Raw genomic sequence first — 115,343 nt, 5'->3', positions numbered from 1 at the left:
GTCACGCGCCTGCCGGCCGGCCTGGCCCAGATCGTGGTCGCGGTGGTCTTCCTGGTGCCCGCCATCGGCACGCTCGCGCTCGGCGTCTTCCTGATCGGCAACGGTCTGACGATGGTCCGCAAGGAGGGCCGGCGGCCGGGGAACCTGCTGTCCCTCGCGGCGGGCGTGGCGATCTTCCTCCTCATCGCGTTCGTCTTCGTGACGGCCAACACGGGACCGCCCGCCCTGGACGCCGTGGTGGTCGGGGTGGTCCTCCTCACCGCGTACGTCTCCTTCCTCTTCCTCTGCTTCCTGGCCTACGCCTACCTCTACGGGCGGATCAAGGTGCGCGGGGACGTGGACTACGTGGTGATGCTCGGCTCCGGCCTGATCGGCGGCGACCGGGTCCCGCCCCTGCTGGCCTCGCGGCTGCGCAAGGGGCAGGCGATCCACGACGCCCAGATCGCGCGGGGCGGACGGGCGCCGCTGCTGCTGACCTCGGGCGGCAAGGGCACGGACGAGAAGGTCGCGGAGGCGCGGGCGATGGCGGACTGGCTGATGGCGGAGGGCGGCGTGCCGCGGGAGCACCTGCGGCTGGAGGACCGGTCCCGCACGACGGAGGAGAACCTCCTGTTCAGCCGGACCATCATGGAGGCGGAGGACCCCTCCTACCGCTGCGTGGTGGTCACCAACAGCTTCCACGCCTTCCGCGCCGCGATGATGGCCCGCAAGGCCGGGGTCAACGGGCAGGTGCTCGGCTCGCCGACGGCGAAGTACTTCTGGCCGAGCGCGACGATCCGGGAGTTCGTGGCGGTGTTCTGGGAGCACAAGATCGCCAACCTCAGCATCTGCGGCGCCGTCGTCGCCCTGACCGCGGTACTGGCGCTGGCGGTCTGACCCCGGGCGCAACGGGGCGGGGGGCCCGGATCCCGCCAAGGTGCGTTCTTGGGGGCCCGGCCGGAGGATGGGGGCCAGGGGGACACAGCAGGAGGTAGCGATGGACAGTGAATCGGACCAGCAGCCCCAGCGCCCCGCCCACCTGTACACGGGGTCGGAGCACCCGTTCGACCCCGAGGACCTCGTGATGGCGCGCGGCCAGGACGTGACTCCGGAGCGGGTCGAGAAGGCCCGCAAGCTGATCGAGAAGGAGGGCGCGAGGGCGCTCGAACGCTACCTCCCTTAGGCGGGCCCGGAGCGGGGCGGACCGGGCTCCCCGGTCCGCCCCGAGGTGCGCGGCGGCCGGTACGCATCCAGAATCGGTGGATGCTCGTTAGCCCGCGCGGGGGCCGATTCCGAAGGGACGACAACGATGCCGATGCGCGCGACGCATACGACCGGCACCACCCACTCCCGCGCCCACGCGCCCGCGACCGTGCCCGTACGGGGTGACGCGACCGTCGACTGGGACCACCCGGCCGACCCGCCGGCCGGGCAGCTCTCCACGCACGTGCGCGCCTACGTCGACAGCTCCGGCGCCGACGGGCACCTGTGGCACGGCGTCCCGACGCTGCTCCTGACCACCCTCGACCGGTTCTCCGGCCGGCCCGTGCGCACCCCGCTGATCTACGCGAAGGACGACGGCCGCCACATCGTGCTGGCCACCGCGGCCGACGGCACGCCCGGCGTCCCCTCCTGGTACCGCGACCTCACCGCCCACCCCGAGGTCCGCCTCCAGGTCGGCGCCCTGACCGCGCGGGCCCGCGCCCGCACGGCGACCGCGGCGGAGCGGGAGACGTACTGGGAGGCCGTGACCGCCCTGTGGCCCGCCTACGAGGACCACCAGGCGGCGGCCGCCCCCCGGGAGATCCCGCTCGTCATCATCGAGCGCGCGCACTGACCCCGCGGGTCCCGAAGCCCTTGACGATCAGCCAGCCGGCCAGTGCCAGTTCCCAGGCGAACACGGGGAGCGCGGCGGCGGCCCCCGCCGGGGAGAGCTGCTCGTAGGCCCCGAACATGACGGCGACGGCCGAGGCGCAGATGAGCGGACCGCCGACCAGCCCGAGCACGGCGATGAAGCGCGGCACGAGCCGTGCGCGGTAGGCGAGCCAGGCGAGCAGGACGGTGTTCAGGCCGAGGGCGATGTTGGGTCCGAGCAGGAACGTCCAGTCGTGCACGGCCACCAGCGCGGCGTCGGCGCCGTCCGCCGCCCCCGCGTCCCGCCGCAGGGTGACGAGCGCCAGGACGGCGACGATCCCGACGGCGATGACGGCCGCCTCCAGCAGCCGCCCGAAGGCGTACCCGAGCGCGAGCCCCTCGCCGTGGCGCCGCAGGACGGGGAACAGCGCCGCCCCGGTGCCGGTCACCGCCACGACGAGCACCACCTCGCAGACCACCCCGAGCAGCGCCTGAGTGTCCGCGCCCTGCGCGAGGCGGCCGTCCGTCGCGCCCAGCAGGGGGCGGTACAGCACCGCCCCGGCTATCGCGGAGGCCTCGGTCAGCAGGAACAGCAACCCGGCGGCCACTGCGGTTCTCCGGTCCGGACTCATCTTCTCGGCACCCCTCGCTCGATGGAGGTGTACGCCGTACACCTGAGAGGGACCATAGGTGTACGTCGTACACTCGTCAAGGCGAGGGCGTTGCCGACGAGGGAAGGGGCCCACCCGCTATGAGGGGCAAGGGCAAGGACACGCAGCGGATCCCCCTGAACAGGGACCGCGTCCTGCGCGCCGCCGTCGCACTCGCCGACGCGACCGGCATCGACGCGCTCAGCATGCGCAGGCTCGCCCAGGAGCTGGGCGTCGTCCCGATGGCCCTCTACAAGCACGTGGCCAACAAGGAGGAGCTGCTCGACGGCATGGCCGACGCCGTGGTCGGCGAGATCGACCCGCCGGCCGCGGGCCCCGACTGGCGGCACGTGGTCCGCGGGCGGATCCTCTCGGCCCGGCGGGTCCTGCTCCGCCACCCCTGGGCGGCACGGGTCATCGAGTCGCGGACCGGCCCCACCCCGGCCGTACTGGCGTACCTGGACTCGATGGCCGGATGCTTCCGGGCCGGCGGCCTCTCCGCCGACCTCACGCACCACGTCATGCACGCGATGGGCAGCCGCCTGCTCGGCTTCAGCCAGGAACTGTTCGACACCTCGGCCCCCTCGGGCCCGCCGGACCCCGGGATGGCGGCGCGCTATCCGCACATCGCGGAACTGGCCGCGACGGCCGCACACGACGACGGCTCCACGGTCGGCGGCGGCTGCGACGACCAGTTCGAGTTCGAATTCGCCCTGGACCTCCTCCTGAACGGCTTCGAAACCCTCCGCCGCCAGGGCTGGACGTCCAGACGGGAGGCGTAGCGGGTGCCGCCGGAAGGCACCCGGACCCTCTGACTGCGCCGGAAGGCACGGGTCTCGGGAGGCTTGCGGCCTCAGCCTTCGGGTCGTAGGTCCACAGTCTGTCCGACCATGGGTTTATGCGGTTTTAACCGTGTTACAACTGGAACATCGCGCCGCAAATGGCGCAATTTCCTTAGTTGTTGCCCAGCCCATACAAGCGCTGCCTGCCTTGGCAACACACCCGTTTCCTCTGGAGGAAGCAGCCGTGAGTACAGCCGAGCAGACGGCGCCGTCTGCCAAGAAGAACTCCACCGCCATGGCGGTCATGCAGCGCCTCGGCCGCAGCCTCATGCTGCCGATCGCCGTGCTGCCGGCCGCCGCGCTGCTCATGCGCTTCGGCAACGACGACATGCTGGGCAGCGCCTCGCTGCCGGGCTGGTGCAACGAGATCGCCACGTACATGGCGGCCGGCGGCAACGCCGTCTTCAACAACCTGGCGCTGCTCTTCGCCGTGGGCATCGCGGTCGGCTTCGCCAAGAAGGCCGACGGCTCCACCGGCCTCGCGGCCGTCGCGGGCTACCTCGTCTTCTCGAACGTGCTCGGCACCTTCACCGACGGCAACGTCCCGCAGGTCGAGAAGGTCGTCGACCACCAGGTCGCGCTGGTCGACGCGCCCGTCAACGCCGGCGTGCTCGGCGGTGTCGTGATGGGCATCGTCACCGCCCTGCTGTTCCAGAAGTTCTACCGGACCAAGCTGCCGGACTGGGCGGGCTTCTTCGGCGGCCGCCGCCTCGTCCCGATCCTGTCCTCCTTCGCGGGCCTGGCCATCGGCATCGTCATGGGCCTGATCTGGCCGGTGCTCGGCAAGGGCATCCACGGCCTCGGCGAGTGGCTGGTCAACTCCGGCTCCGTCGGCGCGGGCATCTTCGGCGTCGTCAACCGCTCGCTGATCCCGGTCGGCATGCACCACCTGGTGAACTCCTTCCCCTGGTACCAGGCGGGCGAGTTCGACGGCAAGCACGGTGACATCGCCCGCTTCCTCGCCGGCGACCCGAGCGCCGGGCAGTTCATGACCGGCTTCTTCCCGATCATGATGTTCGCCCTCCCGGCCGCATGCCTCGCCATCACCCACTGTGCGCGCCCCGAGCGCCGCAAGGTCGTCGGCGGCATGATGTTCTCCCTCGCGCTCACCGCCTTCGTCACGGGCATCACCGAGCCGATCGAGTTCACCTTCATGTTCGTCGCCCCGGTCCTCTACGCGATCCACGCGGTCCTGACCGGCGCCTCCATGGCGCTGACCTGGTCGCTCGGCATGAAGGACGGCTTCGGCTTCTCGGCCGGCGCGATCGACTTCTTCCTCAACCTCGGCATCGCGTCCAACCCGTGGGGTCTGGCCGGCATCGGGCTCTGCTTCGCGGCGCTGTACTACGTCGTCTTCCGCTTCGCCATCACCAAGTGGAACCTGCCCACCCCGGGCCGCGAGTCCGACGAGGAGCTCGCCGAGATCCTCAAGGCCGAGGCGAAGTGACCGTGCCCGCGCGGCGCACTCCCGGCCTGGGAACGCCGTGCGGGGAGCGGCGCGAGCTGATCGTCGCCGCGGTACGGGCCAGGGGCCGCGTACGGGTCGCGGACCTCGTACGGGAGCTGGGCGTCAGCCGGATGACCATCCACCGGGACCTCCAGCACCTGGCGGCCCGGGGCCGGATCCACCGGGTCCGCTCCGGAGCGGTCTCGACGGTCTCGGCGGACTCGGCGGACTCAGCGGACTCGGCGGACTCGGCGGACTCGGCGGAAGGTACCGGGGCCGCCTGAGCTCCGCCCCGGGAGCGGGGGCGGGGCACCACCGACCGACCGGTGGTGCCCCGCCCCTTTTCGCGCACCCCGGCCCGGCAGGGTGACGAGCGCAACACCGGTCCGGCCCCCTGCGCCCGGCCCACCCATTCCGCAGGCCGGAACGGGGCCCCGGCCCCGGTTTCCAAGGGCTCGCGGCGCCCGTACCCAAGCTTTGCGCGAAAGGGGACATATCGGGCCGCCGCGCACCCCTCCGCTCCCGGCCAAATAGCGGAGCGCGCCCGCATCCGGACCCGTAAGCTCCCGTCATGCAGGTGATCCAGTCAACGAAACTCGCCAATGTCTGCTACGAGATCCGCGGCCCCGTGCTCGAAGAGGCGATGCGGCTCGAAGCAGCAGGTCATCGCATCCTCAAGCTCAACACCGGCAACCCAGCGGCCTTCGGCTTCGAGTGCCCGCCGGAGATCCTTGAGGACATGCTCCGCAACCTGGGCAACGCCCACGGCTACGGGGACGCGAAGGGGCTGCTCTCCGCGCGCCGCGCGGTCATGCAGCACTACCAGACCAAGGGCATCGACCTGGACGTCGAGGACATCTACATCGGCAACGGGGTCTCCGAGCTGATCCAGATGTCGATGCAGGCACTGCTCGACGACGGCGACGAGGTGCTCGTCCCGGCGCCGGACTACCCGCTGTGGACCGCCTCCGTCAGCCTGGCCGGCGGCACCGCCGTGCACTACCGCTGCGACGAGCAGTCCGACTGGATGCCGGACCTCGCCGACATCGAGCGCAAGGTCACCGACCGCACCCGCGCGATCGTGATCATCAACCCGAACAACCCGACCGGCGCCGTCTACGACGACGAGATGCTGCGCGGGCTCACGGACATCGCGCGCCGCCACAACCTGGTCGTCTGCTCGGACGAGATCTACGACCGGATCCTCTACGACGGCGCCACGCACACGAACACCGCCGCCATCGCGCCGGACCTGCTGACGCTGACCTTCAACGGGCTCTCCAAGAACTACCGCGTCGCCGGCTACCGGTCCGGATGGATGGCGGTGTGCGGGCCCAAGAAGCACGCCTCGTCGTACATCGAGGGCCTGACGATCCTGGCGAACATGCGGCTCTGCGCCAACATGCCCTCCCAGCACGCCATCGCCACCGCCCTCGGCGGCCGGCAGTCGATCAACGACCTGGTGCTGCCCGGCGGGCGGATCCTGGAGCAGCGCGACACGGCGTACGACCTGCTGACGCAGATCCCCGGCATCACCTGCGTGAAGCCCAAGGGCGCGCTGTACCTGTTCCCGAAGCTGGACCCGTCCGTCTACAAGATCAAGGACGACCGGCAGATGGTCCTCGACCTGCTGCGCGAGGAAAAGATCATGGTCGTGCACGGTACGGGCTTCAACTGGCCCGAGCCCGACCACTTCCGGATCGTGACCCTGCCCAACGCGAAGGACCTCGCCGACGCGGTCACCCGGATCGGGAACTTCCTCGACGGGTACGGTCAGCCGTAGGCACGAGCCCGGAGGACAGTGCCGCGGTGATCGCGGCGACGTGGTCGTAGGCCCGCCCGGCGGCGGTCGTCCGCGGCGAGCTGGTCGACGTACCGGTCCAGCGGGAGCGTGCCGGCGAGCATCGCGACGGAGAAGGCGGTGTCTTCCAGCTCCTGGTGCCGGCCGCGGGTGCTCGCCCGTATGCGCTCGACCACCGTTCGGCCGTCGGTGCGGCCGTCCGCGGGGCCGTGCGCGAGGCCGTCCGCGGGGATCACGCCCCTTCGCCCTTCAGGAGCGTGGCGTGCAGGCGGTCGATGAGGTGTCCCTTGCGTTCGATCGTCACGTCGAAGTACCGCGCGCTCTCCTCGGAGCGGCACACGCCGCGCACCGCCTCCATCGCCGCGCGCTTCAGCTCCGCCGCCCGCGCCGCGAGGCGCAGGAGCGTCCGCGGCAGGTCCGGGTGGCCGAGCACGAACTCCTTGAGCCGCGCCCCCACGAGCTCGCCGGACGCGCGCTGATCCGCGGGCGCGGAGTCGAGCAGTTCGAGGAAGACCCGGTTGCTCAACTGGCCGTAGTCCTCGTGGGTGTCGCGGCCGCCGAACCCGGGCACGAAGTCGGTCAGGTCGTTGAACAGCTGGCTGGCCAGTCCGAGGTCGCGCATCGCTCCGTCCAGGACCCGCCGCTCCTCCTCCACGACGCCCAGGGCCGCCACCGCCGCGTCCAGCGGCATCCAGAAGAGCGTGCCCGTCTTGAGCGCGGCCATCGACTCCCAGAAGGCCACCCGCTCGGCGAGGGGCGCCGCCATCAGTTCGGCGCGCGTGAGCGCGGTGCGCGTGGAGACGTCGACGGCCTGGCCGGTGAGCCCCCGGCCGACCGACCGCAGCAGGCTCCGCACGACGGCCGGCTCGGCCGCGTGCTCCAGCGCCGCGGTGATCAGCAGGGAGCCCGTGTTGAGGGCGAGCGGGATGCCGTGGGTGACGTGGAGGGCGCGCTCGCCGTAGCGGATGCCGCTGCCGTCCTGGATGTCGTCCAGGGCGACCGCCGCCTTCAGCAGCACGCGCACCGCCACCGCCGCGCGGCGGACCGCGGCCAGGTCGGCCGAGGAGTCCTCCTCGCCGGCCGGGCCGGGGAAGCCCCGGTAGTTGCGGTAGGCCCAGAACACCATCGAGGGGCGCAGCGGGGCCCGGCCGGCGGGCGCTCCCGCGGTGGGCGCCAGCGCCGCCTGGCCCACCTTCGAGCCGACCGCGTCGGCGACGGGCGCGTACAGGGAACGCGCCAGCACCGCCTCGTACACCGATTCCGGCACGGCCGGCCCCGCCCCCGGCTCCTGCCGCGCCGGCGCGGTGGCCAGGGAGGCCAGGAAGGCCGCCAGGTCCTCCTCCAGGAGCGCCGCGTCGCTCCGTACCACTGCCTCTACAGCGGATATGCCCGGCACATCCGACATGCCTCTGACCCCAGCCATTTCCGCCCACCCCGAACTTCACGAACGTCGGCCCGCGGGAACATCACGCCCGCGGTACCGAATGAAGAAGCGTGGCCGCCGTTTCCCGGCCGCCACAAGCCCCATTCAAGCCGACACGCACGACCAAGATTCAGCTCAACTTTAGAACAGATCCAATGTAGGATGGTCCTCTGACCACGCAGAGGAGTCCCATGTACGAGCCGACACGCACCAAGGCGGTCGACCCCCGCATGGGCGCCCGCCGCAGCGACTACCCCCGCAGCAGCCGCGCCGAAGCCCTGGACATCCAGCTCGCCGGGCATCTCGCGGCGCTGCTCACCGTGACCGACGAGCTCGGCCTCGACGAGGCCGCCGCCGCCATCGCCGCCCAGGTGACCCGCCTGCGCGGGGCCCAGCCCGCCCGCGCGCCCCGGCGCCCCGGCCTGGAGCCCGGCGCCGAGGCCCTCGCCTCGCTGCACCAGCGCGCCCACGACCTCGCCGCCCGCGCCCTGCTCGTCGCCGCGTCCCGCGCCGACACCACGGTCGCGATCCTCGCCGCCGAGCGCATGGACGCGCACACCGCCGCGCTCGACCTCGTCGGCGCCCACTGACGGCCCCGGTCCGGGGCCGCGGAGGCTCCGGACCGGGTGCCATGCCCTGCGGGGCCTGAACGTGCAACCCGTCTCCCTGCCGCACGGCGGACGGCCTCGCCCGGTGCCGCCCCGGCGCAGCGGGGCCGGCCCTGCGGGGCTTGTCCCCCACCCGCCCTTCGCCCGTTCCCCGCCCTTCGCCCGTTCCCCGGCCTCCGCCCGGACCGGGTCCTCAAACGCCGGACGGGCTGGACCGGCTCGCCGGCGTGTGAGGCGCGGGGTCCGGGGCGAAGTCGACAGCGGCGACGCCGCACCAAGGCGTCGTGGCCGGAGGCCAGACCGGGCCGACCGCGTCCACGCGCTCCAGCGAAGCCGGGCGGACACCCGGGATCTTCACCAGCGCCTGGGGGCCACGGGCGGCCGGCGGCGGCGGCTGTTCGCGGAACTCCACCGTGACGACGTAGGACCCCGGCTCCGGGAAGCCGTTGACCGCCTCGACGGAGGCGACCACGCGACGGCTCGCCGGGTCGATCCGGCAGCCGGTGATCCGTACGTCGGCCCGCGCCGCCCCCGCCGGCCGCGCGGCGGGAGCGCCGCCGGCCCACACGTACAGCCCCAGCGGGGCGAAGACCAGCAGTCCCGCCACGAACACCAGGGCGACCAGCCAGCCCTGCCACTTCAACGCGCTCACGCCCATGGAACGATCCTCCCGGCAGCCCGCCCCGGCCACCAGCACCCACGGGCCCACACAGCATTTCGAAGTGGGACCGCCTCGTCACCTCGCGTTCACTCAACTCCGCGCGGAATGTGGGTTTCCGCGAGCACGCTGCACCCGTGAGACGCATCCTAGGAATCGCCCTGGCGGTCCTCCTGGTCGGCGGCGTGATAGCCGTCATCGCCATCGGAGGAAAGAAGCCGGAGGGCACGGCAACGAAGACCGTGCGCGGCGTCATCGGTTCGGAGAAGTCCGAGTTCTTCCGCGACCCCGACGTCGTCAAGGCCCTTGCAGACAAGGGCTACACCGTGAAGACCGAAACCTCGGGCTCCTGGGCGATGGACCAACTCGCCCTCAAGGACTTCGACTTCGCCTTCCCCAGCAGCAACGAGCCGGCCAAGGAGATCGAGGCGGCGGCCGGAGTGAAGGGCGCGCAGAACACCAAGCCCTTCTTCTCCCCTCTCGTCGTCATCGCCCGCGCCAACGCGGCCAGGGTCCTCACCGACCACGGCCTCGCGAAGATGACCGGCAAGAACTCCGGCACCCTCCTCCTCGGCCCCTTCCTGAAGGCGGCCGACGGGGACAAGAAGTGGCAGGAGCTCCAGGGCGGCACCACCGCCTACCCCGAGCTGGCCGGCACGGTGTTCATCAAGACCACCGACCCGACCACCTCCAACTCGGGTGCGCTCTTCCTCGCCACCACCTCGAACGTCGCCAACAGCTCGGCCATCGTCGCCGACGACGCCGCCATCGAGCGGACCGCGCCCCTGATGAAGAAGCTGATCTCCGTCCAGGGCGCCCTGGAGCAGAGCACGGACGACCCCTTCCGCTCCTTCATCAGCGGCAGCGGCGAACCGCTCATCCTCGCCTACGAGTCGCAGGTGGCCAGCCTGCTCCAGCAGAAGCAGGATCCGGGCGACATGGTGGTGCTCTACCCGGACACCACCGTCAACTCCCCGCACACCTTCGTGCCGATCAGCGAGAAGGCCGGCGAGCTCGGCTCCCTGCTCGCCGACGACCCGAAGCTGCGCGCGCTCGCGGTCCGCCACGGGTTCCGGCCGACGGAGGGGCTGGCCGAGTTCACCGCCGCCACCGCGCCGCACACGGCGTACCTCAACCCGGGACTGACCGGCATCCGCCAGGTCAGCGCACCGACCGTCAAGGTCCTGATGGCGCTCGCCGCCCGCGCCAAGGGATAGGGGGACCGATCAGCATGACACTGACTCCGCCCGAGGACGCTCCGCTCGTCCTCACCGCTCCCGAGCCCGTGGCCCCCGTCGAACGCGAGCAGGCCTCCGGCCTGGTACCGCTCCAGGACGGCGTGCGCGAGGAGATGGCCCGCCGGGCCGGGGAGTACGTCGGCTCGCTGGCCGGCATCGACAGCCGCTCCCCCGAGTTCGCGCACCGCATCGGGGAGATCGCCGGCCTCGGCACCGCCGACATCCGCGGCGCCGCCCAGCAGTCCAACCGCATGCTGGAGCGGGCCGTACGCTCCCTCGCCGCGGACGGCGGCGGCGACGCCCAGGCCCGCGTCGCGGGCTCGCTGGTCGAACTGCGCCGCAACGTGGAGGACCTGGACCCGAGCGAAAGCCCGGGCCGCCCGGCCGGCTCATTGAGGGGCGTGCGCAAGCTCATCTCCAAGCTGCCCGGCGGCAACAAGTTCCGCGACCACGTGGCCAAGTACGCCTCCTCGCAGGCCACCCTCAACCGGATCGTCGGCGCGCTGCGCGGCGGCCAGGACGAGCTGCGGCGCGACAACGCCGCCCTGCACACCGAGCGCGCCCGCCTGTGGGAGACCATGGGCAAGCTCCAGGAGTACGCGGTGCTCACCGAGGCCCTGGACTCGGCCGTCGAACAGCGGATCGCCGGCCAGAGCGACCCGCGGCAGGCCGACGCGCTGCGCGTGGACGTGCTGTTCCCCGTACGCCAGAAACACCAGGACCTGCTGACCCAGCTGGCCGTCTGCGCCCAGGGCTACCTGGCCATGGACGTGGTCCGGCGCAACAACGAAGAGCTGATCAAGGGCGTCGACCGGGCCGCGACCACCACGGTGTCCGCGCTGCGGATCGCCGTGATGCTGGCCCAGGCGCTGAACACCCAGGGCGAGGTGGTCCAGCAGATCAACAGCCTGCGCGACACCACCGAGGGCCTGATCCGCGGCAACGCGGAGATGCTGTCCACGCAGAGCGGGGAGATCCAGCGGATCGCCGCCGACCCGGCCGTCGGCGCGGAGACGCTGCGGACCGCCTTCGCGCAGATCTACACGACGCTCGACACCATCGACACCTTCAAGGCGCAGGCCACCGAGAACATGGCCGCCACCGTGGAATCCCTGACCGGCGAACTCCAGAACGCCTCCGCGTACCTGGCGCGCACCCGCACCGCCGGCGCTCTGGAAGGCGGCGACGCCCGATGAACGGCACGAGCATCCGCAGCGCCGTGATGCGCAGACGGCTCGCCGCGGCGGTGGCGCTCGCCGCCACCCTGCTCGGGGCGAGCGCGTGCACCGAGGATCCCGGCCACACGAAGCCGGAGCGGACCGCGTACCAGGAGGGCAAGCTCCGCGTACTGGCATCCAGCGAGCTGTCCGACATGGACGAGGTGCTGAAGGCGGCGAAGGCCGCCACCGGGGTCGGCGTGGAGCTGACCATGTCGGGCACCCTCGACGCGGTCGAGCAGATCGCCTCCGGCACGGCGGACGGAAAGTTCGACGCCGTCTGGCTCTCCTCCAACGACTACCTGCGCCTGCGGCCCGAGGCCGCGGGCAAGCTGTCGAGCGAGACCCCGGTGATGTCCTCGCCCGTCGCCCTCGGCGTGAAGCCCGAGGCGCTGGCCCGGCTGGGCTGGAAGCCCGAGTCGGTCACCTGGTCGGCGGTCCACGAGGCCGTGGCCGCCGGGAAGCTGACGTACGGGATGACCGACCCGGTGCGCTCCAACTCCGGTTTCTCCGCCCTGGTCTCGGTGGCCTCCGGGCTCTCGGGCGCACAGGCGGCACTGACCGACGCGGACGTGGCGAAGGCGCAGCCGAAGCTGAAGGAGTTCTTCACGGGGCAGAAGCTGACCTCTGGCTCCTCGGGCTGGCTGGCGACGGCGTACGGCCAGCGCGGGGACGTGGACGCGCTGGTGAACTACGAGTCGGTGCTGCTGTCCATGAACCGGGACGCGAAGACGGGCCTGACGGTGATCCGGCCGCTCGACGGCGTGGTCACGGCCCACTACCCGCTGACCCTGCTGACCTCGGCCCCGGCCGGGGCCCGCGAGTCGGGGCGCGCGCTGACCGAGTACCTGCGCGGCACCGGGGCGCAGAAGGCGATCACCGAGAAGACCTTCCGGCGGCCGGTCGCCGCCGGTGTGACCCCGGCGGCGGGGCTGAACCCGGACAAGCGGCGGGAGCTGCCCTTCCCGGGCACCCGCTCGGTGGCGGACGGGCTGCTGTCCAGCTACGAGAACGAGCTGCGCCGGCCCTCGCGCACGGTGTACGTGCTGGACACCTCGGGGTCGATGGCCGAGGAGGACCGGATCGGCCGGCTGAAGTCGGCGCTCACGGACCTGACGGGGACCGGGAGTTCGGGCACCGGGCAGCGGTTCCGGGACCGTGAGGAGGTCACGCTGCTGCCCTTCGGCGACAAGGTGAAGAAGGTCCTGACGCACACGGTCCAGCCGGGCGACCCCGGTCCCGCCCTGGACGCGATCCGGGGGGACGTGAAGTCGCTGCAGCCCCAGGGGGGCACGGCGGTCTACAGCAGCCTGGAAGCGGCGTACCAGCAGCTCGGCAAGGGCAGCGCGGACGCCTTCACCTCGATCGTGCTGATGACGGACGGCGAGAACACCGCGGGGGTCGGGGCCAAGCACTTCGACGCCTTCTACGCGGGACTGCCCGAGGCGCAGAAGCACACCCCGGTCTTCGCGGTGCTGTTCGGCGACTCGGACCGCAAGGAGCTCGCCCACATCACCGAACTGACCGGCGGGCGGCTCTTCGACGCCACCGACGGCAACGGTTCGCTGGACGGAGCCTTCGAGGAGATCCGTGGCTACCAGTAGGGCACTGGGCGCGCGGCTCCTCGCGTACCTCGAATCGAAGAAGAACCTGGCCGGCAGCGCCTGCGGGGTGGTCGGGGTGGGCCTGACCCTCACCGGGGTGGCCGGCACGTACTGGCCGGTGGTGGTCGCCGGGCTGTACGGGGCGGGCGCGCTCGTCGCCCCGCCGGACCTGCCGGCGCCGCCGGTACCGCCGGAGCCCGCCGAGCAACTGGGCTTCGTACGCGACGACTTCGCGCGGCTGGAGGAGTACGTCGGCGAGGTGGACCTGCCGTCGGAGCCCGCCGCGGTGCTGGCCGGGCTGCTGGGGCTGTACGCGGCGATGCTGGAGCCGGGCTGGGTGGCGGGCGTGCTGGCCGCCGACCCGGAGGCGGTGCACGCGCTGACCCGGGCCATCCGCACGGACGTGCCGGAGTGCGTGGACACCTACAACCGGACCCGCTGGTGGACCCGGCTCACGGCGGGCGGCGAATCGCCCGAGCGCCACCTGGAGCGGCAGCTGACGCTGCTGCGGGAAGAAGCGGAACGCATGACGGCGGACCTCCGTGAAACGGAGGCCCGCCGTCAGCAGACGCACACGACCTATTTGGAAGGTCGCAGGGAATCCTAGGTCGGGGAATCCCGCGTCAGCCCGTGGCCGGGGACAGCCGGCCGCAGGGGTTCGGTGGGGGCTTGATCAGCCCGGTGGCCGGCTCAGCCCAGGCGCTCGACGAGCGCTTCGTACTGGTCCCACAGCTCCTTCGGCGTGTGGTCGCCGTAGGTGTTCAGGTGGGCGGGGACCAGCGAGGCCTCGTCGCGCCAGACCTCCTTGTCGACCGTGAGCAGGAACTCCAGGTCGGAGGCCGGCAGGTCCAGGCCGTCGGTGTCCAGGGAGGCGACGGTCGGCAGGATGCCGATCGGGGTCTCGACGCCCTCGGCGGTGCCGTCGAGGCGCTCGACGATCCACTTCAGGACGCGGCTGTTCTCGCCGAAGCCGGGCCACACGAACTTGCCCGCGTCGTTCTTGCGGAACCAGTTCACGTAGTAGATCTTCGGGAGCTTGGCCTGGTCCTTGCCCTTGGCCACGTCGACCCAGTGGCCCATGTAGTCGCCCATGTTGTAGCCGCAGAACGGCAGCATGGCGAAGGGGTCGCGGCGCAGCTCGCCGACCTTGCCCTCGGCGGCGGCGGTCTTCTCCGAGGCGATGTTCGAGCCGATGAAGACGCCGTGGTTCCAGTCGAAGGACTCGGTGACCAGCGGGACGGCGGAGGCGCGGCGGCCGCCGAAGAGGATCGCGGAGATCGGGACGCCCTTGGGGTCCTCCCACTCGGAGGCGATCGTCGGGCACTGCGAGGCCGGGACGGCGAAGCGGGCGTTGGGGTGGGCCGCCGGGGTGTCGCTCTCCGGGGTCCAGGCGTTGCCCTTCCAGTCGATCAGGTGGGCGGGCGCCTCTTCGGTCATGCCCTCCCACCAGACGTCGGAGCCGTCGGGGGTGAGCGCGACGTTGGTGAAGACGGTGTTCGCGTACATGGTCTTCATCGCGTTGGCGTTGGTGTGCTCGCCGGTGCCGGGGGCCACGCCGAAGAAGCCGGCCTCGGGGTTGATCGCGTAGAGGCGGCCGTCCTCGCCGAAGCGCATCCAGGCGATGTCGTCGCCGACGGTCTCGACGGTCCAGCCGGGGATGGTCGGCTCCAGCATCGCCAGGTTGGTCTTGCCGCAGGCGGAGGGGAAGGCGGCGGCGATGTACTTCGCCTCGACCCGGCCGGAGGTGGAGGGGGGCGGGGTCAGCTTGAGGATCAGCATGTGCTCGGCGAGCCAGCCCTCGTCGCGGGCCATGACGGACGCGATGCGCAGGGCGTAGCACTTCTTGCCGAGCAGGGCGTTGCCGCCGTAGCCCGAACCGTAGGACCAGATCTCGCGGGTCTCGGGGAAGTGCGAGATGTACTTGGTGGTGTTGCACGGCCACGCCACGTCGGCCTGGCCCTCGGCGAGCGGAGCGCCGAGTGTGTGGACCGCCTTGACGAAGAACCCGTCGGTGCCGAGCTCGTCGAGGACGGCCTGGCCCATGCGGGTCATGGTGCGCATGGCGACCGCGACGTAGGCGGAGTCGGTGATCTCGACGCCGATCGCGGAGAGTTCCGAGCCGAGGGGGCCCATGCAGAAGGGGACGACGTACATCGTGCGGCCCTTCATGGAGCCGCGGAAGATCCCGCCCTCTTCGCCCTTGCCCGCGAACAGCTCCTTCATCTCGGAAGGGGCCTTCCAGTGGTTGGTCGGGCCCGCGTCCTCCTCCTTCTCGGAGCAGATGAAGGTCCGGTCCTCGACGCGCGCGACGTCGGTGGGGTCGGAGGCGGCGTAGTACGAGTTCGGGCGCTTGGCCGGGTCCAGCTTCTTGAAGGTGCCCTTGGAGACGAGCTCCTCGCAGAGGGCCTCGTACTCGACCTCGGAGCCGTCGCACCAGACGATGCGGTCCGGCTGGGTGAGGGCGGCGATGTCCTCGACCCAGGAGACCAGCTCCTGGTGCTTGGTGGGGACGTCGGAAGTGGTGCCAGCCGCGATGTCGCGCGCCACGATCGCTCCTTGTTGAGGGGTTTGATTTGTGATTGCCCCGTGGGGGCCGCGACCCGGACGCTTCGCGCTCCGCTCATCCGGTGTCGACCGCACTCATCTGATCATCCGGTGCGTGTGCGCATATGTCCAGGGGGCTTCTCACGTGAGCATCGCCACTCCGGTCAATCTTCCGTAAAGCGCACTAACGGAAACCTACGCACCCGTAGGTAGCATGGCCGGCATGACTTCTGACGCCGCTGCCGTCGCCGCTCCGGTGGTCGAACCCGCCGATCAGGAGGCCAAGCCGCTCATGCGCGGCTGGCTGCACACCGGCATGTTCCCCGCCGTCGTGATCGCCGGCCTCGTTCTGATGGCCTTCACCGACTCGACCCGGGCCCGGGTGGCGTGCGGGGTGTACATCCTCACCGCGTGCCTGCTCTTCGGAGTCAGCGCCGTCTACCACCGCGGTACGTGGGGCCCGCGCGGCGAGGCCGTCCTGCGGCGGCTCGACCACGCCAACATCTTCCTGATCATCGCGGGCACGTACACCCCGCTGACCGTGCTGCTCCTGCCGGACTCCACCGGCCGGACCCTGCTCTGGGCGGTCTGGATCGCGGCCGCGGCCGGCATCGCCTTCCGCGTCTTCTGGGTCGGCGCCCCGCGTTGGCTGTACACGCCCTGCTACATCGCCATGGGCTGGGCGGCGGTCTTCTTCCTCCCCGACTTCATGCGCGCGGGCGGCCTCGCCGTCCTGGTCCTGATCATCGTCGGCGGCCTGCTCTACAGCGTCGGCGGCGTCATCTACGGCATGAAGCGACCGGACCCCTCACCCCGCTTCTTCGGCTTCCACGAGGTCTTCCACTCGCTGACCCTGGCCGCCTTCGTCGCCCACTACGTGGGCATCTCGATCGCCGCCTACCAGCACTGAGCCGTCTCCTCCGGATCGTCCGGGCCGTGCGGGCCGTGCGGGCCGTGCGGGACACCCCGCACGGCCGCACGATCCGAAAGAGAGACCTCAGGGCTCAGCAGGCGTAGCCGTCACCGTCCGGGTCCAGGCGCAGCGGGTCACTGCCGTTGACCTTCAGGCGGTTGGGGTACTTGTGGGCGGCCAGCCAGTCGCAGCGGGCCTTCGTCGTCGCCTTCACCTCCGCCGGGAACCGCGTGGGCACGCACACGTTGGCCGTGCCGTAGTGCCGGTCGCAGCCGGCCACGCTCGGGGCCACCGGGGCCGAGTCCCGCTTCGCGGGGTTCTGCTTCGGGGCCCCCAGCTCGTTCGCGAAGGTGTGCTCGTGCGCGGCCGGGGGCTCCGCGGTGGCCGCCAGGGCCGACGGGCCGCCCAGGTGCACCCACCGCGCGATCGACGGGACGCCGTTCGCGTCGACCGCGAAGAGCATGTACCAGCCGGGCGGCGCCAGGTTCGGGTTGCTGGTGACGTTCAGGTCGATGGTGGTGCCGTTGACGACCGTCAGCGGCAGGTCCACGAACCGCTGGTTCGGGTCCGAGGAGTGGGTGACCGCCGCCGGACGGATCAGCTCCGCCTTGGCGACCGCCCGGTTGACGGTGATGCGCTGCGTGTCCCCGTACACCCACTGGTTGTCGATCACCGAGGTGATCTGCGGGCGCGCCCCCTTGAAGAGGTACGGCGGCGTGTAGATCGACACGTTGTGGTTGTACGTGCCGTTGCCCGGGTTGTCGCCGACCGACATGACGCGGCCGTCCGGCATCAGGAACGACGCCGAGTGGTACGTCCGCGGGATCGGGTCGGTGGCCAGGCCGGCCTGGTAGGTGTTGGTCACCGGGTCGAAGAACGAGGCCTCGTACACCGGGTCGGCCCGGTCGTGGAGGGCGCCGCCGGTCTCCAGCACCTTGCCGTCCGGGAGCAGCACGGCGGACACGTACATCTTGCCCTCGGCGCCGGTCTGCGGGCGCTTGCCGGCGCCCTGGTCGACCAGGCCCAGCGGCAGGTCCGGGCCGGCCGTGTAGGCGGGACTCGGCTGCTTCAGGTCGATGATGTCGGTGATCCGGTTCGCGGCCGGGTTGGTCTCGTTGTTGCCGCCGCCGATGGTCAGGACCCGCTGGTCCTGCGCCGGGGGCAGCAGCACGCTCGCCGACTCGTCGCGCTGGTCCTTGTTGCGCAGGCCCGGCACGTCGGTGATGGTGTTGGCGGCGTAGTCGTAGACGGAGGCGCCGGTGCCCGGGGTGCCGTTGCCGAAGGTGTGGCTGCCCGAGTAGAAGAGCCGGCCGTCCTGCATGAGGATCATCGACGGGTACAGGCCCCAGTACGACCAGGTCTGGTTGACCTCGTTCATCGGCAGCCACTTGTTCTGCGCCGCCGAGAACTTCTCCGCCGTCACGTTGCCGGTGGAGTCCTCCTTCAGCCCGCCGAAGGAGATCACGTCGCCGTTGCCGAGGACGGTCGCCGACGGGTACCAGTGCCCGCCGTTCATGTCGTTCGTCTTCGTGTACTTCTCGGTCGCCGGATCGAAGGTGTACGAGTCCTTCAGCCCCTGGTAGCCGATCGTGCCGTCCGCCGAGGGATAGCCCTTGTTGCCGCTCATCACCAGCACCCGGCCGTCGGACAGCTGGACGTGGCCGGAGCAGAACATGTCCACGGGCGTCGGGATCGTCTTGAACGAGCCGTTCGCCGGGTCGTAGACGGCGGAGGTGAAGGTGCCCGCGTTGAACTGGGCGATGTCGTTGCCCGAGCCCGCGATCAGCAGCACCTTGCCGTTCTTCAGCACGACGGCGTGCATCGACCGCACCGGGTTCTTGGCGGCGATCACCTCCCACTTGCCCTTAGCGCACTCCGTGGCCGTGCCCGTGCAGGTGGGCAGCGGCGTGGGCACGCCCACCTCCTCCAGCGCGTAGTCGTCGGTGGTGAGGGTGCCCACCCCGTAGACGGACAGGCCCCACACGATCTTGTCGGTGTTGGGCGGGACGGCCGGCGTACGGACCTCCGTGCGCGCCCACGCGGCACTGACGGGCGGGTTCTGCAGATCGGTCCAGTACTGCCAGCCGGCCGTCGTGTCGTGGCGGAACACGGTCACCGACACGTCCGGGGTGTTCGACTTGTACCAGGCCGAGAGGTCGTACTGGCGGCCCGGTACGACCGTCGGGGCGCAGGTGCCGTTCTCGGTGACCAGGGCCTTGCGGTCGCCGTCCACCCGGCGGGTGAGCGAGACCTTCATCGCCTTGGTGCCGGAGTGCGCGTCGGCGACGGTGGTGAAGCTGAAGTCGTTGTCGCCCCAGCCGGACTTCGACCAGCACGAGGGCATGTCGGAGCCGGCCGGGCCGGCGGTCTCGAAACCGGGGTTGGTGAGCAGGTTGGGCGGTCCGGCCGTGGCCTGCTGCGGTGCGGTCAGCAGCAGGCCCGCGGTCATCGCCCCGACGGCGAGCAGAGCGGCCCGCCACCCTGCCCCGCGCCGGATCTTCCTTCGCATGGGGAGCATCCCTTCGTGCGGCTCATCGTGCGGTTCGACTCGTACGGTTCAACTCGGGCGGTTCAACTCGTACGGGCCGGTCCCGCCTTGCGCGGGAGGTAGACGAGTGCCTCCGTCGCGGCGAACCGCAGGACGAAGGTGGTGACCAGCGCGAGCGCGGTCGCGGACAGGACCCCGAAGCCCCAGGTGCCGACGAGCAGCGCGATCAGCGGGATCCGCAGCAGCAGATCGGCGTTGGCCAGCAGCGTGAAGCGCCCGAACCGGTCCGCCCAGCGGCGGTGCCGGCGCCGGTCGCGGAAGAGCAGGGTCTCGATGAGGAGGAAGTTCCACAGCACGCCGGCCTGGTTCGCGACCACCTCGGCGAGCAGGTAGTTCATCCCGGTGTGCGTGAGCATCCACAGCGCGGCCAGGTTCGGGACGAAGCCGGAGAGCCCGATCAGCCCGAAGCCGATCATGCGGGCCAGCGGGGTCGCGGAACGCAGCGAGGCGAGGTGGGTCAGGAAGCGCAGGCCCTCGCGGGCGGTGGACTTGGACTCCCCGGAGAAGCGGTCCTGGAAGACGAAGGGCACCTCCGCCACCCGCGCCGGCCGGGAGCGCACGGCCAGCTCCAGCAGGATCTTGTAGCCCAGCGGCTTCAGCGCCTCCTCCGTGACCGCCGAGCGGCGCATCGCGAAGAACCCGCTCATCGGATCGCTGATCCCGCGCAGGGACCGCGGGAAGAGCCCCTTGGTCAGCCAGGTCGCTCCGCGAGAGACGGCGATCCGGTAGCTCCCGGCGAGCCCGGCCCGGCTGCCCCCGGCGATGTAGCGGGAGGCCACGACCAGGTCGGCGCCGGTGCGCGCGCCCTCCCCGACGAGCTCGGGGACCAGGTGGGGCGGGTGCTGGAGGTCGGCGTCCATGACGACGATCCAGTCCGTGTCGGCCCGCGCGATGCCCTCCACGACCGCCCCGCCGAGCCCTCCGGCGGGGGTCTCGCGGTGCAGGACCGCCACCGGGAAGGCGCATTCCAGGGCGGCCTTCTCGACGACGGCCGGGGTGTCGTCCGTGGAGTCGTCGACGAACAGCACCGAGCAGGGCAGGTGCGCGGGCAGCGCGATGGCCAGCCTGCGCAGCAACTCGCCTATGTTCCCGGCTTCGTTGAAGGTCGGGATGATGAGGGTGACACTGCCCGGCGCGGGCGCCTCGGCGGCGCCCTCCGGCAGGTGCGGGGCATGCGGTGCGTGCGGGGCGTCCGGTGCGCGCAGGGCGTGCGGGACCCACAGGTCTTCGGTCATGCCGGATCAACTCCCGTTGACGGTGCGGGCCGTGGGGTCGGTGCGCCGGATCTCGATGCGGTCCTCGCCCGTCCCGAAGACGGCGACCGTCGTCGAATGCTCCAAGGCGGCCTTCACATTGGGCAGTTGCGCCGCGTCGCGCCGGACGGTGGGCGAGGAGACCACGTAGTCGATGTCCCGCCAGCCGCCCGGCAGGGTCTTGGTGACCGCCGGGTCCAGGTCGGCCTTGTAGAACCAGATGGCGCCGAGCCCCGGGTCGAACCCGTGGTGGACGGCGTCCAGCCACAGCGCGTCGTCGACCAGGACCCGGGTCGTGGCGGGCTCGCTCACCTCGCGTCCGAGCCAGGCCGCGGCCTGCCGGTACGGGGCGTTCGCGTCGACCGTGAGCGCCGTGCGGTTGCCGTCGTACCAGCGCGGGACGAGGTACACGGCGGCCGCGGCGGCCAGGACGCCGACCAGCGCCCACCGCCCGTAGGCCAGGACGCGCCGCTCCCCCGGCGCCCGGCGACGGCGCAGCACGGCGTGGGTGACGCTGGCCGCGCCCCCGGCGAGGACCAGCGCCAGGAACGGCAGCGCCTGGATCACGTACATCGCCGGGAGGTAGCCGGAGGGACGCAGCGCGACGAGGCCCAGGATGACCACGGCCAGCGCCGGGCCGGCGAGCGCCCGGGCCGTGACCGACCAGCGGATGGTGACGAGGAGCAGGACCGCGCCGGCCAGTCCGCCGAGCGGCAGCACGGTGTCGTAGTACAGCCAGGACTCGAAGACCCCGTGCGAGCCGGAGCCGGGGTCGAGGATGAAGCCGGAGCCGGCCCGGCCCATCTGGTAGACGATCCCGCCGATGAGCGAGACGTGGCCGGAGCCGGGCAGCAGCTCGGCGTTGAGCAGCGCGTACAGCGGATACGTCACCCCGATGAGCACGCAGGCGGTGACGGCCCCGGTGACGGCGAACTTGCGGGTGTCCCGGTGGCTGTGTCGCCACATGGTCACCAGCAGCGCCGGAAGCACCACCAGCATCGTCTCCTTGGTCAGCACGGCGGTGGCGGCCGCCAGGCCGGAGGCGAAGTGGTGCCACAGGTGGCGGCTGGGGGACGCGGCGAGGCAGAAGGCCAGCAGCATCCACATCACGGCGATGTTGTCGAGGAAGATCTCCCGCTGTAGCACGACGGAGAGCGGGGAGAGCCCGAACAGGCCCATGGCGAGACCGGCCGCCCAGCGCGGCAGCCACAGCCGGCGCGCGAGCACGTACAGCAGGACCGAGCTGGCGGCGGACACGGCCAGCATCGAGAACCGCATCGGCGCGACGGTCATCGACTCGGGTGCGAACAGGGACGGCAGGTAGGTCAGGCCCGCGATCTGGATCCAGCCGAGCGGGGGGTGGTCGTACCAGTAGGTGTAGTGGGCCAGCCCCCGGCCCTCCTGGACGGCCCAGGCCTGCGCGAGGTACGTGCCCTCGTCGTCGCTGAGGGTCGGGAAGTTGGTGATGTTCCAGCCCTGCACGAGGAGGATCACGAGCAGCAGCACCCCGCAGAGCAGCAGGTCGGGGCGCGAGGAGCGGAACCGGACGAGCGGCCGGGCCGGCGCGGGCGGGCGGACCCCGAGTCCGCCGGTCCGCTGGCGCGGGACGACAGCGGTCGCGGTGGTGGCGTCGGTGGTGGTGGCGGTGTCGGTGGTGCTGGTGTCGGTCGCGGTGGCGTCGGTGGTGGCAGCACCGGGCTGGGGATCAGTGGCCGTGGGCAGGGTGGTGGTCACTGGGGGCTGTCCTCTCGGGTGAGGGTGCTCGGGGCGCCGGCGCTGCTGCGGACGACGGGTGTGCCCGCTTCACCGGACGCGGACGCGGACGCGAGGTGGGCTCCGGTGTGACTGGTGAGCTCCCACTCGTTGCGTCCGCGCTGCTCGCGCCAGACCGCGCGGATCGCGGCGCCGGCCAGCATCACCTGGTAGAACGGGCCGCCGACCACGAGCTTGACGTAGTGCGGGAAGCGCACCCGCAGCCCGTACTGGCGGCCGAAGTCGTGCAGGCCGACCACCTCGAAGACGAAGGTCACCATCGCGGTGATCATCGGCAGGAAGGTCACGATCGCGACGCCGACGGGCACGTCGAGGAAGACGGCCACGGCGAAGTTCACCGGGATGACGACCCCGGACGTGGCCTGCATGAACGGCGTCATCAGCGTGTAGCGGGCCAGCCAGCGCTGACCGCGGCCGGGCAACTGCTGCCAGTCCTTCTTGCGGTAGACCTGCAGGAAGCCCTGGTTCCAGCGGGTGCGCTGCTTGAGCAGGCTGACCAGCGACCCCGGCGTCTCCTCGCGGGTCACCATGTCGGAGTCGTAGGCGACGACCACCTTCTTGCCGACGGAGGACAGCCGTACGCCCAGGTCGCAGTCCTCGGCGAGGCAGTTCGGGTCCCAGCCGCCGGCCTCGCGCAGGACTTCGGTGCGCACGAAGACGGTGTTGCCGCCGAGCGGGATGAAGCCCTTCTCGGCGTGCAGGTGCAGCCGGGAGCGGAACCAGAAGAAGTACTCCAGGCAGTTGCGCAGGCTGTACCAGCTGGAGTGGAAGTTGATGAGCTGGACCCCGCCCTGGACCACGTCGGCGCCGGTGGCGCGGAAGGCGTGGTCCACGTGGGACAGCAGCTCGGGATGGACCTGGTCCTCGGCGTCGAAGACCCCGACGATGTCGCCCCGGCAGTGCGGGAGGGCGGTGTTGAGGGCCTTCGGCTTGTTCTTGACCTCGTGGTGGTCGGTGATGACGCGTACGAGACCGGGCGCACGGGCGGCGGCCCGTTCGGCCACCTCCGCGGTCCCGGGGTCGTCGTGGCCGACGATCACGATGATCTCGTAGTCGCGGTGGCTCGACTCCAGGAGCCGCTCGATGGTGTGCTCCAGGACCGCCTGCTCGTGGCGGGCGGGCAGCAGCAGGGAGAAGGCCAGCCGGCCGCCGCCGTCGGGGCGGTCGAAACGGGTCGAGGCGAGCGTCTCGGGCGTCCGCCACGCGTGCATCTGCCACCAGAGCGTGAACGCCGCCATCCAGAAGAGCGCGAGCGAGACCACACAAATGAACACGGATATGAACAAAGCGTCCCCCACAGACATGCCGCAACCCCGAGCGGCGATTCCCCGAACCCCCCGGGGACGGGCGCGCGGCAGGCTCCCCAGCCCGCCGCCCTCGTCCCGTCCCCGATTCCCCCCGCGTGCGCAACCCCCGGTGCGCGCTCCCCTGGCGCCCGAGGGCGCTGTCAGTGACCGATCGGTGACTCCGAAGTCACGAGACTAGGCACCGAACATGACGCGCAGGCGCTTTCCAGATAAAAACCGCGTTGCCCAAGTGACCTTCAGGCAACCGGAATTGACGCTACTCCACCGCTTTCAGGGACGAACCGTCCCCAACTGCTCCGCCAGCTCGACCGGATCGGTCGTAGGCCGCGCGCAGACGAAATGTCGACAGACGTACGCCGTCGGGAGGTCGTGCATGAGCGTGCGCTCGGCCAGAAGGGGGAACTCCCCGCCACTGCCGTCCGCCGCCGCCGGCAGACCCGTCGCCACGACCGCCCCGGGAGCCGTCCCCAGCAGCGCCACCCGGTGCAGCTCCGCCCGCGCCGGGTCCTCCGGATGGCCGACCACGGCGACCTCGCGCGGCCCGTCGAGCAGCGCCTCGGCGACCGCCAGCCCGTGCCCGATGAAGCGCGGAGCGCGCGGCCCGAGCGCGTGCACCACCCCGAGCGCCCGCTCGGCCGCCGTACGGTGCGCCTGCGAACCGGTGTGCGCGGCGTACGAGAGCAGGGCGCCGGCCGCGGCGGTCCAGCCGGAGGGGGCCGCGGTGTCGGTCGGGTCCTGCGGCCGCCTGATCAGCCGCTCCGCGTCGTGCGCGGTGTCGTACAGCGACCCGTCCTCGGCGGTGAACCCGGCCAGGACCAGGTCGACGAGGAACCCGGCGAACTCCAGCCAGACCCCTTCACCGGTGACGGCCCCCAACGCCAGGAACCCCTCGGCGACGTCCCCGTAGTCCTCCAGCACCCCGGCGTTGACCCCGACGTGCCCGTCCTTGCTGGTCCGCGCGAGCCGCGCCCTGCCGTCCATGTGCACCCGCACGAGCAGATCGGCCGCCTCGGTGGCCCGCTCGACCAGGTCGGGCCGGTCGAAGAAGGCCCCGCACTCGGCGAGGGCCGCGATGGCCAGCCCGTTCCAGGCGGCGACGATCTTGTCGTCCCGGCCGGGCGCGGGTCGCGCCTGCCGCGCGGCGAGCAGCCGCTCCTTGATGCCGGCGAGCCGCTCGTCACCGATGTCCGGCCCCTGCGCGGGCAGTTGGAGCACGGACATCCCGTGCTCGAAGGTCCCCTCCTCCGTCACGCCGAAACAGGCGGCGGCCAGATCCCCGTCCTCCTCCCCCAGCACCTCCCGCAACTGGGCCGGAGTCCAGGCGTAGTAGGCCCCCTCCACGTGCTTGCCGGTCTCCGGGTCCGCACTGTCGGCGTCCAGCGCGGAGGCGAAGCCGCCCTCGTGGGTGCGTAGTTCACGGACCATGAAGTCGGCTGTCTCCAGGGCGACCCGGCGCGCGAGATCGTCGCCGGTGGTGCGCCAGAGATGGGCGTAGACCCGGCAGAGCAGCGCATTGTCGTAGAGCATCTTCTCGAAGTGCGGCACTACCCACTCCCGGTCCACGGAGTACCGCGCGAACCCGCCCCCGAGCTGGTCGTAGATCCCGCCCCGCGCCATGGCCTCGCACGTATTGGCCGCCATCTCCAGCGCCCCCTCGGACCCGGTCCGGGCGTGGTGGCGCAGCAGGAACTCCAGCACCATGGACGGCGGGAACTTCGGCGCCCCGCCGAACCCCCCGCGCGTGGAGTCGTACTCCCGCACCAGCCCGAGCAGCGCCTGCGCGAGCTCCTCGGGCCCGGGGGTGCCGGCCTTCCCGTAGTCGAGCTGCCGCCCCGAGAGGTCCCGCACGATCCGCTGCGCGACCTCCGCCACCTCGTCGGGCCGCCCGACCCACGCGGTGCGCACGCCTTCGAGCACCTGCATGAAGGAGGGCATCCCGTGCCGGGGCTCGGGCGGGAAGTAGGTCCCGAAGTAGAAGGGCTCGGCGTCGGGCGTGAGGAACACGGTCATGGGCCACCCGCCCTGCCCGGTGGCGGCCTGCACGGCCTCCATGTAGACGGCGTCGATGTCGGGACGCTCTTCGCGGTCGACCTTGACGTTGACGAAGTGTTCGTTGAGATAGACCGCCGTCAGCTCGTCCTCGAAGGATTCGTTGGCCATGACATGACACCAATGACAAGAGCTATACCCAACGCTTAGCAGAACGGGTACGCCGCGTTCCCGCGCCGCCTCGAAGGCTTCCGGGGACCAGGGCCACCAGTCGACGGGGTTGTCGGCGTGCTGGAGCAGATACGGCGAGGTCTCGTTCGCGAGGCGGTTCGACATGGGCCCATCCTGCCGCACGAGCAAGAGTCCGCCCCAAAACCTCACGCCCCAACCCGCGGCATTTCCCTGAAGCCGGCGACAGTTCCGCCCGAGCGGTGGAGGATGCGACAGCACCTGTTCACACCCTGGGGAGGGACCACAAAGATGAGCGACAACGGTCAGCCGCGGACTTCCCATCTTCTGGACGGCCGCCGCGTCACCCTTTCCCATCTCATCGAGGCCGGGCTCCTCAAAGAGGGCGAGACGCTGACCTTCGACCGCCCTCGGGTCGGGGAGACGCATACGGCCCGCATCGCATCGGACCACCGGATCGAGCTGCTGGACGGCAGACGCTTCAAATCGCCGTCGGCCGCGGCCAGCGCCGCGGTCGGCACGGGGTCCTTCGACGGCTGGGAAGCATGGACGGTGACCGGAGGCTCCCTACTGTCCATGCTCCGCCAACAGTTGCTGGACGACGCGGCCGAGGCGGCGGAGGTGACCGAGGAGACCGCCCTCTCCGTGGAACGCCACGAAAGGCTGAAGCAGGCGCGGAACGCGGCACAACTCGGCAAACCCACGGCCCTCTCGGTACGGCAGCTGATCGACTGGTGGGGCGCCAAGGGACGCGGCGGTCTGATCATGCGGCAGATTCACGCCGATCTCGCCAACCACAGCCTTTCCACCTCGCCGGACTTCGATGCCGTCTCCCTCGACGACGAAGTACAGCTCGTCACCACCACCCCGGCCCTGGATGAGGAGCCTCCCGCCGAGGGCGCCTTCGTCACTGCCGCTCCCCTCCCCGACGAAGGGTGCGGGACGAGAAGAACAACGTCGCCGGGATCGTCACGGCCACCGACGTGGCGGCCACCTATGGCGAAATGGCCACGCCCTTCTTCCTCATCGGTGAATTCGACCAGCTGCTGCGGCGGATACTGGTCGCCAATTTCGACATCACGTACGCAGCCTCGCTGTGCGACCCGCAGGGCAAGCGGAAGATCGAGGCCTTCGACGACCTCTCCATCGGGGACTACCAGCAGGTCTTGGGAAACAAGGACGCGTGGGAGGCGCTGGGCTGGCCCCTCGACAGGAAGGTGTTCCTGATCCGGGTCAACGATCTCCGAGAGATCAGGAACGACCTCATGCACTTCAATCCCGACCCGCTGCCACAAGACGCGGTCCGGAAGATCCGGAACATGATCACCTTGCTCCGCGAGTACGGAAACTGACGGGCCCGGAAGCACCCGGGGTCTGCTCATCGACAGCCCCCGAGCGACCGGTTGCGTTTCAACTCCCTCTGAACTAGCTCAGATTCCCTCGCGCTCGCGACCGTCCCGACGGACACTTGTGGCACGGTTCCGGAGCTCTCTGAGGGGGATGCCGATGCGGGACAGTCATCGCGGTGAGGCCGAGCGGCTGCTGGGGCGGGCCGTGGAGGAGGAGTCCCGGCGGGGAGCGGGCGGAGCGGCCGGAACTCCTGAGGCCAAGGCGGCGCTGCTGGCGCGCGGCGGGCAGGCGCTGGACGCGCTCGCGGCGAGCGCCGCTGCCGAGTACGAGGCGTACACGCGCGCCCTGGACGAGGCGGCGGCCGGGGACGAGTCGCTCGGCGAGGCCTTCCGGCGCGCGAACACCTCGACGGCGCTGCTGGTGACGGGGGTCGCGGCCGCTGCCGCGGTCGTGGCCGACCTGGCTTTCAGCGTGGCGGTCGGCACGGCGCTGACGACCGGCGCGATCGTGGGCGTGGCCGGGGCGACGGCGACCGTGGTCAAGGTGACCGCCCTGCACCTGCCCGCGGCGAACCGGCGCGCCGGGGAGTTCGGCCGTCCGGGTGGCGCGGAGCAGCTCAAGCTGCAGTGGCTGTCGGCGCTGGAGGTGCGCGGGATACGCCCTTTCCTGGAGCAGCAGCGCAAGGTGGCGGCCGCGGCGCAGCACGCCCCGCACAAGGTGAACGGGACCGGCAGCGCGGGTTCCGCCCTCCAGCTGCGCGGCGCCAATCGCAGCGCCGAGGCCCGCCGGCGGGCCGTGCTGGAGCAGTCCTTCGGGCAACTCCCGGCACTTGAGGGTGCGTTCGTCGGCCGTCGGACCGAGCTGACCCGGATCGCCCAATGGGTGCACAGCGCCCGGGCGAGCACCGAGACCCGTCCGGTGGTCGTGGTGCTGCACGGGGAGCCCGGAGTGGGCCGCACCACGCTGGCGCTGCATGCCGCGCAGGGGCTGCGGGACCAGTTCAGGGGTGCCTGCGTGGTGGACCTGCGCGGCGGCGGCGCCTCCGAGAGCCCGCTGCCGACCCGTGAGGCGCTGCTGCACTTGATGAACCGGCTCGGCGCGCCCCGGGAGCAGCTGCTGTTCCGCGAGGGGTCGTCGGCTGAGCAACAGGTGCGCAGGCTGGGCGAGTTGTACCTCCAGCATGTGCAGGGCACCCCGGTTGCGGTGGTGCTGGACGACGCCGTGGACGCCGCGCAGGTACGGATGCTCGTGCCCGAGCGCTCCGAGAGCCTGGTCCTGGTCACGGCCCGGGAGCCGCTGGAGCTGCCCGCCGAGCTGGCGGCCTGGGTGTACCAGATGCCGGTGACCCGGCTGGCGGAGGAGGCCGGCGCGGAGCTGGTCCGGGCGGCGGGCGCGGACCCGGCGGGGACGGTGGCCGCCGGGACGGTGGGCGCGGGGACGGGAGCGGGAAGGCCGGGAGCCGCCGGGACGGGAGCCGGAGGCACCGGAACCGGGGGCACCGGAGCCGGCGGGCCCGCGGCCGGAGCCGGAGCCGCGGAGCCGCCCGTCGGCGCGGCCGCGCCCGCGGCCCCGTACCCGGAGGAGACCGTACGGGCACTGCTCGCGCTCGGCGCCGGCCTGCCGCTGGCGCTGCGCGTGCTGGCTCCCCTCGGGGAGGCCGGGGAGCCCGGGCAGGTCGGGGAAGTCGGGGAGTCCCCGGAGCCCGGCGGCTCCCTGGACGCCGCCCTGGACCTGGCCTACGCGGCCCTGCCCGAGGAGCGGCGCCGGCTGCTGCGCCGGCTGACGCTGGCCGGCCGGGCCTCGCTCGGGGCGGCGGCCGCGGCGGCGCTGATCGACGCGGACCAGGCGGAGGCCGGGCGGCTGCTGCGCGAGCTGGCGCGGGCGGGGCTGCTGGACCACGTACGCGGGGACCGGTTCCGGATGCACGACGCGGTGCGCGCGTACGCGGCGGCGCGGCTGGCGCAGGACGAGGACCGGGCCGGTGCCTCGGCGGCGCACGAGCGGCTGATCCGTACGTACGCGCAGCTCGCGGACTCGGTGATCCGGATGGTCGACGGGAAGATGTCCACGCGGGCGAACGCCCTGTCCAAGGCGAGCACGGTCGGCGGCCACGGCTTCGTCTCCCTGGACGCGGCCCTGCGCTGGCTGGACGACGAGTCGAGCTTCATCACGGCGGCGCTGCGGCACTCGGAGGGCGTGGACCAGCAGGCCGTACTGGACCTGCTGGGCGCGCTCTGCGACTTCTGCCTGCTGCGCGGTGACCTGTACCGGCTCGGCGAGATCAACGAGCTCTCCCAGGCCGTCGACCAGGGGCTGCTGGTCCGCTCGGTGCAGTGGCGTACGGGCATCGCGGCCCGCCAGCTGGGCGAGCTGGACAAGTCCCGCACCACCCTGACCTCGCTGGTCGACCAGTACAAGGAGGCCCGGCAGGAGGCGGGCGCGGGCATGGCCCTGGTCTCGCTGGGCATCACCCTGCACCACCAGGGGAACCTCCCCGAGGCCTCGGCCCGCATCCGCGAGGCGCTGGTGCTCCAGGCCGCGGACGAGCTGGCGGGCGACCGGGCGTGGGGCCTGCACGCGCTCGGCGCGGTGGAGCGCGACCGCGCGCACCTCGCGGAGGCGCTGCGGCTGCTGCGCGAGTCGCTGGTCCTGCACCGGGAGAGCGAGAGCGTGCACGGCGAGGCCTGGGCGCACCTGCAGCTCGGCCAGGTGTACCTGCGCCTGGGCGAGGTGCCGCGCGCGGAGGCGGAGCTGCGCCTGGCGCTGGAGCTGTACGGGCGCACGCGGGACGACCGCGGCCAGGCCTGGGCGCTGACCCAGCTGGGCCGGGCCCGGGTGGTCGACGGGGATCCGGGGCCGGCCCTGGACCGGCTGCGGGACGCGCTGGCCCGGCACCGGGAGGCGGAGGACGCGCGCGGCGAGGCGTGGACGCTGTACTACCTGGGGCAGGCGCTGGAGGAGGCCGGGGAGCGGGACCGGGCGGTGCGGGAGCTGGAGCGGGCCCGCACGATGTTCTCCCGCATGCGGGACGTGTACGGGCTGGCGCACGCCCGCCACCATTCGGGCCGGGTCACGCGCGACCAGCGGGCGGCCCAGACGGGGAACCTGAAGAACTCCGGGTTCGCCCGCCAGCTCCTGGTGGACGCGCGGGCGGACTTCCGCCGGATCGGGCTGGCCCACGGGGAGGCCTGGACCTGTCTGGAGCTGGCGGTGGTGGACGCGGGCAACGGGCGGACCGCGCAGGCGCTGGACCTGTGCGAGGAGGCGGTACGGCTGTTCATCTCCTACGGGGACCGGCGCGGGGAGGACTGGGCGCGCTTCCTGCGCTGCACGCTCCTGCCGTACGCGCTCCCGGCGGCCCCGGACGAGGCGCGGACGGAGCTGGCGCGGCTGGCGGCGGCCCCGCACCCGATGCGGGACGGGCGGCTGGAGGACTGTCTGGAGTCCTACACGGTGATCCTGGGGCGCGGGGTGGACCCGGCGGAGGGCTGGCAGGCGTGGCGGCTGTCGCTCGTACCGAACCTGCACTCGCGGGAGATCATGGGCGTCCCGGTGGCGCTGCCCTCCGCGTAGGGCGCGCGGGAAGCCGCCGCCCCGGCCGTGAACGGCGGGGCGGCGGTCACCACACGTGGACGGGGGCCCCTTACGGGGCGCGCGTGCCCTCCGTGGGGGCGGGCTCGGGGGCTTCCTTGAAGTCGACGCGGCCCATGTGGCGGCTCATCGACTTCATCAGGCCCCACACCCCGAGGGCGAGGGCCGCGAACACGACGAATCCGAGGAGGCCCGGGGTCACCTTGTTCTTGTCGAAGGTGTCGCCGGCCAGCGGAAGGAGCTGGACGATTGCTTCGTGCGTAGCGCTCATAGCTACGCATTCTCCCGGATGCCCGCGAAGAGGTCGGACTCGGGGAGGGAAGTGTCCACGAGGGACTTCGCGAGCTCGTACTCCTCCGTCGGCCAGACCTCCTTCTGGATCTCCATCGGAACGCGGAACCAGCCGCCGTCGGGGTCGATCTGGGTGGCGTGCGCGATGAGCGCCTTGTCACGGATCTCGAAGAAGTCGGCGCAGGGCACGTGGGTGGTCAGGGTCCGCTCCGTGCGCTCGAACTCCTTCCACCGCTGCAGCCACTCCCCGTACGGGGATTCCAGGCCGCGGGCGAGGAGCGCCTCGTGGAGGGCGACGGTGCGCGGCTTGTTGAAGCCCTGGTTGTAGTAGAGCTTCTGCGGCTGGTACGCCGGGCCGAACTCCGCCTCGGGGTACTTCTCGGTGTCGGCGGCGTGATCGAAGGCCACCATCGTGATCTTGTGGGTCATGATGTGGTCGGGGTGCGGGTAGCCCCCGTTCTCGTCGTACGTGGTGACGGCCTGCGGCCGGAAGGCGCGGATCTTCTTCACCAGGCGGCCGGCCGCCTCGTCGACGTCGGCCAGCGCGAAGCAGCCCTCGGGCAGCGGCGGCAGCGGGTCGCCCTCGGGGAGACCGGAATCGACGTATCCCAGCCATTCCTGGTCGACGCCGAGGATCTCGCGCGCCTCGTCCATCTCCTTGGCGCGCACCTCGTGGATGTGTTCCTCGATGTACTTGTCGCCCTGGAGCTTGGGGTTGAGGACGGAGCCGCGCTCACCGCCCGTGCAGGTCACCACCAGCACGGACACCCCCTCGGACACGTACTTGGCCATGGTGGCCGCGCCCTTGCTCGACTCGTCGTCGGGGTGGGCGTGGACGGCCATCAGTCGAAGCTGCTCGGTCAAGACAGGATCCTCTTTGAGTCGTCAGGGCGGGCGCTTCTATAGTGACCGAATCGGGGGGTGGAAAAATTCCGGGGGGTCACCCCGGGATCCCGGTATTCGCCCACCTCGAAGGGAACGATCGATGAGCGCGGTGCGCGAAGAGCTGCCCGAGGGCCGCTACGGCCGGTCGGCGGACGAGCGTGCGGACCGCAAGCTCAAGGTCATCGGGTCGGTCCTCGGTGTCGGGCTGCTGGGCGTGGTCGGCTGGATCGGCTGGGACTACGTGGCCGGTCAGAGCGTGAGCGCCGAGGTGATCAAGTTCAAGGTCGTCTCCGACACCGCGGTCGACGTGCACCTGGAGGTGCGCAAGGGCGCCTCGGACACCGGGGTGTGCACGCTGAGCTCGCAGGACGAGGGGCACGGTGAGGTGGGCCGCGCCGATTTCACCTTCGCGGAGCCGCACAAGCGCGTGGACCGGATGGTCACGCTGAAGACCACCGGCCGCGCCACGATGATCGAGCTGGTCGGCTGCAGCGTGGCCGGTTCCGCGGGCTGACCCGACGCACTTCACACACTTGGCGTCCTCCCCCTTTTCTTCCCGAATTGTTAGGCTCGTGGTTTCGTCCGCCGCTGGCGGCTTTGTAGTCCCTGTACCGACGAGGAGCACCCGTGACCCAGACGAGCGAGAGCGTCACCTGGCTGACCCAGGCGGCGTACGACCAGCTGAAGGCCGAGCTGGAGTACCTCTCTGGTCCCGCACGGTCGGAGATCACGATCAAGATCGCGGCGGCCCGCGAGGAGGGTGACCTCCGTGAGAACGGCGGTTACCACGCGGCCAAGGAGGAGCAGGGCAAGCAGGAGCTCCGCATCCGCCAGCTCACGCAGCTGCTGGAGAAGGCCAAGGTCGGGACGGCCCCCGCCTCGGACGGCGTGGTGGCCCCCGGCACCCTGGTCAAGATCGCCTTCGACGGCGACGAGGACGACACGATGGAGTTCCTGCTGGCCTCGCGCGAGTACGCGTCCTCGGACTTCGAGACCTACTCGCCGCAGTCCCCGCTGGGCTCCGGCGTGATGGGCAAGAAGATCGGCGAGGACGCCCAGTACGAGCTGCCGAACGGCAAGCAGGCGTCGGTCAAGATCCTCGACGTCAAGCCCTTCACCGGCTGATCACCCCCCTTTCTTTTCACACCTCGCCCCGCCGGGCCGCTGCCCGGCGGGGCGAGGTGTTTCCTGCGGGGCGGCCCTTGAAAACGGGGCCTACGGGATCTGCGGGATGACCGCGGTGTCTACACCGTCGCCGAGCGGTACTTGCGGACGGCGAGGGTGCGGAACACCACGATGATCACGACGGACCAGAGCAGCGAGGCCCACACCGGGTGCTGCATCGGCCAGGCGTCCGACGGCGACACGCCCGGGTTGCCGAACAGTTCGCGGCAGGCCTGCACGGTCGCGCTGAACGGGTTCCACTCCGCGATGGGCTGGAGCCAGCCCGCCATGTTCTCCGTGGGCACGAAGGCGTTGGAGATGAACGTGACCGGGAACAGCCAGATCAGCCCGCCCGAGGTGGCCGCCTCCGGAGTCCGCACGGACAGGCCGATCAGGGCGCCGATCCACGAGAAGGCGTAGCCCAGGAGCAGGAGCAGGACGAAGCCGGCCAGCGCCTTCGGCACGCCCTCGTGGATGCGCCAGCCCACGAGGAGCGCGACGATCGCCAGGACGACCATCGTCAGGGCGGTCTGCACGAGGTCGGCCAGGGTGCGGCCGGTGAGGACCGCGCCGCGGGCCATCGGCAGCGACCGGAAGCGGTCGATCAGGCCCTTGTGCATGTCGTCGGCGATGCCCGCGCCGGCGCCGGCGGTGGCGAAGGTGACGGTCTGCGCGAAGATGCCGGCCATCAGGAAGTTCCGGTAGTCGCTGGCGCTGGTCGAGCCGCCGATCATCATCGAGCCGCCGAAGACGTAGCTGAACAGCACGACGAACATGATCGGCTGGATCAGCCCGAAGATGACCATCTCGGGGATGCGGGACATGCGGATCAGGTTGCGCTTGGCCATGACCAGGGAGTCGTTGATCCCCTGGACGATGCCGCCGCGGGGGCGGGGCGCCACCAGCTCCGGGGTCGTGGAGGTGAGGGTCACTTCGCAGCCTCCTTGCGGTCCTTGCGGCGCCCCGTCGACTTCGCAGACTTCGCGTCGGCGGGGGCCTCTCCGTTCTCCTCGGCGCCTCGCTCCGCCGCGTGGCCGGTCAGGGAGATGAACACGTCGTCCAGGGTGGGACGGCGCAGGCCGATGTCGTCGATCTCGATGCCGCGTCCGTCGAGTTCGCGGATGACCTCGGCGAGCAGCTTGGCGCCGCCGGAGACCGGCACGGTCAGCTTGCGGGTGTGCTCCTCGACGGTGGTCTCGCCCTTGCCGAAGCCGGCGAGCACCTCGCGGGCGTCGGCTATGTGCTCGCGCTCGTGCACGACGACCTCGACGCGCTCGCCGCCGGTCTGGGCCTTGAGCTGGTCGGAGGTGCCGCGTGCGATGACCCTGCCGTGGTCGACCACGCAGATGTCGTGCGCGAGGTGGTCGGCCTCCTCCAGGTACTGCGTGGTGAGCAGCAGGGTGGTGCCGCCCGCGACGAGCTCCTGGATGATGGCCCACAGCGCCTGGCGGTTGCGCGGGTCGAGGCCGGTGGTGGGCTCGTCCATGAACATCACGGGCGGGCTGACGACGAGGGCCGCGGCGAGGTCGAGTCGCCTGCGCATGCCGCCGGAGTACGTCTTGGCCGTGCGGTCCGCGGCGTCGCCGAGGTTGAAGCGCTCCAGCAGTTCGGCGGCCCGGGCCTTGGCCGCCTTGGCGCCCATCTGGTAGAGCTGGCCGACCATTTGGAGGTTCTCGCGGCCGGTGAGGTATTCGTCGACGGCGGCGAACTGGCCGGAGAGGCCGATCGCGCGCCGGACTTCGTTGGGGTGTTTGAGGACGTCGATCCCGGCCACCACCGCCTTGCCGCTGTCGGGCTGGAGGAGGGTGGTCAGGACGCGGACGGTCGTGGTCTTGCCCGCGCCGTTGGGGCCGAGCAGACCGAGGACCGTACCTTCGGGTACATCGAGGTCAACGCCGTCCAGAGCCCTTACGTCGCCGAAGGTCTTGACCAGGCCTTCGGCGTAGATGGCGCCTGGCATATGGGTGCTCCCAGTGCGAATCGAACCGGTTGAATCGTGACATTCCTACGCGAATCCTATGGGCGCCGAGCCGACCTCGCTCGGCCGAACGGGCGACACCGTATCGCGTCATATCGCGTATCGCCACCGGTTCGGGGCGTGTCACCCCCGGGGGGGTGAGCTCGCTAGCTCATGACCTTGTACCCCGCGCCGTGCAGCGCCCGCGCGACCTCCGCGCAGTGCTTCGGCCCCTTCGTCTCCAGGTGCAGCTCCACCTCCACCTCCGTGAGCCCCAGGCGCGGGTCCGTCCGCACGTGGCTCACGTCCAACACGTTCGCATCCACCACTGACAACTCGCCCAGCAGACCGGCCAGCGCCCCCGGCCGGTCGCTCACCCGCAGCCGCAGCGACAGGTAGCGGCCGGCCGCCGCCATGCCGTGGCGAAGGATCCGCTGCAGGAGCAGCGGGTCGACGTTGCCGCCGGACAGCACGGCCACCACCGGTCCGTCCCCGTACAGTTCGGGCTCGCTCAGCAGCGCGGCCACCGGGCTGCACCCGGCCGGCTCGACCACCATCTTCGCCCGCTCCAGACAGAGCAGCAGGGCGCTGGAGAGCGCGTCCTCGGACACCGTACGGACGTCGTCGAGCAGCTCGCCAATGATTTTGAAGGGGATGTCCCCGGGCCGGCCCACCTTGATGCCGTCCGCCATCGTGTTCGGGTTGTCGATGGACACCGGGTGCCCGACCTTCAGCGAGGGCGGGTACGCGGCCGCACCCGCCGCCTGGACTCCGATCACCCGGACGTCCGGGCGCAGCGCCTTCACCGCGACCGCCACCCCGGCGGCGAGCCCGCCGCCGCCGATGCCGACCAGGATCGTGCGCACCTCGGGGCACTGTTCCAGGATCTCCAGGCCGACCGTGCCCTGGCCCGCGATGATGTCGCGGTGGTCGAAGGGGTGGATGAACACCGCGCCCGTGCGGTCGGCGTAGTCCTGGGCCGCGGCCAGCGTCTCGTCCACGACCTGCCCGTGCATCCGCACCTCGGCGCCGTAGTCCTGGGTCGCGGCCACCTTCGGCAGCGGCGCCCCGACCGGCATGAACACGGTCGAGCGGACCCCGAGGAGGGAGGAGGCCAGCGCCACGCCCTGGGCGTGGTTGCCGGCGCTGGCGGCGACGACCCCGGCGGCCCGCTGCTCGGGGCGCAGGCCCGCGATGCGCACGTACGCCCCGCGCAGCTTGAAGGAGCCGGTGCGCTGGAGGTTCTCGCACTTGAAGTGGACCGGGGAGCCGGTCAGCGAGGAGAGGTACCGGCTGCCCTCCATCGCGGTCACCCGGGAGACGCCGGACAGCATCTTCTGGGCCCCCCGGATGTCGTCGAGGATGACCTGCGGGACGGGCTGCGGCACGCGGTAGTTCATGCGGCCAGTCTCGCAGCCGGTCCGCCGCACGTTCCGCCGCGCTGGGCGGGACGGGTGAGCGACGTGCCTCGGGGAGGGGCATTGGCGGGCCGGGCGGCGGGGCGCCGGCGGGCCTCGGGGAGGGGCGCCGGCGGGTCCGGGCGGTGGGGCGGGAGGGGCGCGCGGGAAAGGTGCGGGAGCGTCGGGATCTCGCCATGCGGGACGGCTCGTAGTCGGCGTTTCACCGCTGCCGTATCAGTTCTCGTACGAGGAGTACGAGCCGTCGCAGGGCCGCGTACTCTGTCCCCCATCCTTGTCGGCCCCATGCGAAGAGAGCCCACGGCCATGCCCTCCACCCCGGCCAGTTCCGACCTGCCCGCGCCGGCCGGCGCACCCGCCGAAGCCGGTGTCCTCGACGCGCTCCAGCACCAGGTGGCGGTCTTCGCCCGGCGCGCCGAGCAGACCCGCCTGGGCGGGGTCGGCCAGGCCCGCAACTCCATGGACCGGGCCGCGTACCTGCTGCTGAACCGGCTCGACCTGGAAGGCCCGATGGGCGTCAAGGCGCTCGCCGGCGGCATGGGCATCGACTCCTCCACCGTCACCCGCCAGGTCGCCCCGCTCGTCGACAGCGGCCTCGTCAAGCGGACCTCGCACCCCGAGGACGGCCGGGCCGTCGTGCTCGCGCTGTCCCCGCGCGGGCTGGCGCGGCTGGAGGAGGTCCGCTCCTCGCGGCGCGAGCTGATGGCCCGGGTGACGGACGGCTGGCACGAGGAGGAGCGCGAGGCGTTCACCGGTCTGCTGACCCGTTTCAACGTCTCGCTGTCCGAGCTGATGTCGGCCGGCTCCGAGCCCGGTTCCGAGGCCGGCCCCGCCTCCTGACGCCCGACCCCTTCCGAGGCGGTCCCTCCGGCCGCACTATGTGGACTGTGGACCACGGGCCGGGCCCCTACGCGGAGTTCGAAGCCTTCGTCGCGGGCGCGGCGGGGCGGCTCCTGCGCGTCGCGATCCTGCTGACGGCGGAGCCCGCGACGACCGCGGGCGGCGCCCCGGCCGCGTCCGGGGCCACAACACCGCCCGACGCCACCGCATCGCCCGACGCCGACGCCGCGGCCGGCGCCCCCGCCGCGCGCGCTTTGCTCGGAGGCGCGCTGGCCCGTACGTACGCGAACTGGCGCAGGCTGCGCGGGGACGACCCGTACGACCACACCCGCCAGGAACTGTGCGCCGCCTTCGCCCGCACCGGCCGCCGCCACCACGGGGGCAGCGGGGTACTCGGCCGGCTGGCCCCGCTGGAGCGGCTCGTCGTGGTGCTGCGGCTCTACGAAGGGGTCGCGGAGGAAGTCACGGCGGCGCAGCTGGGGCTGGCGCCCGAGCGCGTACGGACCCTGTGCGACCGGGCCGTCACCGAGCTGCGCTCCCGCCCCGGCGCGGCCCCCGGTCCCCGGCCGGACTCCCGCCACCGGGAGGCGGCATGAGTCCCCCCGATCCCAGGGAAGCCCAGGTCAAGCGGCTCCTTGAGGGCCCGTACCCGGCGGTGCCGCCCGATCTCGCGGCGGGCGCGGCCGCGCGCGGCGGCCGGCTGCTGCGACGCCGCAGGACCGTACGGCGGATCGGCTGGACCCTGCTGTGGGCGGCGGTGGTGGCCTTCGTGGTGTGGGCCTCGCTGACCGGCGCCTGGTCGACGCCTTCGAGCGAGGTCTCCCCGCCCTGGTAGGACGGGGAGACCTGTTCCGACGCGCGGGCGGCCGGCCCGACTAGCCCAGCGCCTGTGCCAGGTCGGCCAGCAGGTCGTCGGCGTTCTCGATGCCGACCGACAGGCGGACCAGGTCGCCGGGGACCTCCAGGGCCGAGCCGGCCACCGAGGCGTGGGTCATGCGGCCCGGGTGCTCGATGAGGGACTCGACGCCGCCGAGGGACTCGCCCAGGGTGAAGATCTTGGTCCGGTCACAGATCGCGACGGCCTCCTCCTCGCCGCCGGTGACCCGGAAGGAGATCATGCCGCCGAAGTTGCGCATCTGCTTGGCGGCGATCTCGTGGCCCGGGTGCTCGGGCAGGCCCGGGTAGAGGACCGTGTGGACCTTGGGGTGGCGGGACAGCATCTCGGCGATCTTGCCCGCGTTCTCCGCGTGCCGGTCCATGCGGACGGCCAGCGTCTTGATGCCGCGCAGCACCAGCCAGGAGTCGAAGGGGCCGGCCACCGCGCCCATGGCGTTCTGGTGGTAGGCCAGTTCCTCGCCCAGCGCCGCGTCGGCGGCGACGAGCGCGCCGCCGACCACGTCGGAGTGGCCGCCCATGTACTTGGTCAGCGAGTGCACGACCACGTCCGCGCCGAGCGCGAGGGGCTGCTGGAGGTAGGGGGACGCGAAGGTGTTGTCCACGACCAGCTTGGCGCCGGCCGTCCGCGCGATGTCGGCGACGACGGCGATGTCCGTGATGCCGAGCAGCGGGTTGGAGGGGGTCTCGACCCAGATGACCTTGGTCTTCGGGGTGATCGCCGCGCGCACCGACGCCGGGTCGGAGGTGTCGGCGACCGACCACTCGACGCCCCAGCGGGAGACGACCTTCGCGAAGAGGCGGAAGGTGCCGCCGTAGGCGTCGTTCGGGATGACCACGTGGTCGCCCGGGGAGAGCAGCGTGCGCAGCAGGCAGTCCTCGGCGGCGAGCCCGGACGCGAAGGCGAGGCCGCGCCGGCCGCCCTCCAGCGCCGCGAGGTTCTCCTCCAGCGCGGTACGGGTCGGGTTGCCGCTGCGGCTGTACTCGTAGCCGCCGCGCAGTCCGCCGACGCCGTCCTGCTTGTACGTGGACACCTGGTAGATCGGGGGCACGACCGCGCCGGTCAGCGGGTCCGCCGTATTGCCCGCGTGGATGGCGCGGGTCTCGAAGCTCTGGTGCTCGTGGCTGTCGTCGCTCATGAACACGATGCTATGCCCCGTCCGGGCCCTCCGCGGCCCCGCCTCCGGGGTGCACGAAGGGGGTCGCGGACCAGGTCGCGGGGGGCCCCGGCCGGAAGACCGTTTCACGCCCTCCTTTGCCTCCTATTGGCCATTCCCGGGGTGGGTCTGGTTCGCTGGGGGGATGGAGATTCTGTGGTTCCTGCTCGCGATGGCCCTGCTCTTGGCCGCCGTCGGACCGATCCTGCGGCGCAGGCGCGGCGGACTGCGCCTGGTCACGCCCGGGAGCCCGGACGCCGCCGACCCGGCGGACTACGGATTCGCCCTCCAGGAGGAGCTCGACATCCGGATCCCCGGGCCGGACCCGGACCTGATGGACGCCCTCGACCACGTGCGGCGCACCGGCCAGTGGCAGGCCGCTTCCCAGTTGCTGGCCGGTACCGCCCGGGACGGCGAGGTGCGCTGGCAGCGCGTCCAGGCCTTCGCCGGCTCGGCGGCGCTGGAGCTCTCCCAGGAGCCCGGGGCCGGTGCCGGGTGGCTGAAGGCGTGGCGGCTGGAGGCGCCGAAGGACGCGGGCGGCGCGCAGGTGCACGCCGAACTGCTGGCGCAGCAGATGTGGCGGCGACCGGAGGGCATGAGCGAGGCCGACGTACGGATCATCGCGGAGGAGGCCCGGGAGTCCTGCCGGAAGGCCGCGCTGCTCGCCCCCGGCGACCCCATCCCGTACATCATCGAGCTTTCCGTGGCCCGCATGCTGCACTACTCGGAGCCCGAGTACGACGCCCTGTGGGCGAAGATCATCGACCGGGCTCCGCAGCACATGGGCGCGCACCTGGCGGCGCTGAACTACTGGTGCGCGAAGTGGCACGGCTCCCGGGAGAAGGCCGACGCCTTCACCCACCACGCGGCGGCCCGCGCCCCGCAGGGCTCCCTGCTGGCGGCGCTCCCCCTCTTCGCGCTGTACGAGCACGTCCCCGACGTCGTCCTGATCCGCAGCTTCCACCAGAGCGCGTCCGTGACCAGGGCGGTGGAGGGCGCCCTGTACGCCGTCCACACCGCGCGCCCCGACGACCCGATGCTGGCGCACGTACGCCACCTGCTCATCCTCTTCCTGGTCGGCGGCGAGCGCTGGTCGGAGGCGATGGACCAGATCCGCCACGTCGACGGCTACGTGGGCGCCCTCCCCTGGTCCGCCGACCCGGACCCGGCGGCCTCGTACGCGATCTACCGCGCCCTGGCGGTGGCCGGCTACGAAGCCAACGGCGGCTCCCCGGCGACCCTGCCGCACTGAGGATCCGCCTCACATGCGGCGACGGCCGCCCCTCCCGGGTGGGAGGGGCGGCCGTCGTCCGTCGGGAGGTTGTACCGATGCGTCAGGGTGCCGCGTCGAGACTCGGCAGCGGCAGCGGCGCGGTGCCCAGCGTCATGATGGTCCAGCGCTGGGCGTCGGAGGAGTTGCAGTCGAAGAGCCAGAGCTGGCGGCCCGGGGTGGTGTCGAAGTTGCCGAGGTCCACACAGCGACCGGAGGCCGGGTTGTAGATCGAGCCGTCGGCACGAGGCAGGAACTTCTGGGCCGGAGTCGGTCCACCGCATGTCCTCAGTTCGAGCAGGGTGGTGTTGACGGTCCCCGCGTTGGTCGCGCTGACGCACTTGCCCTGGATCCGCAGGGATCCGTCGGCCCATACCTCGAAGTTCTGAGCGAGGCTCCCGTTGCAGGCTGCGACCTGGATCTTGTTGCCGTCATCGGTGCTGGCGAAGTCGTTGTCCACGCACACCCCCGGCGCCTTGGTGACCGCGGGCAGCGAAATCCTTCCCCTGGCCGCGGGAGCGGTGGGGGCGGCTGCGTAGGAATAGGAGGCAAAATTGCTGAGGCCGCCCTTGAAGACGTCCATAGCCTGGCCGGCAACCTTGTACCGGCCGAAGACGATCGGATAACCGTTGGGTGCTGGGCTGGTAGCGGCCGCGTGCTGGCCCGAACTCGCAAGGACACCGTTGACGTACAGGCTCATCTGGCCGGTGCCGGCGTTGTAGACGGCGGTCAAGCGGGTCCAGGCATCGGGGGTGAACCGGGCCGCTTGATTGGCCACGCTGCGGTTCCCGGTGTAGTCAAAGGGCCACGCTCCCCCCTGAGCATTGGCCATGGCAAAGTGCCACTGACCGGTGCCTTCGTCGGCATAGATCATGAAAGAGCTGTTCTGGGAGCCGTCCTGGCTGACGATCACGCTGTTTACCGGCTTCGGAGTGCTTCTGGTGTGTTTGGCCCAGGTCGTGATGGTGAAGTTCGTGCGAGTATCGATGCCCGGGCCGCTGGTGGTGATGGTCGACCCAGCGCCGTTGAACGCTGCGTAGGGGGTGCTGCGGCCTTCGATGGTCGCGGTGGGCCAGGTGATCCCGGCCGCAGTGGCCGGGTAGTTGGTGCCGCCCGCGCTGGGGGTCGTGTTACCGGTGGCGCCGGCCAGCTTCCACTGTTGCGTGGGCGTTTTGAGGCTGCCCTGGAGGGTGAGGGCGGAACTGATGCCGGTGACGGTGGGGTAGAGGACCGACGTGCCGTTGGGGGCGGTGCCGAGGCCGTTGAAGGAGACGAGCTGCTGTTCCTTGTCGATGGCCCAGAGGTCGGGAATGTTGTCGCCGGTGAGATCGCCGTCGGAGCCGACCCGTGGGAAGCGAACGGGGTCGATCTTGCCGCTGATGAGGCCGGCGGCCGGGTTGGTGAAGCCGGTGAGAACAGGGGCGTCGGGTGTGCCCGTGATGCTGAAGGCGTGAAGAGAGCCGCCGTCGTTCTTGTTACGGGCCCACAGCGTCGGGAAGTTGGTGCCCTGGGCGCGGCCGGGCGTCATCAACTCGTAGCCGTCCCAACGTGTGTCGTTCGGGGAGAGCAGAGTCGCAGTCTTGTCAAGGTTGTTGGAACCGACGGCGGGGGTTGCCAGCCACAGGCGTCCTTTCTCCACGAAGAGGAGAGAACTCTGCGGAAGGGAGTTCGGCGAGCCGAGGATGGCATCACCGGTTAGCGAGCCGAGTGCGGCGATCTGTGTAACACCGCTCCAGTCGCCACCGAGTTCATGGGTCGAACAGGTGATTCCCTTGGAGTCGGGGGTAGCGCAGCGGGTGGGCTTGTCCAGGTCGCTCTTGGCTTGTCCGTCGACCAGTCCGGTGCCGTTGTTGGTGTAGAGGTACAGATGAGGCGCGCCAGGTGCATGCGCGATGAGGTCATCGACCGTCTTGTCCCCAAGGCCCCCCCGGTGGGTGAGCTGGACGTTGTTCCAGCTGCTGGAGCTCACACTGGAGCGGGCCATTGCCACGGGCGTCGCGGAGGGATCACCGCCACTGTTGGCGCTTGTTTCCGTTCCATCGGGATTCTTGAAACGGAGGTCTCCCCTTCCGCCTATGTTGATCTGCCGAAGGTCTCCAGCAGCGTCGGCAAGGACGACGTCGGCCTTGCGGTCGCCATTCATGTCGCCGAAGATCGGGGCCGGGCTGTTGGGGTTCGACGGGACGTAGAAGCTGTGGACGACGGGCTGCGACATGTTGCCCGCGTTGTCCTGGGTCTGCAGGTAGAGGTAGTTCGTTCCCCAGGTCTGGGGGAGGAACTTCACGGTGGCCTTGCCGCCGGTGAAGGTCTTCACAATCCGGCTGTCGACGTCGGTGCAGTTCCAGTCGGAAGCGGCCTTGACCGGGTCGGGGGTCCAGCGGGCACAGGCCAGGCCGGAGCTGCGAGTGCTGCCTACGGGGACATTGTCCGCGCCGGCAAGGGTGAAGGTCCCCTCCTCGCCCACACGCTTCGGGTGACCGCCAGTGGTACCAGAGACCGGGAAGTCGACCGACGTCACGGACGCCGACGGCGGCGTCCGGTCGACCCGGAAGTAGCAGTACGGGCTCTCAGCGCTGACCAGGGTCCCGTCCGTGGTGACTGACGTCCAACCGTACTGGTGACCGTCGATGAGCCTGCCGACGTCCACGACCGCGTCACCTGAAGAGCCGTTCCAGCCCGTCTGGCTCCACGTGGCGGCATCCGTGTCCACGTCCCAGAGTTTGAAGGTCGTCTGGAGCTGGCGGCCGGTGGGCGACCAGGTCTCGGAGGTCAAGTGGACGTTGGTGTTGACACCGATCCAGCCCGGGTTGTCCGAGGGCTGGGCCGCACCCGGGGTGGTGCAGGCGGAGTAGGTACTGGTCCCGGCGAAGCCCGGGGTGGGGCTGGTACGGGGGTTGCCGATGTGGGGCCGGATGTCGTACGTCGTGACGATGTGGGGAGCGTTGCTGAACCGCTGCCGGTAGTACATGTTGCCTTCGTCATCCGGTGCGAAGCCGAAGGTGAAGGTCGACCAGCGGCCCGCAGCCGCGTTCTTCATCTGTGCGGTGACGTTGTACTCGATCTCACTGGTGCCCGAGATCGTGGCACCGCCGATCTTCGCGCAACCACCCATGCGGGAAGCACGGTCACAAGGTTGGTTGTTCCACGTCGTGGGATTGGCTATCCCTGTCGGGCTGTGGTAGAGCCCCATCGGCGTGGGCGTGCTCGGGCTGGAAGAGGAGACGACCGTGGCATGCAGCCTGGCATCGATCACCTCGGTGCCGTGAAGGGTCGAGTTGATCCCGACCTGGAAGTACGCGCGCTCCCGGCCCTTCCTGACGCACGTCGAGTAGCCGCAATAGCCTGCGGCCGGGGTGTCCTGGCCGTTCGAGGTTCCGTTGAACTCGTTGGTGTCGGGGTAGGCCTCCTGGACCTGTGACCAGGCCTGGTTGACGCTGTCAGCCGAGGGGTTGACGCCCGGGTCGATGAACCAGGGGCCCGCGCCTTGGCCGAGCAAGGAGGTGTCGGGTGTCAGCTCGATACCGGTTGCATCCGCCTTCACGGCGATCTGCTTGACGGTGGCACCCTCCCCCGGGCCGTCCGCGCTGGAAACAGCGGAGCCATCGGCTGCGGGCGGCTCGGTCTGCAGGCGGCTGTCCGCACCCGCTGCCTGGGCCGCAAGCGCAGACTTGGCGGCCACGGGCGCGGCCGTCGCCGAGTCCCACATGAATGAGGTGGGACTGGAGAAGTGGGCCTTGCCCTGAGCGTCCTTGAAGGTGATGTTGCCCGCGGCGTCGGCGGATGTGTTCAGCCCCGGGGCATCGACATCGAGGCGGATCGTCTTCAGAGCCGGGTTCGCGGCAGCCTCGGCCGTACGCACGATGAACACCTGGCTCCAGCCGCCCAACTGGGTGGCACTCAGACGCAGGTCCACGTCCGGCAGGACGTTCCTATAGAGCGCGTCGTTGCCGTCGAGCGTGGGCGCGGGAAGCGTGAAGGGCGCCTTGACGGCAAGCTTCCTGCCCTCAGCCGTGGCCATCGTCGCCATCGCTCCGGTTCCACCTCCCGAGAGGGTGAGGGGGGACGGAACGACCTTCGGGGACAACGTGCCGTCGGCGTTCACACGCAGCGCGGTGTCTATCGCCAGCCAGCTCCCGTCGACCTGCTTGACCCGCTCCGGCGCTGGACCGGCCTCCGTGGTGAGCGTGCCACTCGGGTTGGCGAGGGTCTGGGAGCTTCCGGTCGTCAGGTGGTCGATGACCACGGACTTCCCCATGGCCTTCGCCTGCGCGAGCGCCTCGTCAACGGCCTTCTCCTCGGCGGAAAGCTCGGGCTTGGCGGTGGCTGCCGGCCAACCCTGCGTCGCAGGTCCGGCCTCCGCCCGAGCGGGAGGGGCAGCGGTCAGACTCGCCGCGAGCGAAAGCACCACAGCGCCTACCGCGGGGAGCATCACGGCTCCGGAGGTCCGACGACGCCGGAGGGCCCCCGGTCTCGGAGTGAGCAATGAAGATTCTGGCCTCATGGGCGGAGGTCCTCGCTATGCGTCGCATCGGTGAACGGCAGTCAGGCGCACCTTCCTTGGCATCAGCAAACATGTCAACATTCTGTTGTATCCCTATGCCCCATTCGCCACCTGAAACACCATATTGACTGCCAGGTGACATTGATCATGCGAGGGAAAGTGAAGAAATCCTATACGGACGGATTCCCCCCTCTCTAAGGTGCGCTTGATCTGGACCTTTTCGATCCGGATTCTCTCGTTCCTTTTCCCGTGGGGGGATTTCGTTGTCTCATAAGAGTCTGCTCTTGGCGCGTTCGCGCACAGGGAGACCGCGCATCGCGATGATCGCCGCGCTTGCGGTACTAGTCTCTGGCCTGGGCTTGCCCGTGGTCGAAGCGGCGGCGAAGCCGCCAAAGGTGTGGGTGCCACCGAAAACCGCACTGCCCCAGACGCAGCCCGTCAAGGGTGTGGACGCTAAACCGAACGGGACTCAAGCCCAGACCGGTAAATCATGGACACCCGATCCCAAGGCGAAGGCTCCGTCTGGCGTCGCGACGGTCTCCGTCGACTCAACGGGATCCTCGCACGCCGCCATTGACACAAGAGCAGTTCAGGCCAATGGGCTTCCCATCTGGGTCGCTCCAGCAAATGGCGCAATCTCGTCGGCGAAACTGTCCGAACTCGCTACCGAGCCTTCTGTCGGCAACGAGGCCAGAAGCTTGCGGGTCGAGGTCAAAGATGCGGAGAAGGCCCGGGCCGCCGGGGTCAGGGGTGCGCTCGTCGCGCTGACCGGAGTTACGGGCGGGCCCACATCGGGAAAACTCGAGGTCGGTTTCGACGTATCGGCGTGGACGAAGGTGACGGGGGCGAACTGGGCGGACCGCGCCCATGTGGTGCGCCTTCCAGACTGTGCCCTGACCACTCCTGGCGCCGAGGGATGCACGGCACGCACCCCCGTCCCATCGCACCGGGACGCTACGGGACGCCTGGTAGCCGAGATCGATGCCCCGAAGCCGCCTTCCGGGGGCAGGTCCAGCTCTCCGGCAGCACCTCAGATCCTGGCCGCGGATGCCGTGGTTCTCGGCCTTGAGGCCGATTCGTCGGGCCCGAGCGGTGATTTCAGCGCCTCTCCCCTCCTTCCTTCCGCGTCATGGCAGGCGGGGTCGAACGCCGCGAACTTCACCTACGGATACACCGTTGAGGTTCCCTCCTCCATCGGCGGCCCCGGGCCCGGTGTGAGCCTCGGCTACGACTCCTCCTCCATTGACGGCCGCACAGCATCCACGAACGCCCAGGCATCCGGGTTCGGTGAGGGCTGGGGCTGGAGTCCCGGCTCGATCAGCCGCTCGTACAAGGGCTGCAAGGACGCAGGCATAGCGGACTCCGGCGACGAGTGCTGGGCCGGCGACATCCTGTCCCTGAACCTCGCGGGTCACTCTGGTGAGATCGTGCGCGACGACGCCACGTGCGTCTATCGCCTCCAGGGCGAAGACGGCACGAAGATCGAGCGGCTCACCGACCAGCGCAACGCCGCCTGGAAGGGTGAGGGCTTCAAGGTCACCACGACCGACGGAACCCAGTACTACTTCGGCTCCAACCGTCTGCCGGGCGGGGACGGCACCGACCCGGAGGCCAAGTCCGTATCCACGGTTCCGGTGTACTTCAACAGCGGCCAGGACAAGTGCCTGGGCGCCGCGACTCCGGCGAACGGCACGTGGCAGCAGCTGGGATGGCAGTGGAACCTCGACTACGTCGTGGACCCGCACCAGAACCTGGTCTCCTACCGCTACGCGCAGGAAGACAACCACTACGGCCGTGGCGGCGGCCAGAACAACGGCGTAGGGACCCCGACGAAGTACCAGCGTGCCAGCTACCCGACGTGGATCGGATACGGGCAACGCCTGCCCGAGCAGATCGCGTCGAAGGGCACCGCCAAACCAGCCGCCCAGGTCGTGATCAGTACCCTGGAGCGCTGCACGCCGAACGCGACCGTCACATGCGATCCCGCCCAGCGGATCCCTGCGAATGCCAGCTCCTGGCCTGACACTCCTACCGACCAGGAGTGCGCGGCATCCGGTCAGTGCCTCAACCTCTCGCCGACCTACTTCACTACGAAGAAGTTCACCAAGATCGCCACTGGGGTCTGGTCGGGCACGGCATGGCGCTCGGTCGACACATACGTTCTGAAGCATTCCTTCCCGCCCCCGGGTGACGGTTCCTCACCAAGCCTGTGGCTCGACTCGATAGAGCGGACAGGTTCGAACGGCAAGACCGCGCTCGAGGTTCCCCTGGTCTCCTTCGCGTGGATGCAGCTTCCCAACCGCGTGGACGGTGTCGTCAAGCGCCCGAACGGCACGGTGGCTACGACGTCGAGCTACCTGAGGCCCCGGATCAAGGCGATCACCACCGAGACCGGTGGTCAGATAAACGTCGTCTACAAGACCCCCGAGTGCTCGCGTCTGAAGGGCACGATGCCGTCCTCTGAGGACAGCAACACCATGCCCTGCATGCCGGTCAAGTGGTACCTGCCCGGACAGTCCTTCCCGGACCCGGTCGACGACTGGTTCAACAAGGTCGTGGTCCAGTCCGTCACCCAGCAGGACATGGTGGGAGGGCAAGTCTCCACGGTGACCGACTACGAGTACGGCGGCGGCATCGCCTGGCACCGCAACGACTCCGAGTTCACCGACCCCAAGACCCGTACCTGGGACCAGTTCCGCGGCTACGCCACAGTCACCACCCGCACCGGCAACGGCAACGCCGCAGAGGCCCCGCGTACGAAGAGCGTCGCCACCTACCTGCGCGGCATGGACGGCGACATCCTCGCCGACAAGACCAAGCGCAGCGTCTCCGTTCCGGACGCCCACGGCGGCACGATCCAAGACACGGACGTCCTGTCCGGTTTCGTCCGCCAGACCCAGACATACGACCGCGACGGCGGTGTGGTGATCTCCGACGAGGTCACCACACCCAAAATCGGCAGTGTCACAGCCACCCGTGCGCAGGCCAACGAGATGCCTGCCATTACGGCCCAGGCGGTGAACACCAGCAAGGTGACCACCCGGGCTAAGCTCGCCAACGGGACCTGGCGAACCAGCGAGCGGTCCTCCACCTACGACGAAACCCTCGCCACCCGCCCGCTCACGGTCGATGACAACCCTGACCTGTCGCGCACCGACCAGCGGCTCTGCACCAAGTTCGAGTATCCGACCGGACCGGCCGGCACGATCATCGAGATCCCCTCGCGCACTCTGGTCCTGTCCGGTGTGTGCGGGCAGACACCGACCGCGGCGAACACGGTCGGTGACACCCGTTCCCTCTTCGATGGCCTGGCCCACGGCAAGGTCGGGGTGACCGCAGACGGTACGGGCACGGAGGTCCTGGAGAAGTACGACACGGCGGGCAAAGCCGTCTACCGTCTCAACTCCACCTCCACCTACGACGCCTACGGTCGTGTCACCAGCAACACCAACGCGACCCGCAAGGACACCGCCCACCCGACCGGCGCCGTGACCAAGACGGAGTACACACCGGCCACGGGGACACTGCCCACCTCGGTCACCCACACCAACCCCTTGGGCTGGAAGTCGGTCACCACCCTCGACATCGGCCGCTCGCAGCCGTTGAAGACGACCGATGAGAACAACCACGTCGCCGAACGCGTCTACGACTCCCTCGGCCGTGTCGTTTCCATCTGGCAGCCTGGTCAGGACTCCGCGACCGACCCGCCGGTACGCAAGTTCTCGTACGACATGAACGGCACCAACGCGCCGTCTTCCGTTCTGAGCCAGGCGCTCATGAACGATGACTCGTACACCTCCAGCTACTCCATCTACGACGGCCTCGGCCGGGTCCGTCAGACCCAGGCAACCACTCCCTCGGGCGCGGCCGGCCGGATGATCACCGATGCGCTCTTCGACTCGCACGGCTGGCAGGTCAAAACCAGCTCCGCCTACTACACGGACCAGGGATCGCCTTCGGCCGCCCTCTTCCTGCCCAACGGCGGGGTCAACCCCGACAGCAAGATCCCGTCCCAAACCGTTCAGGTCTTCGACGGCCTCGGCCGTAGGACCGCCTCCGTCTTCCAGTCGTTCGGCGTGGAGCAGTCCCGCTCCACGACCGAATACCCCGGAGCCGATGAGGTCCGTCAGACCCCGCCGGCCGGGGGATTCGCCACCGCGAGCATCACGAACGGCACCACCTCGGTGCTCCGCCAGTACAAGGCCAATACACCGACTGGCGTGTACGACGAGACCACGTACCTGTCCAACAGCCAGGGCCAGGAGTTGTCCCGCAAGAACTACGCCGGCAACGAGTGGACGTTCACCTACGACCTCCTCGGCCGCGTGGTGAAGACCACCGACCCCGACTCCGGCACGAGCACCACCGTCTACGACGACAGCAAGAACCTCGTCACCACTACGGACGCCCGCGGCAAGAGCGCCACATCGGTGACGGACATCCTCGGTCGGACCACCGCGACATATGAGGGCGCGGCGGTCGACCCTGCGAAGCAGGTCGGTGCGTTCACCTACGACGCCAAGAAGCTGGGCAAGCCCGATGCCACCACTCGCTACGTGGGTGGCAAGGCGGGCAGTGCCTACATCTCCGAGGTCACCGGCTACGACGGCGGCTACCGCCCCCTCGGCACCAAGGTCATCATCCCGGCCGTCGAGAAAGCGCTGGCAGGCACCTACGAAACCACCAACACCTATGACGCTTATGGGCAGTTGGAATCGACGGTCCTTCCCAGCATCCCGAAGGCCGGCCTCGGAGCCGAGACGCTGGGCTTCGGCACAGACGTTGCCGGTAACCTGACCGGTTTCGCCGGCAAGATCGGACTCATCCGGACCCCGTACCTCGCGGACATCCGCTACGACCCCTACGGGCGGGCGATACGCAGCACCGTCGGCGCGTCCGGCATGCAGGTGGTCTCGACGACCGACTACGACGCCGGCAGCGGCCGTGCCGTCCGCTCCACCCTGGACAAACAGACAGCCGCGACCGCGAGCGTCGACGTCCTGGACTACACCTACAACAAGGTCGGCCAGCTGACCTCGATCGGTGACACCCAGGACGGCGCAACCCGTGACCTGCAGTGCTTCAGGCACGACTACCTCGCCCGCCTCACACAAGCCTGGACCGACACCGGCACCCAGACCACAGCCCCCGCACCCAGCGTCCGCGGCATCGGCAGTTGCACCAACAGCACTGGCCCGAAGGTCGACACCGCCGGCAAGCCCAGCGTCGGCGGTCCGGCTCCTTACTGGCAGCAGTACGCATACGACGCGGTCGGCAACCGCAAGAAGCTGGTGAAGAAGAACGTCACCGGCGACACGGCCAAGGACGTCACGATCACCCAGACGTTCGGCGCGAAGACCAACACCCCGTCGGCCGACCCGACGACGGGCGGCGGCACGGGTGGTCCGCACGCGCTGATGACCTCGACCGAGACCGGCCCGGCCGGCACCAAGGTCACCTCCTACACCTACGACGCCGCCGGCAACACGGCGTCCATCACCAGCACCCCCGGCACCAAGGCCCTGACCTGGAACAGTCAGGGCAAGCTCGACAAGATCGTCGGCACCGGTGAGAGCGCCGGCACAAGCTACCTCTACGACACCGGCGGCAACCAGCTCATCCGCCGCGACCCCACCAGCACCACCCTCAACCTCGGCACCGACCAGATCACCCTGGACACCGCCAGCGGCAAGGTCACCAACGTCCGCACCTACGCGGCCTCGGGCGGCCTGTCCATCACCCGCACCACCAGCACCACCGCGTCCACGCTCACCTACCAGGGCTCGGACCACCACGGCACGGGAGGCGTCCAGTTCAAGGCGACCGACCTCACCCACGTCCGTCGCGCGTCGGACCCGTTCGGCAACGCGCGCGGCCCCCAGCCCGCCCCTGGCGCCTGGGCCGGAGACAAGGGATTCATCGGCGGCACGAAGGAGAAGTCCACCGGCTTCACCCTCCTCGGCGCCCGCGAGTACGACCCCACCACGGGCCGCTTCATCAGCCCCGACCCGATCATCGACGCAAGTGACCCACAACAGTGGAACGCCTACGCGTACTCCAACAACGACCCGATCAACAAGTCGGACCCGAGCGGCCTGGCCTGGGAGTGCGGGGGTGAAGCGGGTTGCCAGCAGGGAACCCCGGACGGCGGGCCTCCTTCAACCCCGGCCAAGAAACCTGCCTCCGGTCAATCCGACGGTCCCAGCACGGATGAGCTGACCAGGACCATCGGCAAGGTCCAAGAGGCGAAGCAGAAGCGCGACAAGCTCATCGACAAAGTCGTCGACATGGTCGGCGACCTCATTGGCTACAACGACGCCCGGGACTGCTTCTCCAAGGGCGACGTCATGGCCTGCATCAGCACGGGCCTGAACTTCGTTCCCTGGGCCAAGGCCGTCAAGGCCATCAAGGTCGGCATCCAGGCCCTCAAGATCTACAAACACCTTAACAAGGCATACGACGCCATCCATGAAGCCGAACGCGGAGCGGCAAGGGCGGCCGAGGCCTACAGCACAGCGAAAAAGGCGTTCAAGGAAGCCCGCGACGCCGAGGCCCAGGCCGCGAAATCTGCATCAGAGAATGCCGCCCAGAAATCTGCCGAAGACGTCGCCGGAACAGAAAGCCAGGCAGCCAGAGGAGGCAGCGGAGCAGAGTCTGCCTCTTCCGTTACCTCATGCAAGACGAACAGCTTCCCCGTAGGCACACGCGTGCAGATGGCGGACGGCAGCAGCAGGCGCATCGAGGACATCCGCGCCGGCGACACCGTCATGGCAACGGACCCTCAGACGGGTAAAACCGGGCCGAAGAAGGTCACGGCCACCATCACCACCCCCGACGACAAGGAATTCACAGACCTCACCCTCTCGGACGACACCAACCCGGAGCGCCCTCACACCAAGGTCACCTCCACCTCTCACCACCCCTACTGGAGCGAGACCCGCCACCAGTGGACCGACGCCGGCGACCTCACCCCTGGCGAACAACTCCGCCAGCCCGACGGCACCACCCTCACGATCCAGAGCACCCGCGACTACCCCTACGCCGTCACCACTCACAACCTCACCGTCGACGACTTCCACACGTACTATGTGCTCGCCGGGGCTACACCGGTCCTCGTCCACAACTGCGGTACGGTTTATCGCGGCGATACGCGGTCACCCATTGAGATCGAAGAGGCTGGCGGGTTTATGCCCCGCGACCCGGATGCAGGCACGACCCTCGGGGAATACGTAGAAAACAATACCCACGGTAGCTTCGTATCGACGTCCAGCCATGCACAGACCGCCGCCGGCTTCCCCAGCTTCGCCAGGGAAGGGTACGTGTACGAGATTCGCGGGGCACCGGGCGGAATCGATGTGAACGCGAGAATGGGCGGCATGAACCCAAACGCCCACGAGGCCGAGGTAGCCTTCGACGGTGGAATTTCATGGGAGCATGTGACCCGCATCTGGAAGAAGGACGAGTGGGGTGAGATCGACTTCGACTTCGATGAGCCAATTTGGCAGCGGTAGCGGTCCATCCCAGTCGATTGGGGAAGAACATGGAAGATCCAAAGGACCAAAGACGGCCGCTGCGCTACGGGCGTGACATCACCATCGGCGATGTCACACGCCTGGAGTCGTTCCTCATGGCCCGAACTGCGCGACTTGCCCAGGCGGAGCGCGGAACTGACGAGCGGCAAATGGCGCGTGCCGTCAGAACCACCCTGCATCACCTCGTGGTCACGCTTCAGCATTCCCTATCTTTCACAGACGGAGACAACGAGGCGCAGCCATTGGTCCGCTTGCAGGTCGACGTGTCATGGAATGCCTTGTGGGCGTTGGCCTCTCCATGGCAGTGGCATGAAGAGTACGACCAAGAGCGATGGCGTTCCGTCAAGTATTGGAATGAGAGCCAAAAGGAAGAATTCGAAGAGCGTTTGGCTGACGAGTTCTCCAAGGATCGACGCCGCAGCTCCTCCGAGGGTGGCGGTCAATAAACCCTGAGGGCATGGCGCGTGCGTAGCCGATGAATTGCGCGAATTTCCCTCTGCTCTGGTCGCAGGGGAAGTTTTGAAGCCCCGCCGGATTCCGATTCCGGTGGGGCTTCTGCGCGCTTGACGGCAGTAGCTGACGGCAACGTCAGCGGACGGCCGGTCCGCAAGGAGGTGGGTCGGCAATGGCGTCTGGACCGGTGGTCTCGGTGGAGTTGCGGAGAGTGCCTCCCAGGAGGTCGATGGCGTCCCGTTGGAGCTTGATTCGGACGTGGGCGTAGACGGTGGCGGTGACTCCAATGTGGGCGTGGCCGAGTAGTTCTTTGATCACGACGAGTTCGACGCCTTGCTCCAGGAGGAGGGTGGCGGTGGAGTGCCGTAGGTCGTGGAAGCGAATCCGGCGGAGCCCTGCCCGATCGAGGAGGGCGCGGAAGCTGCGATTGAGGTTCGCTGGATCAATCGGCCCTCCTGCCGGCGTGCTGAAGACAAGGCCGTTGTCCCTCCAGTCCTCCGCTGCTGCCTCTCGTTCTCCTTCCTGTACCTCACGGTGTCCCTTGAATGAGTGGATGCACTCGCTGGGGAGGGCGATGCGCCGTTCGGATGCGCGGGTCTTGGTGGGCAGGGCGGTCAGCCCTCCGGTCTGGGTGCGCTGGAGGGTGCGGCGAATGCTGGCAGTGCCGTTTTGAAGGTCGAGGTCTTCCCACTGGAGGCCGAGGAGTTCGCCCTTGCGGAGTCCGGTGCGGAGGGCGAGTTCGTACAACGCGAACAGTCGGTCATAGCGGACGGCAGCGAGGAACTGGCGGGCTTCATCTGCCGTGAGCGGTTCGAACCGACGAGGACGCGGCGTACCCGTGCGGACGTTGCGGGCGACATTGCGCGTGATCTCCTCCTCGCGGACGGCGTGCTCCAGAGCGGACTTGAGGACGGAGTGGATGTACGCCAGCGTCAGCGGGGAGAGCCGCTTGGAGCAGCACTCTCCGGCGGCGCAACAACGGGGCTGATCACGCCCGGCATCGATGCTGCGAGCGCAGCACTGGCAGGTGGTGCGGACCTGGTTGAGCCAGGTACGGATGTCCTTGGCGGTGAGCTTGGCGAGCTTCTTCTTGCCCAGGCCGGGGACGAGGTACTGGTTGACGCAGGCGGTGTATCGGGTGTGGGTGTTCTCGCGGAGCTGGTGGACGGCGACCGCCTCCAGCCAGTACGTCAGGTACGCGCTGACGCTGCCCTGCGCGGAGGGAACGGGCACGCCGCGGTTGCTGAAGGCGATCTTCTCGGTGAGCTTGGCCAGGGCCTCCTTACGGGTGGTGCCGTAGACGCGGACGCGCTTGCGGGTATTGCCCGGGGCGAGGACGTACCCCGCGGCTTCCCAGCGGCCGTCCTTGCGCTGGTAGACCGTTCCGTCGCCATTGGCGCGGACGCGGCGGGAGGGGATGGCGTCGCGGGGCATGGTCATCAGGCGGCTTCCTGGTCGAGTCGGGCGCGGATGAAGTCGGTAAGAGAGCGGGCGGGGATGCGGCGGGCGCGGCCGAGGGTGATCGAGGCGAGCTGCCGAGTGCGGAGCAAGTCGTAGACAGCAGAGCGGCCGATCTGGAGGCAGGCCATGACCTGGGGCACGGTCAGCAGTTCCTGAGACGTACTCGGTGCCGGGTGGGGCGCGGTGGGTGAGTGCGAGGTCATCAGCAGCCCCCTTCCGCTATGAACTGCCGTTCCAGTTCTCTGCGGTGCCATACGTCAGCAGCGAGGAGCCCGGCACCGGGGCTGTAACCCGAGCCGTGGTAGGCCCAGTGGCCGACGACGAGGGTTGTCGTCGGGTCGAGGTCGGGCAGACCGGCCCGGGTACGAGCCTGCTCGGTGCGCCAAGTGCGGCGGGCGTCGCGCAGTGCGCCGAGGGTGACTGAGTAGCAGCGGGACTTGGTGGAGAAGTGGCCGCGGAAGCCGAGCATGTGCGCCCACTTCCAGAGCTTGAGGTCGGCGAACTCCGGGAGCTTGCCGAGCTCCCAGCAGGTGCGGATCATCTGCCGCACGTGACGGGCGACGGCGAGCCGGGTCAGGGGCCGGGCCTGTCCGGTGCCGTTGCAGGCGGTGCATGGGAGCGGGGTTCCGTGGGGCAGGAGGGTTGCGCCGCGTCCCTGGCAGGGGCTGCAGAACAGTGCGCGGTCGAGGGTGCCGGAGGTGTCGGTGGACTTGGTGGCGTACTTGGCCACGTAGGCGGCGACTGCTTGGTCGGTCAGTTCGGCGTCGGTGTCGAAGGCGGCGATCTCGCGTACGTCGAGCTGTTCGCCCCAGGCGAGTTCGCGTTCCCCGATCGCGTCCGACACGACGGTTACACGGACGCGGGCGGCAGCAGCCCGGATGGCATCGACGAGCAGGGTGACGGTGGCGGACGGCGGTGGGGGCTGGGTGCTGCCGTTGGGGCCGTCGAGCCGGATGACGGCGTGGAAGTGGACCAGGCCGCGCTTCTGGTACTCGGCGACCTTGGCGAAGGAGACCCGCAGGACGGCACGGGCGGCCTTCTGGGTGAGCCCGAGCCGGGCAGCGATCTCGCGGCGCAGGTAGATCGTGAAGCGGGCCCACAGAGCGGAGGCGTGGGCATTGAACAGGACCGCGCCGGCGTAGTCGTACGTCTTCGGGTTCAGGGGTGTGCCCAGCAGCGTGTCAGTGGGTTCGTGGAGCTTGCGGCAGCGGCAGGGGCGGGTGCCGCCGTCGGTGTTGGTGGGGCGGTTGTGGACGGGGCCGAAGGAGGGAGCGGTGAGGGTGGCGAAGACGCGGGGGTGAGTGCGGACGGTGTCGGGGACGGTCTTGCCGCCGGTCAGGCCAGCACGGATGAGGTGGTAGGTGTCGGCGGCGTAGATGCGGGAGCAGGCCGGGCACCGTGAGGAGCGCCGGTTTCCGCAGGCCGTGAGCAGGCTGCCCGTGGGTTCGTCAGATGTGGTGTAGGAACGCAGTACCTCACCGGTCGTGGTGTCGATGGTGGTGGTGTGGCCGGTCAGGCGCACGGGCTCGGTGCAGCCGCCGAGGTGTTCGATCTGTTGCTGTGCGCGGTCGAAGTCGGGCTCGTTGACGAGGTGGAGGAGGTCCCGCACGGCGGGGCTTGCCACGTGGCGCAGGTCCAGGGTGACCATGTCGGGGCGTTCCCTTCTGTCGGGGTGGGTGGCCCCGAGCAGCAACCGGCCAGCGCGGGGCGTGCCGGTGCTGTTCGGGGCATGACGAACCGGGCCCATCGGTGGGCGTGGGGTTCAGGCGGGTGATCCGGCCGGCGGCCGGGGGCTCAGAGCTGAGCGAGCGCGGCGGTGGCCACCGGCAGGGCGACGCCCATGCGCGTTGCCAGCTGGGCGGCAGTGATCGACGCTCCGTGGGCTGCGTCGTGGTTGTCCGCGACGTGCCGGGCCGCGTCGAGCAGTGCGGCGGGCAGGGACGGACGGGAGCCGTTTACAGCCGTCTTAGAAGCCGAGGCCGGGGCCGGCATGGGCGCCTCGATCACGGAGGGCACGACGGCCGGGGCCGTGGCGACGGGGAGCCGCTCAAGGGCAGGGGTGACGGGAGCGGCGGGGGCCGGTGCGGGAGCGGGTGCCGGGTCGGGCTCCGGCTCACTGACGGGGGCAGTGGTGGGGATGGACGTGGTGGTCGCCTCCAGGTGTTGGGTGGCGGTGTGGAACTGGGCCAGGAAGGCCGGGCCGACGCGGCCCCAGCCGAGGAGCAGGAGCGGGGCGACGGTGTCCAGGCAGGCGCGGCCGTAGTGGCCGGTGAGCAGCGGTTCGGCGGTGTTGAGGGCGAGGGTGAGTAGCCCGCACAGGTGGAGCAGGCGGGTGCCGGCCTTCAACTCGTGGGCTGGGATGCCGCGCAGGGCCAGGAACCGCAGTGCGACCAGGAGTCCGACGACGGACAGGTCCACCATGGGGGCGATCAGCGGCGCGATCGGGCGGGGTACGCCGAGCCGCAGAGCGAGGGCCCAGACGTTGCCGAAGGAGAAGACGAAGGCCAGGGCCGCGATGATGGCCATGACGGCGGTCACGGTGTGGCGGGTGAATCGTTCCTCCGCCATGTGCGGGGCCTCCTCTCAGGCGCGGGATTTCAGAGCTTGGACGTAGGGACGGGGCCGTCCGGCTCGTCGTCGCCGGAGGCGGTCCGGCCGGTGGCGTCGAGGAGGGCGTCCAGGCACAGGGCGGGGTCGGCGGTCAGGTGGGAGGTGGCTTCCGCGATGCGGGCCGCGTCGGCGTCCGAGACGTATGGGGTGCGGATGCGGGTGTAGCCGGGGCGGCCCTGCATCGCCATCACCGCGACCCCGACGTAGGCGGGGTCCTGCAAGGTGACGGGGCTGGCATCGGGCCAGTTGCGGATGTCGTCGCCCAGCGCGGCTACCGCGGCTTCCACCGTCTTCTGTGCGAAGGACAACCCGACCGGGCACACGTCGCGGATGAAGGTCGGCAGGGCGTCGCCGGTGGTCGTCTGGCTGATCAGGATCACCAGGATGCCGACGCTGCGGCCCTTCTTGACCAGGTCCTCCACCAGCCGGGCGTTCTCCGCCGTCAGCGCGGCCAAACGTTTCGTCTCGGCGTCGCCGCCCTTGTACTCGCGGAAGAACGTGTGCGCCTCATCGATGATCAGGACCGTGAGAGGCCACTGCGGTGAGGGGCCGACGTGCCACATGTTCTTCACGCCCAGCACGTCACGGATGGTCGAAGAACGCCGCTTGCGCAGCTCCACCAGACGCTTGAACAGCGCGTTCGCTTCGTCCAGATCGTCACCGCAGAACGCGAACATCCGCTTGACCAGGTCGGCGTAGTCGCCCTCCGAGGCCCGCGACACCTTCCCGTCCGCACCTGCGATCTGTACGGCAGCCGACGGCGCGAAGTCGCAGACGAACTTGTTGATCCCTGAGGTTTTGCCCGCACCCGGGGTGCCGGCCACGGTCACCCCCGGAACGTTGGCCAGGGACACGCACACCTGGGCGGCGTATTCGTCCACGCCCAGCTCCCAGCGCGTCAGGTCCGTGGGTGGGCGGCCGGTGGGCCGGTGTGCGGTCGGCGTGGTCAGCGGATCGGAGCGCACGCCTCGGATCACCACCCGTCCGGGTCCGTCCGGGAGTACCGACACCCGCGTGCACCGCCAGGCGTCCGCCAGGAATCGGGCCGACTTCTGGTACTCCTCCAGCCCGACCTTCGGCAGGGTCTTGGCCCGTACGATCACGCCGAACCGGTCGGGCTTGACCTTGATCCGGGGCGTCAGCACCCTGGGCGCGGGGGCGGGGCCGTCCTTGGACGCGGTGATCTGTGCCAGCAGGCCCGGCGTCTTGTCGGTGACTGTCAGCCCAGCCATCCGGGCCAGCCGCACCCAGCCCCAGCGCACCCGCACGGCCTGCCGCATGCTGACCCGTGTGCCCTTGTCAGCCAGCACGTAGCGCACGACGGTCAGCAGCAGGCACGCACCCGTGAGCACTGCCGCGACCAGCAGCACCTGCGGCGCGTGGTCGGTCACGTTCCCCAGGTCGAGGCTGGTCACTGGGCCGCCTCCACCACGACCAGCTCCAGGCGGGCGGCGCGGTAGGCGACGCCGTCGGAGAGCTGCCCGTTGAAGATCCGCGCCCACGGGGTCGCGAACAGGTCCACCGGCCGCACCATCGCCCCCGGCTTGAGCCCGGCCGCCAGGCCCGACTGCGGGATCGTGATCTTGAGGACCTCGGCCCGGCCGTCTTCCATGAGCATCACGGTCACCGTGTACAGCGACTCGCCGGTCTCGCGGTCGGTGGCGACCTCCCCGGTCTGCTGGTCCTTGATCTTCAATACCGGCTCGGTACCTGCGATACAGACTGCCGACGGCAGCAGAGCGACACGGATTCGAGTCATGGCCATGCCATCACATCCTCGTTCGATGGAGTCGCTTGATCGACTCACCATGACCATAGCGGCACGCCCGCTACACCCGCAACACTCGATTCGTATCGCTACACATGTGGGCTGGAACGCCGAGGACGCCCGGGTGTGCCCTGAGTGCTGACGCCGCTACCCTCGTGCCATGAAGCTGCCCCTGGGAGAGGACCCCCGGCCGCCGTACGTCCAGGCCGCCGACGTCCTGCGCGCCGCCATCCACGACGGCGAGCTGCGCCCAGGCGAGCGGCTCCCTGCCGCGCGCGATCTGCAACGGCGCTTCGGACTCGCCAGCTCCACGGTCCAAAACGCTCTGCGGCTCCTCAAGGGCGAGGGGCTGATCTACTCCGTCCTCGGCCGAGGCAGCTACGTGCGCGCGCAGGAGGCACCGGCCGAAGGGGAGCCGGAGGCCGCAGCGGAAGGCGATGAGCCCGATTCCGGCGAATCCGATCCCGCGTACACCGGTCTCGGCGATCTCCAGCGTGGTTGGCAAACCGCGCCCGCCGACGACCCCCGCCCCCCGTACGTGCAGACCGCGGACGCACTCCGCAAGCAGATCCAGGACGGCCGGCTCGCGCCGGGAGCCAAACTCCCATCTGCCCGCGACCTGCAATCCCAATACGGCATCGCCAACTCCACCGCGCAGAACGCCCTGCGGGTCCTCAAGGAGGAGGGGCTGATCTACTCCGTACAAGGCAGGGGCGTCTTCGTCCGCCAGCTCAGCCCGCGCGATCAGTTCCTCAAGCGCTACAACGAGACGCTGGAAGAGATGGCGGCCCAGCATCGGGCCGACGAGGAAGCGGTACGGCTCAGCGGCAAGACCGACGACGAGGTAGCCGCCGAACTCGCCGCCGCCGAGGAACGGTTCGCCAAGGCCAGCACCGAGTTCGAAGCCGCAACCTCCCACCGCGACGCCATGCGCGCCGTCATGGAGCAGCGAAAGCGCCTCAGCGGCAACTACACGCCCGAAGAGCAGGCCGCCAGCATCCAGCGCCTGCACGACCGGCTGAACGAAGGCAGACGCCGACGCTGAACTGGCCGCACGCGACGGAGCAGCAGGACACTCAGCACGGGGCAAGCTGTTCAGAGTTTCTTTACTTGATCAAGGCGGCCCGCTGGCGCGGGCCGCGCGCGCTCCGGCCCCTCGGGGCCGCCGCCCGCTCCTGTCTCCGCCCCGCTTGCCGACTGCCCCGCTGATCCGGGCGCGCAACAGCCGCCAGCGTGGATTGTTCTGGGGCTCTGCCCCAGGCCCCGGCCCTCTCTCCGAGGGGGAGGAGGCCGAATGCGGGTGCACCTCCGTCGTGGTGATGGGTGGTCGGAGGTCGCGGGAGGGGTCCCTCGTCGCCCGGTCACCGGAGGCGTACCAGGAACCCCCGGGGGCCGCCAAGGCCAAGCGCAAGCGTCACCGGGTGAGCCTTGGCGGCCCCCGGGGAACCCTGGTATGGCGAAGCTGCCCGACCGACGAGGGACCCCTCCCGCTCAGGCCCCGATCCTGGCGGGGGTCCGGCCCTGCACCGCTTCGGCCATCCACCGGCACGGAGCGCGATGATGGGTCACCGCTTCGGGCGGGTATCTGCCGGATAGCCCTCGGTTGACTCGTCGGACCGGCGTACCGTGGCGCTGGAGGTGGTCAGCTGATGACTACGGAACTGGCGGACAACGTCCGTAAGTACCGGCGTCGGGCCGGGATGAGCCAGGAAGAACTGGCCCACGCCGCGGCCGTCTCGCCGGGCACGGTGCGCAAAGTCGAGCAGGGCGGAACGGTCCGCATGGAAACCCTTCACGCCCTGGCCCGCGCGCTGGGCGTGACAACCGGCGCCCTGATGGCGTCCGATGCCCCCGAACCCGTGGGCCGTGCAGAGGAGCCGAACCGGGTCAACCTGATCCAGCTTCGCGCCGTACTCACCCCGGCTGTCGGTCTCGTGGACCAGGACGCCGAAGTGGTGGGCGAGGAACCGAATCTGCGTGCCTTCAGCCGGACGGTGGGGGACGCACGGGTCCTGTACTTCTCCGACAGCTACAAGAGCGTCGCGTCCCAACTGCCGGACCTGCTGCGCGATGCCGCGAGAGCCGTTTCCTACTACGGCAGCGGAGACGAGCACCGGCAGGCCCTACTGGCCCGCGCCGAGGCGCTGCGTCTGGCCGGTACCTACCTCACCCAGGTCCGGCAGTACGACATCGCCTACACCGCCCTGGCCGGCGCGATCACGGATGCCCGGCAGGCCGGGGACATGCTCGCGGCAGGCTCCGGCGTCGGCGGTATGTGCTGGCTGCTGGTGCGGCAGGGCCGGCTGGACGAGGCGGAGCGGATCGCCGCGCAGAGCATGGACGCGGTGGAACCGAAGATCACCGGGGCGGAGCCGGACCACTACGCGGTGTGGGGCGGTCTGGCGATGGAGGCCGCAGCCGCGGCCGCCCGCAACAACCGACCGGATGCGGCCAAGGAGTACCGGAAGGCAGCCCGGGTGGCGGCAGCCGCCGTTGGTACGTCGCACCGCAACGTCTCCCGGCACTGGTCCGTCTTCGGGCCGGTCACGGCGGCGATGAAGGCCCTCGAAGACTCCATGGTCGTAGGAGACGCGCGCGCCGTGGTGCGCAAGGCAGGTGAGCAGGAGGAGTTGTCGCCGAAGGCGTGGAAGCGCTTGGGCAGGCCCAGCACGAACGACGGGAACCGCTTCACCCTGGACGTGGCGTGCGCCCACACGCGCACAGGGGACCTGTCGGCCGCCATGGATGAGCTGACCCGCGCCCGATCGGCGGCCCCGGAGTGGATGCGGCACCAGAACATGGCCGCCGAGACCATGCAGGAGATCCTGGGCAAGCGCAAGCGCACCCTCACGACGGAGATGCGGGAGATGGCCGACTACCTGGGCGTCGTCGGATAGCTACCACGCAACGCGATACTTCTGGCACGCTCCGTCGCCAACTGGCATGCCTCGGCGATGGAGTGACGGACAGTAGGCCCCTACGGTCGCCGTATTCCATTCGGCTACCCAGGTGGGGGTGCACGGTGAGCACATCCAGGACCGACGCGGACCGCATGCGCCGCAGAGAGCTCCACGACGCGGCAGCAGGCGTGACCGGCCCTCGCTTACTGCCATGGACCACCCAGGACGGGAACCCCTGCTACCTCAGCACCGACGGCAGGGGCTACCTCTCCTCCCTCGCCGACAGCATCGAAGAGGTGCAACTCGACATGGGCGAGGAACTCCTGGAGTACGCCCGAGGAGTCGTGGTTCCCGGAGCCAAAATGCTCTCGGCCGTCGAGTACCGGTGGCTCGCCTGCCGGCTGACCGAAGCCCTGGCGGACGCGCTCCGGGTTGCCGAGTCACGCGGTGACCGTATCCCCGTCCCGCCGGTGAATCCCGGCTCCTGACGGCAGTAGCGACGGCAACAACAACGGATTCATGCACACAACCACGGACTCCAGCGGACCCCAAAACCCCTCCCCACCTGCATAAAAGCAGCTAGAGGAGGGGCTGCCAGCACACGTACTATGTGCTCGCAGGCGCCACGCCAGTCCTCGTCCACAACTGCGATATCAGCGACGGATATCTTTATCGTGGTCTCGCCGAAGGGCACCACAGTTATGAGGCCGCCTCTAACGGCCGCGCGACTCTCATGGGAGGTCGAGGCCACTCAAACATAGAAGACCACGTGGGTGCAGATAATACGGATTCCATCTTCACCTCCTGGTCGGACGACCCCGAACAGTCCGTCTATTTCGCCCAGAACTTGGGGCAGAAATGGACTGGAAAAGGCGTCATGATGCGCATCAGGGTGGCGGACATAGATCCTCTCGTGGGGCCATCGAGGAATATTCAAATCCACGGTGGCGAATTCGACCAGCTTGAAGATGAACATCTTATAGTTGGAGAAATCATGGCCCATGATATCAGCTTTAACTTCGGGAAGACATGGAGAAGCGTTTCGGGGGGATGAGGTGAATGAAATGCTTGCGAATGAGCTGCTGGCCGCGCTCGAGATTGATTCCGAGGTCAGCATTCTTGTCAGGAATGCACTAACTTCTGGAGCACATTTCAAAGTCGGACTCGAACCTATTCCGGCGGCAAGGCTTCTTGGTATCTGCCTGGGGAGAGTGAAGGCTGCACAAAGGCGTGGCAGGCCGACGGTCGGGGTCGCGGAATGCCTTGCAAGTCTTGCAGAAATGGGCGAGCGAGGCCTTCTTGTGGCCTTTGCGAACGATCGCGAGCGATCGGGATACTACTTCAAGGTCTACCTTGACCCGCACCCGCTTAAAGTAATCGGGTGCTTCGGAGTCAACATCTCCGCGGAAGATGACCCCATCACTGGTCCCACATAGGGGGCGGCAGGCGAAGTTGAGGGTGCGCTCTGGATTTCCCCTCGGCAGGAAATGAAGCATTGTCGACCGTCGCATCCTCACAGTGCCCCAGCGGCCCCACCGGATCTTTTCCCGGTGGGGCCGCTGGGGTGTTTGACGGCAGTAGTTGACGGCAACGTCAGCGGACGTCTGTTTCGCCAATCGGTGGGCCGACACCGGCGTCTGAACCGGTAGCGGCGTGGGTGGGTTGCGGAGAGTGCGGCCGAGGAGGTCGATGGTGTCCCGCTGGAGCCGAAGGTGAGCACCACGACGAGCTCGACCGAGCCCGCGAGGCGTACCAGGAAGCAGTCAGCAAGGGCCGGAAGATCACCAGGGGGCTGGTCGGCCAGCTTGCCCCCCTCCACGAGGCCCGGCAGCCGCTCGCAGGGAGCTGAAGACCAAGCTCTGCCAGGCGAAATGAGTGGATGCACTCGCTGGGAAAGGCGATGCGGCGTTCGGAGGCCCGGGTTTTGGTGGGCAGGGCGTTCAGCCCGCCGGTCTGCGTGCGCTGGAGGGTACGGCGAATGCTGGCAGTGCCTGACTGGAGGTCGAGGTCTTCCCACTGAAGGCCGAGGAGTTCGCCCTTGCGGAGTCCGGTGCGGAGGGCAAGTTCGTACAGCGCGAACAGGCGGTCATTGCGGACAGCAGCGAGGAACTGGCGGGCTTCCTGCGTGAGCGGTTCGAACCGACGGGGCGCGGCCTACCCGCACGGACGATGCGGGCGACATTGCGCGTGATCTCCTCCCCACGGCCGGCGTGCTCCAAGGCGGACTTGAGGACGGCATGGATGTACGCCGGGGATACGGGGAGGGCCGCCTGGACCAGCACACTCCGGCGGCGCAGCAGCGGACCTGATCACGGCGGGCGTCAACGTTGCGTGCGCAGCGGAGTAGGTCCTACGCGGCAGAGCCGACGATGTCCCGAGTGCCGCTGCCGGAGCAGTTCCGTCTCCCGTGAAGGGCCCCGAACTCTGTCTACCCGGCATCCATGTGTAGGCGGGTGTCCGGTGCCACAACACCTGCCGCGTGCCTCGGCCACCAGGCTGTGACCCTCCATTCCCAGGGGCACAGCGAAGGAGGCGTCTCAGAGATGCCCAGCGGGCACAAGGAGCGCTCGGTCGACTCCGGCATGTGTCCCGGCACGAGCCCGGGGAATCCCGGCCCGTCGTCTGCCGTTATCGGTAGACCACAAGGAGGGAATCCATGTTCTCGTACCGCCGCACGCCCGAGCTCCCCACCCGCGAGGAAGCCCTGACCGGCCGCGCGGAGCCGCTCTTCGGGCTGCCCGCCGTGCACACCGTGCTCGGCAACCCCCTCGCGGGCCCGTACCCCGCCCACCTCCAGGTCGCGGACTTCGGCCTCGGCTGTTTCTGGGGCGCCGAGCGCAAGTTCTGGCAGACCCCGGGGGTGTGGACCACCCTGGCCGGCTACCAGGGCGGCTTCACCGAGAACCCGACCTACGAAGAGGTCTGCTCGGGCGGCACCGGCCACACCGAGGTGGTCCGGGTCGTCTTCGACCCCTCCCTGGTCTCCTACGAAGCCCTGCTGAAGCTCTTCTGGGAGTCCCACGACCCCACCCAGGGCTTCCGCCAGGGCAACGACGTCGGCACCCAGTACCGCTCGGCCGTCTACACCCACTCCGCAGCCGACCAGGCCACCGCGGAGGCCTCCCGCGAGGCCTACCAGCGCGTCCTGACCGCCTCGGGCTACGGCACGATCACCACGGCCGTCCTCCCGGCGTCGGAGCGCCCCTTCTGGAACGCGGAGGCGTACCACCAGCAGTACCTGGACAAGAACCCCGGCGGCTACTGCGGCATCGGCGGCACGGGCGTCTCCTGCCCGATCGGCGTGGCCCGCGCCGACGGCTGAGGCCGAGAGCCACGTACGAAGGAGCCCCGGCCCCCGCGCGTCGCGGGGGCCGGGGCTCTGTCGTGTTCGGGGGGCGTCAGCTCGCCGTGAAGTAGCCGAGGAGGTCGGTGATCACGTGGTTGGGGCCGCCGTAGCTGTTGAAGATGTTGACCTTGCCGCCCGTCCCGACCGGAGAGATCACGTGGTTCGGGACCGTGATGCCGGGGAGGGTGTTGAGGCTGCTGGCTCCGGGGAGCTTGCCGCCGTACCCGTAGGCGGTAAGGAAGCCCGGGGCGGTGGCGTCGGTGGCGGTGATGTTGAGGACCGCGCCGATGGCGCCCGCCGGGAGGCCGGAGACCGTGGTCGTGGCGCCGGGGGCGACCTTGCCCGTGGTGCGGGTGTCAGCGAGGCGCTTGGGGACGACCGGGGTGAAGAGGGCCTTGCCGTCCTTGCCGTAGTAGCCGACCGCGTCCAGGACCAAATGAGTGGAGCCGGAGTTGGTGAAGAGGGTGATCGTGCCGTTCGGGCCGACCGGGACGATGGCCTGGTTCGACTTGTCCTTGCCCGGCTCCACGTTCAGGTTCGAGGTGGCCGGACGCTTCGCCGGGTCGGGGTAGGCGATGACGTGCGCCTGCTCCTTCGCGCCCGTGCCCGTCAGGTTCAGGGCGACGGCGGTGGCGTGGGCCGGGATGCCGTTCACGCCGGCGACCTTCACCGTGCGGGTCTTGCCGCCGCCCAGTGCGCCGCCGGTCGTACGGGTGTCCAGGACGCGGGTCGGGGCGAGCGGGGAGAAGCGTTCGCCGATGTTGGGCTGGTAGTAGCCGACGAAGTCGACGATCAGGGAAGCCCGGCCCGAGTTCAGCTGCGCCTGGATCTTGCCGTCGGCACCGACCGGGACGGTGACCGTGTTGGCCGACGTGCCGCCGACGGCAACATTGAGGTTCGAGGTCGCCGGACGGGCCTGACCCGAAGGCCAGATACCGAGGTGGGTGTCCTCAGTGGCGCCGGTGACCGTGACGTTCAGGACCACCGAGGCCATTCCGGCCGACAGCTCGTGCCCCGGGACGGCGGTTGAGTTGGGCAGCCGCACCGGGATCGGATTGCCGCCCTGGACGGGGGTGTTGGTGGTGCGGGTGTCCAGCAGCCGGAAGGGCTCGGTGGCAACGTAACCGGACGGCGCATAACGGGCCTTCACGGTCTTGGAAACCGTGGACTTCGCGCCCTTGGAGTCTTGGAGGGTCAGGGTCACCCGGTAATCGCCGGGCGACTTGTAGGAGTGCCATGTCCTGGACAGGTCGTCGCTGTGAACGGTCGTGCCGTCGCCGAAGTCCACGTCCATGCTCGTCACGGGCCACGGCGCCGCGGTGGCCGCCGTGTCGACCAAGATGCTCAGCGGGCCGGGGCCGTGTAGGGGGTCGGCGAACGTCGGCAGGTACGGCTCGGCCGTGAACGCGGCGGTCAGCGGGCCGGCCGGGGCCGCCTTTGCGTGTCCGTCGCCGGAGACCTCCTGCCCGACAGCGTTGATCGCCGTCACCTTCACGTCGCAGGCACACGGTGTGCTGTACACGTGCTCCGCGGTGGTCGCCTTGGTGGCCACCGGGGGCGTCCCGTCACCGAAGTCGTAGCGGTAGGTGAGTGCGGCGGCCCAGGAGCTCGCCGCCTTCGCCGTCGCCCTCACCTTGGTGCCGACGGGTGCCCAGGCCGGTGCGACGTCCGCCACGACGCCGCTCAGGTCGTCCTGGGTTTCGTACGCCCCCCGGTCGATGTAGCCGCCGTTCTTGCCGGAGTTGGGGACCCGCGGATCGTCGGCCGTGGGCTTCCCGTAGTAGTCGACGGGGATCACGCCCGGCGCCGTCGGGTCCCCCGAGTCGATGGTGGGAGAGCCGTCCTTCGGACCGACCGCCTCGAAGTCCGGGGCCAGGATGTCGTGTGCACCCTGGCTCGTGGCTGTCTTCAATGCGGCCGGAGTCGAGTAAGCGGTGCCTGCCCAGACGTAGGGCGTGACCTCGAGGTCAGGACCGGTGACCAGGTTGTAATCGGCACGTGTCCCTGAAGCCGCGCTCGCCGAGACCTCGATTCCCTTACGGGACTCGGGCGACGCGCAGCGGGCAGAGGCGCCCCAGTTGAAGATCACGTTGTTGGACAGCACCGACCCTGGTGCGGCACCACCGACCGAAATGGCCGTTCCGCACCCCATGGTGAACGTGTTGTTGGTGACGGCGGTGTCCGCGGCATCCGCCACGTCGACCGCGATTCCGCGGCTCTGCACGCTGTTCCGGCTGAGCAACGTGCCTCGCGCACCGCCCTCGATCCGGGCGCTGTCCAGGCGGCTCCGGATGAGGCGCACGTCCGTGCTTCCCTCACCGACCACGAGGCCTACGGAGTCGCTGTTCGAGACGTGGAGCCGGTCCAATTCGATGGCGTTGGAACGACTGACCTTGATGCCGCCGTAGGTCTGCAGCCCGCGTACCACTACGTCGGAGGCGCCACTGATGTTCAGGGCCCTGCCGAAAACCAAGGCCGGCGCCTGGTACGGCTCCCCGTCCGCGGCGAACGTGATGGGCTTGCCCGGTTCCCCGGAGCGGCTGATGGTGAGGTCCTCGTCATAGCCCGGCCCCTTCATGATCCGCACGGTCTGGCCCGGCTCGGCAACCTTCGCCGCCACCGTGATCGTGCAGTACGGGGCGGCCTTCGTCCCGGTTCCGCTGTCGGAGCAGCGTGAGTCTTCGCTGTTGTTCACGTACAGGTCGGTCGGGGTGTCGGCAGCGGCGGTGGCCGGTATGCCGAGCAAGGTGACGAGGCCCGCGGTGAGCAGGACCGTCGCACGGGTAGGACGCACGAGGCAGGTTCCTTCGGCGGAGAAGCGATGCGGTAGCGATGGGGATCGACCTGAGGGCGCGGCGCCGCACGACGGTTGCACGGCCGTTCCCCCCTGCAACGGTCGGGCACACGCTAAACCTGAAGCCTCCGATCATCATCCACGGCCGTGGACCCGCTGTCACCCCTGATAAATCGCTGCCATCAGCGCAAAACACCGCCCCGGAGGGGGCCCGCATCCCCTCCGGGGAAACCCCCCCTCAGACCACCGTCACCCGCGCTGCCGCCCACGAGGTGTCGTCGAAGGCGGAGTTCGCGTTGGCGTCCTCGACCACCAGGTCGAGGAGCCGGATTCCGCGTACGTTCACGTCGAGCGCCCTCGGGCGCCGGTCAGAAGGCCATCGGACGACCGGCAGGCGGGCGTCAGGCGGCCCTCAGACGGCCCTCAGGCGGCCCTCAGATGGTCGAGGTGTCGATGACGAAGCGGTAGCGGACGTCGCCCGACTGGACGCGCTCGTACGCCTCGTTGACCTCCTCGGCGCGGATCAGCTCGATGTCGGCGCCGAGCCCGTGCTCCGCGCAGAAGTCGAGCATCTCCTGCGTCTCGGCGATCCCGCCGATCATCGAGCCGGCCAGGGTCTTGCGTCCGCCGATGACGGAGAAGAGGTTCAGCGAGACCGGCTCCTCCGGGGCGCCGACGTTCACCAGGGCCCCGTCCACCTTGAGCAGGCCCAGGTAGGCGTCGAGGGCGAGCGGTGCGGAGACGGTGGACACGATCAGGTCGAAGCGGCCGGCCAGCTCGGTGAAGGTGGCCCCGTCGTTCGTGGCGTAGAAGTGGTCGGCTCCCAGCTTCAGCCCGTCCTCCTGCTTGCGCAGGGTCTGCGAGAGGACGGTGACCTCGGCTCCGAGCGCGTGGGCGATCTTGACGCCCATGTGGCCGAGGCCGCCCAGGCCGACGACGGCGACCTGCTTGCCGGGGCCGGCCTGCCAGTGCTTGAGCGGGGAGTAGAGGGTGATGCCGGCGCACAGGAGCGGGGCGGCGACGTCGAGCGCGAGGCCGTCGGGAATGCGCACGGTGTAGTTCTCGTCGACGACGAGGTGCGTGGAGTAACCGCCGTACGTGGGCTCACCGTTCTTGTCGATGGCGTTGTACGTGCCGGTCATGCCCTTGGCACAGAACTGCTCCTGCCCGGCGAGGCACTGCTCGCACTCGCGGCAGGAGTCGACGAAGCAGCCGACGCCCACCCGGTCGCCGACCGCGAACTTGGTCACCTCGGGGCCGACTTCGGCGACGACACCGGCGATCTCGTGACCCGGGACCATGGGGTAGATGCCCTCGCCCCAGCCGTCGGTGACCTGGTGGATGTCGGAGTGGCAGATGCCTGCGAACTTGATGTCGATGAGGACGTCGTGCGCGCCGACCGGACGGCGCGGGACGGTGGTGCGTTCCAGCGGTGCCTTGGGCGCGGGAGCGGCGTAGGCGGCGACCTGGGTGACGGACACGATGGGGCTCCTCGAAAGACTGCGGTGCGGATGTCCGGTGCGGATGTCCGGTGCGGATGTCCGGTGCGGACGTGCGGTGCGGACGTGCGGTGCGGACGTGCGGTGCGGGACCGCAGTGCGGACGTGCGGTGCGGGACCGCGGTGCGGGACCGCCGTGCGGGACCGCGGTGCGGACCGCTGTGTGGTCACAGCCTGCCTTCCTCCGCGCCGGACACCCATCCCCCTGTCCTGCCTAGGTCTGGCGGACCTACCCTTGGCGGGGTCAGGCTCGCGCCCCCGGCGTGCGCCCCCGCGCGGTGATACTGGGGTAATGGACCAGCTTGATCAGCGAGCCGAGCTCGGCGAGTTCCTGCGCTCCCGGCGCGCCCGGCTGCGCCCCGAGGACGTGGGACTGCCCGACTACGGGCGCCACCGCCGGGTCCCCGGCCTGCGCCGCGAGGAGCTGGCGCAGCTGGCGGGCGTGTCGGTCGCGTACTACACGCGGCTGGAGCAGGGTCACGGCCAGAACGTGTCAGCGGAGATCCTCGACGCCATCGCGCAGGCCCTGCGCCTGGACGGCACGGAGCGCGCGCACCTGAGCCGCCTGGCCGGCCCCAAGCCCCGCAAGCGCCGCCAGGCCCAGCGCCCCCAGCAGGTCCGGCCGGAGCTGCGGACGCTGCTGGACGCGATGGACGGCGTACCGGCGTACCTGGTCGGGCGGCGCCAGGACGTCATCGGCTGGAACCGGCTCGCCGCGGCGGTCTTCGGCGACTTCGGGACGCTCCCGGCGCAGGAGCGCAACCTGGTGCGGCTGGTGTTCCTGGACCCGGCGACGGCGGAGCTGTACGCGGACTGGGAATGCCGGGCGTGCGAGGTGGTGAGCAATCTGCGCGTGTACGCCGGGCAGTTCCCGGACGACGAGCGGCTGTCCGCGCTGGTCGGTGAACTGTCCGTCAAGAACGAGGAGTTCCGACGGCTCTGGGCGGCCCACACGGTGGCGGACAACAAGACGCACGGCGTCAAGCGGCTGCGCCACCCGCTGGTCGGCGAGCTCCTGCTCTCCTTCGAGACCCTGGCCCTCCCGGACGACCCGGCGCAGTTCCTGGTCACCTATCACCCGGCCCCGGGCTCCCCCTCGGCCGACGCGCTCAGCCTGCTCGCCTCCTGGTCCGCGCCGCCCGCCTCCCCCGACCGCGAGCACACCCCGGGCCCCGTCGGGGAATCCGCCCCGTAAGGCACCGCCGCCGCCCCGGTTACAGCTTGAGCTGGAAGTACCCGGCCCCGCGTTCGCGCCGGTAGCCCAGGGCTTCGTTGACCGCGAGCATCGGGGTGTTGTCGTCGGCCACCGAGGTGGCGATGGTGCGCAGGTCCGGGTGGAGGGCCGCCGCCTCCGCGAGCATGCGGAGCTTGACCGCGCGGCCGAGGCCGTGGCCCCGGTGCGCGGGGACCACCACGGTGTCGTACTGGAGCGCGCGCGGGCCCGCCGGGTCGAGGAGGACCAGTTCCGTGTAGGCCGCCACCTCGCCGCCCGGGGTGACGGCGGCGACCGTGGTCAGTGCGCCTCCCCGGTCCAGGATCTTGCGGTGCGCCGCGTGCAGGCGCTCCGCCGTCCAGGTCTGGATCTGCTGGTCCAGCTCCCCCGTCGGCGCGTCCTCCATCGCGCCGTGGGCGACGGCCACGGCCTGCGCCCGGTCGTCGGGCACCAGCCCCGGCCAGCAGTGCAGCTCGTAGCCGGGCGGGGTGGTCGCGGCGGACACGGACCCGCCGTCCTGCCCTGCCCGCCCCGCCTGTGCCGCCTGTGCCGCCCCCTGCACCCACCGCGCCTCCCGCACGTCCTGGACGTACCAGGCCATCGACAGGACGTTCTCGAACCCCATCGACTCCACGAACGCCTGCCCCGGGCCCCCCAGGTCCACCTCCGTCGCGACCGAGGTCCGGCCGTCCGCGAGCAGTTCCTCGCGGACCCGCGCCCACAGGGCCGCTCCCACACCGCGCCGCCGCGCGTCCGGCCGTACCGTCAGCTCGTCCAGGAACGCGGTGTGGTCGTTGCTGCCGTCGGTGAAGAGGACCAGGGAGGCGACCGCGTCCTCCGTGGCCCAGTACAGCGAGCGTCCCCGCGCCGACGGCACCCGCAGCGCTCCGGCCACCTCCGTCCGGGAGGGCGGCGGAGTCCCCGGCCGGTCGGCCGTCCGGGCGGCGGCCAGGACGGCCCACCAGTGGTCGGCTTCGGCGTCGGTCGGGGGCACGGAGAGTGCGGTGATCGTCATGCTCCGGACCCTAATCCGGAGCACGGCGGCGTGCTCAGGCGTTTTCGGTGACGATCACCTTCCCCCGGCGGATCGTCGCCACCCGCGGGGCCCGCTTCGCGAGCGCGCTGTCGTGGGTGACCATGACGAAGGTCAGGCCGTGTTCCTTCCACAGCCCTTCGAGCAGTTCCATGACCTCGTCGCGCATGGACTCGTCGAGGTTGCCGGTCGGCTCGTCGGCCAGCAGCACCTTCGGCCGCTTCACCAGCGCCCGTGCGATGGCCACGCGCTGCTGCTGGCCGCCGGACATCTCCCCGGGCAGGTGGCCCGTCCGCTCGCCGAGGCCCACGGAGTCGAGCGCTTCGGCGGCCCGGTCGCGCCGCTCGCGGGCCTTGAGTCCGAGCGGCACGAGGGCCGTCTCGACGTTCTCCTGAGCGGTGAGCGTCGGGATCAGGTTGAAGGACTGGAACACGAAGCCGATGCTCTCCGCGCGGACCCGGGTGAGGCGGGATTCGGAGACGGTGGCGAGGTCGAGTCCGTCGAGGACGACCTGTCCCGCCGTCGGGCGGTCCAGGGCTCCGAGCATCTGGAGCAGGGTGGACTTGCCGCCGCCGGTGGGGCCCTGGATGACGAGCCGGCCGCCGTCCTCGATGGTCAGGTCGACGCCGGCGAGCGCGTCGATGGATTCCTTGCCGCGCCGGTAGCGCTTGGTGACACCGGTGAGCTGGTACATCTCTGGTGGGTTCCCTCGGGTTGCGGAGCGGGGGGCGGGGGGACGGGCGGGCACGCGGGCCGGCAGGCGTACGCGGGGCCGCACACGGACACGGACACAGCCGTACGAACCTGCGGCCGCGGGCTATTCGACGCGGCGCAGTGCGTCCGCCGGCCTCAGCCGGGAAGCGCGCCATCCGCCGAAGCCGCCTGCGATCAGTCCGCCCGCGACGGCGAGCGCGACGGCCAGGCCGATGGTGGAGAGCGAGACGGGCGCGGTGAGCGCGATGTCGAGGGCCTTGCCGGCGCCCTGCTGGGCGGAGCGCATCGTCCCCCCGCCCCCGCCGCCCCCGGCGCCCGGGCCCTGGAGCCGGCCGGCGCCGCCCGCGAGCTGCGCGGTCAGCTGCGGGCTGATGGCGGTGATGGCGTACGCGGCCGCGAGCCCGAGGCCGATGCCGAGCGCTCCGCCGATGAGGCCGTTGACCAGCGCCTCGCCGGCGACTTGGCCGGTGACGCGGCCGCTCTTCCAGCCGAGCGCCTTGAGGGTGCCGAACTCGCGGACGCGCCGGGACACGGCGGAGGAGGTCAGCAGACCGGCGACGAGGAAGGCGGCGAGGAGGACCGCGTACGAGAGCCAGGTGCCGACGGTGGAGGCGAGGGAGGCGGCGGTGGAGAGCGAACCGGAGACGGTGTCGGCGAGGTCGGCCGAGGTGGTGACGGTGGTGTCCGGGACGTTCTTCTGGATGGCCTGCTTGACGGAGCCGATCGCCTGGGAGTCCTCGGCCTGGACGTAGACCGTGGTGATCTTGTCGGGGGTTCCGGCGAGGGTCTGGGCCTGCTTGAGGGGGACGTAGACGTTCGCGGCCGCGTCGCCGCTGTCGGCGGTGGCGATCCCGATCACCTTGAACGTGGCGTTCTTGATGGTGACTTCGGAGTCCAGGGCGAGCTTGTTCTTCGTGGCGTAGGCGCTGTCGACGACGGCGACGGCCGCGTCGGTCTCGCCGGCCGCGAAGGTGCGGCCCGAGGTGATCTTGGAAGTGGTCAGCGGTCCCAGTTCGGGCCGGGTGACGTCGGCGCCGTAGACGGAGAAGGAGTTGACGTCGAAGTCGGCGCCGCCGCCCTCGACCGTGCCGCCCGTACCGCCGGTGGCGCCGCCGGTGGCGCCCGGCTTGGCGGCCGCGCCGCCGCCCGTTTCACCCTCCGCGCGCTTGAACTCGCCCCGCTTGAATTGCCCGTTGACCTTCATCACCTGGAGGCTGAGGCCACCGACGGCCCGTGCGACGCCGGCCTGGCCCGACACCTTGTCGACGGTCGCGGCGTCGAGCGTCTCGAAGCCCTGGGGCATCACGAGGTCGCTGCTCTGCTCGGCCTCGGCGTTCGCGTCGCCCTCGCCCTTCGCGTCGAACCTGAACCGGGGCCGGGCCGCGGTGTCGCCCTCGGCGGGCGGGGTCTGGGCCTTGGTGACGGTCATGTCCGTGCCGAGGCCGTAGAGCGACTGGAGGACCTTGCCCTGGGCCTGCGCCATGCCCGCCGAGACGGAGGTGACGACGATGACGAGGGCGATGCCCAGAGCGAGTCCGGAGGCGACGACGAGCGCCGCCTTCCGGCGTCGGCGCAGCTCGCGCCGGAGGTAGGTGAAGAACATGCGGCCGAAGCTAGGCAGCACGCGTGACGGCCGGATAAGCCGTCAATAAGAGCCGGATGAGAACGCAAAGCCACAGGTCACACACAGGAACACGCACAGACGGACGGCGGGGAGCCCCCTGGTCGGGGCTCCCCGCCGTCCGTCGCGGGGTTCAGCTGTCGTCTCGGTGCGTCAGACGGCCGCGCCCGCCTTCCACTCCGCCCAGCTCATGTTCCAGCCGTTGAGGCCGTTGTCCGGCTTGATGGTCTTGTCCGGGGAGTTGACGACCGTGACGACGTCTCCGATGAGGGAGTTGTCGTAGAACCAGGCCGCGGGCTGGTTCGGGTCGTTCGCGCCCTTGGCGTCGTTCAGGCCGACACAGCCGTGGCTGGTGTTGGCGCTGCCGAAGACCGAGTCCGCACCCCAGTAGTTGCCGTGGATGAAGGTGCCCGAGGTCGACAGGCGCATCGCGTGCGGCACGTCCTTGATGTCGTACTCGCCCTTGCCGTCGTCGTCCGTGAAGCCGACGGTGGCGCCGTTCATCCGGGTCTCCTTGAACTTCTCGGAGATCACCATCTGGCCGTTGTACGTCGGGTTGGCCGGGGCGCCCGCCGAGATCGGGATGGTCTTGAGGACCGCGCCGTCACGGGTGACCGTCATCTTCTTCGTCTTCGCGTCGACCGTGGAGACCTGGCTCCGGCCGATCTTGAAGGTGACGGTCTTGCTCTGCACGCCCTGGATCCCGGGGCCGCCCTGGACGCCGTCCAGTGCCAGCTTCAGGGTGACGGTGGAACCCGCCTGCCAGTACTTCTCCGGGCGGAAGTCCAGCCGCTGCGTGCTGAACCAGTGGCCCACGACCTCCTGGCCGCTGCTGGAGGTGACGGTGATGGCCGCCTGGACGGCCTTCTTGTCCTTGATCGACTTGTCGAAGGTGATCGAGACCGGCATGCCCACGCCGACGGTCTGCCCCGCGTCCGGGATGAAGGAGCCCACGAAGCTGTTCTGCGGGGAGACGGTGGTGAAGGAGGCGTTCTCGTGCGCCTCGCGGCCCGCCTCGTCCTTCGCGGTCGCCGACAGCGCGTACTTGGTCGAGCGCTTCAGCGCGCCGTCCGGCTTCCAGCTCTTGCCGTCGGCGGCTATCTTGCCCGGCACCGCCGTGCCCTCGGAGCTCTTCAGCTCGACCTGGGTGAGCGTGCCCTCGGTGACGGCCACGTTGGCCGCGTCGTTCAGGCCGACGTTGGCGGCGCCGTCCTTGGGCGTGATGGCTATCTTCGCCTTGGAGGCGTCCTTGGCCGCAGCCGCGTCCACGTCCGCCTGCGACTTGGGCGACGCCTCGCCGCTGGCCTGCGGCGTCTTCCCGCCGTCGCCGTCGTCGCCGCCGCATCCCGCGAGCACCAGTACGCCGCCGAGTACGGCGGATATGGCCACCAGGGACCTTCTCCGCCGCTTGCTGTCCGTCCTCACACGCCACTCCATCGTTGCCGGAACCCCGAATTCCCCGGCAGGGGGCATGACCCCCCTGCCTATCCTGACAACGCATTACACCCCGAGGTGCTGCCACATTCCGTTCGAATGTGGTCAACCCCACCGTCAGGCGTTGTCAGTCTCTTCGTCGAGCTCCCCATCTTCCTCGTCGAGGTCCCACTCCATGGACTCGGGGTCGTATTCCACGGGCTCGCTGCTCCAGGAGGCCTGTGCGAGCTCCACGCCGGGGATCTCCGCGACCAGGTCAGTGGGGTCCACCAGGTAGGCCAGGGCCTCCGACTCGTCCTCCCGGACGGCCGCCTCGGCGTGGCCGCGCTCCTCGTCCGGCATGAACTCGTCGGCCTTGATGTGCGCGAGGGCGGCTCCGGTGAGCGCGTCCACGTCCGGCACTTCAAGAACCAAATCCACCCGAAGGCGTACGTATCGTGAGGTCTCAGAAGGGTTCATACGACGGAGAGTAATCCCGTGGCGGCCCCGACTTTCCCACGACCCGCCCCTTTCCGTAGCATCACCGCACGGGGCCAATTCGCTGCTGCCACAAGGGGGATCGCACCGTGTCCGCACGCCGATCAACAGTCACCGCTCTCGGAGCGACCACCCTCCTCGCCGTCCTGTGGTTCGTCCCCTCGGCCAACGCCACCGCGCCCGAGCACGCGAAGGCCGCCTCCGGGGCGCCCGCCGCCGCGAACACCCAGGTCCAGGCCGCCTCCGCGACCGGTCCCACCCTCGAACTCGCCGACACGGGGGGCGTCGACACCACGCCCTACCTGCTCGGCGGCACGCTCTTCCTGAGCGCCGGGGCCGGCTTCGTGGCCTTCTCCGTGCGCCGCTCGCGCACGGTGTAACGGCGGCCGGACACGCGGAAGGGTGCGGCTCGGGGGACGTCCCCGAGCCGCACCCTCTCTTTACTCGGCCCGTTCGCCTCAGGCGAGGGGGCCGGTGACGGCCTCGACGGCGTCCACGAGTGCACCCGAACGGACGAAGGCGTCCGCGGCGGCCAGGTCGGGCGCGAGGAAACGATCCGGCCCGGGACCCTCCACACCCGCCGCACGCACCGCCGCGATGGCGGCCCGGCTGGCCGGCGCCGGGGTGAGTCCGTGGCGCAGCTCGATGGCGCGGGTGGCCGCGTACAGCTCGATCGCGACGATCCGGGTGAGGTTGTCGACGGCGGTACGGAGCTTGCGCGCGGCCGACCAGCCCATCGAGACGTGGTCCTCCTGCATCGCGGAGGAGGGGATCGAGTCGGCGGAGGCCGGAACCGCGAGCCGCTTCATCTCACTCACGAGTGCGGCCTGCGTGTACTGGGCGATCATGAGCCCGGAGTCCACGCCGGCGTCGTCCGCGAGGAACGGCGGCAGGCCGTGCGAGCGGTTCTTGTCGAGCAGCCGGTCGGTGCGCCGCTCGGCGATCGACCCGAGGTCCGCGGCGGCGATGGCCAGGAAGTCCAGGACGTACGCGACCGGGGCGCCGTGGAAGTTCCCGTTGGACTCCACGCGCCCGTCGGGCAGGACCACCGGGTTGTCGACGGCGGAGGCCAGCTCGCGGGAGGCGACGAGGGCGGCGTGCGCCATGGTGTCGCGGCCCGCGCCGGCGACCTGCGGGGCGCAGCGCACGGAGTAGGCGTCCTGGACGCGCGGGGCGGACTCCTCCTGGAAGTGCCCGGTGAGCCCGGAGCCCTTCAGGACGGCGGCCATGTTCGCGGCGGAGGCGCCCTGGCCGGGGTGCGGGCGGATGGCGTGCAGCTCGGGCTGGAGCACCTTCTCGGTGCCGAGCAGCGCCTCCAGCGTCAGCGCGGCGGTGATGTCGGCGGAGGTGTACAGCTTGCCGAGGTCGGCGAGGGCCATGACCAGCATGCCGAGCATGCCGTCGGTGCCGTTGAGGAGGGCGAGGCCCTCCTTCTCGCGGAGCTCGACGGGGGCGATCCCGGCCTCGGCGAGCAGCTCCCCGGCGGGCCGCACGGTCCCGTCGGGACCCTCCGCGTCGCCCTCGCCCATCAGCGCGAGCGCGCAGTGCGAGAGCGGGGCGAGGTCTCCCGAGCAGCCCAGCGAGCCGTACTCGTGCACGACCGGGGTGATCCCGGCGTTGAGCACGTCGGCCATCGTCTGCGCGACGGACGGCCGGACGCCGGTGTGCCCGGAGGCGACGGTCTTCAGCCGCAGGAACATCAGCGCGCGCACGACCTCCCGCTCGACGCGCGGGCCCATGCCGGCGGCGTGCGAGCGGACGATGTTGCGCTGGAGCTGCGCGCGCAGCTCGGGGCTGATGTGCCGGGAGGCGAGCGCCCCGAACCCGGTGGACACCCCGTAGACGGGCTCGGGCTTCGCGGCGAGCGCTTCCACGATCTCGCGGGCCCGTCCGAGCGCGGCGACGGCCTCGCCGGAAAGCTCGACGCGGGCGTTGCCGCGGGCGACGGCGATCACGTCTTCGGCGGTGGTCCCGGACGTTCCCACCACGACAGTGTGCATATCCATATTCAGCACCCTACGGACTGAATCTCTTCATGTCACCCCTCCCCAGGCGCCGCTCGCGCGGTGCGGCCCCTTGGGAGCCTTACCGGCTTCGCCGCGCGGCGCCGGGCACCTTTTCGACGCGCCGCTCGCGCCACTCGGCCCTGGCGGGCCTCCTGGGCTTCGCGTCGCTGCGCCGGACTCCGTCCGGCGGTGGCCGGTCGGGGTGCTCGCCACTGCCGTCCCGGCGTGAGGCCGGTGGGCGGGTGCGGCCGGTTCGGCCCTGCGGGGCTGGGTCCCCTACCCGCCCTTCGCCCGTTCCCCGGGGCTGCGCCCCGGACCCGTTGCCGCGCCGTTCCCGGGGGCCGGCCCCCGGACCCCCGCGCCTCAAACGCCGGCGAGGCTGGACTGGAGGCGCGGGGTCTGGGGCGGAGCCCCAGGGGGGTCCGGGCAGGGCCCGGGGAACGGGCGAAGGGTGGGTAGGGGACTCCGCCCCGCGCAGCGGCGCACCCCCCACCGCGGCGAGCCTCCACCCCGGCCAGGGGCTACGCACGCCCCCGGAACCGCCGCCGCTCCCCCGGCCCCCCGGGCTCCGCGTCGGCGAGCCGGACCACCGCCGTGTCCCGCCCCGCGACCACCGGCTTCGCCGACCGCGCCGCCTTCGCCTTGTACTGGGCCGCATCCGCCAGCCGGAACAGCCGCCGCGAGGATTTCACCGGCCCGATCGGATCCCCCGTGGACGCGACCCCGCAGGCGACCCCCTCCCCGAGCTCCAGCTCGGCGGCCCGCAGGCAGACCTCCTCGGTGACCCGTACCACCTCGTCCGCCGAAGGCCCCACGCTGACCAGGCAGAACTCGTCCCCGCCCAGCCGTGCGACCAGCGCACCCGGCAGCATCGCCCCGCACAGGCTGAGCACGGAGCCGAACCGTTCCAGCAGCCGGTCGCCCATCGCGTGGCCCAGGGTGTCGTTGACCTTCTTCAGGCCGTTCAGGTCACAGACGACCAGACTCACCACCACGTCGGCCCCGCCCCGCCGGTGCTCCTCCAGCGCCTCGTCGAGCCGCATGTCCACGGCCCGCCGGTTGGCCAGCCCGGTCAGCGGGTCGGTGAAGGCGAGCCGCCGGGCCTCCTCCAGCCGGTCGCTCTGCGCCAGCCCGGCCGCGATCACCGCCGCGAGGACCTCTCCGAACTCCGCGTCGTCCTCGTCGAAGTCCGCCATGCCCTCGTCCCGGGCGACGTACAGCTCGCCCCAGGCCCGTCCGCTCAGCACGATCGGAGCCACCACGCACGTACCGCGCCCGCGCCGCCGCAGCGCCTCGCCCCTGCGTCCCGGCCGGTCCCCGACCGCGCTGTCCACCCAGGCGTGGGGGCCGCTCCCGCCGACCCACCGCTCGTGCAGGAACTCCGTGATCTCGGGGAAGTCGTGCACCGGGTACGACTCGTCCTCGGGGAACTCCTCCTCCCCGGCCCTGCGCTCCCCCTCGTTCACGAGCACCCGCAGGCGCCCCCGCTCCCGCTCCCACGCGGAGATCGCGGCGAACGACCCGTCCATCGCCAGCCTCGCCCCGCGCGCGGCGGCCCGCACACTGTCCCGCGGCACGCACGCGGCCGCCATGGCCTGCGCGAGGCCCACAACGGCTCGGAGCCGCCCATCAACACCCATCACATCAGGTTAGGGAGTTTTGTCCGATTTGGTGATAATTGGCGCGACTTTCGGTGGCACCAAGATCACAGCCGGTCACATCGGGTCACATCAGGCCAGATCGGCGGATCGGGAACCGGGGATCGGGGATCGACCCATCGACACATCGGCTCCTTCGCGCCCGGTCACACCCCGGGCCACTCCGGCTTCCGCTTCTCGTTGAACGCCGCCACGCCCTCGGCCCGGTCCCCCGAGAAGGCCACCGTCCGCCACGCCGCGTCCTCGATCTCCAGCCCGGCCGTCAGGTCCATGCCGTGCCCGAGCCGCAGCGCCCGCTTGGCCGCCCGCAGCCCGACCGGGGAGTTCGCCGCCATCGCCGCCGCCATCGCCAGGGCGGCCTCGCGGTCCGACCCCGCCGGCACCACCGAGTCCACCAGCCCCAGGGCCAGCGCCTCCGCGGCCTCGACCCGCCGGGCTGTGAAGATCAGCTCCGCGGCCCGCGCCGCCCCCACGCGCCTCGGCAGCAGCTGCGTGCCGCCGCCGCCCGGGATCACCCCCACCGACACCTCGGGCAGCCCGACGACGGCCGTCTCGTCGGCCACGATGACATCGCACGCCAGGGCCAGCTCGAAGCCGCCGCCCAGCGCGAACCCGTGCACCGCCGCGATCACCGGCATGGGGAGCTCCAGCACTCCCCCGTACGCACCCCGCGTGGTCGGCCGCTGTCGCAGCAGTTCGGCGTCCGAGAAGGAGTTCCGCTCCTTGAGGTCCGCGCCCACGCAGAACGCCCTCTCGGCGGTGGAGGAGAGCACGACCACCCGTACCGAGGAATCCGCACCCAGCTCCGCGCACGCGGCGCCGATTCCCCGCGCCATCTCGGTCGACACCGCGTTCATCGCCTTGGGCCGGTCCAGAACCAGCTCGGCGACCCCGCCCTCATGCCGGTGTATGGCGACGAACGCCGAAGATGCCGAAGATTCGGACACAGGGGACCCTCCCGGTTAACGAACGTTATCCGGGGATCTTAGGGCTCCGCCGCGTCAACGACCAGGGCTCCACGACGCCGAGGCCGCGCACCGGGCGCTGGAACATGGGCTGGAGCGCGAAGCGGTAGGCGCCGCCGCCCTCCTCGTTCTCGGCTTCCTTCTCCGAGACCGGCGCCGCACCCGTACGGCCCAGTTCCTCGGCCATCGCGCCGTCCACCAGCACCGCGTCCTTCGGCGCTATCGACGTCAGCCTCGAGGCCAGGTTCACCGTGGTCCCGAAGACGTCGCCCATCCGGGTGGTCACCGTCCCGAAGGCGATGCCCACGCGGAGCTCCGGCATCTGCGGATCGGCTTCCATCGTCTCGATCAGCCGCAGCGCGATCTCCGCCGCCGTCGCCGCGTCGTCGGCGCAGTACAGCACCTCGTCGCCCAGCGTCTTGATCAGCCGGCCGCCGTGCGCCGCCACCAGGTCCGCCGAGGTCGTCTCGAAGGACTCGACCAGCTCGCCGAGCTCCTCCTCCTCCAGCCGCCGCGTCAGGCGCGTGAAGCCCACCAGGTCGGCGAAGCCCACCGCGAGGCGCCGGTCGACCATCTCCTCGTCGTCCGCCACCTGCACGACCCGCCCCGTGGCGGCCGCGAGCTGGCGCCGCCACACGTAGACGAGGAACTCCTCCAGCTCCGGCAGCAACAGCTCGACCAGCGGGTACGTGACCTCCGTACGGGTCATCCCCGGCTCCGGCGGTTCCGTCAGCCCCTCCAGGAAGGAGTCGATCTGCCACTCCGCGAGCCGGGCCGTGGTCTGCCCGGTGGACCGCGCCACCTGGACCGCCATCGGCTCGCTGAGCAGCCCGGCCTCGACGAGGCCGGCGAGCCGGCGCAGGGCCAGTACGTCGGCCTCCGTCAGGGCCCTGGCCTGGCCGATGTCCGCGAAGCCCATCGCCCGCCAGAAGCGGGAGGCGAGCTCCATCGAGACTCCGGCGCTGCGGGCCGCCTGGAAGGGCGTGTACCGGCGCTCGGCGCCCAGGATCAGCTGCTCCAGGCGGATGGCGAGCGGGTCGGCCGTCGGCTGGGCCGTGTGGTCGACCTCGTGGTGGGGAGTGTGCTGCTCGCGCCCGATCGGAGTGGCGTGGACTCCCGAACCGGCCGAGCCGCCGGAGCCGCCCGCACCGCCCGTCGCCGCTCCGGGGGCGGGCGCGCTGGACTGAGGGTCGTCGACGGTCAAGGGCCGCCTCCTGTCCATTCCGTGCGCACTGCCGAACCGGGTGATCACCGCGAGGACCGGGATCGCCTAAACCATACGGCAGGTGTGCCGTAGCTCACTCCCCTACTCCGTCACCCGGGGCGGTGCCCCGGCGGGCTACCGCACGGACCGCAGATGGACGACGTCCCCTGCCCCCACGGCCTCGTGCTTGTCCTCCGCCGTCCGTACGACGAGCCGTCCGTCGGTGTCCACCGCTTCGGCCGTCCCGGTGAGGGTCCGCCCGCCCGGCAGCTCGGCCCGCACGTGCTTGCCGAGGGTCGCGCAGCCCGCCGCGTACGTCTCCTGCAGACCGCTCGCCGCCGGATCGCCACCGGCCGCGCGCCAGTTCCCGTACCACTGCTCCAGGGACCTCAGTACGGCCCTGAGCAGCGGGTCCCGGTCGGTGACGGTCGCCTTGGCCAGGTACAGCGACCCGGCGGTGTCCACCGGCAGCTCGGCGTCGGTCAGCGTCACGTTGAGCCCGATCCCGATGACGACCCCGTCGCCGACGCGCTCGGAGAGGATCCCGCCGGTCTTGCGCTCCTCCCCGTCCACGGTGACCAGCAGGTCGTTGGGCCACTTGAGCGCGGTGTCCACGCCGGCGGCGCGCGAGAGCCCGGTAGCGGCGGCCACCCCGGCCAGCAGCGTCAGCCAGCCCCACCGCTCCTGCGGCACCGAGGGCCCGGGCTTCAGGAGTACGGAGAAGAACAGTCCTGACCGCGCGGGCGCGACCCAGCTCCGGTCGAGCCTGCCCCGTCCCGCGGTCTGCTCCTCGGCGACGAGCACGGCCCCCTCGGGCAGCTTCGCGGCCCGTGCGGCGAGATCGCTGTTGGTGGACCCGGTGGAGCCCACCACCTCCAGCGAGGTCCACAGCCCCTCGCCGGTCACGAGGGCCCGCTGCAGCGCGGCGGCGTTCAAGGGCGGCCGGTCCAGACTCGACCAACGGCCTGCGGAAGCTCCTGCTGAAGCATCTGATGACATGATCGGATCCTTATGTCGCTACGTCGCTGTATGTGACCCTCTGACCCGGGATTGCATACGGATCGTGATCGACCTTAGCGTCCGGGCTGTGGGGGATCCTCCGGTAAAGAGGGCGTTCAGGTTTCGTTTCTACCCTGATGACTCGCAAGCGACTGACTGACCGCCCGTTAAGACGCCTGGCCACGCGGGGAACGCGTGAACTACGCCCAGACCTCGGCCGCCCTGCCCATCGTCTGGTCGGCTCCGCGCCTTCCGGAAGGCGCGGAGCCGACCACAGTGACCGTGTCCCGGGACTCGACCGGCCGTTGGTTCGTCTCGCTGCTCTGCGGGAGCTCGTGAGCGAGGATCTCGCTGTCCGCACCATGCTCAAGAACAACAAGCTCGCCCGCGCCCTTTCGGACGCGGCCCGGCGCGAGCTGCGGAGGATGTCGGCCCTCCCGGCAGGCGGTCCGCAGTGAAGGCAGGAACCCGCCCGCGAGGTCGGGACGGAGTCCCCTAGGGGGGACGGCGAGGCCAAGCAACCCAGATGAGGTGTGTCAAACGCCGCACCGCCGAGCGCCATGCCCGCCGATACGCTACGCACCAGTAGCCAGTAAGAACCAAGTACGTCACCAGGCAGTTGACACCACGCAGGGAGCCGCGACCCCGATGTCACAACCGTCAGAGCCGATCGACATGCACACCACCGCGGGGAAGATCGCGGATCTGCAGCGCCGCGTCGAGGAAGCCACGCACGCCGGGTCCGGGCGGGCGGTGGAGAAGCAGCACGCCAAGGGCAAGCTGACGGCGCGTGAGCGGGTGGCCCTGCTGCTGGACGAGGGGTCCTTCGTCGAGTTGGACGAGTTCGCCCGGCACCGGTCGACGAACTTCGGGCTGGAGAAGACCCGCCCGTACGGCGACGGAGTCGTGACCGGCTACGGGACCGTCGACGGGCGGCCCGTCGCCCTGTTCTCCCAGGACTTCACCGTCTTCGGCGGGGCCCTCGGTGAGGTCTACGGCCAGAAGATCATGAAGGTGATGGACTTCGCGCTGAAGACCGGCTGCCCGCTGATCGGCATCAACGACTCCGGCGGCGCCCGCATCCAGGAGGGCGTCAGCGCGCTCGGCATGTACGGCGAGATCTTCCGCCGCAACGTCCACGCCTCCGGGGTGATCCCGCAGATCAGCCTGGTCGTCGGCCCCTGCGCCGGCGGGGCCGTGTACTCCCCGGCCATCACCGACTTCACGGTCATGGTCGACCAGACCTCGCACATGTTCATCACCGGTCCGGACGTCATCAAGACCGTCACCGGCGAGGACGTCGGCTTCGAGGAGCTGGGCGGGGCGCGCACGCACAACAGCACGTCCGGCGTCGCGCACCACATGGCGGGTGACGAGAAGGACGCCATCGAGTACGTGAAGTCGCTGCTCTCCTACCTCCCGTCGAACAACCTCTCCGAGCCCCCGGCCTTCCCCGAGGAAGCCGACACCGAGGTCTCCGAGAGCGACCGCGAGCTCGACGTGCTGATCCCGGACAGCGCGAACCAGCCGTACGACATGCACAGGGTGATCGAGCACGTGCTCGACGACGCGGAGTTCCTGGAGACCCAGTCGCTGTTCGCGCCGAACATCCTCACCGGCTTCGGCCGCGTCGAGGGCCACCCGGTCGGGGTCGTCGCCAACCAGCCGATGCAGTTCGCCGGCTGCCTGGACATCGACGCCTCCGAGAAGGCGGCCCGGTTCGTCCGGACGTGCGACGCCTTCAACATCCCGGTGCTGACCTTCGTCGACGTACCGGGCTTCCTGCCGGGCACCGACCAGGAGTACAACGGAATCATCCGGCGCGGCGCCAAGCTGATCTACGCGTACGCCGAGGCGACCGTCCCCCTGATCACCGTCATCACCCGCAAGGCCTTCGGCGGCGCCTACGACGTGATGGGCTCCAAGCACCTGGGTGCCGACCTCAACCTCGCCTGGCCGACGGCGCAGATCGCCGTCATGGGCGCGCAGGGAGCGGTCAACATCCTGCACCGCCGCGCGATCGCCGAAGCGGAGGAGGCCGGCACCGCCGAGGAGACCCGGGCGCGGCTCATCACCGAGTACGAGGACGCGCTGCTGAACCCGTACACGGCCGCCGAGCGCGGCTACGTCGACGCGGTGGTCATGCCGTCCGAGACCCGGGCGCACGTGGTGAAGGGGCTGCGGCAGCTGCGCACCAAGCGGGAGTCCCTGCCCCCGAAGAAGCACGGCAACATCCCGCTCTAGCAGGCACGAGGAGCTCACAGTGGTGATCAAGGTCGTCAAGGGGAACCCGACCCCCGAGGAGCTGGCCGCCGCACTGGCGGTGGTCCGAGCGCGCGCGGCGGCCCTCGCGTCGGAGCCGTCGGGCGCGGAGCGGGTGGCCGACGCGTGGTCGGCGCCGGGCCGGGTGGCCCGGCGGACCCTGCCGCGCCCGGGGCCGGCCGCGTGGGGGCGTACGTACTGGCCCGCGTAGGGGTACTGGCCCGCGCAGGGGCAGAGGTGGCCGCGCATCGAAGATGGCGTGAACTGCCCGTGGCGCCTGAGTACCCGTACTCAGGCGCCACAGGAGTCCTCGGGGCCAGGATCGGAGCATGCTCTGGTCAGACCCGAAGAACGAGCCGCCGAAGGACATGCGCGACGCCGCGGCGATGATCCGGCGGATGACGGTGATCGTCGTCATCGCGATGGTCGTCGTGGTATACGTGCTGGGCGTGGGCGGTTTCTAGCGCCGCGAGCCGCCCACGAGCCGCCCGCAAGCCCGCCACGAGCCGCTCGCATGCCCCCCGCAGGCCGCCCGAGCCCGCCGGGGCCGGCGCCGGGCGCCCCTACGATGGCAGGCATGACTGCTGCCCCCCGCCACGCCCTCGTCCTCGCCTCCGCTTCGCCCGCCCGGCTGAACCTGCTGCGGCAGGCCGGGCTCGCCCCGCACGTGATCGTGAGCGGCTTCGACGAGGACGCCCTCACCGCGGACTCCCCCGCCGAGCTGGCGCTCGCGCTGGCCGAGGCGAAGGCGGCCGTCGTGGCGGCCCTGGACGAGGCCGCCGGCGCCCTGGTGATCGGCTGCGACTCCGTGCTGGAGCTGGACGGGGAGGCGCTGGGCAAGCCGGCGGACGCCGCGGAGGCCACGGCCCGCTGGAAGTCGATGCGCGGGCGCGCCGGGGTGCTGCGCACCGGGCACTGCGTGATCGACACGGCGAGCGGCCGCCGGGTTTCCGCCACGGCGTCGACGACGGTCCGCTTCGGCGAGCCGACGGACGCGGAGGTGGCGGCGTACGTGGCGAGCGGGGAACCGCTGCACGTGGCGGGGGCGTTCACGCTGGACGGCCTGTCGGCCCCCTTCATCGAGGGGATCGACGGGGATCACGGCAATGTGATCGGAATCTCCATGCCGCTGCTGCGCTCACTGCTGGCCGAACTGGACGTGTCCATCACGGACTTGTGGGCTTGACGTCCCCGAGCTTGCCGAAGTCCCCGAAGTCCCCGAGCGGGTGGCCCGGCGGAGCGTCCCGGACCTCGGGACCGCCGCCGGGGGTGCCGGGGCCGCCGAAGCCGCCCAGGGGGCCGCTGGAGCCCTGCGCGGGGCCGCCGGCGCCGTCCACCGCCCTGCCCGCGCCCTTGGCCGCGTAGAGGGTCAGGCTCAGCACCAGCAGGCAGAGGATCAGCATCATCACCGCGAAGGCGCCCCAGCCCACCAGGCCGACGACGAGGGCGCCGAGCAGGCCGTGGGTGACGGCGGCGCTGACGAGGAGCAGGCGCGCGAAGGTGCCCGGGGCGCGGTCGCGGGCCGCGGCGACGACGAGGAACACCGCGCAGGCCAGCAGGAACAGGGCCATGCCGGCGCCCAGCGCGTAGGTCGCCTTGGACATGACGTCCGGATCGGCGCCGGCGATGGACATCGACTGGTTCTCGGTGGTCCGGCCCAGGACGAGGTGGACGAAGCCGAGCGCCGCCGCCTCCACGACGAGTACGACCGCGGTCGCCCCGGCCACGGATCTCCGCAGCACCGCGCCACCCACGCCACCCACACCAGCCACGACGCCCCCACCCCGCATGCACAACCCGTTCGACGCCTGGAGGCTACTAACGGGTAAACCTTCGGACAAGGGGCCGGGGCCTCATCGTTACGGTCGGTCCGCCCCACGGGCGGCGACCCGGCGCCGACACCGCGTCCGTGCAAGGAATGCATGGGCCGTTCGTAGGGATTCGACAAAGAATCACCCCGGCCCGCTGACCCGCAGAACAGAGACCCCGGACACACGGCAGGGTTACTGTGCAGTCGGGGATCCCCCTGACATGGGGCGCCACAAGGGTTTTATCGACCCGGGGTCGACTCGGATCACAGTCCGTGTGGGCAAGGTCACCACCGGGGAAGGGTCGAAAGGCCGTGTGGGCTGTCCCTAAACTCAGCTTGTTTCAAGGAGGGAGCCATCGTGCGCAAGGTGCTCATCGCCAACCGTGGCGAAATCGCAGTCCGCGTTGCTCGGGCCTGCCGGGATGCCGGGATCGCGAGCGTAGCCGTCTACGCCGATCCGGACCGGGACGCTCTGCACGTCCGCGCGGCCGACGAAGCTTTCGCGTTGGGCGGTGACACCCCGGCCGCCAGCTACTTGGACATCTCCAAGATCCTGCAGGCCGCAGCCGACTCCGGTGCGGACGCCATCCATCCCGGATACGGCTTCCTTTCCGAGAACGCCGAATTCGCGCAGGCCGTCATCGACGCGGGTCTGATCTGGATCGGCCCGCCGCCGCAGGCGATCCGCGACCTGGGTGACAAGGTCGCCGCCCGCCACATCGCGCTGCGCGCCGGCGCGCCGCTGGTGGCCGGCACGCCCGACCCGGTCTCCGGTTCGGACGAGGTCGTCGCCTTCGCCAAGGAGCACGGCCTGCCGATCGCGATCAAGGCCGCCTTCGGTGGCGGCGGTCGCGGCCTGAAGGTCGCCCGGAACCTCGAAGAGGTCCCGGAGCTCTACGACTCCGCCGTCCGCGAGGCCGTCGCCGCCTTCGGTCGCGGCGAGTGCTTCGTCGAGCAGTACCTCGACAAGCCGCGGCACGTGGAGACCCAGTGCCTGGCCGACTCCCACGGCAACGTGGTCGTCGTCTCCACCCGTGACTGCTCGCTGCAGCGCCGCCACCAGAAGCTGGTGGAGGAGGCCCCGGCGCCGTTCCTGACCGAGGCCCAGAACGCCGAGCTGTACGCCGCGTCGAAGGCGATCCTGAAGGAAGCCGGCTACGTCGGCGCCGGCACGGTCGAGTTCCTCGTCTCCGCCGACGGCCTGATCTCCTTCCTGGAGGTCAACACCCGCCTGCAGGTCGAGCACCCGGTCACCGAAGAGGTCACCGGCATCGACCTGGTCCGCGAGATGTTCCGCATCGCCGACGGCGAGGAGCTCGGCTACGGGGACCCGGTCCTGCGCGGCCACTCCTTCGAGTTCCGCATCAACGGCGAGGACCCGGGCCGCGGCTTCCTGCCGGCGCCGGGCACCGTCACCAAGTTCTCCGCGCCGTCCGGTCCGGGCGTCCGCCTGGACGCGGGCGTCGAGTCAGGCTCGGTCATCGGCCCGGCCTGGGACTCCCTGCTCGCCAAGCTCATCGTTACGGGCGCCACGCGCGAGCAGGCCCTGCAGCGGGCGGCGCGCGCGCTGGCCGAGTTCGAGGTGGAGGGCATGGCCACGGCCATCCCGTTCCACCGCGCGGTCGTCGTGGACCCCGCCTTCACCGCGGACCCGTTCACGATCCACACCCGCTGGATCGAGACCGAGTTCGTCAACGAGATCCCGGCGTTCGTGGTCCCCGCCGCGGACGACTCCGAGGACGAGCCCGGCCGCGAGACGGTGGTCGTCGAGGTCGGCGGCAAGCGCCTGGAGGTCTCCCTCCCGTCGTCGCTGGGCATGACCCTGGCCCGTACGGCGGCCGCGGGCGGCGCGAAGCCCAAGCGTCGCGCGGCCAAGAAGTCCGGCCCGGCCGCCTCCGGCGACACCCTCGCCTCGCCCATGCAGGGCACGATCGTGAAGGTCGCGGTCGAGGAGGGCCAGCAGGTCAACGAGGGCGACCTGATCGTCGTCCTGGAAGCCATGAAGATGGAACAGCCGCTGAACGCCCACCGTTCGGGCACGATCGTGGGCCTCGCGGCAGAGGTGGGCGCCTCGCTCACCTCCGGCGCGGCCATCTGCGAGATCAAGGACTGATCTCCTCCGCACCACCGGCGACATGGAAACGGCCCGTGCCCCCCTTCCGGGGGACACGGGCCGTTCTCAGTTCCGGCTCGACTACTGCCGTCAAGGCACGCGAGGAGCCCCACCGAGAAGAAATCCGGTGGGGCTCCTTGGTATCTCTCAAGCCGCGATAAGCCACCCGAGTGACGGATGGGGGCCTACCGACCAGCCCTCCGCCGAATGCCCCCAGGAGGCACGTGCACTATCCAGGAATGACGTCAACATTATTCCGCGACAGAATCCTGAGAAGCATATCGAACTTGGAAGTCGGCCCGTCGGCGATATCCATTACCGCAGACAAGGAAGAGCGCGCGACGGAAATGCTCCGCCACATCAGCCGAACGCAGGCTCCTTGCAGATGATCCTCGAGAGACTCTTCCAGTTCGGTGAAACTCTGCCCGATGTACCCTCCTGGCCCACGGAAAGCCTCGCCAATCGCGCAGAAGAAACTGGCGACGTCCTTGATTTCATCACCTGCCATGACGATCTCTCGAGGAGGAGGAACGGAACGCTCCCCCTTAGAGGCAGATTCGGCGTACCTGAGTCCGGCTACCTCCAGCCACGCTTCACGAGATCCGACCTGAAGCGTGCACCATTCACCACGCCGCGGTGGGGAAACGCGGAACCTGTCCCACAAGCTGCGAGCCTCGGCATGCGGAGGCAACCCCGTCTGCGCCGTGACGACCAGATCTTCCGTCGCATCTCCGACAACCAGCCTGGCGCCCCACAGCGGGTAGCGCCCCATGGGCCGACCTTCGGTGTCGAGGACGAGGACCTCGATGTCACCCTTCAGCGTCTCGATCGGCGCGTCCAGGGTCGGCCGCACAAGCCTGAAGGTGACTCGAGCGTTCTCGGCTTCAAGGAACGCGCCGAAGTCGTCGTAGCTGTAGCGCCCGACAAAGAACCCTTCCAGATCGCAAGCGGATACGAATGCGCCACTTTCCTCGAACCGGACGGAATATTTCACCAACAACGTTGCCCACCTTCCACCGGGAACACGTCGAATCAGCAGGTAGGAACAACGCCGATCTTCGCGTACTTGACCTTCGGGTCCGTGTAGCCATACTCCCCGAAGCGGTTCGGACCGACGATCCTGTACGTATCACCCTTCCCGGGAACCTCCCATTCGGGCGAGCCCTGGAAACCCGACTGCGCGTGAGGACCCCACTTGGCCGCGTGCCTCGCCGATTCGCGCCCTTGGTAAATCTTTTGGGTCGGATCCGAGAGGCTTTCCGTGCGGGGGGTCCCCTGCCCGGCCTGAATCCTGGCAACCTCGTCCGCAGCCCACCCGGGAACAAGGTTGTCGTTGTGCACCAGCACCGGCGTTCTGCCGACGAGCACATAGTAGGTGTGGAGATCCGCGACGGTCAGGTTGTAGGTCCTGTTGACCGCCCGGTAGACGCGGGTGGCGGCGACCTCGGCCGTCGCGTCCTCGTCCGTGCGCAGCGTCGTACCCGGCTTCAGGTCCTGCGCGTCCCGCCACGCCTGGTCGGATTCCGACCAGAACCGGTGGTGACCGGTGGTCGTGATGGTCCGTACGCCGTCGGCGGTGGAGATGGAGATGTCGACGTAGGTCTTGTCGTCCTCCGTGATGATCGTGGCCGTGACCGGCTTCGCTGCCGTCTGGTCCGACTCGGGATCCGTCGCGAGGACCTGGTCCGCCGGTTCGAGTTCCTCGATCGGCTTGGTGGAGCCGTCGGCCATGAGGACGTGGGTTCCGGCGACGAAGCTGTTCGCCCCGCAGAATTTCGGCCGGGTCTTCCCCGACATTCCACGCGCCCCGACCCTTGAGCCGAGACCCGCGCCGAATGCCTCTCCCATGCGTTCGCCAGAGGTCGGCTCGTACAGGGGAGTGTCGATGTTCTTGCCGCTGAGGAGTGCCTCGATCGGCGAGTTGCACGACAGGAAGTCACAGTAGTGACCGCTGAAGTACTCGACCTCCTCTACGGACGCCCCGTACAGCCACATCTTGTATGCGACCTGCTTGGAAACATTTCCGCTGGTCGGGTCGTACTTGACCATCATCCTGCGCAACTCGTCCTTGGACGTGTTGCTGGTGTTGCGGACGATCTTCTGGCCCGAGGTGAACTTCTCCACCGCGCGGTCGTACGACTGCTGGGCCTTGGCGACCACGCCCGCGCCGTAGTGCTGGACGTACTGGCGGTTGATGGCCTGCTGTCGCTCCGTGGCCTTGTTCTGCGTGACGATCTGCTTGTAACGCTTGCCCTCGGTGATGATCGTCGTGCCGCGGTTGCCGCACACGTACATGCCGCTGGCGCACTCTTCCAGCGCCATGCCCGACGGGTCCCAATTGGAGACGGGATTGCCGTTGGAGTACGTGTAGCCGTTCATCTGGAGCGGGTCGGTGATGTCGATGAGCGGGTCCACCGACATGAACCGGCCCGTGGCCTGGTCGTACTCGCGGGCCCCGATGTGGGTCAGGCCGGTCGAGGAGTCGTCGACGCCGGTGCCGAGGAAGCCCCGGCTGCCGGGCCAGTCGTTCACCACCCCGCCCCGGGTGTTGCCGTACGGGTCGGTCTTGCGCCGGGTGACCTTCTGTCCGGCGGACTGGTCGACCGAGGCCGTGCCCGTGTTGTGGTGGTCGGCCAGCAGGACGTTGAGCTTGTGTCCCTTGGGCTGGCCGTACGTGGTGCGGACGGTGGTGACTCCGGGCCCGGTGTAGTAGCGGACCGCGTCGACGGCCCGGCCGGTCTTGTCGACGGTGATCTCGGCTTCGCCGAGGTAGAGGGTCCGGGAGGTTCCGGTCTCCTCGATCAGGCGGTTGCCGTCGGTGTCGTAGATGTAGGTGGTGGTGTTGTCGAAGTTCCACTGCTGGGCCGGGACACCGCCCGCGGCGCAGGCGTAGATGTGGAGGTCGTTGCCGTCGGCGGGGTTGTCGTTGGGAACGGTGACGCACGCGTTCGCCGCGGCGTTGTAGAGCGTCTTGTCGGCGGGACGGTAGGTGAACGCCTGCTTGGTGCTTCCGTCACACGTCGCGAGACGGGCGTACAGACCGTCGGCCGTCAGGCACTTGCCCAGGGCCTGGACGGTGTTGCCGCTCAGCTTCCACTGCTGGGCCCTGGTCTCGTTGCAGGGGTAGATCTGGACGGGCGTGCCGTCGGTGAGGGAGCCCGACTGGACGTCGAGGCACTTGCCGGCCATGCCGACGACCGAAGCCGATCCGATGCCCGGGCTGCTCGCCGTGTTGAGCTTGTTGCGCCGGTCCCAGGTGAGGTTCTGGGTGTCGCCGCCGATCTTCCGGGTCTTGGTGTTGCCGGAGGCGTCGTACTCGTAGGTCGACAGCGAATTGACCGTGGAGTTCGCCGTCCTGAGGGTCCTCTCGGCCTTCGAGAGGGCGTGCGGCTGGGTGGTCGTGGGCGGCAGTGCGCCGTTACCGGCGACGGTGACGCCGTAGGTGTACTTGGTCTCGTCGTCCAGGGCCGCGTTGGTGAGGTCGTGCTCGACGAGCTTGGTGCGGTTGCCAATCAGGTCGAACTGGTAGTCCTGCCAGTAGCCGTCACCGTCCGGACCGGGCGTGACCTCGGTCAGGCTCGGGGCGGGGCAGTTCGCGCTCTTGGCCGTCCAGGCCTTGGTCAGCTGACCGACCGCGTCGTAGGTGAAGCACTGGCGGTCGACCCGACCGCCGGTCTGGGTGTCCGTGATGGAGGTCGGGTTGCCGACCGTGTCGTAGGTGTAGGAGAGGGCAGAGATCCGGTTCGGGTTGGCGGTCTGGCGATCGCTGATGGCCTGCTGGAGCCGGCCCGAGTTGCGGTCGTACAGGCTGGTGGTCCACACCTGGTTCGGCGCGTTGCCGGATGCCGTGCGCAGGACCTCGCCGTACGGGCTGTAGACGATGTCGGACGTGTACCAGGACAGGCCCGAGAAGGTCTTGGGCATGCCGTCCGCGTCGTAGCGCGTGATCAGCTTCTCCGCCGCGAGACCACCCGGCGTCGCGGGCACCGTCGTCGACTGGACCTTGCCCCGCGGGGTGTAGGTCGTGCTGTAGGCGTAGGTGCCGGCCAGCCCCTTCGTGGCGGGTACGTCCGGAATCGTGGTCTTGGTGCCGGTGGGTCGGTACTCGGCGTCGTAGCCGGTGACCTCGTTCTTGTACTCCACCGCACCCTCGTAGTGGGTGGAGGCCACCGGCAGCCCCTTGGCGCCGGCCAGGGAGTCGAACGTCCAAGAGGCGACCAGGGGGCCGTCCGCGGCGTTGTCGCGCACCTCGGTCGTGCGGCCCAGTGCGTCGTACGTCGTGAACTGGGTGCGCCCGCCGGAATCGGTGACGGAGACCTGCTGGTCGAGGTTGTTGTACGTGTAGGTCGACGTTCCGGTGTCGGGGTCCTCGGTCGAGGTCTTCCGGCCGCGGGCGTCGTAGGTGTAGGCCCACTTGTTCCCGACCGGGTCGGTGACCTTCTCCAGCTTGCCGCGCCGGTCGAAGCTGTAGCGCGTGTCCTTCCAAGTCGTGAGGTCGGTTGCCGTGTAGTGCTGCACCAGCGAGATCCGGCCCGAGGTGTCGGTCCAGGTCTTGGCCGCGCGGCTGCCGGACAGCGGCGAGGTGCCGTCGGGCGACATGGCGGTACGGGTGAGCGTCCAGTCGCCCTCGAACCTGCTCGTGCTGGAGAACTGCGGCACGTCGGCGTACAGGGTCGTCACACGGACGGCACGTCCGAGACCGTCGTAGGCGGTCTTCGTGGAGTTCGGAACGTGGAAGACGGTCTCGGGGACGAAGATCTTGTCGTCCGGCTTGCCCTCCGCGTAGTAGCCGTTGTTGGTCTGGCTGACCGTGCCGTTCTGGTTGTAGAGGGTGTCGGTGACCAGGCGCCCGCCGCCCAATGTGTCCGCCTGCGTCTGGCGCGGCCGCAGGCGGCCGTCGTAGATCGTCACGGAGCTGGTGTAGGTGCCGTTGTCGCGCAGGGCCCGGCTGGTGACGACCGGCGTCTGCTGCTCCCCGATCTGGTAGTCGAAGGTCTGCGCGGCCGGATCGGTGGTCTTCTGCGAGGAGGTCCAGACGGCCGTGATCCTGCCCAGGCTGTCATAGGCCAGGGTGGACTTGCGGCCGTTGGCGTCCGTGGTCTCCAGAGGGGTGCCACGGCCCGGATCCGCCTTGACGCTGTTCGTGTGACCGGCGGGGTTGGTCGTCTTCGTGCTGAACGGGACGCCGGTGGCCGGGGTGAACACCGTGCTGGTCGCGTTGCCGGCCGGGTCGTACACCTTGACGGTGCGGCCGAGCGCGTCGTACTCGGAGCGCGCGGTGGGCGTCCAGCCGGTGCCTGCCGCGTCGTTGCTCTCGACCTGGAAGGGCAGGCCCTTCACCGGCGCGGTCCCGAACGCGTTGAGCGCGTCGTAGGAGGTGCGCCTGTCGGAGACCAGGGGTGCGGTGGCGGCCTGGGCACAGTCGCCGGTGGTGGCCCGCACCCGCTGGGGAAGGCCGATCAAGTGCTTGGCCGTGTTGTGCACGTAGGTCGTGACGGTGCAGCCCTGGTCACCCAGGACCGACGCGCCCGCGCCGTCCTCGGCGCGGGTCTCGGTCTGGGCCGAGGCCAGGAGCCCGTACGTGGTCTCGAAGGTGTTCAGCGACCGCCCCACGCGGAAGCCGGTGCTGACGGTCTGGATGGTGTCCGTACGGGACACGTTGCTGCGGTACGCCTCCAGCGGCGTGGTGCCGTCCCGGGGACGGGTGGCGGTCTTCTGGCTCCACGGCCAGGTCAGGACTCGCTTGTCGACGGTGCCGCCGGCCTGGGTGTAGGTGATGGCCTCGGCGGGGCTGCCCTGGTACTGGGGCATGTCCTCGCCGAGGGTCTCCTTGCCGGTGGAGTCCTTGACGGTGATCTTCGCGCGTCCCGCGTCGCCGGACATGCCGCGGAAGAAGCGCGTACGGCTCTGGGTCTCGACCGTCGCATCGCTCTGGCCCGTGTTGGCCGTCGCGCCGCTCTTGGTGAGGACCGAGGCGTAGCCGCGCCACTGGCCATACGTGCGCAGTTCGGGCTTGGTGAACTCGTCGGTGTCCTTGGCCCAGGCCGGGTCACCCTCGTAGGTGTAGCTGGTGACCACGTCGGGCTGGCGGGCGACGCGGTCCTTCTCGACCACGCGCTCGACGACGTACTTGTTGAACCAGGCCAGCGGGGGCTTCTCCAGCTCGCTGTCGGGCGACCAGTGGACGGGGAAGCACCGGGTGGTGTTCTCCTCCGGCTTGGGGTGCGTGGTGCCGACCGCGCACGGTGCGGAGTAGTCGACGTAGACGTCGCCGCCGGTCTCGGTGCGGATGGTCTCCACGCGAAGCCGGTCGAAGTCCGGGGTGGCGTCGTTCGGGCCGGTCGCGACCCGGTTGGGCATGTCCACGAGGTTCGCCTGGAAGGTCACCGGCGGCAGCGTGACGCTCAGCTGGTTGCCCCCCTCGTCCTTCCCGGTGCCGTAGCCGGTCCGGGTGATGGACTCCAGCCACAGGGGCGGGTGGGTGTCGGTGCGCTGCTTGGGGAACGACTGGGTGAGGCTCCAGCGGTCCACCAGGGACAGGGCGGTGGAGCCTTCGGTGCGCTGGGCGTACGTGGTGACCGCGGTCAGGCGCTTGCGGGTCCAGAAGCTGGGCGAGGTGGTGAAGCAGTCCTTGGCGTCGGCCTTGCAGTGCAGGGCCGACGGGGTGTCCCACCAGGCCTGCTTGTCACCGTAGTTCTTCGACTCGAACTCGGTGTCCGTGCACTTCGCGGAACCCTCCTTGATGCAGCGCTCGTCGAGGGTGAACTCGATCTTGGCCGCGGGGGCGCCGGAGAGGTTGGAGGCACGCAGACCGTAGGTGATCTGGCTCGGGTAGCCGCCGCGGACGTAGGAGACCTTCGCCTGGAACTTCTCGTTCTTGGCGTAGTGGTTGGTCTCCTTCTTCCAGTCGACGATCATCGCGTTGCCGTGGACGTCCTCGACGTAGTCGAGGTTCCAGCGCCAGCCCTGGACGCAGGAGGAGTCCACGAAGGCGGCCTGGTAGCAGGGCTCGCCCGTGTGGTTGCCGAAGACCGGGACGGTGAACACCGAGTCAGTCACGGCACGGGTGCCGGCGCCGTCCACGTCGTGGCGGCCGAAGAAGTAGCGGGTGCCTTCGGGCGTGGTGACGACCCAGTACTCGCCGTCCTTCGCGCCGTTGGCGATGGTGGCGTCCGTCTTGCGCTCGACCTTGGACCCGTCGTCGGACGCGGGAACCCACTGGCCCGAGGTGGCGTCACGGACCAGCTCGGTGGTGCTGCCGCCGAGCGACATCACCATGTTGTCGCCGGACCAGCAGAGGTCGCCCTTCTTCTTGTCCGTGGCGTTGTCGTTGTTCGGCTTGCCCGGCGCGGCCTTCAGGTCGTCCGAGCAGGAGCGGTAGCGCCGCTCGATGTAGCCCGGTTCGTAGCCCCAGCCGTCACCGATCCAGGAGCCCTGGCTGTTGGCCGCGGGCGTCTTGCCGTCCACGCTCTGCGACGAGTAGGTGAAGGCCATCTTGGGCGCGGGCCCGGCGGGGGTCTCGGGGATGCCCAGCGGGTAGGACCAGGAGAAGTCACCGCTGTTGCCGCCGGAGGACCAGCTCCCGGAGGGCGCGAGCGGGGTCGCGCTGTACGTTCCGCCCGGGCCCTTGCCGGAGTCGGACGGCACGAGCATCGGCAAGACCGACATCAACTTCCAGGTCACGGGCAAGGACCGCGACGGGAACCTCAGCAAGCTGCAGATCGAGGTCTGGGACGCGGCCTCGGGCACGAACGTCCACAACGAGTGGATCGCGGTCAACAGCGACCAGACCGTCAACCGCACCGTGCCGTGGTCGAAGTTCACCTCGGGCCGCAAGTACTTCTGGCTCGCCCGCGCCGTGGACGCCGACGGCTACGGCGCCCCGGGCTCCGGCCCCGCCGACTCCGGTGGCGGCGGCTGGTGCACCTTCACCGTGGACCACGTCGCCCCCGCCAGCCCCGCGGTGAAGTCCACCGACTTCCCCGTCCCCGGGCCCGACGCCGCCGAGTGGAGCGTGAACCCGGCGAGCACCCCCAACCAGAGCTTCGAGATCCGGGGCAACGGCACCCCGGCCGGAAGCATCCGCGAGTACCAGTGGGCCCTGAACCACCCCACCTGGGAGAACAAGGCCGTTCCCGGCGCCGGCACCGACCTGGCCACCATCAAGCTCCAGGTCGACACCGCCGGACCCAACGTCCTCTACGTCCGCACCGTCGGCACCTCCGGGAACATCTCCGTCCAGAGCGAGTACCTCTTCTACGTCCAGGCGCGTCCCGGCACCGACACCCCCGGCGACGTCACCGGCGACGGCAGCCCCGACATCCTCGCCATCGACAAGGACGGAAACCTGCGCACCTACGCCGGCGACAAGAAGGGCGACACCGACGCCTGGATCCCCGGCGCGGTCGAGAACGGAAAGCCCGTCGCACCCGGCTACTTCAAGGACCCGTCCGGGACCACGCCCGCGCTGATCGGACACGCCACCGACTGGCATCCCGGCGACGGCATCACCGACCTCATCGCCCGCATGCCCGACGGGAAGATCTACATCTACCCCGGCACCGGCACCGGACAGTTCGACGTCGGCCGCCGCCAGGAAATGCAGATGCCGCTCTCCGCGCCCGACGCGTCCACCTTCCGGCAGATCATCGTCACCGAGGACGCCGACGGCGACGGTCTGGGTGACCTGTTCGCCCTGGACGCGGACGCCTTCTGGGCGTTTTCCGGCTACACCGGCTCCAGCTTCGCCTCATACCGCAAGATGGCCACCGGCTGGGCCGCCCGCGATCTCGTCGGCGTCCGGGACGTCTCCGGGGACAAGGTCCCCGACCTCCTCTTCCGCGACAACTCCAACGCCAACCGCACCATGGCCCTGCGCAAGGGCAAGCCCGGTCCGAACGGCATCGGGGCCGACCTGACCTCGCTCCAGTTCGCCGCCAACGCCGCCGACGGAGTCGACAACACCTACGCCACCACCGCCTGGACCCGCGCCGACTGGCCCAAGGTCCTCGGCACCGCCGACGCCACCGGCGACGGCATCCCCGACATCTGGGGAGTCCGAGCCGACGGCATCCAGTACCTCTTCCAAGGCGGCACCACCACCTACGGCAACGCCTCCGGCGCCGACGAGGACAACTGGAACACCTTCCTCACCATCGGATAGCCCCGGTACGAGCCCGGGCGCGAGCCCTGAACCCACGGAAAGCGGCGCCCCGCCCCGGACACCCGTCCGGGGCGGGGCGCCGCTTTCCGCACGGCTGCCCCACGGCTAACGGCGCCTCATGTCCGCGACCCGCGCACGCTCCGCCTGCTCGTGCAACGGCCCGGCACTGCGCAGCTGGGCCGTGGGCCCGCCCCGCCGCTGGACCGGCAGCGGGGACTCCCGGCGCGGGCGGCGCCCGGCCATCCCCTCACCGGACCCGCCGCCGGAGGCACCCGCGCCCCCGGCCACGGTGATCTGCACGCCCTGGTCCGCCAGCGCCTGCAACTCCGTACCGGCCCGGTCGTCGTGCGGCGGCGGCTCGTCCGTGACCAGCCGTGTGATCACGTCGGTCGGCACGGTCTGGAACATGGTGTCCGTCCCGAGCTTCGTGTGGTCGGCCAGGACCACCACCTCCGCCGCGGCCTGCACCAGCGCCCGGTCCACGCTCGCGGAGAGCATGTTGGACGTGGACAGCCCGCGCTCGGCGGTGAGACCGCTGCCGGACAGGAAGGCCCGCGAGACCCGCAGCCCCTGGAGGGACTGCTCGGCACCGCTGCCGACCAGCGCGTAGTTGGACCCGCGCAGGGTTCCGCCCGTCATCACCACCTCCACCCGGTTCGCATGGGCCAGGGCCTGTGCGACGAGCAGCGAGTTGGTGACGACGGTGAGTCCGGGCACCCGGGCGAGCCGGCGGGCCAGCTCCTGGGTGGTGGTGCCGGCGCCGACGACGATGGCCTCGCCTTCTTCTACGAGACCTGCCGCGACATCGGCGATGGCGGTCTTCTCCGCCGTCGCGAGATGGGACTTTTGCGGAAAGCCGGACTCCCGCGTGAAACCGCCCGGCAGTACCGCACCGCCGTGCCGGCGGTCGAGGAGTCCTTCTGCCTCCAGTGCCCGCACGTCCCGCCGTACGGTCACTTCGGAGGTCTGGACGACGCGGGCGAGCTCCCGGAGCGATACCGCTCCGTTGGCCCGCACCATTTCGAGGATCAATTGGCGACGTTCTGCAGCGAACACGAAACTGACAGTAACGCCAACGTCCATCTGCTTTCAGCTCTTTGCGCCGGAATTCCGAAGTTGTCCATACCGTAGGGCAACTAGTGGTATACGCGGTCGGCCCGCCGCGCACGTGCTCCGCGACGGGCCAACCGCCCACCCCAAGGCCCTTGCTCACAAGGGCCGTTATCGGTACTTACGCCTCGCCGGAGGCCTTTCGCGTGTGCAGCTGGCGGGCGACCTCGGCGATCGAACCGGACAGCGAGGGGTACACGGTGAACGCGTTTGCGATCTGCTCGACCGTCAGGTTGTTGTCGACGGCGATGGAGATCGGGTGGATGAGCTCGCTCGCGCGCGGGGAGACGACCACGCCGCCCACGACGATCCCGGTACCGGGACGGCAGAACAGCTTCACGAAGCCGTCCCGGATGCCCTGCATCTTGGCGCGCGGGTTGCGCAGCAGCGGGAGCTTCACGCAGCGGGCGTCGATCTTGCCGGAGTCCACGTCGGCCTGGGTGTAGCCGACGGTGGCGATCTCGGGGTCGGTGAAGACGTTCGAGGAGACCGTCTTCAGGTTCAGCGGGGCCACCGCGTCGCCGAGGAAGTGGTACATCGCGATGCGCCCCTGCATGGCGGCCACCGAGGCCAGCGCGAAGACGCCGGTCACGTCGCCGGCGGCGTACACGCCGGGCGAGGAGGTGCGCGAGACCTTGTCGGTCCAGATGTGCCCGGACTCCTTGAGCTTGACCCCGGACTCCTCCAGGTTCATGTTGCCCGTGTTCGGGATGGCGCCGACCGCCATCAGGCAGTGCGTACCGGTGATGACCCGGCCGTCGGAGAGGGTGACCTCGACCCGGTCGCCCACCCGCTTGGCGGACTCGGCGCGGGAGCGGCCGATGACGTTCATGCCGCGGCGCCGGAAGACGTCCTCCAGGACGGCGGCGGCGTCCGGGTCCTCGCCGGGGAGCACGCGGTCGCGGGAGGACACGAGGGTCACCCGGGAGCCGAGGGCCTGGTACGCGCCGGCGAACTCGGCGCCGGTCACGCCGGAGCCGACCACGATGAGCTCCTCCGGGAGCTCTTCGAGGTCGTAGACCTGGGTCCAGTTCAAGATCCGCTCGCCGTCGGGCATCGCGTCGGGGATCTCGCGGGGGTGTCCGCCGGTCGCGATGAGCACGGCGTCGGCGGTGAGGATCGTCTCCGAGCCGTCGGCGGCGGTGACGATGACGTCCCGCGTGCCGTCGATGCCCTGCGGGCCGCCGAGCTTGGCGCGGCCCCGTACGACCCGGGCGCCGGCCCGGGTCACGGAGGCCGTGATGTCGTGGGACTGGGCGAGCGCGAGGCGCTTGACGCGCCGGTTCACCTTGCCGAGGTCGACGCCCACGACGCGCGCGGCCTGCTCGATGTGCGGGGTGTCGTCCGCGACGACGATGCCCAGCTCCTCGTACGACGAGTCGAAGGTCGTCATGACCTCGGCGGTCGCGATGAGAGTCTTTGAGGGCACGCAGTCGGTGAGCACCGACGCGCCGCCCAGACCGTCGCAGTCCACGACGGTCACCTCCGCGCCGAGCTGGGCCCCCACGAGGGCCGCCTCATACCCGCCGGGTCCGCCGCCGATGATCACGATCCGGGTCACGAAAACTCCGCCTCACGTCTACCCGGCCGGCTGCCGCCCCGGCCGGGGCTTCCGGGGGGTCTCCCCGGGGGATGCATTCCGTACGTCATTGTCCCGCACGCATCAAGGTGCTTCACGCCCGGTCCCACCATCCGGGACGCCGGCCCGGTACGCGGCCGCGAGCGCGGTCGGGGCCGCCCCTCCCGTACCCTCGACCTCATGTCGCTCTACGCCGCGTACGCCGGCAACCTCGACCCGCGGCTGATGACGCGCCGCGCTCCGCATTCGCCGCTGCGCGGCACGGGCTGGATCAACGACTGGCGGCTGACCTTCGGCGGCGAGCAGATGGGCTGGGAGGGCGCGCTGGCGACGATCGTCGAAGCGCCGCGCCACCAGGTCTTCGTCGCGCTCTACGACGTGGCCCCGCTCGACGAGGACTCCCTGGACCGCTGGGAGGGCGTCGGGCTCGACATCTACCGCCGCATGCGGGTCCGCGTGCACACGCTGGACGGCGAGGAAGCGGCCTGGGTGTACGTCCTGAACGGCTACGAGGGCGGCCTCCCCTCGGCCCGCTACCTCGGCGAGCTCGCCGACGCGGCCGAATCCGCGGGCGCCCCGCACGACTACGTGATGGAACTCCGCAAGCGCCCCTGCTGATCCGGCCCGCCGGGACAATTGGTCGGAAACGACAAAGCAACGATCCGAATACCGTGAGCAGTGCCATCTACGCGCGTAGGCCGAGAGCGGCTACGCTCTTCCGCGTGAACGCATCTGTTACCGACCCCTTCGCCGCCGCCGACGCCGCCGCCGCCCGCCTGCGCGAGCTGACCGGCGCCGAGACCCACGATGTCGCCCTCGTCATGGGCTCCGGCTGGGCCCCCGCCGCGGAGGCGCTCGGCGCGCCCGAGGCCGAGTTCCCGGTCACCGAGCTGCCCGGCTTCCCGCCGCCCGCAGTCGAGGGCCACGGCGGCAAGATCCGCTCGTACAAGATCGGCGAGAAGCGCGCCCTGCTCTTCCTCGGCCGTACCCACTACTACGAGGGCCGCGGCGTCGCCGCCGTCGCCCACGGCGTGCGCACGGCCGTCGCCGCCGGCTGCAAGACCATCGTCCTGACCAACGGCTGTGGCGGCCTGCGCGAGGGCATGAAGCCCGGCCAGCCGGTCCTGATCAGCGACCACCTCAACCTCACGGCCACCTCGCCGATCGTCGGCGCGAACTTCGTGGACCTGACCGACCTGTACTCGCCGCGCCTGCGCGCGATGTGCAAGGAGATCGACGCGACCCTCGAAGAGGGCGTCTACGTGCAGTTCCCCGGCCCGCACTACGAGACCCCGGCCGAGATCAACATGATCCGCGTCATGGGCGCGGACCTGGTCGGCATGTCCACCGTGCTGGAGGCCATCGCCGCCCGCGAGGCCGGCGCCGAGGTGCTCGGCATCTCGCTGGTCACCAACCTGGCGGCGGGCCTGTCCGGCGAGCCGCTGAACCACGAAGAGGTGCTCCAGGCCGGCCGCGACTCGGCCGCGCGCATGGGCAAGCTGCTGACCCAGGTCCTCGCCCGGATCTGAACGACGGACCGGACGACGGACGCCCGGACGACCGACCGTACGAGAGGTAAGGCGGAAGTAGTGCAGGACGTGCAGGACGATCTGATCGCGCGGGCCCGGGCCTGGCTGGCCGAGGACCCGGACCCGGAGACGGCCGACGAGCTCGCGAAGCTCATCGAGGCCGGTGACACGACCGAGCTCGCGGACCGCTTCTCCGGCATGCTGCAGTTCGGCACCGCCGGACTCCGCGGCGAGCTGGGCGCGGGCCCGATGCGGATGAACCGCAACGTGGTGATCCGGGCCGCGGCGGGCCTCGCGGCCTACCTCAAGGCCCGGGGCCACGACGGCGGCCTGGTCGTCGTCGGCTACGACGCCCGCTACAAGTCGGCCGACTTCGCCCGCGACACCGCCGCGGTGATGGTCGGTGCCGGGCTGCGCGCGGCCGTCCTGCCCCGGCCGCTGCCGACACCCGTCCTCGCGTACGCCATAAGGCACCTGGGCGCCGTCGCCGGCGTCGAGGTCACCGCGAGCCACAACCCGCCCCGGGACAACGGCTACAAGGTCTACCTCGGCGACGGTTCGCAGATCGTCTCCCCGGCCGACGCGGAGATCGCCGCGCAGATCGACGCGATCGCCGCGCTGGCCGACGTACCGCGGGCCGAGGACGGCTGGCAGGACCTCGGCGACGAGGTCCTGGAGGCCTACCTGGAGCGCACGGACGCCGTCCTGACCCCCGGGTCCCCCCGGGGCGTGCGGACCGTCTACACGGCCATGCACGGCGTCGGCAAGGACGTGGTGATGGCCGCCTTCGCCCGCGCCGGCTTCCCGGCCCCGGTCCTGGTGGCCGAGCAGGCGGAGCCGGACCCGGCCTTCCCGACGGTGGCCTTCCCCAACCCGGAGGAGCCGGGCGCGATGGACCTGTCCTTCGCGACGGCCGCCCGCGTCCGCCCGGACATCGTCATCGCGAACGACCCGGACGCCGACCGCTGCGCGGTGGCCGTCCCGGACCCGGCCGCCGCCGCCGGCTGGCGGATGCTGCGCGGCGACGAGGTCGGCGCGCTGCTCGCCGCCCACCTGGTGCACAAGGGCGCGACCGGCGTCTTCGCCGAGTCGATCGTCTCCTCCTCCCTCCTCGGGCGGATCGCGGAGGCCGCGGGCGTGGGCTACGAGGAGACCCTGACGGGCTTCAAGTGGATCTCCCGCGTCGAGGGCCTGCGCTACGGGTACGAGGAGGCGCTCGGCTACTGCGTGGACCCCGAGGGCGTCCGCGACAAGGACGGCGTCACGGCCGCCCTGCTGGTCGCGGAGCTGGCCTCGGAGCTCAAGGAGCAGGGCCGGACCCTGACCGACCTGCTGGACGACCTGGCGATGGAGCACGGCCTGCACGCCACCGACCAGCTGTCGGTCCGCGTGGAGGACCTGTCGGTCATCGCCTCGGCGATGGCGGCGCTGCGCGCGGAGCCCCCGGCCTCGCTGGCGGGCCTGCGGGTCACCTCGGCCGAGGACCTCAGCCAGGGCACCGCGACCCTCCCGCCCACGGACGGGCTGCGCTACTACCTGGACGGCGACTACAAGGCCCGGGTGATCGTCCGCCCGTCCGGCACGGAGCCCAAGCTGAAGTGCTACCTGGAGGTCGTGGTCCCGGTGGCGGACGCCCCGGACCTGCTCCCGGCCCGCGCCCGCGGCCGGGAAGTCCTCGACGGGATCAAGAAGGACCTGGCGGCGGCGGCCGGCATTTAGCCTTCTCCACGCGCACCTCGCACTGCTTCGCAGGCTTCGGCCCGCTGCGCCGGACTCCGTCCGCCCGCTCACGGGGCGGCCCGGCGGGGCAGTGCACCGGCCCCCCGAGCTCCGGCTCGGGGGGCCTTCGCCGTATCCGGGTCAGGAAGCCGAGGGCGCGGGCGTCGGCGTCGCCGTCGGCTTGACCACGTCGCCCAGGGTCGGGACCGCCTCCGGGCGGGAGCGGACGGCGTCCGTGCACTCCCAGGCCCTCGGCGGATCCGCGTCGGGACCGCCCAGGACCACGGGGCCCGGACCCGCCGACACCGCGTCGCTCTCGGCGAGCGTGCACACCAGCTGCGACAGCGCCACCGGGGGCAGGTCCTCGGGCTTGCGGCTCAGCCGTACCGTGCCCACCGGATCGCCCGGCCGCGGCGCCGAGGCCGTCAGCAGGGCCGGCACCTCGGTCGTGAAGCCGGCCTCCCGCTCCTCCGCCGACGGCTCCCGCTGGAGCACCTCCAGCAGGGCCTGGGTGACGAGCACCGCCAGGTCCCGCGCCGGCCGCTTCTCCGGCACCGGCACCACCCGCTGGACGCCCACCAGCTGCGCCCCGCAGACCAGTTCCACCGTGGCCCGGACGCCCTGCATCCCGCCGGTTCCGGCCGGCGTGCCCGTCGGCGTCTTGCAGGAGACCCGCGAGGGCGCCGGGCCCACGTCCACCGGCACGGTGGTCGCGCGGATCCCGCACCCGGTCAGGGCGCCCAGGGACAGCAGGCCCAGGGCCACCACGACGGCCGTCGTACCGAGCATCGCGCCGAGCGTCGCGCCCCGCCCCGCCCCGCGCGCCGCCGTCCTACGCCTCGTCGTCGTCACCGGCGATCACCTTCCCCACGTCCACCGGCAGCCGCAGCGTGAACAGCGCACCGCCCTCCGCCCCGTTCTCCGCGGTGATGTCGCCGCCGTGGATGTGCGCGTTCTCCATCGCGATGGACAGGCCGAGCCCGCTGCCGTCCGACTTCGGCCGCGACGCGCTCGCCTTGTAGAACCGGTCGAAGACGTGCGGCAGTACGGCCTCCGGGATGCCCGGCCCGTTGTCCCGTACGGCCATGACCAGCCAGTCGCCCTCCACGCGGATGGAGACCCGTACCGGCGATCCGCCGTGCTTGAGCGCGTTGCCGATCAGATTGGCCAGGATCACGTCGAGCCGCCGCGGGTCGAGGCGCGCCACGATCCCGCGCTCCGCGTCGAGTTCGACCGCGTCGAGCCACGCCCGCGTGTCGATGCACGCCGTCACCTGGTCGGCGACGTCCACGTCGTCCAGCACCAGGCGCGCCGTTCCCGCGTCGAAGCGGGTGACCTCCATGAGGTTCTCCACGAGGTCGTTCAGCCGCCTGGTCTCACTCACGACCAGCCCCACCGCCGGCGCGATCATCGGATCGAGGTCGTCGACCTCGTCCTCGAGCACCTCGGCGACCGCCGTCAACGCCGTCAGCGGCGTGCGCAGCTCGTGGGACATGTCCGCGACGAAGCGCCGGCTGGACTCCTCCCGCGCGCTCATGTCGGCGACCTTCTTCTCCAGCGCCTCCGCCGTCTTGTTGAAGGTGTGGGCCAGGTCGGCGAGTTCGTCCGTCCCGGACACTTCCAGCCGGTGGTCCAGCTCCCCTTCGCCGAGCCGCCGCGCCGCGTCGCCGAGCCGCTGCACGGGCCGCAGGACCGTACGGGCCGCGGCCTGCGCGAGCAGCGCGGAGCCGAGCAGCGCGAGGCCGGTGGCGATGGTCAGCGACCAGGCCAGTGCGTTGAGGTCGTCGCGCTCCTGGGCGAGGGACTTGTACATGTAGCCGGTCGGGCCGCCGCCCACGATCCGGGTGCCGCCGACGAGGTACGGGTTCCCGTTCGGCTTCGTCCGCTGCCAGTACACGTGGTACTCGGCGTCGTTGGCCGAGGTGGTCTTCTGCCGGTCGTCGACCGCGTGCTGGAGCGACTTCGGTACGTCGGCCAGCGAGAAGGCGTCGGGACCGGCGGTACCGGCCACCTTGTGGCCGTCCTTCTCGTCCACCAGCAGCACGCTGTAGCCGGGGCTGCTGCCCGCCATCATCTCGGCGGTGTGCTGCAGCTCCTCCTGCGTCGGGTCGGCGGGCAGCGCCGCGGCCCGGTTCTGCATCTCCTGCCGGAAGTCGCCGAGGGCGGCGTCCTGGGTCCGGGTCAGGACGGCCTCGCGATTGAGCCAGTACGCGATCCCGGACGCGGAGACCGCGGCCGTCAGCGCGACCAGTGCGAACACGACGAGGAGCCGCAGCCGCAGGCTGGTCCAGCGCCGGCCCGCGAACAGGACTCTGATCACTGCGGGGAATCCAGTCGGTAGCCGACGCCCCGGACGGTACGGATCAAGGTGGGCGAGGAGGGCACTTCCTCGACCTTGGCGCGCAGCCGCTGCACGCAGGCGTCGACGAGGCGCGAGTCGCCGAGGTAGTCGTGCTCCCACACCAGCCGCAGCAGCTGCTGGCGGGAGAGCGCCTGGCCGGGCCGGCGGCTGAGCTCCAGGAGCAGCCGCAGCTCGGTCGGGGTGAGCTGGAGGTCCTCGCCGTTCTTGGTCACCGTCATGGCGTTGCGGTCGATGACCAGCGAGCCGAAGACGGCGGAGTCGGTGGCCTCGCGCTCGCCGCGGCGCAGCACGGCCCGGATGCGGGCGTCGAGCACCCGCCCCTGGACGGGCTTGACCACGTAGTCGTCGGCTCCCGACTCCAGGCCGACGACCACGTCGATGTCGTCGTTGCGCGCGGTGAGCAGGATGATCGGCAGCTGGTCGGTGCGGCGGATGCGCCGGCACACCTCGAAGCCGTCGATGCCGGGCAGCATGACGTCGAGCACGATCAGGTCGGGCCGCTGCTCGCGCAGCAGTTTGAGGCCGTCCTCGCCCGTCGCCGCGGTGGCCACACGGTGGCCCTGGCGTGACAGGGAGAGTTCGAGGGCCGTGCGGATGGCGTCGTCGTCCTCGATGAGCAACAGGAAAGGCACGGGCTCATTCTGTCCCATCGCCCCTCGGGACTTCGACCGCCCTGCGCCCCCAATCCGGGAGCGGCTCCTCCCGGAACCCTGTGACAGGCCTGTGACAGTCGAAGGACACCCCGGTTATCTCGGGCGGGCAGTCTTCTCGGCAAGGGAACAGACAGACTCCACGACGGGGGGCGCGAGATGAACACGCTGCACAGCACCAGCTCCAGCGCGGTTGTCACGCGGCTGCACGATGTGAACCGCCGCACGGCAATCCGTACGGCGACGGCCCCTTCCCGGCGGCCGGCGCACGTGGTGGCCATCGACGCGAAGACCTACGAGCGCCCCTCCGTCCCCGCCCAGCGCACGGCGGGCTCCCCGGAGGTGCCGGACTCCTCCAACGAGGCCGAGTTCACGGCGTACGTCCAGGAGCGGCGGGCCGCCCTCTACGCGACGGCCTTCCACCTGACCGGCGACCGCTACGAGGCCGAGGACCTGCTGCAGACCGCGCTGTTCTCCACGTACCGCGCCTGGGACCGCATCAGCGACAAGGCCGCCGTCGGCGGGTACCTGCGCCGCACCATGACGAACCTGCACATCAGCGCCTGGCGCCGGCGCAAGCTCAACGAGTACCCGACGGAAGAGCTGCCGGAGACGGTTTCGGACACGGACGCCATGGGCGGTACGGAGCTGCGCGCCGTGCTGTGGCAGGCGCTCACCCGCATCCCGGAGCCGCAGCGCACCATGCTGGTGCTCCGGTACTACGAGGGCCGCACGGACCCGGAGATCGCGGAGATCCTGGGCATCAGCGTCGGCACGGTGAAGTCGAGCATCTGGCGTTCGCTGCGCCGGATGCGCGAGGACGAGGCGCTGAGCTTCGGCCGCGACGAGGCGGAGTCCTTCGAGGACCTGGTCGCGTAGGCGCGGCCACACGGACCATCGGGCCAGGGGGCCCGTCCTGCGGGGGTGGGACGGGGGCCACGGGGGAAAAGGCGGGATCATGCGGCCGGGGGTCCGCAGGGTCCCGCCTTTTCATGTCCCGGCTACGCCGCCGCCGCGGCCCGGTGCCGCCCGGCCGCAGCGGCGGCGAGGCGGCCGAGGGCCTCGTCGCGGCCACAGGCGTACGCCCCCAGCGCGGTGTGGCGGGCCACGATGCCCCGCTCGGCGCGCATCAGCCGCAGGCCCCGGCGCAGCAGGAACGGCACCGATTTGCGGCCCTCGCGCAGATCGCGGGCGAGGCGGCGCCGGAAGGTGGTGGACGGCCGGCCGCGCAGGCAGATCGCGTCGGCCAGCAGACCGAGCTCCTGGCAGCGCGCGACGACGTCGGCGGCGAAGATCCCCTCCGCGATGAACAGCGGGGTCCGCGAGATGTCCAGCGTCTCGGTGCCGGTGCGGGAGCTGGTCGCGATGTCGTACACGGGGACCTCGGTGCGGCCGGTGCGGCACAGCTCCGCGACCGCGGCCACGGCGACCTCCGCGTCCCACGACAGCGGGGAGTCCCAGTCGATGTCGGAGCTGCCCTCGACCAGCGGGAGGGTCGGGTCGTCGCCCTCCTTGTAGAAGTCGTCCAAGCGCAGCACCGGCAGGCCCGAACGGGCGGCCAGCGAGGACTTGCCGGAGCCCGAGGGCCCGGTCAGCAGGACGACGCGCGTCGGCAAAGGAGAAGAGCTGCTCACAGGACACCAGTGTGAACCATTCCCCCGGGTAGGGGACCCCTCCGGTGGCCGGTTGGTATCGAGCATCACACCTCGACTACCCTGCGTGCGCACGCGACTACGACCTCAGGCGGGATCCCCATGGCACGTCACGCAGCCCCTTCCGTACCGAACCGACTCCGCAGCGCGGGCCTGACCCTCTCGATGGCCGGCGCGGCCCTCACGATGGCCGCCGGCGGCGCCCAGGCGGGCGAGCTCGACGTTCCGGCAGCGCTGGCCGGGGTCGCGAACCCCATCTCGAACCTCAAGGTGAACCCGCTCGCGAACACCGGTGTGGACCCCCTCGACAACGGCGTCGCCACCAAGGTCGCGGATTTCCCCTCCGTCGGCACCGGCATGGTCACCGGCATCCTGACCCAGGGCCCGTCGGTCGGCGAGCTGCCGACCGCCGCGGCCTCGTCCCTCCTGGGCCCCCTGACGGGCGGCAAGTAGCGCGGGTCCAGGGGGCGCCGCGGTGGGCGTCACCGAAGGCGGCGTCCGGAAAGACCGACTGGGCGAACAGGAAGACGAGGGCCCCGGCAGCGCGGGGGACGCTGCCGGGGCCTGTCTTCGGGGGATCTCGTACGAGCCGGACGGGGCTAGTACGAGGAGCCGCCCGCGCCCAGCGACCCGGTCGGGTGCCAGACGGTCTTGGTCTCCAGGAACGCCGTCATGCGCGTCGTGCCCGGGTCCGCGCTCCAGTCGTCCACAGGCTGTGGACGCAGAACGCGCTTGAGGTTGTCCGCGGCCGCGATCTCCAGCTCCTTGGCCAGCGCCTCGCCGGCGCCCGCCAGGTCGATCGCGTTGACGTCCTGGTGGGACGCCAGGTGCGGGCCCATCTCGGCGGCCTTGCCGGACAGGACGTTGACCACTCCGCCGGGCAGGTCGGAGGTGGCCAGGACCTCGCCGAGGGAGAGCGCCGGGAGCGGCGCCTTCTCGGAGGCGATGACGACGACCGTGTTGCCGGTGGCGATCACCGGGGCGATCACGGAGACGAGGCCCAGGAAGGACGAGTCCTGCGGGGCGACGACCGTGACCACACCGGTCGGCTCGGGGGTGGAGAGGTTGAAGAACGGGCCCGCGACCGGGTTGGCCCCGCCCACGATCTGGCCGATCTTGTCGGTCCAGCCCGCGTACCAGACCCAGCGGTCGATGGCCGCGTCCACGACGGCCGCGGCCTTGGTCTTCGACAGGCCCTCGGCCTCGCCGACCTCGCGGACGAACTGGTCGCGGCGGCCCTCCAGCATCTCGGCGACGCGGTAGAGGATCTGGCCGCGGTTGTACGCGGTCGCGCCCGACCAGCCGCCGAAGGCCTTGCGGGCGGCGACGACCGCGTCACGGGCGTCCTTGCGGGAGGACAGGGGGGCGTTGGCCAGCCACTTGCCCTTCGAGTCACTCACCTCGTACACCCGGCCGCTCTCGGAGCGGGGGAACTTGCCCCCGACGTACAGCTTGTAGGTCTTGAAGACGCTCAGACGCGTCGAAGAAGACTCAGACATCGAGGTAGCCCTCCAGGCCGTGACGGCCGCCTTCGCGCCCGAAGCCCGACTCCTTGTAGCCGCCGAAGGGCGAGGTCGGGTCGAACTTGTTGAACGTGTTGGCCCACACCACACCCGCGCGGAGCTTGTTGGCGACCGCGAGGATGCGGCTGCCCTTCTCCGTCCAGATGCCGGCGGACAGGCCGTACTGGCTGTTGTTGGCCTTGGCGACCGCCTCGTCGGGCGTACGGAAGGTCAGCACGGACAGCACCGGGCCGAAGATCTCGTCGCGGGCGACGGTGTGCGACTGGGAGACGTTCGTGAAGAGCGTCGGGGCGAACCAGTAGCCGGCGTTCGGCAGTTCGCACGGAGCCGACCAGCGCTCGGCGCCCTCCGCCTCGCCGGTGTCCGCGAGGGCGGTGATCCGGGCGAGCTGCTCGGCGGAGTTGATCGCGCCGATGTCGGTGTTCTTGTCGAGCGGGTCGCCCAGGCGCAGCGTGGTCAGCCGGCGCTTGAGCGAGTCGATCAGCTCGTCGTGGATCGACTCCTGGACCAGGAGGCGCGAGCCCGCGCAGCAGACCTGGCCCTGGTTGAAGAAGATGCCGCTGACGATGCCCTCGACGGCCTGGTCGATGGGGGCGTCGTCGAAGACGATGTTGGCGCCCTTGCCGCCCAGCTCCAGGGTGAGCTTCTTGGACGTACCGGCGACCTGGCGCGCGATGGCCTTGCCGACGGCGGTGGAGCCGGTGAAGGCGACCTTGTTCACGTCGGGGTGCTCGACGAGGGCCGCGCCCGCGTCCCCGTACCCGGGGAGGATGTTGACGACGCCCTTGGGCAGGCCCGCCTGGCGGCAGATGTCAGCGAAGAAGAGCGCGGACAGCGGGGTCGTCTGGGCCGGCTTGAGCACGACCGTGTTGCCCGTGGCGAGCGCCGGGGCGATCTTCCAGGCGAGCATCATCAGCGGAAAGTTCCACGGGATGACCTGGCCGGCCACGCCGAGGGGGCGCGGGTTGGCCCCGTAGCCCGCGTGGTCGAGCTTGTCGGCCCAGCCCGCGTAGTAGAAGAAGTGCGCGGCGACGAGCGGGAGGTCCGCGTCGCGGGTCTCCCGGATCGGCTTGCCGTTGTCGAGGGTCTCCAGGACGGCCAGCTCGCGGCTGCGCTCCTGGATGATCCGGGCGATGCGGAAGAGGTACTTGGCGCGCTCGGAGCCGGGCAGCGCGGACCACTTCTCGAAGGCCTTGCGGGCGGCCTTCACGGCGCGGTCCACATCGGCCGCGCCGGCCTGCGCGATCTCGGAGAGGACCTCTTCGGAGGCCGGGGAGACGGTCTTGAAGACCTTGCCGTCCGCCGCGTCGGTGAACTCGCCGTCGATGAACAGCCCGTACGAGGGTGCGATGTCGACGACGGACCGGGACTCGGGGGCGGGCGCGTACTCGAATACAGATGCCATGGTGATCAGTCCACCGTCACGTAGTCGGGACCGGAGTAACGGCCGGTGCTCAGCTTCTGGCGCTGCATCAACAGGTCGTTGAGCAGGCTGGAGGCTCCGAAGCGGAACCAGTGGTTGGACAGCCAGTCCTCGCCCACGGTCTCGTTGACCAGGACCAGGAACTTGATCGCGTCCTTGGTGGTCCGGATGCCGCCGGCCGGCTTCACGCCGATCTGGATTCCAGTCTGCGCCTTGAAGTCGCGGACGGCTTCGAGCATGAGGAGCGTGTTCGCGGGCGTCGCGTTGACCCCGACCTTGCCGGTGGACGTCTTGATGAAGTCGGCCCCGGCCATCATGCCGATCCAGGAGGCGCGGCGGATGTTGTCGTACGTGGACAGCTCGCCGGTCTCGAAGATCACCTTGAGCCGGGCCGCGCTGCCGTCGGGGCGGACGCAGGCCGCCTTGACGGCGCGGATCAGCTCGTAGGTGTCGAGGTAGCGGCCGGCGAGGAAGGCGCCACGGTCGATGACCATGTCGATCTCGTCGGCGCCGGCGGCCACGGCGTCGGCCGTGTCGGCGAGCTTGACGGGCAGGGCCGCTCGGCCGGCCGGGAAGGCGGTGGCTACGGAGGCGACCTTGACGTCGGCTCCGTTCAGGGCGGCCTTGGCGGTGGCCACCATGTCGGGGTACACGCAGACGGCGGCCGTCGTGGGCGTGGTGCGGTCGGTCGGATCGGGGCTGGCTGCCTTGGCGGAGAGCGCCCGGACCTTGCCCGGGGTATCCGCGCCTTCCAGCGTCGTCAGGTCGATCATCGAGATGGCGAGGTCGATGGCGTACGCCTTGGCCGTCGTCTTGATCGAGCGGGTGCCGAGGGAGGCCGCGCGGGCCTCCAGGCCGACAGCGTCGACGCCGGGCAGCCCGTGCAGGAAGCGGCGCAGCGCACTGTCGGACGTCGTCACGTCAGCGAATGCGGTGAGGGTGGTGGGCATGGTCACCACATGAGCATATCTACGCGCGTAGCGGCCTGTCACCCCCCTCAGCCGATTCGAGGGCATCGGCGAGGGAATCGACCCGTCCGTTCCGACACCCGTTCGGCGGTTGCGCGGTCGTGACGGGAGGCGGATCCTCCGGCCTCACAAGATCCATAGATTCGTCATCAGCAGCCCGCCACACCTGAACCGGCCGAAGAGACCGAACAGACTCGACGCGGCATGCGACTCTCCGCCGCCTTCTGCCGCCTTTCGCGGTCTTCCGCGGCCTTCCCCGGTCTTCCGCCGCCTTCCGCGCCGCCCGCGCTCCTGGAGTCGTTATGCGTACAGCCCTCGCCCTCCGCACCCCGATCGTCACCGCCGCCCTCGTGGGCGCCGTGCTCGTGGGCGCCGTGCTCGTGCCCGCCGCCGGCGCCGCCTCCGCCGCGCCGGTCACCGCGACTCCGCAGGCGGCCGTTGCAGCAGCGGCCCCGGCCTCGATCCCGGCCTCCGACAACAGCCGCTACGAGGGCAAGGCCGTGCACATCGGCGAGGGTCTGGTCGCCGTGCTGCGCAACAAGGCGGAGGGCCCCGAGGCCTGGATCCGCGAGGTCGGCCCCACGTGGAAGCCGGGCGACGCCTACCTGTCCGGCCGCGTCGTGGTGGTGATCGACCGGAAGTCGCCCGCCTCCGAGGTCTGGGGTCTGACGATCACGCTGACCAAGCCCTCGACCACCCACCCCGTGCTCGTCGTCACCACCAAGGACGGTGCGGCCAAGACCTACCCGCTGCCCGCGGGCAAGGCCGGTTCGGAGTGCAGGGAGGGCCCGAAGGGGCAGCCGCTGGGCGCAGGCGTGCGGGCCGACCTGTACTTCGGCTCGAACGGCCCGGAGGTGTTCCTCTTCGAGGGCGGCAGCGACCGCGGCTTCGCCCGCCTCGACATGAACGACCCCTCGCTGCCGGAATCCCGGGGCATCATCGTCCGGATCCTGAACCCGCGCAGCGCCGCGCCCGTTCTCGAATGGAAGACCCAGGGCGGCGCCGGCGCCCCGTTCGGCCGGGCTCCGTTCCCGAAGCTCCCCAAGGAGTGCAAGCCGAACTACGAGCTCACCGGAACCATGCCCGTGCCGAAGCCCACCACCCCGGCCCCCTCGAAGCCCAAGCCGCAGACGGCCGTGGTCCCGAAGGGGCCGGTCGCCGCGGGCGCCGAGCCCGGCACGCAGGACACCGGCGGCGCCCCGATCGCGGTCGCCGGTGCGGGGGCCCTCTCGGCGGCCCTCCTGCTCGGTGCGGCCTTCGCGGTCCGTGCCCGCCGGGCCCGCTCCCGGGGCTGATCGCCACCCGGGGGCCGGCTCCGGCTCCCTCCGTCCCTCCCGCCGGAGGGCGTTCCCGCCCCGCCGCCCCGCCGTACGGTCCGAAGACGAGTGCGCTGGTCAGACGGCTGTTCGCTGTTACGCAGCCATGACAGGAAGCCCACGTTCCGGTCGATCGAGATCCGTAGATTTCTCCTCAGCAGCCCCGCAGACCTGACCGGACGAAACCCCGACAGCGACACCGCGGCATGCGACTCTCCGCCCTTCCTCGACCATGCTCCAAGGAGTCGTTATGCGTACCGCCCTCCGTACCTCGATCGTCACCGCCGCCCTCGCCGGAGCGCTCCTCGCGCCCGCGGCGACGGCGATCGCCGCGCCCACCGCGCAGGCCGCGACGGCCGTGACCCCGGTGTCGGCGGTGTCGGCGGTGTCCGGCAGCACCTCGGGCCACGACCGCTACGACGGCGAGAAGGTCCTCGTCGCCGAGAACCACCTCGCGGTGCTGCGCAACGGGGCCGAGGGCCCCGAGGCCTGGATCCGCTCCTCCGGCCCGGACTGGAAGCCGGGCGACGCCTGGGCCTTCCGCGTTCTCGGAATGGTGGATCTGGCGAACCCCCGTGGGGTGGTCGAGGGCATCCAGTACGACCTGAAGAAGATCGACTCCGGCCCCGACAACGGCCGCTACCTCCTCAACGTCCACGTGCTGGGCGAGGGCGCCTCCAACGGCCGGTACCTGCTGCCGAAGGCCGCACCGGCCACCAAGCCCGCCCCGAAGCCGTCGGCCAAGCCGGCCGTCAAGCCTTCCGCGAAGCCCGCCGCCGCCCCCGCCAACGCCGCGAAGCCGCAGACCGTCGTCGTCCCCAAGGGCCCGGTCGCCGCGGGCGCCGAGCCCGCCGACATCGCCTTCGAGGACACCGACAACACGACCACCGTGGTCACCGGCACCGCCCTCGTCGCGATACTCGCCGCACTCGGCGCCGGCTTCGTGATCCGCAACCGCCAGGCCCGCACCCGCGGCTGAACCACCCCACCCCGCGCCACTCGTTGCCGCTCCCGGCGGGCCGCCTTCACGGCGGCCCGCCGAGGCCGTTCCCGGAGCCGATGCCATGAATCGCCGTACGCCCCGCCGCACAGCCCGCCGACCGCACCGCGCGCTGACGGCCGCCGCCCTCCTCGGGCCGCTCGCCCTGGCCTCCCTGACCGGCTGCGGCGGCCCGGTGCCCGCCGCCACCCCGCCGCCGCACGTCGCGGAGACCTCCGCCGCTCCGGTGCCCGCCCCGGCCGCCCCGTCGGCTTCCGCCGCGCCCGCCGCGGCCCTGCCCGCCTCCGCGCCCGTCCGCGTACGGATCGCCTCGGCCGGCGTG

General features: G+C 70.5%; 94 protein-coding genes and 3 pseudogenes (2 of these 97 running past the window's edge). 48 read left to right on the top strand and 49 right to left on the bottom strand.

The features are described from left to right. The 3 genes from AC6CKD_RS02395 to AC6CKD_RS02385 form a co-directional block, all read left to right on the top strand. Positions 1 to 876 carry the 3' portion of a YdcF family protein gene (locus AC6CKD_RS02395; protein ID WP_498324795.1) on the top strand. 156 nt of this gene lie to the left of the window's left edge, so 876 of the gene's 1,032 nt are visible here — the last part of the coding sequence; its start codon lies off the left edge, out of view; the stop codon is at positions 874 to 876. 100 nt (positions 877 to 976) lie between these two features. Beyond that, positions 977 to 1,162 (top strand): hypothetical protein, encoded by a 186-nt coding sequence (locus AC6CKD_RS02390; RefSeq protein WP_243340661.1) that lies wholly within the window; start codon positions 977 to 979, stop codon positions 1,160 to 1,162. Between the two features lie 132 nt (positions 1,163 to 1,294). Then, complete coding sequence (locus tag AC6CKD_RS02385) at positions 1,295 to 1,816, top strand: nitroreductase/quinone reductase family protein (RefSeq protein WP_498324793.1); 522 nt, start codon at positions 1,295 to 1,297, stop codon at positions 1,814 to 1,816. Here AC6CKD_RS02385 and AC6CKD_RS02380 read toward each other — a convergent pair. Then, positions 1,797 to 2,441 (bottom strand): DUF4386 domain-containing protein, encoded by a 645-nt coding sequence (locus AC6CKD_RS02380; protein ID WP_498324791.1) that lies wholly within the window; start codon positions 2,439 to 2,441, stop codon positions 1,797 to 1,799. The genes AC6CKD_RS02385 and AC6CKD_RS02380 overlap by 20 nt on opposite strands. Before the next feature lie 143 nt (positions 2,442 to 2,584). Between AC6CKD_RS02380 and AC6CKD_RS02375 the strand changes: the two genes are divergently transcribed. From AC6CKD_RS02375 to AC6CKD_RS02360, 4 genes are all read left to right on the top strand, one after another. Continuing rightward, positions 2,585 to 3,265 carry a TetR/AcrR family transcriptional regulator C-terminal domain-containing protein gene (locus AC6CKD_RS02375; RefSeq protein WP_498324790.1) on the top strand — a complete coding sequence of 227 codons (681 nt, stop codon included), beginning with the start codon at positions 2,585 to 2,587 and terminating at the stop codon, positions 3,263 to 3,265. 295 nt (positions 3,266 to 3,560) lie between these two features. Next, a complete protein-coding gene (locus tag AC6CKD_RS02370) occupies positions 3,561 to 4,772 on the top strand; it encodes a PTS transporter subunit EIIC (RefSeq protein ID WP_498325409.1) in 1,212 nt (403 codons plus the stop codon). Beyond that, a complete protein-coding gene (locus AC6CKD_RS02365) occupies positions 4,769 to 5,056 on the top strand; it encodes a DeoR family transcriptional regulator (protein WP_498324788.1) in 288 nt (95 codons plus the stop codon). Before AC6CKD_RS02370 ends, AC6CKD_RS02365 begins: the two co-directional genes overlap by 4 nt. A gap of 287 nt (positions 5,057 to 5,343) precedes the next feature. Further along, a complete protein-coding gene (locus AC6CKD_RS02360) occupies positions 5,344 to 6,555 on the top strand; it encodes a pyridoxal phosphate-dependent aminotransferase (RefSeq protein ID WP_498324786.1) in 1,212 nt (403 codons plus the stop codon). Here the strand turns inward: AC6CKD_RS02360 and AC6CKD_RS02355 are convergent. Further along, the gene (locus AC6CKD_RS02355; protein WP_498324785.1) at positions 6,546 to 6,809 is read right to left on the bottom strand and encodes a hypothetical protein; all 264 of its coding nucleotides are present in this window, start codon (positions 6,807 to 6,809) and stop codon (positions 6,546 to 6,548) included. The genes AC6CKD_RS02360 and AC6CKD_RS02355 overlap by 10 nt on opposite strands. Beyond that, entirely contained in the window at positions 6,806 to 7,978 is a 1,173-nt protein-coding gene (locus tag AC6CKD_RS02350; RefSeq protein WP_498324784.1) for a polyprenyl synthetase family protein, read from the bottom strand. The genes AC6CKD_RS02355 and AC6CKD_RS02350 overlap by 4 nt, the downstream gene beginning before the upstream one ends. A 209-nt stretch (positions 7,979 to 8,187) precedes the next feature. On the opposite strand from AC6CKD_RS02350, the gene AC6CKD_RS02345 reads away from it, so the two are divergent. Then, a complete protein-coding gene (locus AC6CKD_RS02345; RefSeq protein WP_498324782.1) occupies positions 8,188 to 8,586 on the top strand; it encodes an SCO4983 family protein in 399 nt (132 codons plus the stop codon). 211 nt (positions 8,587 to 8,797) lie between these two features. Here the strand turns inward: AC6CKD_RS02345 and AC6CKD_RS02340 are convergent, their stop codons facing one another. Beyond that, a complete protein-coding gene (locus AC6CKD_RS02340) occupies positions 8,798 to 9,256 on the bottom strand; it encodes a hypothetical protein (protein WP_498324780.1) in 459 nt (152 codons plus the stop codon). A gap of 143 nt (positions 9,257 to 9,399) precedes the next feature. Between AC6CKD_RS02340 and AC6CKD_RS02335 the strand changes: the two genes are divergently transcribed. Genes AC6CKD_RS02335 through AC6CKD_RS02320 form a run of 4 tightly spaced genes read left to right on the top strand, consistent with a single transcriptional unit; the run spans position 9,400 to position 13,928 of the window. Continuing rightward, positions 9,400 to 10,479, top strand: coding sequence for a hypothetical protein (locus tag AC6CKD_RS02335; RefSeq protein WP_498324779.1), 1,080 nt, complete (start codon positions 9,400 to 9,402; stop codon positions 10,477 to 10,479). 14 nt (positions 10,480 to 10,493) lie between these two features. Continuing rightward, complete coding sequence (locus AC6CKD_RS02330) at positions 10,494 to 11,696, top strand: toxic anion resistance protein (protein WP_498324778.1); 1,203 nt, start codon at positions 10,494 to 10,496, stop codon at positions 11,694 to 11,696. Further along, positions 11,693 to 13,321: a substrate-binding and vWA domain-containing protein gene (locus AC6CKD_RS02325; RefSeq protein WP_498324776.1), complete on the top strand. Its 1,629-nt coding sequence runs from the start codon at positions 11,693 to 11,695 to the stop codon at positions 13,319 to 13,321. Before AC6CKD_RS02330 ends, AC6CKD_RS02325 begins: the two co-directional genes overlap by 4 nt. Further along, positions 13,308 to 13,928 carry a hypothetical protein gene (locus tag AC6CKD_RS02320; protein WP_498324775.1) on the top strand — a complete coding sequence of 207 codons (621 nt, stop codon included), beginning with the start codon at positions 13,308 to 13,310 and terminating at the stop codon, positions 13,926 to 13,928. Before AC6CKD_RS02325 ends, AC6CKD_RS02320 begins: the two co-directional genes overlap by 14 nt. Positions 13,929 to 14,011: 83 nt before the next feature. On the opposite strand, the gene AC6CKD_RS02315 is transcribed toward AC6CKD_RS02320, so the two are convergent. Then, positions 14,012 to 15,868 (bottom strand): phosphoenolpyruvate carboxykinase (GTP), encoded by a 1,857-nt coding sequence (locus AC6CKD_RS02315; protein WP_498324773.1) that lies wholly within the window; start codon positions 15,866 to 15,868, stop codon positions 14,012 to 14,014. 220 nt (positions 15,869 to 16,088) lie between these two features. Here AC6CKD_RS02315 and trhA point away from each other — a divergent pair, with 220 nt between their 5' ends. Then, positions 16,089 to 16,775 carry a PAQR family membrane homeostasis protein TrhA gene (gene trhA, locus AC6CKD_RS02310; RefSeq protein ID WP_498324772.1) on the top strand — a complete coding sequence of 229 codons (687 nt, stop codon included), beginning with the start codon at positions 16,089 to 16,091 and terminating at the stop codon, positions 16,773 to 16,775. Between the two features lie 94 nt (positions 16,776 to 16,869). On the opposite strand, the gene AC6CKD_RS02305 is transcribed toward trhA, so the two are convergent. The 5 genes from AC6CKD_RS02305 to AC6CKD_RS02285 all read right to left on the bottom strand — a co-directional run bounded on the left by AC6CKD_RS02305 (position 16,870) and on the right by AC6CKD_RS02285 (position 25,984). Continuing rightward, positions 16,870 to 19,287: a galactose oxidase family protein gene (locus AC6CKD_RS02305; RefSeq protein WP_498324771.1), complete on the bottom strand. Its 2,418-nt coding sequence runs from the start codon at positions 19,285 to 19,287 to the stop codon at positions 16,870 to 16,872. A 62-nt stretch (positions 19,288 to 19,349) separates the two neighbouring features. Next, positions 19,350 to 20,561, bottom strand: a complete 1,212-nt coding sequence (locus tag AC6CKD_RS02300) for a glycosyltransferase (protein ID WP_498324770.1) — start codon at positions 20,559 to 20,561, stop codon at positions 19,350 to 19,352. Between the two features lie 6 nt (positions 20,562 to 20,567). Continuing rightward, positions 20,568 to 22,313, bottom strand: a complete 1,746-nt coding sequence (locus AC6CKD_RS02295; RefSeq protein ID WP_498324768.1) for an ArnT family glycosyltransferase — start codon at positions 22,311 to 22,313, stop codon at positions 20,568 to 20,570. Then, a complete protein-coding gene (locus AC6CKD_RS02290; protein ID WP_498324766.1) occupies positions 22,310 to 23,638 on the bottom strand; it encodes a glycosyltransferase in 1,329 nt (442 codons plus the stop codon). Before AC6CKD_RS02290 ends, AC6CKD_RS02295 begins: the two co-directional genes overlap by 4 nt. 291 nt (positions 23,639 to 23,929) lie before the next feature. Next, complete coding sequence (locus tag AC6CKD_RS02285) at positions 23,930 to 25,984, bottom strand: thioredoxin domain-containing protein (protein ID WP_498324764.1); 2,055 nt, start codon at positions 25,982 to 25,984, stop codon at positions 23,930 to 23,932. Between the two features lie 102 nt (positions 25,985 to 26,086). On the opposite strand from AC6CKD_RS02285, the pseudogene AC6CKD_RS02280 reads away from it, so the two are divergent. The 3 genes and pseudogenes from AC6CKD_RS02280 to AC6CKD_RS02270 all read left to right on the top strand — a co-directional run. Further along, positions 26,087 to 26,383, top strand: a pseudogene (locus AC6CKD_RS02280) (restriction system modified-DNA reader domain-containing protein); the annotation flags it as partial. 389 nt (positions 26,384 to 26,772) lie between these two features. Beyond that, entirely contained in the window at positions 26,773 to 27,189 is a 417-nt protein-coding gene (locus tag AC6CKD_RS02275; protein WP_498325452.1) for a hypothetical protein, read from the top strand. Between the two features lie 154 nt (positions 27,190 to 27,343). Beyond that, entirely contained in the window at positions 27,344 to 30,760 is a 3,417-nt protein-coding gene (locus AC6CKD_RS02270) for a tetratricopeptide repeat protein (RefSeq protein WP_498324762.1), read from the top strand. Positions 30,761 to 30,830: 70 nt separating this feature from the next. Here the strand turns inward: AC6CKD_RS02270 and AC6CKD_RS02265 are convergent, their stop codons facing one another. Both AC6CKD_RS02265 and mca read right to left on the bottom strand, forming a co-directional pair. Continuing rightward, positions 30,831 to 31,049 carry a hypothetical protein gene (locus tag AC6CKD_RS02265; protein ID WP_382977232.1) on the bottom strand — a complete coding sequence of 73 codons (219 nt, stop codon included), beginning with the start codon at positions 31,047 to 31,049 and terminating at the stop codon, positions 30,831 to 30,833. A 2-nt stretch (positions 31,050 to 31,051) separates the two neighbouring features. Then, positions 31,052 to 31,933 (bottom strand): mycothiol conjugate amidase Mca, encoded by an 882-nt coding sequence (gene mca / locus AC6CKD_RS02260; RefSeq protein WP_498324760.1) that lies wholly within the window; start codon positions 31,931 to 31,933, stop codon positions 31,052 to 31,054. A 121-nt stretch (positions 31,934 to 32,054) separates the two neighbouring features. On the opposite strand from mca, the gene AC6CKD_RS02255 reads away from it, so the two are divergent. Together AC6CKD_RS02255 and greA are read left to right on the top strand one after the other, a co-directional pair. Beyond that, positions 32,055 to 32,468: a DUF4307 domain-containing protein gene (locus AC6CKD_RS02255; protein ID WP_498324758.1), complete on the top strand. Its 414-nt coding sequence runs from the start codon at positions 32,055 to 32,057 to the stop codon at positions 32,466 to 32,468. Between the two features lie 113 nt (positions 32,469 to 32,581). Beyond that, positions 32,582 to 33,079, top strand: a complete 498-nt coding sequence (greA, locus tag AC6CKD_RS02250; protein ID WP_478688955.1) for a transcription elongation factor GreA — start codon at positions 32,582 to 32,584, stop codon at positions 33,077 to 33,079. Between the two features lie 119 nt (positions 33,080 to 33,198). On the opposite strand, the gene AC6CKD_RS02245 is transcribed toward greA, so the two are convergent. From AC6CKD_RS02245 to ilvA, 3 genes are all read right to left on the bottom strand, one after another. Further along, complete coding sequence (locus tag AC6CKD_RS02245) at positions 33,199 to 34,050, bottom strand: ABC transporter permease (RefSeq protein ID WP_498324756.1); 852 nt, start codon at positions 34,048 to 34,050, stop codon at positions 33,199 to 33,201. Next, positions 34,047 to 35,078, bottom strand: coding sequence for an ATP-binding cassette domain-containing protein (locus AC6CKD_RS02240; RefSeq protein ID WP_498324754.1), 1,032 nt, complete (start codon positions 35,076 to 35,078; stop codon positions 34,047 to 34,049). The genes AC6CKD_RS02245 and AC6CKD_RS02240 overlap by 4 nt, the downstream gene beginning before the upstream one ends. A 164-nt stretch (positions 35,079 to 35,242) precedes the next feature. Then, a complete protein-coding gene (gene ilvA, locus AC6CKD_RS02235; protein ID WP_498324752.1) occupies positions 35,243 to 36,475 on the bottom strand; it encodes a threonine ammonia-lyase in 1,233 nt (410 codons plus the stop codon). A gap of 324 nt (positions 36,476 to 36,799) precedes the next feature. Here ilvA and AC6CKD_RS02230 point away from each other — a divergent pair, with 324 nt between their 5' ends. Genes AC6CKD_RS02230 through AC6CKD_RS02220 form a run of 3 tightly spaced genes read left to right on the top strand, consistent with a single transcriptional unit; the run spans position 36,800 to position 38,168 of the window. Further along, the gene (locus AC6CKD_RS02230; protein WP_498325408.1) at positions 36,800 to 37,333 is read left to right on the top strand and encodes a MarR family winged helix-turn-helix transcriptional regulator; all 534 of its coding nucleotides are present in this window, start codon (positions 36,800 to 36,802) and stop codon (positions 37,331 to 37,333) included. Positions 37,334 to 37,380: 47 nt separating this feature from the next. Then, positions 37,381 to 37,929 (top strand): sigma factor-like helix-turn-helix DNA-binding protein, encoded by a 549-nt coding sequence (locus AC6CKD_RS02225; protein ID WP_498324750.1) that lies wholly within the window; start codon positions 37,381 to 37,383, stop codon positions 37,927 to 37,929. Next, positions 37,926 to 38,168: a hypothetical protein gene (locus AC6CKD_RS02220; protein WP_498324748.1), complete on the top strand. Its 243-nt coding sequence runs from the start codon at positions 37,926 to 37,928 to the stop codon at positions 38,166 to 38,168. The genes AC6CKD_RS02225 and AC6CKD_RS02220 overlap by 4 nt, the downstream gene beginning before the upstream one ends. A gap of 40 nt (positions 38,169 to 38,208) precedes the next feature. Here AC6CKD_RS02220 and AC6CKD_RS02215 read toward each other — a convergent pair whose 3' ends face one another. After that, positions 38,209 to 39,366: a cystathionine gamma-synthase gene (locus tag AC6CKD_RS02215; protein WP_250751601.1), complete on the bottom strand. Its 1,158-nt coding sequence runs from the start codon at positions 39,364 to 39,366 to the stop codon at positions 38,209 to 38,211. A 163-nt stretch (positions 39,367 to 39,529) separates the two neighbouring features. On the opposite strand from AC6CKD_RS02215, the gene AC6CKD_RS02210 reads away from it, so the two are divergent. Next, the gene (locus tag AC6CKD_RS02210; protein ID WP_498324746.1) at positions 39,530 to 40,636 is read left to right on the top strand and encodes a hypothetical protein; all 1,107 of its coding nucleotides are present in this window, start codon (positions 39,530 to 39,532) and stop codon (positions 40,634 to 40,636) included. A gap of 82 nt (positions 40,637 to 40,718) precedes the next feature. Here AC6CKD_RS02210 and AC6CKD_RS02205 read toward each other — a convergent pair whose 3' ends face one another. Next, positions 40,719 to 45,059: a ricin-type beta-trefoil lectin domain protein gene (locus AC6CKD_RS02205; protein WP_498324744.1), complete on the bottom strand. Its 4,341-nt coding sequence runs from the start codon at positions 45,057 to 45,059 to the stop codon at positions 40,719 to 40,721. Between the two features lie 416 nt (positions 45,060 to 45,475). Here AC6CKD_RS02205 and AC6CKD_RS02200 point away from each other — a divergent pair, with 416 nt between their 5' ends. Next, a complete protein-coding gene (locus tag AC6CKD_RS02200; protein ID WP_498324742.1) occupies positions 45,476 to 52,666 on the top strand; it encodes a polymorphic toxin-type HINT domain-containing protein in 7,191 nt (2,396 codons plus the stop codon). A gap of 29 nt (positions 52,667 to 52,695) precedes the next feature. After that, positions 52,696 to 53,133 (top strand): hypothetical protein, encoded by a 438-nt coding sequence (locus AC6CKD_RS02195; RefSeq protein WP_498324740.1) that lies wholly within the window; start codon positions 52,696 to 52,698, stop codon positions 53,131 to 53,133. Between the two features lie 142 nt (positions 53,134 to 53,275). Here AC6CKD_RS02195 and AC6CKD_RS02190 read toward each other — a convergent pair whose 3' ends face one another. From AC6CKD_RS02190 to AC6CKD_RS02165, 6 genes are all read right to left on the bottom strand, one after another. Beyond that, positions 53,276 to 54,580, bottom strand: a complete 1,305-nt coding sequence (locus AC6CKD_RS02190) for a tyrosine-type recombinase/integrase (protein WP_498324738.1) — start codon at positions 54,578 to 54,580, stop codon at positions 53,276 to 53,278. Further along, positions 54,580 to 54,804 (bottom strand): helix-turn-helix domain-containing protein, encoded by a 225-nt coding sequence (locus AC6CKD_RS02185; RefSeq protein WP_498324736.1) that lies wholly within the window; start codon positions 54,802 to 54,804, stop codon positions 54,580 to 54,582. Before AC6CKD_RS02185 ends, AC6CKD_RS02190 begins: the two co-directional genes overlap by 1 nt. Further along, positions 54,804 to 56,249, bottom strand: a complete 1,446-nt coding sequence (locus tag AC6CKD_RS02180) for a replication initiator (protein WP_498324734.1) — start codon at positions 56,247 to 56,249, stop codon at positions 54,804 to 54,806. Before AC6CKD_RS02180 ends, AC6CKD_RS02185 begins: the two co-directional genes overlap by 1 nt. A 146-nt stretch (positions 56,250 to 56,395) precedes the next feature. Beyond that, complete coding sequence (locus tag AC6CKD_RS02175; RefSeq protein ID WP_498324732.1) at positions 56,396 to 57,169, bottom strand: DUF2637 domain-containing protein; 774 nt, start codon at positions 57,167 to 57,169, stop codon at positions 56,396 to 56,398. A gap of 29 nt (positions 57,170 to 57,198) precedes the next feature. Then, positions 57,199 to 58,626 (bottom strand): FtsK/SpoIIIE domain-containing protein, encoded by a 1,428-nt coding sequence (locus tag AC6CKD_RS02170; RefSeq protein WP_498324730.1) that lies wholly within the window; start codon positions 58,624 to 58,626, stop codon positions 57,199 to 57,201. Further along, complete coding sequence (locus AC6CKD_RS02165; protein ID WP_498325407.1) at positions 58,623 to 58,970, bottom strand: SCO3933 family regulatory protein; 348 nt, start codon at positions 58,968 to 58,970, stop codon at positions 58,623 to 58,625. The genes AC6CKD_RS02170 and AC6CKD_RS02165 overlap by 4 nt, the downstream gene beginning before the upstream one ends. Before the next feature lie 169 nt (positions 58,971 to 59,139). Here AC6CKD_RS02165 and AC6CKD_RS02160 point away from each other — a divergent pair, with 169 nt between their 5' ends. From AC6CKD_RS02160 to AC6CKD_RS02140, 5 genes are all read left to right on the top strand, one after another. After that, a complete protein-coding gene (locus AC6CKD_RS02160) occupies positions 59,140 to 60,024 on the top strand; it encodes a GntR family transcriptional regulator (protein ID WP_498324728.1) in 885 nt (294 codons plus the stop codon). Between the two features lie 604 nt (positions 60,025 to 60,628). Next, complete coding sequence (locus AC6CKD_RS02155; RefSeq protein WP_498324727.1) at positions 60,629 to 61,876, top strand: helix-turn-helix domain-containing protein; 1,248 nt, start codon at positions 60,629 to 60,631, stop codon at positions 61,874 to 61,876. Between the two features lie 155 nt (positions 61,877 to 62,031). Then, positions 62,032 to 62,367: a hypothetical protein gene (locus AC6CKD_RS02150; protein WP_498325406.1), complete on the top strand. Its 336-nt coding sequence runs from the start codon at positions 62,032 to 62,034 to the stop codon at positions 62,365 to 62,367. 122 nt (positions 62,368 to 62,489) lie between these two features. Further along, positions 62,490 to 62,933: a hypothetical protein gene (locus AC6CKD_RS02145; protein WP_498324725.1), complete on the top strand. Its 444-nt coding sequence runs from the start codon at positions 62,490 to 62,492 to the stop codon at positions 62,931 to 62,933. Between the two features lie 10 nt (positions 62,934 to 62,943). Beyond that, positions 62,944 to 63,315: a hypothetical protein gene (locus AC6CKD_RS02140; RefSeq protein WP_498324723.1), complete on the top strand. Its 372-nt coding sequence runs from the start codon at positions 62,944 to 62,946 to the stop codon at positions 63,313 to 63,315. A 430-nt stretch (positions 63,316 to 63,745) separates the two neighbouring features. On the opposite strand, the pseudogene AC6CKD_RS02135 reads toward AC6CKD_RS02140, so the two are convergent. Further along, positions 63,746 to 64,217 (bottom strand): annotated as a pseudogene (locus AC6CKD_RS02135) (site-specific integrase); the annotation flags it as partial. 318 nt (positions 64,218 to 64,535) lie between these two features. Between AC6CKD_RS02135 and msrA the strand changes: the two are divergent. Then, positions 64,536 to 65,201, top strand: coding sequence for a peptide-methionine (S)-S-oxide reductase MsrA (gene msrA / locus AC6CKD_RS02130; protein WP_478688946.1), 666 nt, complete (start codon positions 64,536 to 64,538; stop codon positions 65,199 to 65,201). Positions 65,202 to 65,277: 76 nt separating this feature from the next. Here the strand turns inward: msrA and AC6CKD_RS02125 are convergent, their stop codons facing one another. The 3 genes from AC6CKD_RS02125 to AC6CKD_RS02115 form a co-directional block, all read right to left on the bottom strand. After that, positions 65,278 to 68,019, bottom strand: a complete 2,742-nt coding sequence (locus AC6CKD_RS02125) for a PKD domain-containing protein (RefSeq protein WP_498324721.1) — start codon at positions 68,017 to 68,019, stop codon at positions 65,278 to 65,280. A gap of 238 nt (positions 68,020 to 68,257) precedes the next feature. Further along, a complete protein-coding gene (locus tag AC6CKD_RS02120; RefSeq protein WP_498325405.1) occupies positions 68,258 to 68,413 on the bottom strand; it encodes an NPCBM/NEW2 domain-containing protein in 156 nt (51 codons plus the stop codon). 40 nt (positions 68,414 to 68,453) lie between these two features. Next, positions 68,454 to 69,500, bottom strand: coding sequence for an NAD(P)-dependent alcohol dehydrogenase (locus AC6CKD_RS02115; protein WP_498324720.1), 1,047 nt, complete (start codon positions 69,498 to 69,500; stop codon positions 68,454 to 68,456). 310 nt (positions 69,501 to 69,810) lie between these two features. On the opposite strand from AC6CKD_RS02115, the gene AC6CKD_RS02110 reads away from it, so the two are divergent. Beyond that, entirely contained in the window at positions 69,811 to 70,713 is a 903-nt protein-coding gene (locus AC6CKD_RS02110) for a helix-turn-helix transcriptional regulator (RefSeq protein ID WP_498324719.1), read from the top strand. A 19-nt stretch (positions 70,714 to 70,732) separates the two neighbouring features. Here the strand turns inward: AC6CKD_RS02110 and AC6CKD_RS02105 are convergent, their stop codons facing one another. The 5 genes from AC6CKD_RS02105 to AC6CKD_RS02085 all read right to left on the bottom strand — a co-directional run bounded on the left by AC6CKD_RS02105 (position 70,733) and on the right by AC6CKD_RS02085 (position 75,926). Then, entirely contained in the window at positions 70,733 to 71,746 is a 1,014-nt protein-coding gene (locus AC6CKD_RS02105; RefSeq protein ID WP_498324718.1) for a GNAT family N-acetyltransferase, read from the bottom strand. Between the two features lie 34 nt (positions 71,747 to 71,780). Continuing rightward, positions 71,781 to 72,458 (bottom strand): ABC transporter ATP-binding protein, encoded by a 678-nt coding sequence (locus AC6CKD_RS02100; RefSeq protein ID WP_498324717.1) that lies wholly within the window; start codon positions 72,456 to 72,458, stop codon positions 71,781 to 71,783. A 123-nt stretch (positions 72,459 to 72,581) separates the two neighbouring features. Beyond that, the gene (locus tag AC6CKD_RS02095) at positions 72,582 to 74,081 is read right to left on the bottom strand and encodes an ABC transporter permease (RefSeq protein ID WP_498324716.1); all 1,500 of its coding nucleotides are present in this window, start codon (positions 74,079 to 74,081) and stop codon (positions 72,582 to 72,584) included. Positions 74,082 to 74,252: 171 nt separating this feature from the next. After that, the gene (locus tag AC6CKD_RS02090; RefSeq protein ID WP_498324715.1) at positions 74,253 to 75,536 is read right to left on the bottom strand and encodes a L,D-transpeptidase; all 1,284 of its coding nucleotides are present in this window, start codon (positions 75,534 to 75,536) and stop codon (positions 74,253 to 74,255) included. Between the two features lie 114 nt (positions 75,537 to 75,650). Continuing rightward, the gene (locus AC6CKD_RS02085; protein WP_498324714.1) at positions 75,651 to 75,926 is read right to left on the bottom strand and encodes a hypothetical protein; all 276 of its coding nucleotides are present in this window, start codon (positions 75,924 to 75,926) and stop codon (positions 75,651 to 75,653) included. A gap of 173 nt (positions 75,927 to 76,099) precedes the next feature. Here AC6CKD_RS02085 and AC6CKD_RS02080 point away from each other — a divergent pair, with 173 nt between their 5' ends. Then, positions 76,100 to 76,390, top strand: a complete 291-nt coding sequence (locus AC6CKD_RS02080; RefSeq protein WP_498324713.1) for a hypothetical protein — start codon at positions 76,100 to 76,102, stop codon at positions 76,388 to 76,390. A gap of 78 nt (positions 76,391 to 76,468) precedes the next feature. Here AC6CKD_RS02080 and hutH read toward each other — a convergent pair whose 3' ends face one another. The 5 genes from hutH to AC6CKD_RS02055 form a co-directional block, all read right to left on the bottom strand. Then, positions 76,469 to 78,010, bottom strand: coding sequence for a histidine ammonia-lyase (gene hutH, locus AC6CKD_RS02075; RefSeq protein ID WP_266912769.1), 1,542 nt, complete (start codon positions 78,008 to 78,010; stop codon positions 76,469 to 76,471). 527 nt (positions 78,011 to 78,537) lie between these two features. After that, positions 78,538 to 79,656: a GGDEF domain-containing protein gene (locus AC6CKD_RS02070; RefSeq protein WP_498324712.1), complete on the bottom strand. Its 1,119-nt coding sequence runs from the start codon at positions 79,654 to 79,656 to the stop codon at positions 78,538 to 78,540. 164 nt (positions 79,657 to 79,820) lie between these two features. After that, positions 79,821 to 80,621, bottom strand: coding sequence for an enoyl-CoA hydratase/isomerase family protein (locus AC6CKD_RS02065; RefSeq protein ID WP_498324711.1), 801 nt, complete (start codon positions 80,619 to 80,621; stop codon positions 79,821 to 79,823). Between the two features lie 25 nt (positions 80,622 to 80,646). Next, positions 80,647 to 81,843 (bottom strand): adenylate/guanylate cyclase domain-containing protein, encoded by a 1,197-nt coding sequence (locus AC6CKD_RS02060; protein ID WP_498324710.1) that lies wholly within the window; start codon positions 81,841 to 81,843, stop codon positions 80,647 to 80,649. Positions 81,844 to 81,978: 135 nt separating this feature from the next. Next, positions 81,979 to 82,842 carry a biotin--[acetyl-CoA-carboxylase] ligase gene (locus AC6CKD_RS02055; protein ID WP_498324709.1) on the bottom strand — a complete coding sequence of 288 codons (864 nt, stop codon included), beginning with the start codon at positions 82,840 to 82,842 and terminating at the stop codon, positions 81,979 to 81,981. A 222-nt stretch (positions 82,843 to 83,064) separates the two neighbouring features. Between AC6CKD_RS02055 and AC6CKD_RS02050 the strand changes: the two are divergent. The 6 genes and pseudogenes from AC6CKD_RS02050 to AC6CKD_RS02025 all read left to right on the top strand — a co-directional run. Further along, positions 83,065 to 83,169, top strand: a pseudogene (locus AC6CKD_RS02050) (RNA-guided endonuclease InsQ/TnpB family protein); the annotation flags it as partial. 8 nt (positions 83,170 to 83,177) lie between these two features. After that, a complete protein-coding gene (locus AC6CKD_RS02045; RefSeq protein ID WP_498324708.1) occupies positions 83,178 to 83,300 on the top strand; it encodes a hypothetical protein in 123 nt (40 codons plus the stop codon). 190 nt (positions 83,301 to 83,490) lie between these two features. Further along, positions 83,491 to 85,086, top strand: a complete 1,596-nt coding sequence (locus AC6CKD_RS02040; RefSeq protein ID WP_498324707.1) for an acyl-CoA carboxylase subunit beta — start codon at positions 83,491 to 83,493, stop codon at positions 85,084 to 85,086. Positions 85,087 to 85,105: 19 nt separating this feature from the next. After that, positions 85,106 to 85,315, top strand: coding sequence for an acyl-CoA carboxylase epsilon subunit (locus AC6CKD_RS02035; protein WP_498324706.1), 210 nt, complete (start codon positions 85,106 to 85,108; stop codon positions 85,313 to 85,315). Positions 85,316 to 85,433: 118 nt separating this feature from the next. Further along, a complete protein-coding gene (gene mmpB, locus AC6CKD_RS02030; RefSeq protein ID WP_478687076.1) occupies positions 85,434 to 85,568 on the top strand; it encodes a morphogenic membrane protein MmpB in 135 nt (44 codons plus the stop codon). A gap of 113 nt (positions 85,569 to 85,681) precedes the next feature. Continuing rightward, positions 85,682 to 86,290 carry a Maf family protein gene (locus AC6CKD_RS02025; protein WP_498324705.1) on the top strand — a complete coding sequence of 203 codons (609 nt, stop codon included), beginning with the start codon at positions 85,682 to 85,684 and terminating at the stop codon, positions 86,288 to 86,290. Here the strand turns inward: AC6CKD_RS02025 and AC6CKD_RS02020 are convergent. Then, positions 86,271 to 86,876, bottom strand: coding sequence for a hypothetical protein (locus tag AC6CKD_RS02020; RefSeq protein ID WP_498324704.1), 606 nt, complete (start codon positions 86,874 to 86,876; stop codon positions 86,271 to 86,273). The genes AC6CKD_RS02025 and AC6CKD_RS02020 overlap by 20 nt on opposite strands. Positions 86,877 to 87,272: 396 nt before the next feature. Between AC6CKD_RS02020 and AC6CKD_RS02015 the strand changes: the two genes are divergently transcribed. Continuing rightward, positions 87,273 to 89,027, top strand: a complete 1,755-nt coding sequence (locus AC6CKD_RS02015) for an acetyl/propionyl/methylcrotonyl-CoA carboxylase subunit alpha (protein ID WP_498324703.1) — start codon at positions 87,273 to 87,275, stop codon at positions 89,025 to 89,027. Positions 89,028 to 89,256: 229 nt separating this feature from the next. On the opposite strand, the gene AC6CKD_RS02010 is transcribed toward AC6CKD_RS02015, so the two are convergent. Both AC6CKD_RS02010 and AC6CKD_RS02005 read right to left on the bottom strand, forming a co-directional pair. Then, positions 89,257 to 90,021 (bottom strand): barstar family protein, encoded by a 765-nt coding sequence (locus AC6CKD_RS02010; RefSeq protein ID WP_498324702.1) that lies wholly within the window; start codon positions 90,019 to 90,021, stop codon positions 89,257 to 89,259. Between the two features lie 38 nt (positions 90,022 to 90,059). Beyond that, a complete protein-coding gene (locus tag AC6CKD_RS02005; protein WP_498324701.1) occupies positions 90,060 to 96,695 on the bottom strand; it encodes a ricin-type beta-trefoil lectin domain protein in 6,636 nt (2,211 codons plus the stop codon). Here AC6CKD_RS02005 and AC6CKD_RS02000 point away from each other — a divergent pair. Further along, positions 96,655 to 98,190 (top strand): hypothetical protein, encoded by a 1,536-nt coding sequence (locus AC6CKD_RS02000; protein WP_498324700.1) that lies wholly within the window; start codon positions 96,655 to 96,657, stop codon positions 98,188 to 98,190. The two genes, AC6CKD_RS02005 and AC6CKD_RS02000, sit on opposite strands and share 41 nt — an antisense overlap. Positions 98,191 to 98,295: 105 nt before the next feature. Here AC6CKD_RS02000 and AC6CKD_RS01995 read toward each other — a convergent pair whose 3' ends face one another. After that, a complete protein-coding gene (locus AC6CKD_RS01995) occupies positions 98,296 to 99,246 on the bottom strand; it encodes a DeoR/GlpR family DNA-binding transcription regulator (protein ID WP_498324699.1) in 951 nt (316 codons plus the stop codon). 175 nt (positions 99,247 to 99,421) lie between these two features. Next, entirely contained in the window at positions 99,422 to 100,861 is a 1,440-nt protein-coding gene (locus AC6CKD_RS01990) for an NAD(P)H-quinone dehydrogenase (RefSeq protein WP_498324698.1), read from the bottom strand. 198 nt (positions 100,862 to 101,059) lie between these two features. On the opposite strand from AC6CKD_RS01990, the gene AC6CKD_RS01985 reads away from it, so the two are divergent. From AC6CKD_RS01985 to AC6CKD_RS01975, 3 genes are all read left to right on the top strand, one after another. Continuing rightward, positions 101,060 to 101,497, top strand: a complete 438-nt coding sequence (locus AC6CKD_RS01985) for a gamma-glutamylcyclotransferase family protein (protein WP_327254611.1) — start codon at positions 101,060 to 101,062, stop codon at positions 101,495 to 101,497. 104 nt (positions 101,498 to 101,601) lie between these two features. Continuing rightward, a complete protein-coding gene (locus AC6CKD_RS01980) occupies positions 101,602 to 102,408 on the top strand; it encodes a purine-nucleoside phosphorylase (RefSeq protein ID WP_498324697.1) in 807 nt (268 codons plus the stop codon). A gap of 69 nt (positions 102,409 to 102,477) precedes the next feature. Continuing rightward, positions 102,478 to 104,127, top strand: coding sequence for a phospho-sugar mutase (locus AC6CKD_RS01975; RefSeq protein WP_498325404.1), 1,650 nt, complete (start codon positions 102,478 to 102,480; stop codon positions 104,125 to 104,127). Positions 104,128 to 104,268: 141 nt separating this feature from the next. On the opposite strand, the gene AC6CKD_RS01970 is transcribed toward AC6CKD_RS01975, so the two are convergent. From AC6CKD_RS01970 to afsQ1, 3 genes are read right to left on the bottom strand one after another with little or no spacing between them, the layout of a single operon-like run. After that, positions 104,269 to 104,979 carry a hypothetical protein gene (locus AC6CKD_RS01970; protein ID WP_498324696.1) on the bottom strand — a complete coding sequence of 237 codons (711 nt, stop codon included), beginning with the start codon at positions 104,977 to 104,979 and terminating at the stop codon, positions 104,269 to 104,271. Beyond that, positions 104,960 to 106,546 carry a sensor histidine kinase gene (locus AC6CKD_RS01965; RefSeq protein ID WP_498325403.1) on the bottom strand — a complete coding sequence of 529 codons (1,587 nt, stop codon included), beginning with the start codon at positions 106,544 to 106,546 and terminating at the stop codon, positions 104,960 to 104,962. Before AC6CKD_RS01965 ends, AC6CKD_RS01970 begins: the two co-directional genes overlap by 20 nt. Then, positions 106,444 to 107,121: a two-component system response regulator AfsQ1 gene (gene afsQ1, locus AC6CKD_RS01960; RefSeq protein WP_243333801.1), complete on the bottom strand. Its 678-nt coding sequence runs from the start codon at positions 107,119 to 107,121 to the stop codon at positions 106,444 to 106,446. The genes AC6CKD_RS01965 and afsQ1 overlap by 103 nt, the downstream gene beginning before the upstream one ends. A 177-nt stretch (positions 107,122 to 107,298) precedes the next feature. Here afsQ1 and AC6CKD_RS01955 point away from each other — a divergent pair, with 177 nt between their 5' ends. Then, positions 107,299 to 108,018, top strand: coding sequence for a SigE family RNA polymerase sigma factor (locus tag AC6CKD_RS01955; protein WP_498324695.1), 720 nt, complete (start codon positions 107,299 to 107,301; stop codon positions 108,016 to 108,018). Between the two features lie 122 nt (positions 108,019 to 108,140). On the opposite strand, the gene AC6CKD_RS01950 is transcribed toward AC6CKD_RS01955, so the two are convergent. After that, positions 108,141 to 108,839, bottom strand: coding sequence for a uridine kinase family protein (locus AC6CKD_RS01950; protein ID WP_498324694.1), 699 nt, complete (start codon positions 108,837 to 108,839; stop codon positions 108,141 to 108,143). A 54-nt stretch (positions 108,840 to 108,893) separates the two neighbouring features. Here AC6CKD_RS01950 and AC6CKD_RS01945 point away from each other — a divergent pair, with 54 nt between their 5' ends. Continuing rightward, entirely contained in the window at positions 108,894 to 109,244 is a 351-nt protein-coding gene (locus tag AC6CKD_RS01945; RefSeq protein ID WP_498324693.1) for a hypothetical protein, read from the top strand. Between the two features lie 146 nt (positions 109,245 to 109,390). On the opposite strand, the gene AC6CKD_RS01940 is transcribed toward AC6CKD_RS01945, so the two are convergent. The 3 genes from AC6CKD_RS01940 to deoC are packed head-to-tail and all read right to left on the bottom strand — an operon-like array spanning position 109,391 to position 112,687. Further along, entirely contained in the window at positions 109,391 to 110,290 is a 900-nt protein-coding gene (locus AC6CKD_RS01940; protein ID WP_498324692.1) for an aldehyde dehydrogenase family protein, read from the bottom strand. Further along, a complete protein-coding gene (locus tag AC6CKD_RS01935) occupies positions 110,283 to 111,719 on the bottom strand; it encodes an aldehyde dehydrogenase family protein (RefSeq protein ID WP_498324691.1) in 1,437 nt (478 codons plus the stop codon). Before AC6CKD_RS01935 ends, AC6CKD_RS01940 begins: the two co-directional genes overlap by 8 nt. 5 nt (positions 111,720 to 111,724) lie before the next feature. Further along, a complete protein-coding gene (gene deoC, locus AC6CKD_RS01930; protein ID WP_498325401.1) occupies positions 111,725 to 112,687 on the bottom strand; it encodes a deoxyribose-phosphate aldolase in 963 nt (320 codons plus the stop codon). Positions 112,688 to 113,007: 320 nt separating this feature from the next. Between deoC and AC6CKD_RS01925 the strand changes: the two genes are divergently transcribed. The 3 genes from AC6CKD_RS01925 to AC6CKD_RS01915 form a co-directional block, all read left to right on the top strand. Next, positions 113,008 to 114,000, top strand: a complete 993-nt coding sequence (locus AC6CKD_RS01925) for a hypothetical protein (protein ID WP_498324690.1) — start codon at positions 113,008 to 113,010, stop codon at positions 113,998 to 114,000. 271 nt (positions 114,001 to 114,271) lie between these two features. Continuing rightward, entirely contained in the window at positions 114,272 to 115,000 is a 729-nt protein-coding gene (locus tag AC6CKD_RS01920; RefSeq protein WP_498324689.1) for a hypothetical protein, read from the top strand. An 85-nt stretch (positions 115,001 to 115,085) separates the two neighbouring features. Next, positions 115,086 to 115,343, top strand: partial view of a class F sortase gene (locus tag AC6CKD_RS01915; RefSeq protein ID WP_498324688.1) — the start only. The gene runs 405 nt beyond the window's last position; only the first 258 of its 663 coding nucleotides appear in the window; its start codon is at positions 115,086 to 115,088; its stop codon lies off the right edge, out of view.

Source organism: Streptomyces sp. GQ60 (genome assembly GCF_059758875.1).
The sequence above is the reverse complement of the archived record's forward strand: the minus strand, read 5'-3'. Positions and strand labels throughout refer to the sequence as shown.

Bases quoted from the DNA above. Each gene is read 5' to 3' on its own strand.
- AC6CKD_RS01935 (WP_498324691.1), bottom strand. From the start codon at position 111,719: ATGGCATCTGTATTCGAGTACGCGCCCGCCCCCGAGTCCCGGTCCGTC.
- AC6CKD_RS02330 (WP_498324778.1), top strand. From the start codon at position 10,494: ATGACACTGACTCCGCCCGAGGACGCTCCGCTCGTCCTCACCGCTCCC.
- AC6CKD_RS02270 (WP_498324762.1), top strand. From the start codon at position 27,344: ATGCGGGACAGTCATCGCGGTGAGGCCGAGCGGCTGCTGGGGCGGGCC.
- AC6CKD_RS02165 (WP_498325407.1), bottom strand. From the start codon at position 58,970: ATGACTCGAATCCGTGTCGCTCTGCTGCCGTCGGCAGTCTGTATCGCA.
- ilvA (WP_498324752.1), bottom strand. From the start codon at position 36,475: ATGAACTACCGCGTGCCGCAGCCCGTCCCGCAGGTCATCCTCGACGAC.
- AC6CKD_RS02255 (WP_498324758.1), top strand. From the start codon at position 32,055: ATGAGCGCGGTGCGCGAAGAGCTGCCCGAGGGCCGCTACGGCCGGTCG.
- AC6CKD_RS02370 (WP_498325409.1), top strand. From the start codon at position 3,561: ATGGCGGTCATGCAGCGCCTCGGCCGCAGCCTCATGCTGCCGATCGCC.
- mmpB (WP_478687076.1), top strand. From the start codon at position 85,434: ATGCTCTGGTCAGACCCGAAGAACGAGCCGCCGAAGGACATGCGCGAC.
- AC6CKD_RS02040 (WP_498324707.1), top strand. From the start codon at position 83,491: ATGTCACAACCGTCAGAGCCGATCGACATGCACACCACCGCGGGGAAG.
- AC6CKD_RS02220 (WP_498324748.1), top strand. From the start codon at position 37,926: ATGAGTCCCCCCGATCCCAGGGAAGCCCAGGTCAAGCGGCTCCTTGAG.
- AC6CKD_RS02215 (WP_250751601.1), bottom strand. From the start codon at position 39,366: ATGAGCGACGACAGCCACGAGCACCAGAGCTTCGAGACCCGCGCCATC.
- AC6CKD_RS02025 (WP_498324705.1), top strand. From the start codon at position 85,682: ATGACTGCTGCCCCCCGCCACGCCCTCGTCCTCGCCTCCGCTTCGCCC.
- AC6CKD_RS02375 (WP_498324790.1), top strand. From the start codon at position 2,585: ATGAGGGGCAAGGGCAAGGACACGCAGCGGATCCCCCTGAACAGGGAC.
- AC6CKD_RS02200 (WP_498324742.1), top strand. From the start codon at position 45,476: ATGATCGCCGCGCTTGCGGTACTAGTCTCTGGCCTGGGCTTGCCCGTG.
- AC6CKD_RS02190 (WP_498324738.1), bottom strand. From the start codon at position 54,580: ATGACCATGCCCCGCGACGCCATCCCCTCCCGCCGCGTCCGCGCCAAT.
- AC6CKD_RS01950 (WP_498324694.1), bottom strand. From the start codon at position 108,839: ATGCTCGATACCAACCGGCCACCGGAGGGGTCCCCTACCCGGGGGAAT.
- deoC (WP_498325401.1), bottom strand. From the start codon at position 112,687: ATGCCCACCACCCTCACCGCATTCGCTGACGTGACGACGTCCGACAGT.
- AC6CKD_RS02345 (WP_498324782.1), top strand. From the start codon at position 8,188: ATGTACGAGCCGACACGCACCAAGGCGGTCGACCCCCGCATGGGCGCC.
- AC6CKD_RS02350 (WP_498324784.1), bottom strand. From the start codon at position 7,978: ATGTCGGATGTGCCGGGCATATCCGCTGTAGAGGCAGTGGTACGGAGC.
- AC6CKD_RS02140 (WP_498324723.1), top strand. From the start codon at position 62,944: ATGCTTGCGAATGAGCTGCTGGCCGCGCTCGAGATTGATTCCGAGGTC.
- AC6CKD_RS02160 (WP_498324728.1), top strand. From the start codon at position 59,140: ATGAAGCTGCCCCTGGGAGAGGACCCCCGGCCGCCGTACGTCCAGGCC.
- AC6CKD_RS02300 (WP_498324770.1), bottom strand. From the start codon at position 20,561: ATGACCGAAGACCTGTGGGTCCCGCACGCCCTGCGCGCACCGGACGCC.
- AC6CKD_RS02090 (WP_498324715.1), bottom strand. From the start codon at position 75,536: ATGGAGTGGCGTGTGAGGACGGACAGCAAGCGGCGGAGAAGGTCCCTG.
- AC6CKD_RS02175 (WP_498324732.1), bottom strand. From the start codon at position 57,169: ATGGCGGAGGAACGATTCACCCGCCACACCGTGACCGCCGTCATGGCC.
- AC6CKD_RS01985 (WP_327254611.1), top strand. From the start codon at position 101,060: ATGTCGCTCTACGCCGCGTACGCCGGCAACCTCGACCCGCGGCTGATG.
- AC6CKD_RS01945 (WP_498324693.1), top strand. From the start codon at position 108,894: ATGGCACGTCACGCAGCCCCTTCCGTACCGAACCGACTCCGCAGCGCG.
- AC6CKD_RS02195 (WP_498324740.1), top strand. From the start codon at position 52,696: ATGGAAGATCCAAAGGACCAAAGACGGCCGCTGCGCTACGGGCGTGAC.
- AC6CKD_RS02105 (WP_498324718.1), bottom strand. From the start codon at position 71,746: ATGACGATCACCGCACTCTCCGTGCCCCCGACCGACGCCGAAGCCGAC.
- AC6CKD_RS02360 (WP_498324786.1), top strand. From the start codon at position 5,344: ATGCAGGTGATCCAGTCAACGAAACTCGCCAATGTCTGCTACGAGATC.
- AC6CKD_RS02390 (WP_243340661.1), top strand. From the start codon at position 977: ATGGACAGTGAATCGGACCAGCAGCCCCAGCGCCCCGCCCACCTGTAC.
- AC6CKD_RS02325 (WP_498324776.1), top strand. From the start codon at position 11,693: ATGAACGGCACGAGCATCCGCAGCGCCGTGATGCGCAGACGGCTCGCC.
- AC6CKD_RS02285 (WP_498324764.1), bottom strand. From the start codon at position 25,984: ATGTCGAACCGCCTCGCGAACGAGACCTCGCCGTATCTGCTCCAGCAC.
- AC6CKD_RS01955 (WP_498324695.1), top strand. From the start codon at position 107,299: ATGAACACGCTGCACAGCACCAGCTCCAGCGCGGTTGTCACGCGGCTG.
- AC6CKD_RS02155 (WP_498324727.1), top strand. From the start codon at position 60,629: ATGACTACGGAACTGGCGGACAACGTCCGTAAGTACCGGCGTCGGGCC.
- AC6CKD_RS02210 (WP_498324746.1), top strand. From the start codon at position 39,530: ATGGAGATTCTGTGGTTCCTGCTCGCGATGGCCCTGCTCTTGGCCGCC.
- msrA (WP_478688946.1), top strand. From the start codon at position 64,536: ATGTTCTCGTACCGCCGCACGCCCGAGCTCCCCACCCGCGAGGAAGCC.
- AC6CKD_RS01940 (WP_498324692.1), bottom strand. From the start codon at position 110,290: ATGTCTGAGTCTTCTTCGACGCGTCTGAGCGTCTTCAAGACCTACAAG.
- AC6CKD_RS02005 (WP_498324701.1), bottom strand. From the start codon at position 96,695: ATGTCGGTCTTGCCGATGCTCGTGCCGTCCGACTCCGGCAAGGGCCCG.
- AC6CKD_RS02385 (WP_498324793.1), top strand. From the start codon at position 1,295: ATGCGCGCGACGCATACGACCGGCACCACCCACTCCCGCGCCCACGCG.
- AC6CKD_RS02070 (WP_498324712.1), bottom strand. From the start codon at position 79,656: ATGGGTGTTGATGGGCGGCTCCGAGCCGTTGTGGGCCTCGCGCAGGCC.
- hutH (WP_266912769.1), bottom strand. From the start codon at position 78,010: ATGCACACTGTCGTGGTGGGAACGTCCGGGACCACCGCCGAAGACGTG.
- trhA (WP_498324772.1), top strand. From the start codon at position 16,089: ATGACTTCTGACGCCGCTGCCGTCGCCGCTCCGGTGGTCGAACCCGCC.
- AC6CKD_RS02265 (WP_382977232.1), bottom strand. From the start codon at position 31,049: ATGAGCGCTACGCACGAAGCAATCGTCCAGCTCCTTCCGCTGGCCGGC.
- AC6CKD_RS02230 (WP_498325408.1), top strand. From the start codon at position 36,800: ATGCCCTCCACCCCGGCCAGTTCCGACCTGCCCGCGCCGGCCGGCGCA.
- AC6CKD_RS02180 (WP_498324734.1), bottom strand. From the start codon at position 56,249: ATGGTCACCCTGGACCTGCGCCACGTGGCAAGCCCCGCCGTGCGGGAC.
- AC6CKD_RS02240 (WP_498324754.1), bottom strand. From the start codon at position 35,078: ATGCCAGGCGCCATCTACGCCGAAGGCCTGGTCAAGACCTTCGGCGAC.
- AC6CKD_RS01925 (WP_498324690.1), top strand. From the start codon at position 113,008: ATGCGTACAGCCCTCGCCCTCCGCACCCCGATCGTCACCGCCGCCCTC.
- AC6CKD_RS02095 (WP_498324716.1), bottom strand. From the start codon at position 74,081: ATGTTCTTCACCTACCTCCGGCGCGAGCTGCGCCGACGCCGGAAGGCG.
- AC6CKD_RS02055 (WP_498324709.1), bottom strand. From the start codon at position 82,842: ATGTCATCAGATGCTTCAGCAGGAGCTTCCGCAGGCCGTTGGTCGAGT.
- AC6CKD_RS02100 (WP_498324717.1), bottom strand. From the start codon at position 72,458: ATGTACCAGCTCACCGGTGTCACCAAGCGCTACCGGCGCGGCAAGGAA.
- AC6CKD_RS02305 (WP_498324771.1), bottom strand. From the start codon at position 19,287: ATGCGAAGGAAGATCCGGCGCGGGGCAGGGTGGCGGGCCGCTCTGCTC.
- AC6CKD_RS02150 (WP_498325406.1), top strand. From the start codon at position 62,032: ATGCGCCGCAGAGAGCTCCACGACGCGGCAGCAGGCGTGACCGGCCCT.
- AC6CKD_RS02110 (WP_498324719.1), top strand. From the start codon at position 69,811: ATGGACCAGCTTGATCAGCGAGCCGAGCTCGGCGAGTTCCTGCGCTCC.
- AC6CKD_RS02185 (WP_498324736.1), bottom strand. From the start codon at position 54,804: ATGACCTCGCACTCACCCACCGCGCCCCACCCGGCACCGAGTACGTCT.
- AC6CKD_RS01920 (WP_498324689.1), top strand. From the start codon at position 114,272: ATGCGTACCGCCCTCCGTACCTCGATCGTCACCGCCGCCCTCGCCGGA.